At 55.0% G+C, this 99,266-nt stretch carries 85 protein-coding genes and 1 tRNA gene (1 of these 86 cut by a window edge); 37 read left to right on the top strand and 49 right to left on the bottom strand.

Features of this window, described 5'->3' with window-relative positions; all coding sequences use genetic code 11:
* Positions 1–762: 762 nt before the first annotated feature.
* The 3 genes from IE099_RS13905 (at position 763) to IE099_RS13895 (ending at position 5,280) form a co-directional block, all read left to right on the top strand.
* Complete coding sequence (locus tag IE099_RS13905) at positions 763–1,545, top strand: hypothetical protein (RefSeq protein WP_189570879.1); 783 nt, start codon at positions 763–765, stop codon at positions 1,543–1,545.
* Positions 1,546–1,827: 282 nt separating this feature from the next.
* Positions 1,828–4,602 carry a bifunctional aconitate hydratase 2/2-methylisocitrate dehydratase gene (locus IE099_RS13900; protein ID WP_189570877.1) on the top strand — a complete coding sequence of 925 codons (2,775 nt, stop codon included), beginning with the start codon at positions 1,828–1,830 and terminating at the stop codon, positions 4,600–4,602.
* A gap of 87 nt (positions 4,603–4,689) precedes the next feature.
* Complete coding sequence (locus IE099_RS13895; RefSeq protein WP_189570875.1) at positions 4,690–5,280, top strand: transposase; 591 nt, start codon at positions 4,690–4,692, stop codon at positions 5,278–5,280.
* A gap of 92 nt (positions 5,281–5,372) precedes the next feature.
* On the opposite strand, the gene IE099_RS13890 is transcribed toward IE099_RS13895, so the two are convergent.
* Entirely contained in the window at positions 5,373–6,842 is a 1,470-nt protein-coding gene (locus tag IE099_RS13890; RefSeq protein WP_189570872.1) for an arylsulfatase, read from the bottom strand.
* A gap of 110 nt (positions 6,843–6,952) precedes the next feature.
* Between IE099_RS13890 and IE099_RS13885 the strand changes: the two genes are divergently transcribed.
* The 5 genes from IE099_RS13885 (at position 6,953) to acnA (ending at position 13,213) form a co-directional block, all read left to right on the top strand.
* Positions 6,953–7,252, top strand: a complete 300-nt coding sequence (locus IE099_RS13885) for a hypothetical protein (protein ID WP_189570870.1) — start codon at positions 6,953–6,955, stop codon at positions 7,250–7,252.
* Between the two features lie 169 nt (positions 7,253–7,421).
* Entirely contained in the window at positions 7,422–8,204 is a 783-nt protein-coding gene (locus IE099_RS13880) for an SDR family oxidoreductase (protein WP_189570868.1), read from the top strand.
* Positions 8,205–8,441: 237 nt separating this feature from the next.
* Positions 8,442–8,840 carry a hypothetical protein gene (locus IE099_RS13875; protein WP_189570866.1) on the top strand — a complete coding sequence of 133 codons (399 nt, stop codon included), beginning with the start codon at positions 8,442–8,444 and terminating at the stop codon, positions 8,838–8,840.
* Between the two features lie 430 nt (positions 8,841–9,270).
* Complete coding sequence (locus IE099_RS13870) at positions 9,271–10,059, top strand: PEP-CTERM sorting domain-containing protein (protein ID WP_189570864.1); 789 nt, start codon at positions 9,271–9,273, stop codon at positions 10,057–10,059.
* 304 nt (positions 10,060–10,363) lie between these two features.
* Positions 10,364–13,213, top strand: a complete 2,850-nt coding sequence (gene acnA / locus IE099_RS13865; RefSeq protein WP_189570863.1) for an aconitate hydratase — start codon at positions 10,364–10,366, stop codon at positions 13,211–13,213.
* 4 nt (positions 13,214–13,217) lie between these two features.
* Here acnA and IE099_RS13860 read toward each other — a convergent pair whose 3' ends face one another.
* From IE099_RS13860 to rpsM, 6 genes are all read right to left on the bottom strand, one after another.
* Positions 13,218–13,952, bottom strand: coding sequence for a PEP-CTERM sorting domain-containing protein (locus IE099_RS13860; protein ID WP_189570861.1), 735 nt, complete (start codon positions 13,950–13,952; stop codon positions 13,218–13,220).
* Positions 13,949–14,116: a hypothetical protein gene (locus IE099_RS13855; protein ID WP_189570859.1), complete on the bottom strand. Its 168-nt coding sequence runs from the start codon at positions 14,114–14,116 to the stop codon at positions 13,949–13,951. Before IE099_RS13855 ends, IE099_RS13860 begins: the two co-directional genes overlap by 4 nt.
* Positions 14,117–14,346: 230 nt before the next feature.
* A complete protein-coding gene (locus IE099_RS13850; protein WP_189570857.1) occupies positions 14,347–14,970 on the bottom strand; it encodes a hypothetical protein in 624 nt (207 codons plus the stop codon).
* Positions 14,971–15,207: 237 nt separating this feature from the next.
* Entirely contained in the window at positions 15,208–15,819 is a 612-nt protein-coding gene (gene rpsD / locus IE099_RS13845) for a 30S ribosomal protein S4 (protein ID WP_189570855.1), read from the bottom strand.
* A 21-nt stretch (positions 15,820–15,840) separates the two neighbouring features.
* Positions 15,841–16,455 (bottom strand): 30S ribosomal protein S11, encoded by a 615-nt coding sequence (gene rpsK, locus IE099_RS13840; protein ID WP_189570853.1) that lies wholly within the window; start codon positions 16,453–16,455, stop codon positions 15,841–15,843.
* A 20-nt stretch (positions 16,456–16,475) separates the two neighbouring features.
* Complete coding sequence (gene rpsM / locus IE099_RS13835; protein ID WP_189570851.1) at positions 16,476–16,844, bottom strand: 30S ribosomal protein S13; 369 nt, start codon at positions 16,842–16,844, stop codon at positions 16,476–16,478.
* Positions 16,845–17,076: 232 nt separating this feature from the next.
* On the opposite strand from rpsM, the gene proC reads away from it, so the two are divergent.
* Positions 17,077–17,892, top strand: a complete 816-nt coding sequence (gene proC, locus IE099_RS13830) for a pyrroline-5-carboxylate reductase (RefSeq protein ID WP_189570849.1) — start codon at positions 17,077–17,079, stop codon at positions 17,890–17,892.
* A 548-nt stretch (positions 17,893–18,440) separates the two neighbouring features.
* On the opposite strand, the gene IE099_RS13825 is transcribed toward proC, so the two are convergent.
* Positions 18,441–19,292: a histone deacetylase family protein gene (locus IE099_RS13825; RefSeq protein ID WP_189570847.1), complete on the bottom strand. Its 852-nt coding sequence runs from the start codon at positions 19,290–19,292 to the stop codon at positions 18,441–18,443.
* A gap of 143 nt (positions 19,293–19,435) precedes the next feature.
* Positions 19,436–21,979, bottom strand: coding sequence for an ATP-dependent helicase HrpB (gene hrpB, locus IE099_RS13820; protein ID WP_189570845.1), 2,544 nt, complete (start codon positions 21,977–21,979; stop codon positions 19,436–19,438).
* A 135-nt stretch (positions 21,980–22,114) separates the two neighbouring features.
* Here hrpB and IE099_RS13815 point away from each other — a divergent pair, with 135 nt between their 5' ends.
* Together IE099_RS13815 and IE099_RS13810 are read left to right on the top strand one after the other, a co-directional pair.
* Positions 22,115–23,299 (top strand): glycosyltransferase family 4 protein, encoded by a 1,185-nt coding sequence (locus IE099_RS13815; RefSeq protein ID WP_189570843.1) that lies wholly within the window; start codon positions 22,115–22,117, stop codon positions 23,297–23,299.
* On the top strand, positions 23,296–24,360 hold the full coding sequence (locus IE099_RS13810) for an acyltransferase family protein (protein WP_189570841.1): 1,065 nt from the start codon (positions 23,296–23,298) through the stop codon (positions 24,358–24,360). The genes IE099_RS13815 and IE099_RS13810 overlap by 4 nt, the downstream gene beginning before the upstream one ends.
* Before the next feature lie 247 nt (positions 24,361–24,607).
* On the opposite strand, the gene IE099_RS13805 is transcribed toward IE099_RS13810, so the two are convergent.
* The 3 genes from IE099_RS13805 to IE099_RS13795 form a co-directional block, all read right to left on the bottom strand.
* Positions 24,608–25,444 carry an HAD family hydrolase gene (locus tag IE099_RS13805; RefSeq protein WP_189570840.1) on the bottom strand — a complete coding sequence of 279 codons (837 nt, stop codon included), beginning with the start codon at positions 25,442–25,444 and terminating at the stop codon, positions 24,608–24,610.
* Positions 25,445–25,508: 64 nt separating this feature from the next.
* Positions 25,509–26,987 carry an ABC transporter substrate-binding protein gene (locus tag IE099_RS13800; RefSeq protein ID WP_189570838.1) on the bottom strand — a complete coding sequence of 493 codons (1,479 nt, stop codon included), beginning with the start codon at positions 26,985–26,987 and terminating at the stop codon, positions 25,509–25,511.
* A gap of 12 nt (positions 26,988–26,999) precedes the next feature.
* Positions 27,000–28,001: an ABC transporter ATP-binding protein gene (locus tag IE099_RS13795; RefSeq protein WP_189570836.1), complete on the bottom strand. Its 1,002-nt coding sequence runs from the start codon at positions 27,999–28,001 to the stop codon at positions 27,000–27,002.
* A 188-nt stretch (positions 28,002–28,189) separates the two neighbouring features.
* On the opposite strand from IE099_RS13795, the gene IE099_RS13790 reads away from it, so the two are divergent.
* Positions 28,190–29,977, top strand: a complete 1,788-nt coding sequence (locus tag IE099_RS13790) for a chloride channel protein (RefSeq protein ID WP_189570834.1) — start codon at positions 28,190–28,192, stop codon at positions 29,975–29,977.
* 91 nt (positions 29,978–30,068) lie between these two features.
* Here the strand turns inward: IE099_RS13790 and IE099_RS13785 are convergent, their stop codons facing one another.
* The gene (locus tag IE099_RS13785; RefSeq protein ID WP_189570832.1) at positions 30,069–30,359 is read right to left on the bottom strand and encodes a 4a-hydroxytetrahydrobiopterin dehydratase; all 291 of its coding nucleotides are present in this window, start codon (positions 30,357–30,359) and stop codon (positions 30,069–30,071) included.
* Between the two features lie 122 nt (positions 30,360–30,481).
* Between IE099_RS13785 and IE099_RS13780 the strand changes: the two genes are divergently transcribed.
* Together IE099_RS13780 and IE099_RS13775 are read left to right on the top strand one after the other, a co-directional pair.
* The gene (locus IE099_RS13780) at positions 30,482–30,922 is read left to right on the top strand and encodes a hypothetical protein (RefSeq protein WP_189570830.1); all 441 of its coding nucleotides are present in this window, start codon (positions 30,482–30,484) and stop codon (positions 30,920–30,922) included.
* 132 nt (positions 30,923–31,054) lie between these two features.
* Positions 31,055–32,053, top strand: coding sequence for an AAA family ATPase (locus IE099_RS13775; protein ID WP_189570828.1), 999 nt, complete (start codon positions 31,055–31,057; stop codon positions 32,051–32,053).
* A gap of 1,450 nt (positions 32,054–33,503) precedes the next feature.
* On the opposite strand, the gene IE099_RS13770 is transcribed toward IE099_RS13775, so the two are convergent.
* The 4 genes from IE099_RS13770 to IE099_RS13755 all read right to left on the bottom strand — a co-directional run bounded on the left by IE099_RS13770 (position 33,504) and on the right by IE099_RS13755 (position 39,406).
* Positions 33,504–35,120 carry an ABC-F family ATP-binding cassette domain-containing protein gene (locus IE099_RS13770; RefSeq protein WP_189570826.1) on the bottom strand — a complete coding sequence of 539 codons (1,617 nt, stop codon included), beginning with the start codon at positions 35,118–35,120 and terminating at the stop codon, positions 33,504–33,506.
* A gap of 129 nt (positions 35,121–35,249) precedes the next feature.
* Positions 35,250–36,953, bottom strand: a complete 1,704-nt coding sequence (locus IE099_RS13765; protein WP_189570824.1) for a hypothetical protein — start codon at positions 36,951–36,953, stop codon at positions 35,250–35,252.
* A 7-nt stretch (positions 36,954–36,960) separates the two neighbouring features.
* A complete protein-coding gene (locus tag IE099_RS13760) occupies positions 36,961–38,682 on the bottom strand; it encodes a hypothetical protein (RefSeq protein WP_189570822.1) in 1,722 nt (573 codons plus the stop codon).
* Positions 38,683–38,689: 7 nt separating this feature from the next.
* Entirely contained in the window at positions 38,690–39,406 is a 717-nt protein-coding gene (locus IE099_RS13755) for an ATP-binding cassette domain-containing protein (RefSeq protein ID WP_189570820.1), read from the bottom strand.
* A 234-nt stretch (positions 39,407–39,640) separates the two neighbouring features.
* On the opposite strand from IE099_RS13755, the gene IE099_RS13750 reads away from it, so the two are divergent.
* From IE099_RS13750 to IE099_RS13740, 3 genes are all read left to right on the top strand, one after another.
* Positions 39,641–40,843: a urate hydroxylase PuuD gene (locus tag IE099_RS13750; RefSeq protein WP_189570818.1), complete on the top strand. Its 1,203-nt coding sequence runs from the start codon at positions 39,641–39,643 to the stop codon at positions 40,841–40,843.
* 107 nt (positions 40,844–40,950) lie between these two features.
* Positions 40,951–41,106: a small basic protein gene (locus IE099_RS13745; protein ID WP_189570816.1), complete on the top strand. Its 156-nt coding sequence runs from the start codon at positions 40,951–40,953 to the stop codon at positions 41,104–41,106.
* 68 nt (positions 41,107–41,174) lie between these two features.
* A complete protein-coding gene (locus IE099_RS13740) occupies positions 41,175–41,897 on the top strand; it encodes a pseudouridine synthase (protein ID WP_189570814.1) in 723 nt (240 codons plus the stop codon).
* A gap of 121 nt (positions 41,898–42,018) precedes the next feature.
* On the opposite strand, the gene IE099_RS13735 is transcribed toward IE099_RS13740, so the two are convergent.
* The 5 genes from IE099_RS13735 to IE099_RS13715 all read right to left on the bottom strand — a co-directional run bounded on the left by IE099_RS13735 (position 42,019) and on the right by IE099_RS13715 (position 47,000).
* Positions 42,019–43,443, bottom strand: a complete 1,425-nt coding sequence (locus IE099_RS13735) for a tetratricopeptide repeat protein (RefSeq protein ID WP_189570812.1) — start codon at positions 43,441–43,443, stop codon at positions 42,019–42,021.
* 199 nt (positions 43,444–43,642) lie between these two features.
* On the bottom strand, positions 43,643–44,521 hold the full coding sequence (locus IE099_RS13730) for an alpha/beta hydrolase (protein ID WP_189570810.1): 879 nt from the start codon (positions 44,519–44,521) through the stop codon (positions 43,643–43,645).
* Positions 44,522–44,596: 75 nt separating this feature from the next.
* Entirely contained in the window at positions 44,597–45,010 is a 414-nt protein-coding gene (locus tag IE099_RS13725) for a hypothetical protein (RefSeq protein ID WP_189570807.1), read from the bottom strand.
* A 45-nt stretch (positions 45,011–45,055) separates the two neighbouring features.
* Positions 45,056–46,030 carry a calcium/sodium antiporter gene (locus IE099_RS13720; protein WP_189570805.1) on the bottom strand — a complete coding sequence of 325 codons (975 nt, stop codon included), beginning with the start codon at positions 46,028–46,030 and terminating at the stop codon, positions 45,056–45,058.
* A 58-nt stretch (positions 46,031–46,088) separates the two neighbouring features.
* Entirely contained in the window at positions 46,089–47,000 is a 912-nt protein-coding gene (locus tag IE099_RS13715; RefSeq protein ID WP_189570803.1) for a 2-dehydropantoate 2-reductase, read from the bottom strand.
* 129 nt (positions 47,001–47,129) lie between these two features.
* Between IE099_RS13715 and IE099_RS13710 the strand changes: the two genes are divergently transcribed.
* Entirely contained in the window at positions 47,130–48,353 is a 1,224-nt protein-coding gene (locus IE099_RS13710) for a bifunctional folylpolyglutamate synthase/dihydrofolate synthase (RefSeq protein WP_189570801.1), read from the top strand.
* Positions 48,354–48,368: 15 nt separating this feature from the next.
* Here IE099_RS13710 and IE099_RS13705 read toward each other — a convergent pair whose 3' ends face one another.
* The gene (locus tag IE099_RS13705; protein ID WP_189570799.1) at positions 48,369–51,755 is read right to left on the bottom strand and encodes a mechanosensitive ion channel domain-containing protein; all 3,387 of its coding nucleotides are present in this window, start codon (positions 51,753–51,755) and stop codon (positions 48,369–48,371) included.
* Between the two features lie 105 nt (positions 51,756–51,860).
* Between IE099_RS13705 and IE099_RS13700 the strand changes: the two genes are divergently transcribed.
* The 3 genes from IE099_RS13700 (at position 51,861) to polX (ending at position 55,753) form a co-directional block, all read left to right on the top strand.
* Positions 51,861–53,381: a sulfatase family protein gene (locus tag IE099_RS13700; RefSeq protein WP_189570797.1), complete on the top strand. Its 1,521-nt coding sequence runs from the start codon at positions 51,861–51,863 to the stop codon at positions 53,379–53,381.
* A 51-nt stretch (positions 53,382–53,432) separates the two neighbouring features.
* Complete coding sequence (locus IE099_RS13695) at positions 53,433–53,948, top strand: hypothetical protein (RefSeq protein ID WP_189570795.1); 516 nt, start codon at positions 53,433–53,435, stop codon at positions 53,946–53,948.
* A gap of 74 nt (positions 53,949–54,022) precedes the next feature.
* Complete coding sequence (gene polX / locus IE099_RS13690) at positions 54,023–55,753, top strand: DNA polymerase/3'-5' exonuclease PolX (protein ID WP_189570793.1); 1,731 nt, start codon at positions 54,023–54,025, stop codon at positions 55,751–55,753.
* Between the two features lie 1,285 nt (positions 55,754–57,038).
* On the opposite strand, the gene IE099_RS13680 is transcribed toward polX, so the two are convergent.
* Positions 57,039–58,319, bottom strand: a complete 1,281-nt coding sequence (locus IE099_RS13680; RefSeq protein ID WP_189570789.1) for a dihydroorotase — start codon at positions 58,317–58,319, stop codon at positions 57,039–57,041.
* 207 nt (positions 58,320–58,526) lie between these two features.
* On the opposite strand from IE099_RS13680, the gene IE099_RS13675 reads away from it, so the two are divergent.
* The gene (locus IE099_RS13675; RefSeq protein WP_189570787.1) at positions 58,527–58,958 is read left to right on the top strand and encodes an arsenate reductase/protein-tyrosine-phosphatase family protein; all 432 of its coding nucleotides are present in this window, start codon (positions 58,527–58,529) and stop codon (positions 58,956–58,958) included.
* Between the two features lie 106 nt (positions 58,959–59,064).
* Here IE099_RS13675 and IE099_RS13670 read toward each other — a convergent pair whose 3' ends face one another.
* A complete protein-coding gene (locus IE099_RS13670) occupies positions 59,065–60,303 on the bottom strand; it encodes a glycosyltransferase family 4 protein (RefSeq protein WP_189570785.1) in 1,239 nt (412 codons plus the stop codon).
* A 161-nt stretch (positions 60,304–60,464) separates the two neighbouring features.
* Between IE099_RS13670 and IE099_RS13665 the strand changes: the two genes are divergently transcribed.
* The 5 genes from IE099_RS13665 to IE099_RS13645 all read left to right on the top strand — a co-directional run bounded on the left by IE099_RS13665 (position 60,465) and on the right by IE099_RS13645 (position 64,286).
* Positions 60,465–61,613, top strand: coding sequence for a M20/M25/M40 family metallo-hydrolase (locus IE099_RS13665; RefSeq protein WP_189570783.1), 1,149 nt, complete (start codon positions 60,465–60,467; stop codon positions 61,611–61,613).
* Between the two features lie 14 nt (positions 61,614–61,627).
* Positions 61,628–61,897 carry a hypothetical protein gene (locus IE099_RS13660; RefSeq protein ID WP_189570781.1) on the top strand — a complete coding sequence of 90 codons (270 nt, stop codon included), beginning with the start codon at positions 61,628–61,630 and terminating at the stop codon, positions 61,895–61,897.
* Between the two features lie 29 nt (positions 61,898–61,926).
* Positions 61,927–62,889 carry a glucosyl-3-phosphoglycerate synthase gene (locus IE099_RS13655; protein ID WP_189570778.1) on the top strand — a complete coding sequence of 321 codons (963 nt, stop codon included), beginning with the start codon at positions 61,927–61,929 and terminating at the stop codon, positions 62,887–62,889.
* Between the two features lie 59 nt (positions 62,890–62,948).
* Complete coding sequence (locus IE099_RS13650) at positions 62,949–63,710, top strand: hydroxypyruvate isomerase family protein (protein ID WP_189570776.1); 762 nt, start codon at positions 62,949–62,951, stop codon at positions 63,708–63,710.
* Positions 63,711–63,779: 69 nt separating this feature from the next.
* Positions 63,780–64,286: a hypothetical protein gene (locus IE099_RS13645; RefSeq protein ID WP_189570774.1), complete on the top strand. Its 507-nt coding sequence runs from the start codon at positions 63,780–63,782 to the stop codon at positions 64,284–64,286.
* An 83-nt stretch (positions 64,287–64,369) separates the two neighbouring features.
* Here the strand turns inward: IE099_RS13645 and IE099_RS13640 are convergent, their stop codons facing one another.
* On the bottom strand, positions 64,370–64,633 hold the full coding sequence (locus IE099_RS13640; protein WP_189570773.1) for a hypothetical protein: 264 nt from the start codon (positions 64,631–64,633) through the stop codon (positions 64,370–64,372).
* 120 nt (positions 64,634–64,753) lie between these two features.
* Between IE099_RS13640 and fbaA the strand changes: the two genes are divergently transcribed.
* The 7 genes from fbaA to IE099_RS13605 all read left to right on the top strand — a co-directional run bounded on the left by fbaA (position 64,754) and on the right by IE099_RS13605 (position 72,733).
* Positions 64,754–65,782 carry a class II fructose-bisphosphate aldolase gene (fbaA, locus tag IE099_RS13635; RefSeq protein ID WP_189570771.1) on the top strand — a complete coding sequence of 343 codons (1,029 nt, stop codon included), beginning with the start codon at positions 64,754–64,756 and terminating at the stop codon, positions 65,780–65,782.
* A gap of 135 nt (positions 65,783–65,917) precedes the next feature.
* Complete coding sequence (locus IE099_RS13630) at positions 65,918–67,831, top strand: peptide ABC transporter substrate-binding protein (RefSeq protein WP_189570769.1); 1,914 nt, start codon at positions 65,918–65,920, stop codon at positions 67,829–67,831.
* A gap of 145 nt (positions 67,832–67,976) precedes the next feature.
* A complete protein-coding gene (locus tag IE099_RS13625) occupies positions 67,977–69,299 on the top strand; it encodes a homoserine dehydrogenase (protein ID WP_189570767.1) in 1,323 nt (440 codons plus the stop codon).
* Between the two features lie 67 nt (positions 69,300–69,366).
* Entirely contained in the window at positions 69,367–70,008 is a 642-nt protein-coding gene (locus IE099_RS13620) for a DUF2959 family protein (protein WP_189570765.1), read from the top strand.
* A 13-nt stretch (positions 70,009–70,021) separates the two neighbouring features.
* A complete protein-coding gene (locus IE099_RS13615) occupies positions 70,022–70,312 on the top strand; it encodes a DUF2164 domain-containing protein (protein WP_189570763.1) in 291 nt (96 codons plus the stop codon).
* 159 nt (positions 70,313–70,471) lie between these two features.
* Positions 70,472–71,224 carry an ABC transporter permease gene (locus IE099_RS13610; RefSeq protein ID WP_189570760.1) on the top strand — a complete coding sequence of 251 codons (753 nt, stop codon included), beginning with the start codon at positions 70,472–70,474 and terminating at the stop codon, positions 71,222–71,224.
* Between the two features lie 15 nt (positions 71,225–71,239).
* Complete coding sequence (locus tag IE099_RS13605; RefSeq protein ID WP_189570758.1) at positions 71,240–72,733, top strand: DUF7088 domain-containing protein; 1,494 nt, start codon at positions 71,240–71,242, stop codon at positions 72,731–72,733.
* Here IE099_RS13605 and IE099_RS13600 read toward each other — a convergent pair.
* From IE099_RS13600 to IE099_RS13585, 4 genes are all read right to left on the bottom strand, one after another.
* Positions 72,663–73,400 carry an arginine-tRNA-protein transferase gene (locus IE099_RS13600; protein ID WP_189570757.1) on the bottom strand — a complete coding sequence of 246 codons (738 nt, stop codon included), beginning with the start codon at positions 73,398–73,400 and terminating at the stop codon, positions 72,663–72,665. The genes IE099_RS13605 and IE099_RS13600 overlap by 71 nt on opposite strands.
* A 524-nt stretch (positions 73,401–73,924) precedes the next feature.
* Positions 73,925–74,716, bottom strand: a complete 792-nt coding sequence (locus tag IE099_RS13595) for a metallophosphoesterase family protein (RefSeq protein ID WP_189570755.1) — start codon at positions 74,714–74,716, stop codon at positions 73,925–73,927.
* A complete protein-coding gene (gene rlmB, locus IE099_RS13590; protein WP_189570753.1) occupies positions 74,716–75,291 on the bottom strand; it encodes a 23S rRNA (guanosine(2251)-2'-O)-methyltransferase RlmB in 576 nt (191 codons plus the stop codon). The genes IE099_RS13595 and rlmB overlap by 1 nt, the downstream gene beginning before the upstream one ends.
* A 64-nt stretch (positions 75,292–75,355) precedes the next feature.
* Entirely contained in the window at positions 75,356–76,075 is a 720-nt protein-coding gene (locus IE099_RS13585) for a hypothetical protein (RefSeq protein ID WP_189570751.1), read from the bottom strand.
* Positions 76,076–76,173: 98 nt separating this feature from the next.
* On the opposite strand from IE099_RS13585, the gene IE099_RS13580 reads away from it, so the two are divergent.
* Complete coding sequence (locus tag IE099_RS13580) at positions 76,174–76,707, top strand: RDD family protein (RefSeq protein WP_189570749.1); 534 nt, start codon at positions 76,174–76,176, stop codon at positions 76,705–76,707.
* Here IE099_RS13580 and IE099_RS13575 read toward each other — a convergent pair.
* A complete protein-coding gene (locus tag IE099_RS13575) occupies positions 76,704–77,915 on the bottom strand; it encodes a DNA methyltransferase (protein WP_189570747.1) in 1,212 nt (403 codons plus the stop codon). The two genes, IE099_RS13580 and IE099_RS13575, sit on opposite strands and share 4 nt — an antisense overlap.
* On the bottom strand, positions 77,912–79,549 hold the full coding sequence (locus IE099_RS13570; RefSeq protein WP_189570745.1) for a hypothetical protein: 1,638 nt from the start codon (positions 79,547–79,549) through the stop codon (positions 77,912–77,914). The genes IE099_RS13575 and IE099_RS13570 overlap by 4 nt, the downstream gene beginning before the upstream one ends.
* A 134-nt stretch (positions 79,550–79,683) precedes the next feature.
* Here IE099_RS13570 and IE099_RS13565 point away from each other — a divergent pair.
* Positions 79,684–79,759 (top strand) — tRNA-Phe (locus IE099_RS13565).
* A gap of 25 nt (positions 79,760–79,784) precedes the next feature.
* Positions 79,785–80,486, top strand: coding sequence for a RadC family protein (gene radC / locus IE099_RS13560; RefSeq protein WP_189570743.1), 702 nt, complete (start codon positions 79,785–79,787; stop codon positions 80,484–80,486).
* 75 nt (positions 80,487–80,561) lie between these two features.
* On the opposite strand, the gene IE099_RS13555 is transcribed toward radC, so the two are convergent.
* The 17 genes from IE099_RS13555 to IE099_RS13470 all read right to left on the bottom strand — a co-directional run.
* Complete coding sequence (locus tag IE099_RS13555) at positions 80,562–81,350, bottom strand: cytochrome c oxidase subunit II (RefSeq protein WP_189570741.1); 789 nt, start codon at positions 81,348–81,350, stop codon at positions 80,562–80,564.
* A 3-nt stretch (positions 81,351–81,353) separates the two neighbouring features.
* On the bottom strand, positions 81,354–81,563 hold the full coding sequence (locus IE099_RS13550) for a hypothetical protein (protein WP_189570740.1): 210 nt from the start codon (positions 81,561–81,563) through the stop codon (positions 81,354–81,356).
* 4 nt (positions 81,564–81,567) lie between these two features.
* A complete protein-coding gene (locus tag IE099_RS13545; protein ID WP_189570738.1) occupies positions 81,568–81,771 on the bottom strand; it encodes a hypothetical protein in 204 nt (67 codons plus the stop codon).
* A 12-nt stretch (positions 81,772–81,783) separates the two neighbouring features.
* Positions 81,784–82,167, bottom strand: coding sequence for a cytochrome C oxidase subunit IV family protein (locus tag IE099_RS13540; protein ID WP_189570736.1), 384 nt, complete (start codon positions 82,165–82,167; stop codon positions 81,784–81,786).
* A 6-nt stretch (positions 82,168–82,173) separates the two neighbouring features.
* The gene (locus IE099_RS20830; protein ID WP_229809520.1) at positions 82,174–83,943 is read right to left on the bottom strand and encodes a cytochrome c oxidase subunit 3; all 1,770 of its coding nucleotides are present in this window, start codon (positions 83,941–83,943) and stop codon (positions 82,174–82,176) included.
* Positions 83,944–83,964: 21 nt separating this feature from the next.
* Positions 83,965–85,869 carry a cytochrome c oxidase subunit I gene (locus tag IE099_RS13525; RefSeq protein WP_189570734.1) on the bottom strand — a complete coding sequence of 635 codons (1,905 nt, stop codon included), beginning with the start codon at positions 85,867–85,869 and terminating at the stop codon, positions 83,965–83,967.
* Between the two features lie 25 nt (positions 85,870–85,894).
* Complete coding sequence (locus tag IE099_RS13520) at positions 85,895–86,677, bottom strand: c-type cytochrome (RefSeq protein WP_189570732.1); 783 nt, start codon at positions 86,675–86,677, stop codon at positions 85,895–85,897.
* A 17-nt stretch (positions 86,678–86,694) separates the two neighbouring features.
* Positions 86,695–87,327 carry a cbb3-type cytochrome c oxidase subunit II gene (locus IE099_RS13515; RefSeq protein WP_189570730.1) on the bottom strand — a complete coding sequence of 211 codons (633 nt, stop codon included), beginning with the start codon at positions 87,325–87,327 and terminating at the stop codon, positions 86,695–86,697.
* On the bottom strand, positions 87,328–88,821 hold the full coding sequence (locus tag IE099_RS13510; protein ID WP_189570727.1) for a cbb3-type cytochrome c oxidase subunit I: 1,494 nt from the start codon (positions 88,819–88,821) through the stop codon (positions 87,328–87,330).
* Positions 88,822–88,824: 3 nt separating this feature from the next.
* Entirely contained in the window at positions 88,825–89,271 is a 447-nt protein-coding gene (locus IE099_RS13505; protein ID WP_189570725.1) for a hypothetical protein, read from the bottom strand.
* Positions 89,272–90,612 (bottom strand): hypothetical protein, encoded by a 1,341-nt coding sequence (locus IE099_RS13500; protein ID WP_189570723.1) that lies wholly within the window; start codon positions 90,610–90,612, stop codon positions 89,272–89,274.
* Positions 90,612–91,277: a c-type cytochrome gene (locus IE099_RS13495; RefSeq protein WP_189570721.1), complete on the bottom strand. Its 666-nt coding sequence runs from the start codon at positions 91,275–91,277 to the stop codon at positions 90,612–90,614. The genes IE099_RS13500 and IE099_RS13495 overlap by 1 nt, the downstream gene beginning before the upstream one ends.
* Before the next feature lie 9 nt (positions 91,278–91,286).
* Positions 91,287–91,841 (bottom strand): DUF3341 domain-containing protein, encoded by a 555-nt coding sequence (locus IE099_RS13490; RefSeq protein ID WP_189570719.1) that lies wholly within the window; start codon positions 91,839–91,841, stop codon positions 91,287–91,289.
* Positions 91,841–93,331 carry an NrfD/PsrC family molybdoenzyme membrane anchor subunit gene (gene nrfD / locus IE099_RS13485; RefSeq protein ID WP_189570717.1) on the bottom strand — a complete coding sequence of 497 codons (1,491 nt, stop codon included), beginning with the start codon at positions 93,329–93,331 and terminating at the stop codon, positions 91,841–91,843. The genes IE099_RS13490 and nrfD overlap by 1 nt, the downstream gene beginning before the upstream one ends.
* A 6-nt stretch (positions 93,332–93,337) precedes the next feature.
* The gene (locus IE099_RS13480) at positions 93,338–96,676 is read right to left on the bottom strand and encodes a TAT-variant-translocated molybdopterin oxidoreductase (protein ID WP_189570715.1); all 3,339 of its coding nucleotides are present in this window, start codon (positions 96,674–96,676) and stop codon (positions 93,338–93,340) included.
* 18 nt (positions 96,677–96,694) lie between these two features.
* A complete protein-coding gene (locus tag IE099_RS13475) occupies positions 96,695–97,345 on the bottom strand; it encodes a cytochrome c3 family protein (protein WP_229809519.1) in 651 nt (216 codons plus the stop codon).
* Positions 97,346–97,725: 380 nt separating this feature from the next.
* On the bottom strand, positions 97,726–99,266 hold the 3' portion of the coding sequence (locus IE099_RS13470) for an efflux RND transporter permease subunit (RefSeq protein ID WP_189570711.1). 1,633 nt of this gene lie beyond the right edge of the window; 1,541 of the gene's 3,174 nt are visible here — the last part of the coding sequence; its start codon lies off the right edge, out of view; its stop codon occupies positions 97,726–97,728.

Below are 99,266 nucleotides of genomic sequence, written 5' to 3'. Positions count from 1 at the left end.
AAGTTCAAGTGCTTGAGCTTTGAATTCTGGAGAGAAGCGTCTGCGGGATTTCACATTCATATTCTATTCGTGGGTTAGCGAGTGGTCCAGAATTCTCGCGCACTTCATCGGACCTCGGCCTCGCCGACCCTTGGGAAACCGTCTATGCTTCGGAGAATCCGGACAATGGCGGAACCACTAATTTTGGCGTCGAGATTCTTGCCGGCGAGGGCACCATCCTTACCGACACAACCACCAGTTCCCCAAAGAACTTCTATCGTATCCAAGCCGACTTTATTCCTCTACCTGACTAGCCATCCCAAGCAGAAGACTCCCGCTCAAATAAAGACTCATCGCGACAAAATTTCAAAAAATTCATCCCGCCGCGCACTTTTAAAGTCCTTCCACGCCTCTTGTCGTAAAGAAGCACATAACCTCGATTTCGTAGCATTCCCGAGTTTCACGATTGCGCTCCCCCACGGAACTTCTCTTTCGCGGCCCGATTCCCTCCCTGCATTTACTCTCCCCGCCTCAATTCGTGGTTCTCGGTAACTCCGTCATCCTTCACTGGGCGCCTTAATTACACATGAACCGCCTCCCTGATTATCGCGCCGGAGGGAGCGAAATTCATCGATAGGACACGGGGCGATCCGAGATATCGACGTTGCTTGGATTAACGATACGAAGCAAGCTCGGTTGGTAAATCAAGCTCAGGCCTAAGAATAATTTTAGTTTTATTGACCTTCACATATCTTTTATAGTAAGGAAAACCATCCCCTATTTATGAAAGTTGAAACACCCCCCTTAGCCCTCGCTATTTCACTCATTCCCCTCGGCACTCTCCAACTCGATGCCGCTGCGTCCTTTATTAACTGGGACGGAGTTACCATTGCTGGCAACTCGAGAACGACCCCATCGGTATCGACAATCCAATGGAACTTGGGAGATGAATTTCCCAGTCACCCCTACTACCAGAATTTGGACGTGGTCGTAACCTATTCCGAGACAGACCGTGACAACGACATGATTGTTCATTCTGGTGAGATTGGAGGCGGTCTCCTGGTGGAGATTCGCGACCGAGGCATCTCCACGATCAACCTCCAGTTCTTTGAGACGGGAACGACCAATCCTTTCACATTCCTCCAAGGAGACCTCGTTCTCTACTTTGAAGATGTGGAAGCGCAAGGCAGTAGTAATCCTGAGAACGGAGAGGAATTGCGGCTATCGACCGGACTGAACTCCATCGACTACATTGGCACCAACATCATTCCCGGGGGAACCCCAGGAGGAGACCCCTCCCAGGCCACAGACTCGGTTCTTTCCTCAGACGGTCTCACTGTGTCAGGCAACGCCGGCCGCAGTAATACTTCGGAATCTGCATATAGCGGAAAGTTTTCAGGCGACCTCAGTGACCTTACCCTTGATATTACGACCACCTCTGGAACGAGTGCCTTCCGCTCCAGCTACACCTTGGGTGTAGTCGAATCCGAGGTTGTTATTCCCGAGCCCTCCACCGCAATTCTTGCGATGCTAGCTGCTCCTGTTCTCCTTCGTCGTCGTCGATAGAAAACTCTTCTGAACAGCCCCCTTCCCACCCCAATTGGGTTTCAAGTCCCCAGGCGTGCCTGCAATCCAGGAGTGCCTGGAGTCTGTTCTTGAAACTGAATTGGGGTTTCTTTTTTCCAACGTGAGCTCTGTGTCGAACCGACCAAAACGAATAGAATTGGCTGCCCCCTCTCATCTCATTGGGAGGCTCGTGTCGGACTGATTCGATTTGTGGACAGAATCCCTCCAAATTCAGCATTTTCAAACGGGTTTTCATCCCTCACATTCCCGCGCAAAAGACAAATGAGCCTCTACACCGACTACCTCGCCGAAATCGAAGAACGCAAAGCCGAAGACCTTCACCCCAAGCCCATCGATAGCGGTGAGCTCACGGCCGAGATCATTTCCCAAATCAAGGACCCCGCCAACGAGCACCGCGAGGAGTCTCTCAAGTTCCTCATCTACAACACCGTTCCCGGCACCACCCCAGCTGCCGGCGAAAAGGCGCGCTTCCTCGAGGAAATCATCCTCGGCAACGAATCCGTCCCCGAAATCACCCCCGAGTTCGCCTTCGAATTGCTCGGCCACATGAAGGGCGGAGCTTCCATCAACTCGCTGCTGAACCTCGTCATCAACGGCACGGATGTTGAAATCGCCAAGCAGGCGGCAGAGGTCCTCAAGACCCAGACCTTCCTCTACGACGCCGACATGGCTCGCCTCAAGGAAGCCTTCGAGGCCGGCTGCCCCATCTGCAAAGACATTCTCGAAAGCTACGCCGCCGCCGAGTTCTTCACCAAACTCCCCGAGCTCCCCGAGGAAATCAAAGTGGTCTCTTTCATCGCTGGCGAGGGCGACATCTCCACCGACCTCCTCTCCCCCGGCAACCAGGCCCACTCCCGCTCCGATCGCGAGCTCCATGGCAAGTGCCTCATCTCTCCCGAAGCTCAGAGCAAAATCCAAGCGCTGCAGAAACTTCATCCCGACAAGAGCGTGATGCTGGTGGCCGAAAAAGGCACCATGGGCGTGGGCTCCTCCCGCATGTCTGGCGTCAACAACGTCGCCCTCTGGACCGGCAAACAGGCCTCCAAATATGTCCCCTTCGTCAACTACGCTCCCATCGTAGCCGGCACCAACGGCATTTCCCCCATCTTCCTCACCACCGTGGATGTCACCGGCGGCATCGGCCTCGACCTCCAGAACTGGGTCCGCAAGAAAGACGCTGAGGGCAACACCGTCACCGACGAAGACGGCGAACCCATCCTCGAACAAGCTTACTCCGTCGAGACCGGCACCATCCTCACCATCAATACCAAGAGCAAAAAGCTCCTCATCGACGGCAAGGAAGTGCACGACATCACCAAGGCCTTCACTCCACAAAAGGTCGAGTTCATGAAAGCGGGTGGCTCCTACGCCATCGTCTTCGGGAAAAAGCTCCAGACCTTTGCTGCCAAAACCCTCGGTGTCGAAGCTCCCGTGGTTTTCTCTCCTGCCAAAGAAATCTCCCATGAAGGCCAAGGCCTCACTGCAGTGGAAAAAATCTTCAACCGCAACGCAGTGGGCACCACTCCCGGCAAGACTCTTCATGCCGGTTCCGACGTTCGCGTCGAAGTGAACGTGGTTGGCTCCCAGGACACGACAGGCTTGATGACCATGCAGGAACTCGAAGCCATGGCCGCCACCGTGATCTCCCCCATCGTCGATGCGGGCTATCAGTCCGGCTGCCACACTGCTTCCGTTTGGGATAAAAAAGCACAAGCTAACATCCCTAAACTGATGAAGTTCATGAACGACTTCGGCCTCATCACCGCGCGTGATCCCGAGGGCGACTACCACGCCATGACCGACGTCATCCACAAAGTCCTCAACGACCTCACCGTCGACGACTGGGACATCATCATCGGTGGGGACTCCCACACCCGCATGTCCAAGGGCGTCGCCTTCGGAGCCGACTCCGGCACCGTGGCCCTCGCCCTCGCTACCGGCGAAGCAGCCATGCCCATCCCCGAGTCCGTCAAAGTCACCTTCAAGGGCAAAATGGCCGACCACATGGACTTCCGCGATGTGGTCCACGCCACCCAGTCCCAGATGCTCGACAAGTTCGGCGGCGACAATGTTTTCCAAGGCCGCATCATCGAAGTCCACATCGGCACCCTGCAGGCGGACAAGGCCTTCACCTTCACCGACTGGACTGCGGAGATGAAAGCGAAAGCCTCTATCTGCATCTCCCAGCCCGAGACGCTCATCGAGTCCCTCGAGATCGCCAAGTCCCGCATCCAAGTGATGATCGACAAGGGCATGGATAACGAAAAGAATGTCCTGCAAGGCCTCATCGACAAAGCGAACAAGCGCATTGACCAAATTCGTTCAGGCGAAAAGCCCCCTCTCGCACCCGATGCCAACGCCAAGTATTTCGCAGAACTGGAAGTCAACCTCGACGAAATCGTGGAGCCCATGATTGCCGACCCCGAGGTCAATCACGAGGACGTCTCCAAGCGCTACACCCACGACTCCATCAACCCGCTCTCCTACTACGGAGGCAGTAAGAAAGTGGACCTCGGCTTCGTCGGCTCCTGCATGGTGCACAAGGGCGACCTCAAGATTCTTTCCAAGATGCTCAGGAACGTCGAAGAGACGCAAGGCGAAGTGAAATTCAACGCCCCTCTCGTCGTCGCAGCGCCGACCTACAACATCATCGACGAGCTGAAAGCTGAAGGTGACTGGGACATTTTGCAGAAATACTCTGGCTTCGAGTTCGACGACAACGCCCCCAAAGGCGCGGCCCGCACCGAATACGAAAACATGATGTATCTCGAGCGCCCCGGCTGCAACCTCTGCATGGGCAACCAAGAGAAGGCTGCCAAAGGCGACACCGTGATGGCCACCTCCACCCGCCTCTTCCAAGGCCGCGTGGTGGAAGACTCCGAGCGCAAGAAAGGCGAGTCCCTGCTCAGCTCCACCCCCGTGGTCGTCCTCAGCAGCATCCTCGGCCGCACCCCGAACCTGGAAGAATACAAAACCGCCGTCCAAGGCATCGACCTCACCAAGTTCGCCCCACCTGTCAAAGAAATGGTCGCTTAAGGAGCGTTGGTGAAATGCCCTTGGGTGCTTCCAGCCTAACGTTGTATCCAATCCGTAAGCCTAGAAGGCAACGCTCCCTAATAAGCCATGTTTCTCGATCCTCAAAAACCGATCGAGAAACATCGCTTTCGCCTCCCCCATTGGCACCAGGATGGAGTCTTCGTCTTCATCACTTGGCGTCTTGCCGACTCTCTTCCCAAAGAAGTCGTCGATAAAATCAGAAACGAGCGAGAAACGTGGCTCACCCGCCATCCCAAACCCTGGGATCTAAAAACCGCCGCCGAATACAACCGTTGCTTCACCCTTCCTCTCGAAGACAAACTCGATCAACACCACGGCTCCTGTTGCCTCCGGGAACATCATCGAATTGTCACTGGCGCCCTTCATCATTTTGATGCCCAACGCTATCAACTCGACTGCTTTGTCGTGATGCCTAATCACGTCCACGTCCTTCTTATCCTAAAAGAAGGTTGGCCGCTTGAGGACATACTTCACTCCCTCAAAAGCTTCGCCGCCAACGAAATCAACAAGGCTCTTAACACCAAAGGTAAGCTCTGGCAGAAAACCTATTGGGACCGTCTCATCCGTTCCGAAAGACACCTAAACTGGACCCGAAACTACATCGCCGAAAATCCCAAAAACCTTCCCCCCACCCACTACCACCACTGGCAAAAATAGGAAGCGTAAGGAGCGTTGGTAAAATGCCCTTGGGTGCTTCCAGCCTAACGTATATCCACCCCGTAAGCCTGGAAGGCAACGCTCCCCAAAAACTACTTTAAGGGCACAGCGTTGGCTGGGACATATTGCGAAGCGTTGCGCTTCTTTTTGACGGCCCAAGCTTCGTTGGAAACCTTGGTCCGTTCTTCCGCACGATGGGTGAGCGGCCAGTTGGGGTCTTCCTGGTGTGCGTTTTCGAAGATGGCTTTCGCTTTTGCGACCAAATCGGGGTGGTCCTTTGCGAGGTCGTTCTTTTCACCCGCGTCCTTGGCTAGGTCATAGATCTCAATCGGCTTCTTGAAACCATTTCTAACAGCCTTCCAATCTTGCCAGCGTGCCGCTTGAAAGGCACCCACCTCTCCCCTTTCTTCATGAAGCTCCCAATAGAAATAGTCGCGCTCTGGAGCGGGCCCTCCCTTGAGGTAAGAGGCCAGTGAAAGTCCGTCGGTCTGATAGCCTGCCGGTTCCTCGATCCCTGCTAGTTCCACGAAGGTTGGCATCAGGTCCCAGAAAGCCCAAGGCTCGTCACTCACCCGGCCCGCGGGCACAACACCCGGCCACCAGGCGAAGGCTGCTTGCCGCAGCGCGCCTTCATACATTCCGCGCTTGTAGCCGCGGAGACCATTGGCGTCTTGCTGAAAGAGTTTGCCAATCTCGGAATTGGGGTTGAACGAAGAGCCATTGTCACCCGCAAAGACGATGAGGGTATTCTTGTCCTGGCCCAACTCCTTGAGCACGTCCACCAGCTCACCGATGTCGCGGTCGATGCGAGTCACTTGCGCGGCATAAGATTTTTGGCGATCGCTCCAAGGCTTGTCCTGATAGATTCCGAAGTCATCAATCTCGTGGGGACCGTGAGGCAACGTGATGGCGTAGAAGAGAAAGAAAGGATTCTCCTTCTGCTCGCGAACCCACTCCAACATCTCCTTTTGAATGAGGGCTTGAGAATAGGTCTCCCCAACCCCTTGGCCGGTGTTTCCGGGAAGCTTGACCGGAACGTCATTGTCCCAAAGATAGGTGGGAAAGTAGGAGTGCGCATGGCGCTGGCAGTTGTAGCCATAGAAGCGATCCATCCCCTGCTTGAAAGGGCTGCCTTCGGTATCGAAGAATCCCATCCCCCATTTTCCAAAAGTCGCGGTAGCATAGCCGCCAGCCTTTGCCACTTCCGCAATGGTCAAGGTCTCCGCTGGCACCGGAAGTTGACCCTCGGGGGGCAGTTCGTAGTTCCCGCGAATGGCGCAATGACCGGAATGCTTTCCAGTGAAAAACGACGCCCGACTGGGAGCACAAACCGTGGTACCACAATACGCCTGCGTGTAGCGGGTTCCCTCTTTGCACAACGCATCGAGCCGTGGGGTTTGAATCAACTCCTGACCGTAAATTCCCAAGTCTCCTTGCGCGACATCGTCACTCAGGATGAACACAAAGTTCGGTTTCTCGGCTCCAACAAGCGACGAAGAAAGCGACAGAACGAGGACACTGGGTGCAGCCAGCAGACTGGCAAAGGCGGAAAAGAGACGCATCCCTGAAACTAGAACCACTCGAATCCAATCACAACCCCGAAGTCAAACTCGCGTGCGCCTGCCGAATCCCCTTGCACATTCAGACCACAAGCCACACCAACTCATCTTCTATGTCAGACCAAAAAACGAACTCCCCTGCCTCCTCTTTCGGATTTCCCAAATCGACCCCAAAGCGACTGCAAGAAGAAATCGAGAAACTGATTCCCAAGGAAAAACACGAAGAGGCCATCGTCATCCTGCGCGACAATGAGAAACAGAGTCTTCGCGACGTGCTCTCCGCGCCGCCCTATCAACTCGGTCCCAACATGATCGCGATGTTGATGAAGAACTACTATTCACACGGATGCGACCCGGCGACGATTTTGGACAAAGCCAGCCAACTCGCCAAACTCATTCAACGGGAGCAATAGTCTCGTCGTGGGCAAGGCTCCCGAAGAACAAGAGCTCGCAGTTGGAAGCGCGCGCAAATCGAATGAAGGAGGCCGAGCCATGGGTCTCCCGAACGATACGTATCAGCAGGAGACTGGCCCCACATTTTCCTCCTTGAAAAATCCGCTACCAGTTCGACGGTTCTTGCTTATGAAAATTTCCAAGCATCGGATCATTGAAAAGACAATCTCTTGGCTGCGCTTTGGCTTCTTGAGTCTCACCATTGCAGGCTTCTCCAGTGGAGGAATGGCGGCAGAGGAAGCCGGAGAAGACGAGCAGCTCACTGCTCTGATTACCGGAGCGAATCGCGGCTTGGGCCTGGCCTTTGCAGAGAAGTTTATGGAGGCAGGCTACCACGTGATTGGAACCGCTCGGAAGCCGGAAGAAGCCACTGAGCTGAAAGAAGCCGGAGCTGAGATCATGGCTCTCGATGTTACCGACGACAAACAAATCGAGGCCTTGGCCAAGAAACTCGCGGGGCGAAAGATTGACCTCCTGATCAACAACGCCGGCATTTTCCCGAAGTCGAATGACCGCGAGACGATGATGAAGACCTATTCCGTGAATACCCTGGGACCCTACTTTCTCTCCGAGGCCTTGATTGAAAACCTCAAGCTCTCCCCCGCTCCCAAAATCGTCAATGTCTCCTCACAATTGGGTCAACTGACCAACGGACAGGGATGGGCCGGAGGCTACGCCTTTAGCAAGGCCGCTCTCAATATGGTCACGCGGAACCTGCATTCCAGCCATCGCAATGAGGGAATGATGGTCATTTCCATCCACCCGGGACACAACAAGACCGATATGGGTGGAGACGGCGCTCCCCTGGATCCCGCGCACACCGCTGCGAAGCTTGCCGAGTTGGTCGAAAATCTCACGCCCGACCACTCGGGGAAATTCTTTCTGTATAGCGGCCAAGAACTGGACTGGTGAGTCCCCCATCAACTGAATTGCCAGCCCCTTCCCGAGCGGGCTGGCCGGTTATCGCCACCTTGCCCTTGGCAACCCCAATACCTCCATCCGGAGCAGCTCCACCGGTAGACCGAATCAAGCACTTGGAGTCTCATCCGAGTTCCAATCGGCTTCGAAAGTCGCAAGCTCGACCCCATCTGCGTAAGAAAGATCAGAATCTCTTGGCAAGACCCCCGTGCCTGTTCTAGACCGACCGCGATGCAGTTTTTGGAATCAATTGAATGGCCGGACGAGATTGAACTTCTTATCGATCGTCTCGAGAACGAATCCGCCCAGCGAGCGCTCACCCGCGAAGAACGGGCTCTTGTCGATGTCTATGAGACCGTCCCGATTCTTGAAAGTGAAGATTGCCTGCATGAGTTCTGGCAAAGTGACGTCGATCACCAGCGGGTCATCAAGTCCTTCGACCTCGTAGGAGCTACTGCCATCGTCGACCCACTGAATGCAAGCCGCTGGTGCGGAACCCGTAGTCAGGAACGCGGAGACTACAGCGAGACCGAAGCCGACTATCTCGCGACCATTGAGGAAGAGCTTCCCCCCGGCCTGGAAGAGCTCGTCGATGTGGTCATGGAATTCGTTGAAGACGAGCTGCAGTAGCTCTCGAGCGAAGCCTTCAACCTTGGCCCCCGCGGGCTTGCGAGATGCGAACTCTTCTTTGTCAAAATCTGAAAAGTTCACAGAACCTGGCATCTGCCCAACAAGCAGCAAGAGTATAGAACGGGAGTTTTTTCGTCTTTGAGCACAAGCTAAATTGTGCTGAAGCTTGCCTACTAACAATTTCTCGGAAAGCAGGCCAAACCGTCTTGCTCATAGAGGCAGGGAAACTCAGAAGTTTTTGCGTCCTTTCGTGTCGATCTCAGGACGTTTCCACGCCATCTCGCGCGAAGCCTTTGCTCAGTCACTGTGGCCTAGCGATCACGCTCAACCTATTGAAATCGAGCGAGAAGAAACAAATGCGCAACCCTGTAAAGAAACTCTCTGAGAGCGGGTTGTTGCTATTGGTCCACGTGACTCTTCTAAATTAACTATGAAAAAAAACTCAAACCCATTGCTAGCCTCGGCCACCGGCTTGGCGCTAGCGCTCAGTAGCCAATTGCCTGCCGCGACGATATCGTGGCAGCCTTCAGTCGATATGTATCAAGGCAGCACTACGGAAACTTTCGTCAACACGGAGGGAACAAGCATTGTTGCCTACAATAACACCACCGATATCACGAGCGGCGACACCGCTGTCACGGTGAACGGAGTTTCCTTCACCCCTCAAAATACCGGGATCCCTCTTGTTGGAGTTGGCGGAGCCACTATTACGATTAATGGAGGCACGGATAACGAGAATGCCTTTGGCGACGGGGATTTCAGCAACAACGGAAGCATCTATCACCTCATTCGAGGAGGAACTTTTGAGATTTCCTCAGTCACCTTGAGCGGCTTGACTATCGGCCAAACCTACTTGGTTCAGGCCTTCAACCACGATGGCCGCAACTCCCGTCACAACGACTTTATCACTGGATACGACGGAACTTCCTCAGCTCCTGCCGGGACCTCTCAACTCTCCAACTATGAGACCGACGGGGAGCCTGATATCGGAGGAGCTAGAGTGGGAGACTCAATTATCGGGACCTTCCTCGCCGATTCAGCAACGCAAGTGATTACCATCTACGGTTCCGGCAACAACGGAGCCTCCTGGGCCTCGGGCAATTCGCAATCGCAAATCAACGCCATCCAGCTCCGCGCAATTGAACCCATCCCTGAACCATCATCAGCTCTCTTGGTTGGCCTCGCGGGAACTGTCCTTCTTCTTCGCCGGAGAAAGTAATTTTCGCAGAAAGCTGGTATTCCAGCTCAACATTTTCGCCATAGCTCAAAGGTCCCAGAATACTTTATTTTGGGGCCTTTTTGTGTCCGGACAGACGCTCTTTCCGATGAGAAAGTTTACGGGCTTAGTCTCGCCTCAACGTGTTCTCACAAGGAGTTGGCATAGCTGTTTTTGAGAGGGCATTTTAGTCTACTCGAATCAGAACGAGGTGCGACAAACTTGCGAAAGGTCGCTGGCTAGAGGGTTCGCACGCCTTCCATGATTTCCGGAAGACATCCCCCCGATCATGGTTTAGTCTCACGCCATGGACACGCTTAAGACCTTCACCACCGGAAATGGCACTGAAGCCAAGTTCTATTCTCTGCCAGCTCTTGCCGAGCAAGGCTTCCCAAATCTCTCCAAACTTCCCGTCTCGATACGCATCGTTCTCGAATCCGTTTTGCGCAATGTCGACGGACGCAAAGTCACCGAAGAAGACGTTCGAAACTTGGCGAACTACGATCCGAAGACCCCGGGCGACTACGAAATCCCATTTACGGTTGCCCGCATTGTCTTGCAGGATTTCACAGGAGTTCCCCTTCTGGTCGATGTTGCTGCCATGCGGGATGCGGCAGTTGCCAAGGGAGCAGATCCTTCATCGGTCGAACCTCTTGTCCCTGTTGACCTCGTAGTAGACCACTCTGTTCAAGTTGACTTTGCCGGCTCCCAGCTCGCCCTTGATCGGAACATGCAGATCGAGTTCATCCGGAACCGGGAGCGCTATGAATTTCTCAAATGGGGGCAACAGGCCTTTGACACATTCTCAGTAGTGCCTCCTGGGGTTGGAATCGTTCATCAGGTCAACTTGGAGTACTTGGCCAAAGGGGTCTTGAGCAAAGAAGGAGTCTATTACCCTGACACCCTCGTCGGAACCGACTCCCACACCACCATGATTAACGGACTTGGCGTAGTGGGCTGGGGGGTCGGCGGGATCGAGGCGGAGGCCGGAATGCTCGGCCAACCTGTGACCTTTCTCGTCCCCGAGGTCGTTGGAGTCTACCTGCATGGTAAATTGACAGAAGGCGTGACTGCCACCGACTTGACTCTTCGTATTACCGAGATCCTCCGCAACCATGGGGTCGTCGGAAAGTTTGTGGAATTCCATGGCCCCGGAGCCGAAGCCCTTTCCCTGCCCGACCGCGCGACAATCGCCAACATGGCTCCCGAGTATGGAGCAACCATGGGTTTCTTCCCCATCGACGGAGAAACGATCAACTACCTTCGAGGAACCGGTCGTTCGCAAGAGCTCTGTCAAACGGTGGAAAATTACTACAAGGCCCAAGACCTCTTCGGAATTCCTCAGAAAGGAGAATGTGAATACACCGACTTGTTAGAGTTGGATCTATCCACAGTGGTCCCTGCTGTCTCAGGACCCAAACGCCCACAGGATCGTATCGATGTCCCCCAGCTTCGGGACCGTTTCAACGAGCTCTTTACCTCCAGTACAAACGAGGGCGGATTCGGGCTCGAGCTTTCAGAGCGGGACAAGGCCGTTGAGGTCAATATGCCCGAGCCCGCTGGCTACGCCGTTGGCTCTCTCCTTACGAAGCCCGAACCGGGTGGAGAGCGGGAGAAGAACGAGATGTCGACCAATGTCCCCGGACCTTCAGTGGTGATGACTGAAGATGCCTTCGACCCTATCCAGACCACCTTGCGCCACGGCTCCGTCGTTATCGCGGCCATTACCTCATGCACCAACACCTCCAATCCCAGCGTGATGCTTGCGGCTGGGTTGGTGGCCAAGAAGGCAAACGAGCTCGGCCTCACCGTGGCTCCCTTTGTCAAAACCTCTCTCGGACCAGGCTCAAGGGTCGTCACCGACTACTTGGATGCAACCAACCTCACAAAAGAGCTCGACCAACTTGGCTTCCAAACGGTCGGGTATGGCTGCACCACTTGTATCGGAAACTCCGGTCCTCTTCATCCTGCTATCGAAGGAGCCATCAAGGACGGCAATCTGGTTGTTGCCTCAGTACTTTCCGGCAACCGCAACTTCGAGGCGCGCATCCACGGAAGTATCAAATCGAACTTCCTCATGAGCCCTCCCCTCGTGGTCGCCTATGCCCTCGCCGGCAGAGTCGATCTGGACCTCACGACCGAGCCGCTGGGAAATGACAAGAACGGCAATCCGGTCTTCCTCAAAGACATTTGGCCCAGCCAAGAGGAGATCAGCCAACAACTCGCCTCGGCGCTCAAACCTGAAGTCTATCAGAACCTCTATGGGGACGTCGACAACGCCAATCCGAAATGGGGAGAAATCCAAGGCTCCACGGGAGCGACCTATGCTTGGGACAATAGTTCCACCTACGTCCAGCTCCCCCCCTTCTTCGAGGGTGGTTCCGACGCAGGCAAGGATATCATAGGCGCTCGCCCCCTGGGTATCTTCGGCGACTCGGTCACCACCGATCATATTTCTCCCGCAGGAGCAATCAAAGAGACGTCTCCAGCTGGCCAGTATCTCCTTTCCCAAGGTGTCGAGAAAGCATCTTTCAACTCCTTCGGAGCCCGACGCGGAAATGATCGCGTGATGACCCGCGGAACCTTCGGCAATGTTCGCATTAAAAATCTGATGTGCCCCGGCATCGAAGGTGGCTACACCCAATATTTTGGAGCAAAGGAAGTCGCAAAGCCAGACACCGAAATCACCGCACTCGGCAACGCCGTTCCGACCTTTATCTACGATGCTTGCATGGCCTATCAGGAAGAAGGAATTCCTCTGGTAGTCATTGGAGGAGAAGATTACGGCATGGGCTCTTCGCGCGACTGGGCCGCCAAAGGAACCCGTCTCCTCGGGGTCAAGGCGGTGGTCACTAAAAGCTTCGAACGAATCCATCGTTCCAACTTGATCGGCATGGGTGTCCTCCCTCTCAATTTTGTCGAGACCTCGGACTACGACAAGATCGCCAGTCTTCATGAGGCCACCTTTGACATCGTTGGAATCTCGGGCGAACTCAGTCCCATGCAAAGCGCGACCCTCATCGCGCATGGGGCCGACGGCACGAAGGTGGAGGTCCCTCTGAAGGTCCGCCTCGATACCCCCGCGGAGGTCGACTATTACACCAGCGGCGGAATCCTGCCTTACGTTTTGGACCAGATTCTCAGCGCGAGCAATTAGGTCATCAGCTACAACTCTCTCTTCCGGCCCGCTTCCTTCGGGCAAGTCCAAGCAATGCCGGAAGGGTGAGAAGGGCGAGACTGTCAGGCTCCGGCACCTGCTCTTGAAAGCGAATCGTGTCGGTGTTCGAGGCGACGAAAGCGTAATCAGTCCGAGGCTTGTTTCCCTGCCCTGGAACGCGAATGCGGAGATTGGAGATGGCTGCCAAGATGGCTGTATCCGTCGCAGCAAGTTGTTCCCCAGTGCTCACGACAACGAAGTCGGAGAGCTCGATGGCTAGACCATAAATAAACCGCCCGTCGAAAGTCGCGTTCGAGACCACCCCCGAGTCATTATCCACTCGGGCAAGGTCCTGCTCCCCAACCTTGTTCCAATCACTACTATTCACTCCCAGCGTGGCTAAAACCGTGCCAGCGCTATCGATCAAATCAAAAACATCGCCACTCTGATTCTGCGCAATGTCTACCGACAGAAAATCCGGAATTCCATCACCGACTCCTGCAGGATCGAGAAAAATCCTGGTAAAGGTCCAAGCCTCAGCCGGATCGGCGGTCGTCAGATTGGCGCCTGTACTCATCGAAAGACCATTGTTGCCAGCCGTGAGATAACTCTCCCGATCGGGATAGAGCGGTGAAGCCACCCCTTGATATTGGAGAGACTTCTCATTGGTCATGCCCGAAGGTTCAAGAGAATAGAACGATTTCGTGGAATAGGTCGTGCCATCCGCGGTAAATTTCACCAGGAATTGAGGGTGGTGGGAGCCCCGTAGGCAGCCGAAGCGTCATCAAAGGTCAACTCGGTCCCCTCTAAACTCGTGATCGTGAAAGTAACTGCTCCCTCAAGATGAACACCAAGGGCGAGAAAAACAGGAAAGGTGAGTGCTTGGAAGTGTCGTAAATTCACGTGAGACAGGCGGTCGGAATACAAACGGAAGTCGGACGCTCTTTTTCTGAATCGATGAAAGAGACATGAAAAAGAGCACTCAAATGAATACCAGAATCCAGATACATCAACTCAACATTAATGTCAACTTTTCCTAATTATCGATTCTCCTATCGCACTGATTATGAAAACCTGACACACAGCCACCCTCTCGGATGGGGCTACGCACTCTCAATTTCTCCTCGAAACGACTACTCTGCCGGTCGCCCCTTGCTCTCCGGAAACAGAAGTTGAAGCATCCCCGGAACACATCGTCTGGCCGCGAGAGCTCTCATTGCCTGAGAGATGGCGATGCGATCATCTTCTCTCGCAATAATGGCCCTCTTCTTTAGAAACTTACCAGTGAGACCTGCCGCCTGCCATTCCACCCATGCAGCCAAGAAACTCACCAAAGTCCCTCCACCGATCGCCAACGATACCGCAGGCAGCGCCCAGCGCACAAAGCTTCCGACTACGGCTGCAAAGATCACCACCAGAATCGAGAAAGCGGGAAAGGCCCATGAGAACTTGAGAGCCCATTCGCGCCACTTGAGCAACTCGGGCTGACTGCGTCCCAAGAGAGCCAAACCGAACAGCAGGCCGGCTTCCGCGAGAGGCTGAATCCCCTTTTCTCCTGCCAACTCGCGAGCCAAGACCATTTCGCTATCAGTCAGGCGCGTGCGTTTGGAAGTCTTCACCTCCATCGCCAGCTTCGCACTTTCTTTGAGGCTTTCCAAAAACTCTTCGGCACTGAGCTGGGTCGGATGTGCCGGCAGCTTTTTAAACACCCGCTCGCCGAACCACTTTCGCATCGCAATGCCGATGATTATCGGCACGAGTCCTAGCAGAAAGAGAGTTTTGACCACGGCTCAGAATGATACGGGCAACCTCGCTGGACCAATCAAAAGAATGAAAAGAAAGTCACCCCTAACTCGCCCCTCATTGACGGAATCGAAAGGGTTTCCTCCAAGGCACAGTTTTCGAAGACCTTAGAGCACAAGTCACTTCCCAGATCAAAAAAGACCGGCGGGATTGCTCCAGCCGGTCTCTTGAAAAATTGAGATTTCTCGCGATTAACGAGAGTAAAGTTCCACCACTCGCTGCACGTCGACGATTGAATCGATGTCTGCAGTCTCGGGAAGACGGGCAACAGTGCCTTCAAGCTTGTCACGCTCGATAGTCAACCAGTCCTTCAAAGGAATGGACTGGGTAAGGTCGAGGCTACGCATGCCGAGCTGCTGGGAAGATGGCTTTTCAGCAACCTTCACCACGTCGCCGGGGCGGACCTGGTAACTAGGAACGTCGACACGATGACCATTCACGAAGATGTGACCATGGTTCACCATTTGACGGGCGGCTTGACGGCTGTTGCCGAATCCAAGACGGAAGACAACGTTATCAAGGCGGGACTCAAGCTGCTGGAGAATCAAATCACCGGTAACCCCACGCTGAGCTGCCGCTTTTTCGTAGTAAGCACGGAACTGCTTCTCGAGAAGTCCATACATGAACTTCAACTTCTGCTTCTCACCAAGTGCGACCGAGTAGTCGGACTTTTTACGACGTCCGGCACGGGCACCGTGCTGACCAGGAGGGTAGTTGCGACGCTCAAGCGCCTTGGAAGGGCCAAACAGAGCCACACCAAAGCGGCGGCTGATTCTTTCTTTAGGTCCAGTATAACGAGCCATTTTCTATAAATTCTATTGGGATTAAACGCGACGGGCCTTCTTGGGACGACATCCGTTGTGTGGGATTGGCGTCACGTCTTCAATGACCGAGACGTCGATACCGAGAGTTTGGATAGCACGAACAGCGGACTCGCGACCGGCGCCAGGACCTTTCACACGCACCTCAGCGGACTTCAGACCGTGAGACATCGCCTGACGGCAAGCATCTTGGGAAACAACCTGAGCGGCATAGGCGGTGCTCTTACGAGAACCCTTGAAGCCCATCTTGCCAGCACTGGACCAACCGATTGTGTTCCCAACCGGGTCAGTCACTGTGACAACTGTGTTGTTGAAAGTGGCTTTGATATGAACAATCCCCTTGGCGACATTCTTGTTTTTCTTGGCCTTGTGGACCTTGAGAGCGTCGGCAGGGTCTTCACCCATGATTTCAGCAAAGATGTCCTTCTTAGGAGCAGGCTTGGCGCCCTCACCCTCTGCCTCAGCAGCAGGGGCATCTTCGCCGGCAGCCTCCGGGGCAGCAGCATCTTCCTTGGGAGCTTCCTTTTCAGCAGCAGCGGCCTCAGGAGCCTTCTCTTCGGTAGCCACTGGAGCGTCTACCTTTTCTTCTTCGGCGGGCTTATTTTCTTCGTCAGACATCTAGCTAATTTCTAAAGATTTTACTTCTTGGCGCCTACAGTCCTCTTCTTACCCTTGCGAGTGCGAGCGTTCGTCTTGGTGCGCTGTCCGCGAACGGGCAGACCACGACGGTGACGGAGACCACGATTGCAGTTAATCGAAGAGAGGCGCTTCAAGGCAGCCTGCTTTTCTCGACGAAGGTCACCCTCAATGATGATTTGATCGGTCTGAATCACTTGCGCAATGCGCACAAGCTGATCTTCCGACAACTCACCAGTGCGCAAGTCGGGGCTAACCCCAGCTTGCTCGAGAATCTTCGAAGCTGTGTTCGGCCCAATGCCGTAAATATACGGAAGAGAAGCTTCGATCCGCTTCTCATTAGGAATTTCAATGCCAAAAATGCGTGCCATATCGTGTGGACTAAAAAGCTCTCACGCGGCGGATGCCGAGTGAGGGGCGCAGGTGAATACCAAAGCTCCCGACTGTGGCAAGCGGGAAATGACTCTTTTTTGCGTAATCGGGCAGAAAAAGGCTACTTTTCGCTTCATCTCGTCCAGAAACTCCTTTTTCGGGAAAAAACAAAGCCGAATTCCAGCAAAACCCTCGACAGATTCTCCCCTCCAATTCCATGCTGGGGAGACTATGAAACTTGGTTTAGTTGGATGCGGACGAATGGGACGGGCTCTGGTCATTGGAGCGATAGAAGCAGGGAATCTCAGCGCGAATGATGTCGTGGCCTATGATATCGAGACTTCGGCGGTTGAGAAGCTCGCAAACGAGCACGGGGTCTCCGGTGCGGCTTCCCTGCGGGAACTCGTTACTACCTGCGACACTATTCTCCTTTGCACAAAACCGGGAGATGTTGGAGAAGTTCTGCGTGAGATCGCCACCTTCGGAACCGATCCCAATCGGATTCTTCTCATCTCGGTGGCAGCCGGAGTCACCATTTCTTCCATTGAGAACTTCATCTTCAATCATGCGCGGGTCATTCGAGCCATGCCAAATACCCCCGCCCTCGTCGGAAAGGGTGCGGCGGCCTTCACCCCGGGTAGCAACGCCACCCAAGAGGACGTGCAATTCGTCAGCAGCCTTTTCGCCTCGGTTGGAAAAGTCGTGGAAGTACCGGAAAAGCTCATGGACGCGGTAACCGGGCTTTCTGGGTCGGGACCCGGCTTCGTCTATATTATGATCGAAGCCTTGGCAGACGGTGGAGTTGCCAGTGGCCTCACCAGGGAAAAGGCCCTGGAACTGGCCACCCAAACCGTTCTGGGCGCAGCCACCATGGTCGCGGAGACCGGACTCCATCCCGCACTGCTCAAGGACATGGTCTGCTCCCCCGGCGGAACCACGATCGCCGGAATTGCCGCTTTGGAAGAACATGGCTTCCGCCACGCCGCGATTCAGGCGGTTGAAGCGGCCACCAAGCGTTCCATTGCACTGGGACAGTCGAAGGACTGAATCACCGAAAATTTGAGCGGCGGCGATTTAGGACATTTTTTTTCAACGAAATCATTGCGCTCAGTGAAAGCTAAGATAGATTATCCGAGTAATCGGCCTGTCACTATTCACTATGTTTCGGTAAAGGCTGACCTCCAAAGACTTTAAACACTTTCGGTTATTGGGTTTTCCGAAATCAGAGGGGCTCTCGATTCATTTCGAGGGCCCCTTTGCATTATAGGCAAACTCCTGAAAGGAAGGGAATTAGAGACAATCCTTTCGAGAAAAAGAAATTCTTTCACCGCCCCTTTTCAATCTCGGCCAAGAACCTCCTCCGCCCGTCCTCCACCGAGCCAAAAGCTATTCTAACAGCCCCCCAACTACCATTGAAAACCTAGTTAAAGCAGCCTCACAAAAGACAACGCAACCACTCATCCCTATATATCAACCGCTCACCCCTCCCGAACGACCACTCGCCCCAACCGAGCCCTTCTCGCCTCCTGAATCGCGGCGACGGAAATAACCGACGCGGGAGCCTCCATTCCACGGCTTCCTAATCTTCCTCCCTCTTACTTGAGAAATCGGTCTGCCAACCTCTTGGCTGTGGTGACGGTGTTGCGGTGGATTTTCGCGGTTCCTTCGCTAGTGCGATTGTATCCCCCTCCGTAGAGAACCGTAACCGGAATACGATTGCGGAGAAAGGCGCTGAGAATCACTTCATCTCGCCGCTGCAGATCTTTCACCGAGAGCATCATTTGTCCGAATCGGTCGTTGCGGTGATTGTCCGCCCCTGCAATCCAAATCACGAGGTCGGGTGAAAAAACATCAAGAGCTGCGGCCAGAGAGGTGAAGAGTTGCTTCAAATACATCTCCCCCTCCACGTATCGCACGGTCTCGACATCCATGGTGGAGACCTCCTTCCGCGATGGATAGTTCTTACCAACATGAATTGAATAGGTAAAAACCTTGGGATCGTCCGCCAAGATCGATGCGGTGCCATTCCCCTGGTGAGCATCCGTATCGACCACCATCACCCGGATCCCCGGTCGTTTGAGCTGCAAGTCCTTGATAGCGATGGCGACATCATTGAACACACAATAACCTTCCCCATGCTCTCGGAATGCATGGTGGGTTCCGCCCGCCAGACAGATTGCGATCCCCTCCTCAAGGGCGGCATGGCAGGCCTGCCGGGTCGCTTCGACTTCCGTGGAACTGCGTTCAAACAGCCTTCCGCTGACCGGCAATCCAAGCTTGAGTTGTTCCTTTCGGTCGAGTCGACCCAAGTAAATCTTTTGCAGGTAGCTATCATCATGGACGCGTCGCAGGACATGCTGATCAGCGGCCCGAACCTCGACGATATCCTCCCCCCGCACCACTCCACTATCGATGAGCATGTCCTTGGAAACCCGAAACTTATCCATTGGAAACGGATGACCCTGGGGAAGCTCGAGCTCGAAACCTGGCGAGTAAAAACACCTCATAAACAGTCAATGACGCTAACGCCGCAGCTCCTGTGGCGCAAACCTCCATCGGGGCAGTTTTTGAGGAACAGCAATCCCACTACTCAACCATCCCAATTGTGTTTGGGATATCGGCCAGCCAAATCCTTTTTCATCTGCGCAAAACCTGAAGCCCAAAAGCCCTCCAAATCATTGGTGACCTGCCAGGGCCGTTGGTTGGGCGCGCAAATCTTAATTACAAGTTTCTGCCCGCCCGGCAACTTGGGGGTGCTGCTCACGCCATAGAGTCGCTGGACCTTTTCCTCCACCCAAGGGTCCTCCCCGTCCCGGTAGTTCACCCGGGTATTGATGCCATTGGACAAGGTTACTTTTTCAGGAGCATAGCTCTCCAGACTGGCCCGTTGCATTGCGGAGAGAAAGTCCCGCAGCACTGGCTTGACCTCCCGGTTCTTAATCTCACGCAAGCTCCCTGCCCCTTCGCAGACTCCCGCGATGACAAAGCGACGTTCTTCGTCGCCGAACTCGGGCATCTCCAGCTCAGGCATACTTGCGGCGAGGAAATTGAGCCGCGCGATCCAACGCTCGACGCCAGCATCCCAATTTTTCAGCGGAGCGTTTCCTGCCAATATTTGCTCGGCAAGGATCTCTCCTGCAAGCTCCTTGGGGACCTCCCCTCCCTCAGTTTCCTCAACCACCAGGTCATCGAACATTAGTCGTTTGCGAGCTACTACCTTTCTAGTAGTTTCATCCCATTCCGCCCCATCGGTCTTCTGCAATAGGTCGGGAAAAAGCTCAGCCAACCAGGCTACCTCTATTCGGGCGCAACTCTTGAGATAAGTCACCATTTCCCGACCCTCGACTTCGGTAGCCTCGCAGGCGACAAACACCTGCGAAAGACGACCCACACTAGTCTCATCCAGCTTCCCTTTCCTCTTTCCTACCAAGCGACAAGAGAGCGTGGCCCCTCCCAGACGGATACCCACACGATCTGCAAAGGCGGCCAGCACCGCTCTGGCCAAGGCTTCTCCATTCCACTCGAAACGCACCCGGTCCACCTTCATGCCTCGCCCTTTTGCAATTCCGCAGAGCTGCTTCCATGTCGCAAGAGTCTCGCGAGCATTCCTCCCTTGCACCCCCATGGCCCGGCAATTTTCAACCCGGAAGTGAGCCTTTCCAGCGGCTTCAGCCGCTCGCCAATCTGCCTCGAAGTCGGACCAGTCACCGTCCTCGACGAATCGCTCCCGATCCTTGCCCGCCTTCTTCGCCCAGAGTCCCTCGCCCTGCAAAACGGCAGCTGCGAAACAAGCCTCTGCCACACAGTCCCCCTCCTGCGCAGCCAACAAGAGTCGGGCCATTCGAGGGTGCAAGGGAAAGCTCGCCATCAGGCGTCCCTCCTCCGAAAGCCCATCCGACGAAAGTGCTCCCAGTCTTTGCAAGAGCCCTTCCGCCCTCTGCAAGGCCTCCTCATCCGGGCCGTCGAGCCATCGAAACTCCCGCACGTTGCTCCAGCCGGCACCCTTGAGATAGAGAACAGACTCGGCGAGATCAACTCGCTTCACCTCGGGCAACTCGAAGGCTGGTCGACGACCATGATCCGCCTCCGACCACAGCCGAACGCATTTCCCCGGCCCTGTTCGCCCAGCCCGTCCCGCCCGCTGTTCCGCGGCAGCCCGGGAGATGGGCTGCACCAATAACGAGTCAATCCCACGCCGAACATCAAACTTGGCGGTTCGCGCCAGCCCTGAATCTATCACAAGGGAGACCCCATCGATGGTGATCGAAGTTTCCGCAACGTTGGTCGCTACAATAATGCGCGGACCGCCACCCGAAGATACCGCCGCCCGTTGGCTCTGCGGCGGCAATCCGGAGTATAGGGGCAAAACCTCGAAACCTTTTCCCGCTGCCGAGTTCTCTAACAGCTCGACGGTCTTTCGAATCTCGTGAACCCCGGGCATGAAAACGAGCACCCGATGCGGCTGATGTTCCATACCGGACAACTCGGCGCGCAAGACCTTGCCCACCCTTTGCCAAAGAGGCTCTTCCTCCATCGTTCCGAAGCGATTTCGCTTTCGCTGGCTGGCTCCGGCATACTGGACCTCCACCGGATATCGCCGCCCCTCGGATTCCAACAACTCGCACGGAGCTAAAAACTCTTCCAATCCCGCAACCTCCAGCGTAGCCGACATCACTCCCACGCGCAGCTCGCTTTGCCGATCCTGCAGTTCCAACACCCGGCCCAACGAAAGGTCGCTTGCAAGGCGGCGTTCGTGGAATTCATCGAAGAGGACACAACTCACCCTTGGCAGCTCCGGACTCTCGGCCAACCACCGCTGCAAGACTCCATCCGTGACATAGACCAGCCGCGTGCGAGGTCCGTAAACCTTTTCAAACCGCACCGCATACCCCACTTCCTCACCAACGCGAGAGCCCACCAGCGAAGCGACATACTCAGCCAACATCCGCGCCGCAATCCGGCGAGGCTGCACCACGATGATACGTCCCTCGAAACCCGCCTCCTCCAGCAGAAGCTTCGGCACGACAGTCGACTTGCCCGATCCCGTCGGCGCCTTCAGCAAGATCCTTTTCGCCCCATCCTTCCCCAATGCCGCTAACAGCTCTTTCCTAACTTCCAAGACCGGTAGGCTCATCGCGGGGAAAGATAGGCAGATTCACGCCCGCGACCAAGTCCAGCGAACAGGGACTTCACTTTCTTTTAAAATCCTGAGCGCATTTAGCTCGTTTCTTGGCAGTGATTAAGGTATTCGGCCCGAGAACTTACAACCATGGCTAACCACCAAACGCTTCGTGCCGCATATGTCACAGCCTTCGAGCCGAAGGATATCCATGCTTGGTCGGGACTCATCTATCACATCAAACAAGCCCTCGAGCGCTCGGGAATAGAGGTAGAAAGTCTGTCCAACCTTAAAAAGGGCGCTCTGTTGACCTGCGCTGCCAAATTGCTGTTCTACAAGCTTCGAAGAAAAGCCTATCACCGCGATCGCGAACCAGCCCTTCTCGAAAACTACGCCAGACAGATCGAAGAGCGGCTCGACCCCAACACGGACTTCATCTTCAGCCCCGGGACCCTGGCAATCGGCAAATTGAAGACCGACAAACCCATGGTCATTTGGACGGACTCAACCTTCGCCGGACTCGTCGAGACCTATCCCGAGTTTCAAAATCTCTGTGCTGAAACTCTCAAGAATGGCCATGAGATCGAACGCGAGATCCTCAACAATCTCGCGCTCGCCATCTATAGTTCCGAGTGGGCCGCACAATCGGCAATCAACTACTATGGCGTCGACCCCAAGCGGGTAAAGGTCATCCCTTTCGGAGCCAATCTCGAATGTGACCGGACCGAAGAGACCATTCGTCAGCTATCCGCGAACAAGTCCACCGAGACCTGCCGCCTGCTCTTCGTAGGAGTTGATTGGTATCGCAAGGGAGGAGAAACGGCTCTCGCGGTGGCTCAGAGCCTCAATGATCGCGGAATCCAAACCGAGTTGCACATTGTCGGCGTCACTCCTCCAATCCCGGTCCCGAGTTGGGTCATCCAACATGGCTACCTTTCCAAGAAAGACCCCGACCAACTCGCGCGCCTGAACAAATTGATGGAGGAAAGTCATTTCTTTATCCTCCCCTCCCGCTCGGAATGCTTCGGAATCGTCTTTGCCGAAGCGGCCTCCTTCGGTCTTCCCTCAATCGCCACCAAGGTTGGGGGAATCCCTTCCGCCATCTCCGAAGGAGAAAGTGGTTTCCTCTTCGAACTCGACAGCCCCTTGGACAAAATCTGCGATCTGATTCAAGAGCACTTTCGCGATTCACAGCGCTACGAGAATCTGTCGATCTCCTCCTTTCGACGCTATCGATCCAAGCTCAATTGGGACGTCGCGGGCCGAGCCGCCAAGGAAGCGATTTGCGACGCTCTTGCCTCGCGGCCTTCCGTCGAATCTTTCTCAAAGCCGTGAAGACCTATTATCACAGTCTCGACGGATTGCGGGCCCTGGCAGTAGGCGTCGTCCTAATCGCACACGCCGGTTCCCCGTTTCCCCGCAGCGGAAGTGTGGGAGTTGAAATCTTTTTTGTTCTCAGCGGATTCCTCATCACCGGAATTCTCAGCCGGGAATTCCAAGAGAGCGGTGCGGTTTCGCGAAAGAACTTTTATATCCGTCGCCTGCTTCGCCTCACGCCCGCGCTTCTGCTGGCAGTCGCTCTATTCGCCGTTCTCTTTTCCCTCACCCACCACTACTTCCCCACTCGGGAAGTCGCCATCGCCCTGACCTACACCGCGAACTGGGCGGAGGCGCTCTGGAATCTCGACTTGGGAGCGATGGCTCATTGCTGGACGCTGGCCACCGAAGAACAATTCTACTTCCTCTGGCCCTTTGTCATCGTGGCCTTGGAAAAAACAATCAAAACCACGAAAGGCAAAGCTCTCGCTCTAACAACTATCGCTTTGGCTTTAGCCGGATATCGCGCGGCAGTAGTAGGAAGCTACAGCCCGGCCCGAATCTATTTCGGACTGGATACCCACATGGATGGACTCGTCATGGGTTCGGCCCTCGCCTATTTCGCCGCGATTCTACGCACCAGCGAGAAGAGTCGTTCGACGAGCTACCACATCCTCAGTTGGATCGTTGTTCCCGTTTCCCTTTTCGTTCTTCTCGCCCTGATGTATCTTTTCAAGTGGGATAGCACGGGTCTTCACCAGTATGGATTCTTCCTCGCCGCGCTCTCTTCCGTCGCAATTATTCTGGACCTAACGCTCTCTCCATTCTCCCTCATCCAGAAACCTCTTTCTCTTCCCCCTCTGGTCTACTTGGGCAAAATTTCCTACGGTCTTTATCTCTTCCACTACCCCCTCTACCACTTCATCACCGAGGTCATGCCCGATGCCAGCTTTCTGGTCAAAGCCCCCCTCAAGATCGGTCTCAGCATCTTGGTCGCAGCGCTTTCCTTCCATCTGGTAGAAGTGAAATTTCTCACTCTCAAGAAGCACTTCGCCAAGGGAAAGAACGCCACGGAATAGGAAGCGGATCCAAGTCCCACCAAGCCCGTAGTTTGGGATAACCCTTGTGCCCGGACACAAGACCGCCGCCAGACTCACTCGAGTCTAACGGCGTTTTGTGTCGTGGCTTTCGCGACCGCACTCACGGACGAAAACCAACTCAACAGTTTGTAACCATTTTATGAAGTTGAACACCGTGTTCCATGCGATGTTCAGAGGTTAAGACTCTCCACCTCGGAAGAAGTTCAAACTTTGCTGAATAATTTTTTTACTCAACGAGCTCCTCTTTGCTCCGGTCTGGAGACCACCTTCTCGCCACGAAAATTTCCTCAAAAGCTTCCACCAATCCGGCGCTCGCCAGGGACTCACCCACAACCCCGTCACACATTCTCACCCTCTTTTTCACCTCGGGAACGGCATTACCCGGACATACGGGCCAAGCCGTAATTTCTGGTGACAGCATGGTGAGGTCGTTAAAGTTGTCTCCCGCAGCAATCACCTTTTCTGGTGGAACCCCCACACGCTGAGCAATTTCCTTGAGAGCCGGCCCCTTTCCGTAGGCGCTGTGACTGAAGCGGAGGTAAACTCCATTTCGCTCGTGCCCAAGTTCCTCACACTTGCCACACACGCGCTCGACTTCACGCAGAAGGCCTTCCATCTCCTTCTCATGCGGCAAAACGACCCCGGCAAGATCTCCCTCAACCTGCACCCATTCTCCTTTGGCAGTCTCCTCCACATACTTTCGAATCTGGGAGAGTTCCTTACGAACTTTTTTAAAAAGCTTCTTATGATCGCGGTCGCAATTCCGGTTCCAATCTTCATCGGGCACGAAGCGGCCAAATCGACCGGGAAAATGAATTTCCCGCTCTCGGGCCACCACAAAATCAGGCAAAAAAGGAAAACTATCCGCCAACCCTTCCACCAGATGCATCAACGAACGTCCGGTGCATATTCCCCAAATGAACTTGTGTCTCTCGCGAAGAAACTCAAGCCACTCCAGCATCCGCCTGTCCACTGGTGGACGATGTTCAGGCCAGTGAAGCGTTCCATCAAAATCGAAAGCAAGAATTCCGGCGGGCTCTTCGACTAGGGGCAATGTTTCCACGGGGATGACTCTTTGACATTCCCTCCCCTTCGCCAATTGCGAAGGGCGTCAACAGCAGCGCAACCTACGGCTGCTCCGCGACCTGGCGGTAATTTTCCCGAAAGAACTCGCCCAACTCGCGCTGCATGCGGACCGCGTCTACTGCTTTGTCGGATTTCAAAGTCGCGCGAATCTTGTCCCCCGCGGCCTGATAGGAAACAGAAGGCCAGCCACCCTCGGCCTCGATTTGACTGAACTGCTCGTTGGAGGGCTTTCCCGCTTCCGCCATCGCCGCCCAAGCGGACTTCAGTTCATCGTGGGAATCAATACACATCACCCGCACGATGGTTCGCAGGGGAGTGAACAGACGGCCTGTCCAATCGCCACGATACTCGAACTTCTGAGCCAGCTCATAAGGTCTCACTTCCCCATCAACCATCCGCGCCCGATGCTCGTCATCATAGAGATCCCGTCGGACAGGGAGACGGCGGAGACTGCGAAAACGGGGACCAAATTCCTCCCCCTTGCGAGCCGCCCACAGCATCTGCGCCCGCTCGGTGAAGAGAAATTCAACAAACTCCTGCGCCAGTTCGGGATGCGGCGCGCCCTTGAGAATCGCGACCGGGTCGACGCTGATCGAGGTTCCACCCTCCGGCACCACGAACTTCACCCGCGAACTGCCGTCGCCCTTGCGCTTTTCCTCTTCGAAAGTCCGGCCATAGAAGTCGATGCTCATCCCTGCAACCGCATTCCCTTGCGCGACATCATGCGGAATCTTGGCCGAGCTATCGGTAAAGTAACGCGAGTTGGCAGCAATCATGCGGATGCGATTGACGCCCTTTTTCCACCCTTCCTCCAGAGCCTCCTCCTCGGACTTTCCTGCCGCAATCTCCTCGGCGATGACTTCTTGAATCATCATCTCGAACATCTTGGCCACCGAACCGCTCTTGGTCGGATCCGCCAAGGCCAAGGACCCGATGTAGCGCTGGTCGGTGAGATCCTCCCACTTCTTGGGCTCGGGAAGACCGAGGCGCTTCAAGCCATCCACATTATAAACGATGCCAAAGCTGGACAGACAGACCCCCACCCAATCGTGCTCGCTGCCATAGTAGGTCTCCCCGCTCATGGTCGCAGGAATGGGAGCGTTCTCTCCCGCAAAAAGTTCGGGATGGGTCTCGAAGATCTCAAGCTTCGCAAAACGTCCCAGCTTGGATTGGGCCGAGAAATCGTATTCCCCGCCACCGAAGAACAAATCGATTCCGATTCCCTCCCGGCCTCCCTCCGCCGCGGCATCGAAACCGGAGTCGAGTACCCGCTTGATCTCGCTGGTCCCTCCAGGAACAAGCCAGTTAACATAAACTTCACGCCCATGTTTTTCCTGATACCATTCGACAAATGCTTCCCCGAATTCGCGCTGAATCGTCTCGTTATGAGGAGTGATGACTTCCAGCCTCAAGACCCCGGCTCCGGGAGCCACCTCCACGTCTCGCCGCAGCACCAAGGGGAGAGCGACCACGATTCCGAGAGGAACCAGAACCGCTGCTAATTTTTGCCAAAGCTTCATCGTGGGAGGATTTTATTTTTCTAACAACACCACATCGGATTCGTCTGCACGCAGCACCACTTCTCCCTGTCTGACTACCCGTGGATTCATCTCCGCAACTTTCAGCCGCAGACCGCCCGCGACCTCCACCTCGTATTGCACGAGAGCTCCCAAATAAGCAGTCTGCACCACCCGCCCGGCGATGCTATTGGATTCCCCGGCGGCCGAATCGACAAAGCGCCAGGCCTCGGGCCGGACCGAAATCAACTGTCCCTGACCGTCACCACGAAACTCGCCCAACTGACCCTGCTCGAAAATATTCGTCTCCCCGATGAACTCCGCCACAATGCGCGAGGTAGGGCGTCGGTAAACTTCTTCCGGCGTGCCCACCTGCATCACCTCGCCAAAGTCCATCACCGCCATCCGGTCGGCGACTGACAGAGCCTCCTCCTGATCGTGGGTCACGTAGACTGCAGTCAGGTCATTCTCCTTCACGATGCGTCGAATCTCGGTCCGCATCTCCACCCTCAAGCGGGCGTCCAGATTGGAAAGAGGCTCGTCCAACAAAAGAACCTTGGGGCGAACCACCAGCGCGCGCGCCAGCGAAACCCGTTGCTGCTGCCCGCCGGACATTTGGTCGATGCCACGCACTCCGTACCCTTCCAGGCGAACCATCTCCAGGGCTTCTCCCACCCGACGCTTCACCTCGTCCTTCGAGACTCCGCGCTCCTCCAGACCAAAGGCCACATTCTGCCCCACCGTCATGTGAGGCCACAGGGCGTAGCTTTGAAAAACCATCGCAGCCTCCCTCTTGTGGGTCGGCAAACTCGTCACATCCTCGCCATCGAAGCGAATCTCGCCCGACGTGGGAGACTCCAATCCGGCAATGCAGCGGAGCAAGGTCGTCTTTCCGCAGCCACTTCCTCCCAGCAGGAAAAAGAGCTCCCCCTTCTCAATCCCGACGGTGATTCCTTTCAGAGCCCGAACCTCGCCGAACTCTTTCACCACCTGATTTGCCAAAATCGCCTCACTCACAAGACCGATACTGCCGCCATTTCCCAGCTTCTCAAGCGTAAGGTCAAGAGAAGTGCGTCCCCCATTCTTCTCCCTCAATCGAAAAATGCGCGGCTTCCCCCAAGCAACAGGAGGCCAGTCCACCGCTACAAAAAAAGCCCCGTTCTCCGCTAGAACTCGCTGCGGGGCTGTGATAAAGCCGCGGCCCGATGGCAGACGCGACACGAAAGACAGTTCCCGATTGGATGCGGGCCCGTCTGAATGTGAATCAACGCTTCCTGATTCTTTGCCTCGTCGCAGGTCTTCTCTGCGGCTTGGCGGCGGTTGTTTTTCACTTTGCCATCGAGCACCTCTTCTCTGCTCTCTGGAACTTTGCCCAAGGCCGGGACCCCAAGACTTTCATCGCCGTGATGATCGCGGCCCCCACTCTGGGCGGCTTGCTGGTGGGCATCGTCAGTCAGAAATTCGTCCCCGAAGCCATCGGCAGCGGCATTCCGCAGACGAAATACGCCTATTATAATAAGGGGGGAAAAATCCGCAGCTACGTGGGCCTCCTGCGCTTAATCTTGGGCAGTCTTTATATTGGTTTGGGCAACAGCCTGGGGAGGGAAGGCCCGACCGTCCATATCAGCGCCGCGATTGCTTCGCGGCTGGGTCGTTGGGGTTTTCAAGATGCCAGCCGGGTGCAGTCGATGTTGCCGGTGGGGATGGCGGCAGGGATCGCCGCCGCGTTCAACGCTCCGCTCTCGGCCCTCACCTTCGTGTTCGAGGAATTGCTCGACAACTTTTCCATGAAGGCCCTCGGCGGGATGGTCATTGCAGTGGTGGTGGCTGCTGCCGTCTCGCGCAGTATTTTGGGCGAAGACCCCATCCTCGCCGCCCATCTTCGGACCGATTACCAAACCTCGGCCTGGATGCTGATTGCCTTGCCCTTGGGAATTGCAGCTGGGCTTCTCGGACATATTTTCACCTCTTCCACTCTCGCGCTGCGTGGATTTTTCAAACGGCGAAAGTCCTTTCCCAAGTGGTTGCTTCCAGCCAGTGGCGGACTCAGTTGCGGGATTCTCGGGGTCGGCGCCTACTTTCTCACCAGTCGATTCGGCAACGCCCAACACTCGGTTTTCAGCATTGGCTACGAAAGCCTCGAAGCGGCCTTCGAGAACGAGCTCACCGTTCCGATTCTAGCCACCCTGCTTCTCTTCAAGTTCCTTGCAGTCGTTCTCAACTATGCCAGCGGCGGCTCGGGCGGACTCTTTTCCCCCACCCTCTTTCTCGGCGGGCTGTTAGGCGCGCTGGTCGGCATCGGCTTCACCCACCTTCATCACGTGGGCAATTGGGTTCCTCACTTTCCCGCCGACGACAAGGTTATTGGGGCCTGCGTCTTGTTAGGAATGGGAGCGATGTTTGCCTCCGTAATCGGTTGCCCTTTCACCTCGCTCATCATCATCTTCGAGATGACCGGAAACTACGACCTCATCCTGCCCTTGATGGCCGGCAACATGCTGGCTTGGCAAATCTCGAAAAAACTGCGCCCCATCGAGATCTACAACTCTCTCCTCCTGCAGGACGGAATCACCCTGCGCGCCCTTCCGGCCTACCGTGGGGTGCGCGATTATCGCGAGTTACCCGTGCAGGCCATCATGACCCACGACGTTTTTCAGCTGAAAGCGTCTCATACCGTGGGCGAATGCCTGAGCCGGATTCGTGAGGCGGACAAACGATTCCATGGCTATCCCGTGGTGGGCAAAGGGAAAAAACTTCTCGGCGTGATCACCCATCACGAGCTTCGCGAGAATGAACCCGAAGTCGAATTGAGCACCCTCTTGACCGGGCAAAAGCTTCTCTCGGTGACCCCGGTGACCACGATTCGGGACGCCGCCCACCGGATGATCGAGAACGACTATCAGCAAGTGCCCGTGGTCAGCCCCGCTGATCCGGAAAAGCTGTTAGGCTGGCTCACCGCAAACGACATCGCCCGTCAGCAAAACGCGTTTTAGTGTTCGCCTGGCGTTGCACCCCTTGACGAAAAGGGTATGGCAGAGTCGCTACTCCCTGCCTTTAAAAAAAGTTCGTATGCGCAGCCGAATCTTAATCGACCAGGTTGTCAATTCGGCCAGCCATCTCGATGTCAGCCGGAGTGACTCCACCTTCATCATGAGTTGTTAGACGAAGGATGACCTTGGAATAACGAATGTCGAAATCGGGGTGATGCTGAGCTTCCTCCGCGATTTCCGCGATATCGTTCACACAGTCGATGGCTTCGGTGAACTCTTCGAATTCGATGGTGCGGCTGATCTCCTTGCCATCCTCACTCACTTCCCATTCGGGACATTTTTTGAGAGCTTGGTCGAGTTCCTTATCTTTGAGTACGTCTGACATTGTTCTTTTGGGGTTGGAGCGTAAATAGCGCCTCTCTTACGCACTTTGGCAAGAATCTTTCCCAAGTCTTGCCTCACTTTTTTCTGACTTTTCAGAACCCGGATCCAGTCTAGTTTATTGTTATGAAATTCATCCTTCCCCTAGCCTCTCTTCTAACCGTGCTTTTCCTTACCAGTTGCGGGTCCACCAACACTGCGGGCAGAATCGAAAAGAACCCTCAAATCTACAATAGCCTGACCACCCGGGAGCAAGAACTGGTCTCACAGGGTCAGATTGAAGAAGGAATGCCACCCGGAGCCGTCTTCCTGGCCCTTGGCGAACCCGACCGACGTCTGGAAGGCCAGAGCGAGGGCAAGAGCACCATGCGCTGGGACTACACCGGCCTTTATCCCGTCTACAGCAATTCTTTCTACGGTCACTTTGGCTCCGGCTATGGGCGTTACGGCCGATATGGTCGCTACGGTAGTTTCGGGATTGGGCCCACTATCGACTACGTCCCCGTTCGCTCCAGCACGGTTTGGTTCGAAAATGACAAGGTCCGTTCGTGGGAGCGGGTGCGATAGCCCTGCGACTAGCTGCCAAGCAAATTTCTCCTAAAAGGCCGTTCCCGACCGGGCGGCCTTTTTTGTTGTCAAAATTTCCAGACATTCCCGATTCACGTAGCCGCTGATTCCCTGTAGTCATACCGCAACGAAATGTCTGAAACGAATACCGACACCCAGAAACTCTCTACCGAAATTGCCGAGTCCTCCCGCTGGATCGCGGATGTCAGGCAGGAAATGTCCCGCGTGTTGATCGGACAACATCAACTAGTGGACCGCCTCCTTCTCGGCCTCCTCTGCAATGGCCACATCCTTCTGGAAGGCTTGCCCGGCTTGGCAAAAACTTTGGCCGTCAACACTCTCGCCTCCTGTTTTCAGCTTCAATTCTCGAGGATTCAGTTCACGCCCGACCTCCTGCCAGCCGACTTGTTGGGAACCCTCATCTACAACCAACAGGCCCAGCAATTCGATCCCAAGCTCGGACCCATTTTTGCCAACCTGGTGCTGGCCGATGAGGTCAACCGCTCCCCAGCCAAGGTGCAGGCCGCACTCTTGGAAGCGATGCAGGAGCGCCAGGTCACCCTCGGCGACACCACTTATCCTTTGCCCCAACCGTTCCTCGTCCTTGCCACCCAAAACCCCATCGACCAAGAAGGGACTTACACTCTTCCCGAGGCACAGTTGGACCGTTTTCTCCTGAAAGTTCTCGTCGATTATCCAAGCAAGGAAGAGGAGATGAAAGTCCTCGACCTGATGGCCAACACTGCCAAGCCCCCTGCCGTCAGCGCAGTGGCCCACCCGGATCAACTGGCCGCCAGCAGGGCCTTGTTAGACAAGATTTACATCGATCCTGCCGTTCGGGAATACATCGTGGACCTCGTTCACGCCACCCGTTCGCCCGGAAAGTATGACCAAGGTCTCACGCCCTTGATTCGGGCAGGTGCCTCCCCCCGAGCCACCATCAACCTCGCGCTCACCGCCCGGGCCAACGCCTTCATGAACTCCCGGGCCTACGTCACTCCGCAGGACGTCAAGACCCTCGCGCCCGAGGTTCTGCGCCACCGGATTTTGCTCTCCTACGAGGCCGAAGCCGAAAACATCTCGACCGACACCCTCGTCACCCGCCTCCTCTCCAAAGTCCCCGTGCCATAAGGGATTCAGCCCTCGAGGCACGCCGGTAGGGTCCTTTTGATAAAAGGACCGCGAGAGTTCTGCCGTGCTCGAACAGCTCTCCCGCCGACGAAGGGCGTTAGCTCAAGGACCTTCCCCCAACATTCGCGGCTGTTTTGGCAAAACAGCCCTACCGCTAATCGTCTCTCGATTGGCTCAACGACATCTGATTACTTGGACGAGACGATTCGGTGGGGCGAGTGAGGGCACTCGCGGTCCGGCCAAGGATCCTTCTGGAGTGCGCGCCGCTTGCTGCCGCTTTGGAATGGATGACTTCGTTCTTTCACCCACCCGGGAAGAGCAAAGCTTGCTTGCTCAACCTCGCGGCCACCTCGATGCAAAGAGTGAAGACCCCCAACCAACTCAAGCCCCACCCAACCACCCTCGACCCACACCGGTAGGGTCCTTTTGATAAAAGGACCGCGAGAGTTCTGGCGTGCTCGGACAGCTCTCCCGCGGACGAAGGGCGTTAGCTCAAGGACCTTCCCCGAACATTCGCGGCTGTTTCGGCGAAACAGCCCTACCGCGGGACGTCTCTCGATTGGCTCTACGAAATCTGATTGCTTGGACGAGACGATTCGGTGGGGCGAGTGAGGGCACTCGCGGTCCGGCCAAGGATCCTTCTGGAGTGCGCGCCGCTTGCTGCCGCTCTGGGGTGGATGACTTTGTTCTTTCACCCCCACGGGAAGAGCAAAGCTTGCTTGCTCAACTTCGCAGCCACCTCGAAGCAAAGAGTGAAGATGCCCAATCACCTCAAGCCCCACTCAACAACCCTCGACCCACGCCGGTAGGGACCCTTTGACAAAAGGACCGCGAGAGTTCTGGCGTGCTCGAACAGCTCTCCCGCGGACGAAAGGCGTTAGCTCAAAGACCTTCCCACAACATTCGCGGCTGTTTTAGCAAAACAGCCCTACCGCGTGACGTCTCTCGATTGGCTCAACGACATTTCATTGCTTGGACGAGACGATTCGGTGGGGCGAGTGGGGGCACTCGCGGTCCGGCCAAGGGTCCTTCTGGAGTGCGCGCCGCTTGCTGCCGCTCTGGGGTGGATGGCTTCGTTCTTTCACCCCCACGGGAAGAGCAAAGCTTGCTTGCTCAACCTCGCAGCCACCTCGAATCGAAGAGTGAAGACCCCCAACCAAAATCAAGCCCCACTCAACAACCCTCGACCCACGCCGGTAGGGACCTTTTGACAAAAGGACCGCGAGAGTTCTGGCGTGCTCGAACAGCTCTCCCGCGGACGAAAGGCGTTAGCTCAAAGACCTTCCCACAACATTCGCGGCTGTTTTAGCAAAACAGCCCTACCTGCTGGAGCTGGGACATTTCTGTCCCTAGGACGGTCCGTCCACATCGAATCGTAAGAACCGAAGAGTCTCAAAGTAAGTTCTAACTCCCCGGAGCTCTGCTCATGGACAGGAATGTCCATGCTCCTCTACTCCGCAGTCACTGCGGCGCGGTCGTCATCGAGACCGCTCTTTTCAATGAAGTAGTCGTAACCACCCGTGTAACGAGTGACTGTTCCATTGTTAATGTGCAGCGTCGTTTCCGCCAGCGAGCGAATGAAGTGAACATCGTGCGAGATGAAAACGAGAGTCCCCGTGTATTTCTTCAAGCCCTGCACCAAAGCATCAATCGAGTTGATATCGAGGTGGGTCGTCGGCTCATCCATCAGCAGCAAGTTGGGCGGGTCGACGAGAAACTTCACCAGGTTCAAGCGGGACTTCTCTCCCCCAGACAAAACGCGAATCCGCTTGTCGACATCGGAGCGACGGAAAAGGAAGGAACCGAGCACAGCCCGCACCTCATCTTCTGCCAAAGTCTTGTTCGCCGCCATGACCTCATCGAGCACGGTATTGTCCTCATTGAGGGAATCAATCCGGTGCTGGGAAAAGTAACCCATCTTGGTCGCATACCCGACCTTACGCTCACCGCCCTGAAACTCGAGGTGACCGGAAATGATTTTCAGCAAAGTCGATTTACCCGCCCCGTTCGGCCCCACCAGAACAATCTTCTCACCCCGCTCCAGGGTCAGGTCGAGACCGTCATAAATCACCTTCTCGCCATAGGCTTGTTTGATTTTCTCTAACTCAACGACCTTCTGGTTCGAACGTGGCGGCTCGGGGAAATTGAATTTGAAGACCTTACGTGGCGCACGTGGCTTCTGCATCTTCTCCTTCATCTTCTCCAGCTGACGAATCCGGTCCTGCACCTGCGAGGCCTTTGACCCCACGTTGCGGAAACGGTCGATGAACTCCTGCACGCGATCCATCTCCTTCTTGTGATTGCGCCAGGCTTGCACCTTTTGGTCGTAGCGCAATTGACGCTGCTCCTGGTAATTGGAGTAGTTGCCGGTGTAGCTAATCAACTCCATGGCATCGGGGTCGATTTCGACCACTTGCTCCACCAGGCCATCCATGAAATCCCGGTCGTGGGAAATCATCAGAATCGCGCCCGGGTAATTGGACAAATACTTCTGGAACCAGAGCAAAGACATGAGGTCGAGGTGGTTGGTCGGCTCATCCATCATCAGGAGGTCGGGCTCCATGACAAGGAGACGGGCAATGTGAGCACGCATCACCCAACCGCCGGAGAACTCACGCGCGGACTTTTCGAACTCATCCTGCTTGAAGCCCAAACCGGCAAGAATCTTCTTCGCTTTGGGCTCGAGCGCGTAGCCATTCAACTCGGTAAAACGGTCCTGAGCTTTTGCAAACTCGGGGGTATCCATCTTCCCGGTGCTCTCCCCCTCCCGGATGGTGCGCAAGATGGAAACCATCTCGTCGTCAATGCCCATCGCGATCTCCAGGACCGTCTCGTCGGTAGGCTCGCCCGCCTCCTGCGCGAGGAATCCAGTGATGGCGTAATCATCACGCTCAACGGTGCCTTCGTCCATGGTCTCTTCATCGAGAATGATTTTAAAGAGGGTCGACTTGCCCGCGCCGTTGGGTCCAACCAGAGCCACGCGCTCGCCCCAGTTTACGGTCAAATTGGCTTCGCGAAAGAGCGTGCGCCCGCCCATGGCCTTGGTGAGGTTTTTGATCGTCAGCATTGAGTCCCGTGACATTGCGAATCTTCACGAAGCTTTCAACCCTTGATTCCGGATTCTTTCCCCTTTTACCAAAATTCGGGACAGAACTCGGGGCCGAATTAGTTCAAAAAGGGTGCTTGAGCAAGCCAGCTACCGCTTCGAAAAGCTAAAGGACTTCTTCTCCTGAGGCAGGGTGATGAGACTGCCCCGGCTTTGATTATAAAGACGTCGCACCCACCAGCAGGAACCCGCCGCCCAGACCAGAAGAGAGAGCGCAGGCAGAATCACCCACGCCAGATGAGTTCGCCCGTCTAGAAACTTCTCGCTCATCGCCACCGTCGCAAAAGCGAAGAGCGCGAGCGGCCCCCAGTAGAAAAGGTGACTCCAGAATTTCTTAGCCTCTCCAACCGGGTCCTTCGGAAACAGCTCCAGACTTTGCCAAAGCGACATCGTCCACTTCACCCACGGCCCGACGAAGAGGTAGATCAAATAGCCCATTCCCAACAAACTCGCGAAGACCCCATCCCAAGACAGCTCCAAAGCAATCTTCAGCACAAACAACAGGGCAATGAGAGCGGGAAATTTGAGAGAGCGAAGCAATAGCCATTCTTTCCACAACATCGTGTAGAGCCGACGTTCCGACACGGGAAAGACGCCCAGCAAAGCCACTTGGCGAGGGCCGCCCGCCGAAAACTTGTGGAAAGCAACCAGCGCCACCCGGCTCCAATCCGCAGCGGGAAAAACAAAAAGAAGGATATAAACCACCCACCAGAGAGAACCACTCTCGATCCCCTCAATCATTTTTGAAGGTTCGAACCAAGGCACGATATCTTGCAAGACCCATCCTGAGCTGAGCAACCCCACGGCCAGCGCAGTGAGAGCCAGAAACCAAAGAAGAGGACTGAGAAAAAAGCTCGCTGGCCACCGCAGGTCCAAGGTCTCTGCCAAGTCGCGCTCTTTCTCATTAAAGATTCGCGCAAAAAAGGCATGTGTGCGCGGAGCTGATTTCTCGAGAGGGAGTGGCGGCGAGTTTGTGGTTTCCACAACATCCTCATCCGGGGGTCTTGCGGTCAACAGCACTCTCGCTACTTGGGTTTGGCGAAAACGGAAATGTGTTCGAGTGCGCCACCAGGCCCAAACCGTGAAACCATAAGCTGCCGCAAGAAACAGGTAATAGAAGACCCCCAGCTGAGGCCAGGCACTGGGCAGAAAAGGAATCAGGGCGTCGAAACCAAGAACCTCTTCCAACTCAATCTCCGGCAACGAAAAATCCGCGAGCGGAAAAACAAATGAGAGAACCAAAAGAACGATCCCCCACAACAGCACCGACTTCCCTGCCCGCCCGCGATTCTGCAACTGCCAGCACACCCCAGCCAAAGGAATCAGCAGCCACCCCGCCGACATCTGAGCCGATTGAAACCATCCCAGATCACCCGAGACAAAAATCCAAGTCCCCAACAGCCACAGTCCCAGAACGACGTAACGAAATGCCCGAAAGGAATGACGCCAGACCAAGTCCTCCGAGACCGGAGTGAAAAGCAGGGTCGCCCCATCACGTGGGAGCAAGAGCCGGGAACCGACCCAAAGAATGAGAATCCCCGCAATGAGCACCCCAAAGGAAAGGATGCGAAGCTCGCCCAAGACCGGATTCACCATCCAAAAATTCTGGGGACCCAGAGCCAAAAGCAGCCCCCCAAACAACAGGACAAACGGCGTCCAGATGAGGAATCGAACCACCGAGCGAAAGCGCATCCAACGTTCCCCTTCTGCAGGAATTCCCTGAGCGACCTGCAACATCGCCCGCCGCAAGCGCCCCTCGCGCGCTGAATCTTTTATTCGGGATGGCTGGCTCATACGATTTCTACTTCAGAGTGATGGTGAACGACTTTCGCTTGGGAGGAACCACCATGAGGCTGCCTTTGCCCTGCGCATACACGCGGCGCATCAACCAGCAGGCCCCGAAGCACCATGCGGTGAGAAAACTCGCCGACAACACAAAGCCCGTGGCACTGTGATCCCCGTAAAGCCACTCGCCCCCGGTCCAGAAAGAAAGAATGACCAGCGCAATCAAGGGGATGGAGTAGGCAAACTTCGTCGCAAACGATTTGATGATTCCTAACAGCGTGTCGGGAAACAGTTCGATTCCTTGCCAGAGCAATCCGGCCCAAGTGGTCAGGCTATTGAGAAACAGAGCCGGCCCTAACATCACGAAGATCACAAACCCCTCCCGCGCCTGGAGCTGAGCATTTAGCACCTTGGCTGCAAGCAACAGCACCAGAACCTGCACCGGAATCACCAGCACCCGGGAAAGGAGAAACTCCTTCCAATACATCCAGAACATCTGAGGCTCCGCAATGGGAAGAGCACCCATCGCCATCACTCGCCGAGGTCCTCCCCCGGAGAATTTCTGAAAAGCGCAGGCGATCACGCGACTCTGCCATCCCCGCAACAAGAGCAACCAGATGACGCCGAGAACGGTGAGAGTGAGCGGAAGAACGAATTCAGGGTATTTCTCTGACAAAGTAGAGAACTCGGCAAGCCAACCGAGAACCGGAAGTAGCAAGAGCGCGAGAAACGGCTTCGCAATACTTTTCACCGGCACCCGAAAACCCAAGGCTCTTGCCACTGCTTTCTCTTCTTGAGTCCACAAGAGAGAAAAGAAACGATCGGGAAAATTGCCCAAGACTCGCGGTCTTTTCTGCTCGCTCGTAGCCTGGAGACGAGCAGCTTGAGGTGCGGATGCGCTGGGCTCAGCATGCGAAATTGCAGGGGCTGCCATCACCGCCGCCCAGGTATCTCGCAGCCGAAAGCACGCTCGGGCGTTCCGCCACTGCATCGCAACCCAGGCACTGCCAAGTGAGAACAAAATCCATCCCGCAGGGCCCTCTGACAGCCACGAAACCGGAAGCAGCTTCCGAATTGCCTCAAAATTCCAGCTCTCAAGAGATGACCCTGGTTTGATGAAAAGGCTCAGCAATGGCGCGAGCAAAAGAGCCACCCCAAACAGGATGCCAGTGAACAACATAGCCGATCCCGCACCTCCCCGGCGAAAGAACTGCCAAGCCACGCCGAAAAGCGGAAGCAGGATCCAAGCAGTGGATTTAAAAAGGGAATCTACCAAGAGCCCGCCAAACGTATTGGTAGTTCGCAAATCCGAATCACGGAAGAGATAAACAATCAGTATCCCAGCCCAAAGACCCAATAGGATTCGAGGAAGAGACCAAAAATTATGCCGCCAAACGAGAATGTCCCGCGCTGGAGTCGAAGCCAGGATTTCTCCCTCCCTCGGCTGAAGCATGCGGTGCCCGACCCAATTGACAAGGAAGCCCGCCACAAACACGCCAAGCGCGGTCAGGCGAAAATCTGAAAGGGCCGCTCCCCCTCCCCAAATCCAGGCGGGAACCAATCCTATGCAAATCAGTCCAAGAAAGATTGAAAACGGAATCCCCAGCAAAAGTCGGATCCAAGGTATCACCCGAATCCAAGGCTCGCCTTCCGCAGGTACCCCTTGCCCCCGAATCACCATGGCCCGCCGAAACCGCTTTTCGCGCTCGTTGTCTCGCAATGTGAGATAGCCAAACATCCCGTTTTCAATCCATCAGCATCGCGAGATAGGGATCCCCTGCGCGCGCCTTCTCCTCCAGCTCGGGCACGGTGCCATTGTGGAGAATCACTCCTCCGCTCACCACCGTCACGCGACCGGCAAAGCCCCGCACCATCTCAATGAGTTGGGTCGAAAAGACCACCAACACCCCTTCCTCCAGACCTTCCCGAATCAGCTGGCGCAAAGTCCGCAAACCCTGGGCGTCCATGCCGGAAGCGAAGGGCTCGTCCATCAACCAAATCGGTGGACGTAAAGTCGCGAGGATGACGAGGGCGACCTTATATCGCTGACCACGCGAGAGCTCGCTCACCGGCTTTTCCCGCAGAGAGAGAACACCGAAGCGATCCATCCACTCGGCGGCGACCTCTTCCAGATTAGGTCTATCGATTTGCCAGAGCTTCGCCATCGTGGCGAGGTTCATGATGGCGCTGCCCTGGGGAATGAGCGCGGGCTCATCGCCGAGAAGAAAGAATTGTCTCCGCAGCTCGACATCATCGCGGGTGAAGTGCTTTCCATTGATAAAGACCTCACCGGATTCGGCCCCCACCATTCCTGACATCACCCGCAGCATGGTGGTTTTTCCCGCCCCGTTCACTCCCATGAGAGCAACCAATTCCCCTCCCGAAGCCTGCCAATTGACGCCGCTCAAAACATCCTGCTTTCCAAAGCGCTTCCAGACGTTCCTCAGTTCCAAGCTCACCATGACCTACTTCTGACCATCGCCCCCTCTCTTGGAAAGAGGAAAAAACCTAGAGCCATGCTCCTAACAGGGACCACGAGCACCTTCCTTCGCCGCCACCTTTCTCACTTCCAACCCTTCTTTGATTTTCCCGTCTAACTGGACCTCTTCTCATTCGGAGCGCTCCCTATTCACTTCCGAAATCACCGACGCCTTGCAGGCTTTCTTTTCCGCAAGAAAACGGGCAGAATCATTCCCGTGATTGAGTTCTTTAACATCACCTTTCGCATGATTCATGTCGTGGCGGCCATCATGTGGATCGGCAACTCGCTTCTTTTCACCTGGTTTGAACTCAATCTGAGGCGCAACGAGGAAGACGGTGATGAGTCCTTGGGTTCCATGAACATGCTGCACGGGGGCGGAATCTTCTTCCTGCAAAAGCGCATCATCGACCCCAAGGAGATCCCGCAGCGCCTCCACATCTTCAAGTGGCAGTCCTACACCACTTGGCTCAGCGGGTTTATCCTCCTCGTCTCCCTCTTCTACACGCGTGGCGGCAGTTTGCTTCTCGACCCAGTCAAGACCGACCTGCCGGGTTACATGGGCGGGGTCATCAGCTTCGCATCTTTGGTGGGCGGCTGGCTCTGTTACGATCTCCTCTGGCGCAGCCCGGTCCGAAACAAGGAACTGCTCGGCATCATCATCTCCTTCGCCGGGCTCATCGCCTACGGATTCTGGCTCGACACCATTTTCAACGGGCGCGCGGTCTTCCTCCAAATGGGAGCCATGATGGGAACGATGATGAGCGCCAACGTCTTCTTCCACATCATGATCAATCAGGACAAGATGATGACTGCCCTGAAGGAAGGAAAACCGCACGACCTCAAACTCGGCAAGCAGGCCAAGATTCGCTCCACCCACAATCACTACATCACCTTCCCCGTCATCTTCCTGATGCTAAGCGCCCACTTCCCCTCCACCTACGGAAGCCCCAACAAGATTGCCATCGCGGCAGTGGCCATCATCACGCTGGCGCTCATCAAGCACCTGATGAACTGCTACCACTCCCTTCCCCGCTGGAAAGAACTGCTCGGTGTCACCTTCGTCGTGGGCGCGGGTCTCGTCGCGCTTCTCATCAATCAGGGGAAAGCCAGCGAGGCCCAGTCAATGACTCCCGAAGCGGCCGCCGGCCAAAAGGTCTTCACCTCCACCGGGTGCAACGCCTGCCACCTTCCGCAAGACGGCACCATTGCCCCCAGCCTGCATGGAATCATGGGGAAAGAGCGCGTCTTCGAGGATGGTTCCTCGTTGGTGGCAGATGAGAACTATCTTCGCGAAAGCATCCTGCACTCCACCGCCAAAGTGGTGAAGGGTTACGCCCCGGCGATGCCTCCCTACGCCACCGTTCTGAGTGACGAACAGGTGGATCAGCTCCTCGCCTACCTCAAATCCCTCAACTAGGGGCTTTTGGCCCTTCTCGAGGCCTGTCAAATATCGACAAGATTCCTTCTTGCCAAGCGCGCACAAAGCTCTTAGTTTCCCGCCCCCCAGAACAGCCCGAATCTCTCATGTCCAAGCACAACAGTCTTAAAGCAGCCAGTACCGCAGGTGGAAAACGCTCCGTAATGAAGCGTTTCGAACGTATTAAAGTTTTGCGCGAGCGCGGCCAATGGAAAGAAGGTCAAAGCCCAATCGGTCTTCCAAAGACCAAGGGCGAAGCTTAATTCTCTAATCTTGATTTTAAATTATCTGAGCGGAACCCGAGTGGTTCCGCTTTTTTGTCGCTACGTAGATGGAAGAAATTCGCCTCAATAAGTTTGTTGCCTCATGCACCGATCTGTCCCGCCGCGAGGCCGACCGGATCATTCAGGAGGGTCAGGTTAGTGTGAACGGTTCCATCACGGAGAGCCCCGCTACCCGGGTAACCGACGAGGACACCGTTCGACTGGGACGCAAGGTTCTTTCCCGCCGGTCTATTCTGGTTGTGGCCTTCCACAAACCCCGGGGAGTCGTTTGCTCCCGCAGCGACGAGCGCGACCGACGCACAATCTATCACCTGCTGCCCTACAAGTATCACCATCTCAAGCACGTGGGACGACTGGACCTTGATTCCGAGGGCCTGCTCATCCTGACCAACGATGGTGACCTGGCGCAAAAGCTCACCCACCCTTCCAAAAAACTGGAAAAAGAATATCTCGTCACCGTCGACCAGAACTTCGAACCCCAGGTTCTCTTGCAACTCGTCAAGGGAGTTCACACCCCCGAAGGGCAAGCCAAGGCCAAGTTTGCCCGTCGTCACTCGGCGCGCCGCATGGTCATCATTCTCGAGAGCGGCATGAAGCGCCAGATCCGCCTCATGCTGGAAACCCTCGGATTGCGAGTCACCAAACTGGTGCGCACCCGGGTCGGCTCTCTAACCATGGGAGAACTGCCTATGGGAGAAACCGAAGAGCTCCGCAAGGAGGACATCGAGCACCTGCTCACCAATCCTCCTTCCAAGAAGCCCTCGGCCTAACTTGCGGACGGCCCAGCTTCCCGGGAAGCCAGCCTTTCGACTCCACCCCAAACGAAACGAGGCTCCGCGAACGGAGCCTCTTGTGGTTTCAAGGTTTGATTTTCTTCACTCTGCCAATGGTCTAACTGCCATAGGCCGACTCGACTCGTTCCGCGACATCGCGATAACCGTAGTCTACTTCGTAAATCTGCTTGAAGGACTCGATCGCTTTGTCCTTTTGATCCTGCTTGTCGTAAATCAGGCCCAATTCGTAGAGAACTTCCTTCTTGGTCGCATCCATCTGCTTGAGCTCGGCATTGGCCTCGGCAAAGCGGTTGATAGCCATGTCCGCCATTCCCATTTGGTCGAAAGTCCGTCCCAACATCACTAGAACCTTGGTCCGGATGTGTGGGTTGCGAGTCGCCTGCTGAAGGTGCTTGATTGCCTCCTTGTATTGCCCGGCGTGGTAAAGAGCTTCACCCAAGGCAAAGCGGAGAGCTGGATCCGTCGGGTTCTCTTCAACCCGAGCCATCCGCTCTTCAACCTGAGCCGCGCTGAGCGCGCTCTGGAATTCCTCCAACTCCTGGACCGCAGCAGCATCGTCGGGATTGGCCGCCACTCTCTTCCGAAGGTCATCCAACCGCGCTTCGGCAGCCTTGTCCTTCATCTTGCCAGCCTTCGCCTTTAACGCGACGTCGTTGTTGCTGATCTGGTAACCCCAGTCGTAGAACACATGGGCGTTCTCCCAATCTTCCAGGTTTTCGTAGACTGCAGCCAAGTCACGCACCACGGCCAGATTATTTTGATCCGCGGCATATTTGGCGGCGAGGTCATCACGCTTGGCCTCGGTCTGCTCACGGGTCAGAGCCGTGCGATTGGCCTGCTCGAGCGCAAGGGTCTCACCGGAATCCTTTTGCTTCAGCTCCAGTTCACCAGCTTCGTTCCGATTGGAAAGCATGGACGCCCGCGCGGTGCAGTCTTTGGCCAACTTAACCGCATCGATGTCAGCAGGATTTGCCTTCACGATATCTTCGTAAACTGCGGCGGCTTCCAAGGCACGCTCTTGGGAAAGATAAAACTCCGCCAACTTGTGCATCATTTTTCCCTCTTCAGGAAAGACCTTGCGGACGGTTTCCAAGGCGAATACCGCAGTCTCGCTCATGCCCAACTTGGCCGCGACATCGTGGAGAGCCTCGTTGAACGAAACGCTGTAGGGATCCTTCTCCAATTCCTTCTCAATCGCCTGCAGGGCCGCGTTGCCATCCTTGTCCGCTTGCGCAAGATACTTCTTGGACACGGAAGGACTTCCCGCGCCGACATTGGAACCGAAAAGTCCCCGCTTCTTCTTGGGGCCTCCCGTCAGCTCACCTTCGGCGAGACGAAGAGCCTTTCGCCCATCCAGGAAGCCGGGGGCCTCCTTCATAATCGCCTGTAAAAGGGTTACCGCATATTTGTGGTTTCCAATCTGCAAAGACTCTTGCGCCTTTTTCCAGTAGCCTTGGACGGCGGGGGCCAGTTCTGCGGCGCTGACTTCGCCAAATGCGTTCTCTTGGGTAGCTTCTTGCATGAATGTATTTTTGTGTGCTCCCGCTATGATGACAACTCCAGTGATCATGGCAAGAAAACGCTCCTGAAAATCTGTTTTCAGCACTACCACCCCCTACTCCACTCCGGATGCAATCGCATCCGTCTCTGAGCTCCTCCTTTCCAATCGTCTGATTCTAAGCTCGCTACCCCTCCCGAAACATAGGAGAAAAATCCAATTTTCAACGGACATCTCGCCAAAGCCAGCGGAGGGTGTCGGGAAAGATCGCCCCACCGTGTTGCCCGCTGTGGCCGCCGTCACCCCACACTGTTTTGTAATCCCAGCCCGCGAATTTCAAGGCCGCTTCCATCTGAAGATTGGAGAGCCACCAATTCCCGTGCGCATTATCCAAATCACCACTCCCATCCTGCAGGAAAACGCGAATGGGCTTCTTCTCAGTTTTCCGGATGAGGGAGGGATAGTGGTAGCCTCCGCGAATGTTGGTGAAGCTACCAATGTGACTAACCACCTTTCCGAATAGATCCGGACGCTCCCATGCTGCGGTAAAGGCGCAAATTCCTCCGGAGCTGTTGCCGCAAATGGCCCTGCGAGCCGGGTCGGACGAAATCTTCACGTGTTTCGCCACTTCAGGAAAAATCTCAGTCTCCAGAAATCTGGCGTAAGTCCCATCGGGGGTGTCGTACTCGACGCTGCGATTGGATCGGGCATTTTTAGGAGTCTTCCAAGTCTGAGCTTCGGTCAGCTCCTCGGCAAACACCCCCGGATTGATCAGAATCGCCACCGTGACGGGCATTTCGCCTTTGTGAATCAGGTTGTCAAAGACCAGGGGGAGCCGGAAATCACCATCGGGCTTCAGGAAAGTGTGCCCATCCTGACAAACCATCACTGCCGCCTCTTTGCTGCCGTCATACTGGGCGGGAACGTAGAGGAAATACTCCCGAATTGTGCCCGGATAGACTTTCGACTGGCAAACCAAACGGCTCACCTTTCCCTCAGGAGCCCCGTCCAGTCGTCCCAAAGTATCCGCCGTCGGCACAGGATCGGCGGCGGATAAGGCCAGAGAGCCCAGTAAAAATAAATACAGAATGCGTGAAACCATTCCTAAGGAACGGTTGGAAGGAGCGGGTTCCTTCATTCTTCTTTGTGAAGAAACCCGCTCAAAAAGAATCAAGGTCTAACCTTCTTCTTCGATGTAGACTTCGTGGCCGTCTTTGCGGGAAGCTTTCACAGCATCCATGGCATCGTCGATTTTATCCACATCTTCGGAGAGATACGCAATTTCGAGGTCGCAGAGAGTCTGATAGGAAGCAGCCAAAGTCTTCTTGTAATTGGCGATCGCGGTTTCCTTCTCCTTGCCCTCCGGCATTTTCTCCACAAGCACGGGAACATAGGCAAAGCATTCCAAGAGCTTGCTCTGCGCTTCCCGAACCAGCTTGAGGCACTGCGCATAGTCGTCCTTGGCCCGGCGAAGCATTTTGAGGCTACCGCTCACCTCATCCATCTTCTCGGCCAAAGGAGTATCGTCAGCGGAACTCGAGCCGGTAGCGAGAAAAGAACCTAGAAGGATTGCGCAAAATAATTTTTTCATAATCGAGGGGGCTATACGAAGCGACCTCCTTCCGTTCTGTCAATCTTAACGGAAGAAAAGCAAGACGACATAAACGAGGTAACCTCCCAGAAGGATTCCCCCTTCCAATCGAGAGAGGGCCCGCCGCGTGAGCATGAAGGGAAAGAGCAGCACCGTCACCCCGGTCATCACCGCCAAATCCGTCATCTCCAATGAGCCAGCCGCCAAAGGAGCTATCGAGGCCGTGATGCCAACCACCGCCAAAAGGTTGAAGATGCACGAACCGACCGCATTTCCCACCACGAGGTCTCCCTCGCCCTTCAAGGCTGCAACCACCACGGTTGCAACCTCCGGCAAGGATGTTCCAAAGGCAACGAGGGTCAGGGCGATGACCGCTGCGGGAACCCCCAACTCCAGAGCAATATTACTTCCGCCAGCCACCAGACGGTTGGCTCCAAAAACCAAGGCCGCCAAGCCGACAGCAATCAAGGCGAGATCCTTTAAAAGGAGAATCTTTCCTCCAGACTTCAACGCCGCGATTTCTTCTTCCGAAAGGTCGATGTCGATGTCGACGTCCTCCCCTTTTTTGCCCCGCCAGATACTACTCACAGTGTAGAGCACGACCCCCAGGGCGAGAAGAGCCCCTTCCCAACGGGCGACATGGCCATCCAGCAACATCACGACAAAGACCCCGGTGGCAATGAGCAGAATGGGCATCTCCCGCTGCAAGACCTGCTTGTGAATGGAGAAGGGACGCATTAAAGCCGCAATCCCCAGCACCAGCGCAAGGTTGCAAATATTCGAGCCTACGACATTGCCGAGCGCAATGTCGCCCTGCGGCGGGTCCTTCATGTTGGCGCTCACGCTCACCAGTAGTTCGGGCGCACTGGTCCCAAAGGCCACTACCGTTAACCCGACAATGAGGGGCGAGATGCCCATCCGCAGGGCCAACTCACCACTTCCTTTTACCAGCCACTCCGCTCCATAATAGAGCAACACCAGACCCAGGATTACCCAGCCACTATTTATCAGAATTTCCACGGCGGTAGTCTTCCACTCTTTGCCTTACCCGCAATGGTAAAAGGTGGCAGAGATTCTTCTACCTCTGGCGGTCCAGCTCTAGAATCCGGTGGTAAAGTGCGGAGATGCGCGGCACGGCCACCCCCGCCTTCTCCGCCCGTCTCATGGGCTCGCCCCAAATGGCTTCGACCTCCAGAGGATGACCGTTGACGTAATCCAACATACTGGAGGGCTTGTAGGGGCCCATCGGCTTGGTGCGCTCAATCTGATTGCTCAAAAAGTCATCCGGTATCTCATGCCCCAGGGCCCGCGCCGCCAGCTGAACCTCTTTCATAGTCGCCAATACCTCACCTTCCTTGCCGGGTCTGGACAGCAACTCCTCGGTATCAATTCCCCCCTCCGTGACACAAAGACCGTTGAACGGAATGTTCCAGACCAACTTGCGCCACTGGGCCAAGGCGAGATCATCAACCACTGTCATTTCTACCAAGTCGCCAAACAGGCTCGCCACCTCCTGCAAGACCCCTGTTTCCGCTGGCTCTCCAATGGTCACCAGCCCGCCACCCGTATGGGAAATGTGTCCCGCCGCCAAACGATTGATGCATACAAAGCAGATCCCACCCAACACCCGCCCCCTACCGAACAAGCCCTCTAACAGCTCCACATTCCCCAGCCCATTTTGCAAAGTCAGAATACGGGTTTCCTCGTGCAGGAGGGGCGCAATCACCTCTTCGGCATGGGCATTGGCTGTCGCCTTCCACGCCACGATCACGAGGTCTACCGGACCGAGCTCCGTTGAATCGCGAAAGACCGCAGGCTCGGCAATTTGAAAATCGCCCGCCGAACTCTCGAGCACAAACCCCTTCTCCCGCACCACCTCGTAATCCGATCGCAAGAGAAACCGAACCTCATGACCCGCCTGCGCAATCCGGCAACCGTAATAGCTTCCGACTGCTCCTGCCCCCACGATGGCAATTGAACCAATTTTCATGCCGGTAGGAAAGACGACCGCAATGCAATAATCAAACCTCTAACCGGGCTTTTGCCGAAGCTGAAAAAACACCTCTTCCAGAGTGGACGGAACCCCCTCGCTGTTCAAGATTGCGGAGCACCGACTGTCATGAACTACTCCGAAGCCATTTCCTGGCTCTATTCCACCCAGACCTTTGGAATCAAACTTGGCTTGGAAAATCCGACCCGCCTGCTCCGCGAATATCTCGCCTTCCCCCGCCACACCACGAAGGTCATTCAAGTCGCGGGTACCAATGGCAAGGGCTCCACCTGTGCCTTCATCGATTCGCTCGCCCGTGCCACCGGATCACGCACGGGGCTCTTCACCTCTCCCCATCTCGTCAGCTATCGCGAACGCATTCAGGTCAGCGGTCAGCAGATGCCCGAGGAAACGATCGCAAAGGGGCTTAGCGAACTGCGCGAGTTGGTGAAAGACTGGGAGCATCACCCCACCTTCTTCGAGCTGACCCTGGCCCTGGCCATGCGCTACTTCTACGAACAAGAATGCGAGCTCATCGTGCTGGAAGTCGGGATGGGAGGGCGCTTCGATGCCACCACCGTGGTCCCCTCCGACGTGGCAGTGCTCACCCCAGTCGACCTCGACCACCAGCAATGGCTCGGAGACACCTTGACTGCAATTGCCGGGGAAAAGTCAGCCATCTTTCGGGAAGGCAAGCCCGCCATCAGCGCTCCCCAGGCCCCGGAAGCCGCCCGCGTCATCGAACAAACCGCCAACCAAACCCGCTCCCCCCTGACTTGGATCAGCGAGCCTCTACGAGGCTACCCCCTCGGCTTGCTGGGCGAGCACCAGGCCAGCAATGCCGCCGTGGCCCTCGAGGCACTTTACGCGGCGGGTTTTGAGATGAACTACGACGTCGTCCTCTCCGGCCTGTCCAAGGCCACTCATCCCGGCCGCTTCGAGATCATCTCCCCCAACGAGGACCAAAGCATCATCCTCGATATCGCCCACAACCCGCATGCTACTAGAAGTTTAGTAGCCAGCTTGCGAAAGCATTTCCCCAAGCAGAAACCCGCCCTCATCTTTGGAGCGGCTGGCTCGAAAGAAATCGACCCCATGCTGGAGATGCTGGAGGAGGTAGCTGGCGAGATTCACTTCACGCCAATCAACAGCCCTCGCAGCACCCAGACCGACACCCTCTTCGAACACACTCCCGAACAAGGGAAAGAAAGATGCCGTCAGCACTCGAATGTGAAGGCTGCACTTTTGGCCTGTGAGAAAGCACCTCTCGTTCTCGTGACGGGCTCAGCCTTTCTCGTCGGCGAAACCAAAGCACTGTTAGAAGAGAGCGAACACCTCGCTAGTAGCCAATAGCAAGCCGGGCCTGACCTATCCTTCCGCAGGAGGTGTCGGCTGCAAACTCACTCCCTCCGGTAGAGACCGAATGTGAAGATCCTGTTGTGGGAAAGAAATCTCAATCCCAGCTTCACGGAACGCGTCGTCGATCTGGAAGTGGAGCTCGCTTTGAGTATCCACCAAATTCTCCACCCGACCGACGTGGGCTCGAATCAAGAAGTCCAACGTGCTCGCGCCAAAGGCATTGAAAATGACTCCCGGAGCTGGGTCATCCAGAACGTTGGGATGCTCGTTGACGAGTCGGGAAAGAATCTCCTTCGCCTTCCGTGTGTCGGATCCATATGCGATTCCCACCGCGATCTCGAAACGCAATACCGTATCACGCAGCGTCCAGTTGATTAATTGGCTTGTGATGAAGTCCTTGTTGGGCACAACCAGTTCACGATTGTTGAACTGCTGGATGGTGGTCGCCCGGATCTTAATCTCCGTCACTTTCCCCGAGACGTCACCCACCGTTACGACATCACCCAAGCGAATCGGCCGCTCGAAAAGAAGAATCAGACCGGCCACAAAGTTCGCAAAAATCTCCTGCAAACCAAAACCAATACCCAAGGTGATGGCCGCAGCCAACCATTGCACCTTGTCCCAAGTGATGCCCACCTTCCCCAAGCCGACAACCAATCCCGTCACTACGATCACATAGCGCACCACCGTGGTAAACGCGAAGTTTCCGCCAGGCCCCAGGTTCAAGCGGTTGAAAACGGCCAGACTGAGCAATCCGGGAATATTCCGCGCGGCCACCACGGTCAAAGCCGCGATGAAAACAGCCAGAATCAGGTCCTGCCAACTGATAAAGTTTTTCGAAGGCCCCACGATTTCAGTCAAGGCACTGAACTCCTCGTCCACTTCTGGCTCGGAGCTCTTCGCCTCTGCTTCGCCGGTGGAAGTTCCCCCCGTGAGCAGACTGTCGATTACAGGAGCCGGTTTAGAGACTTCCTCTTGTTTGGCCTTGAGGAAAGGATTCACCGGAATGGTATCAAGCTTGGAAAAGGCAACCAGCGAGCTGGACCAAATCGACCAAATCGCAAAGAGAACAGAGAAATACACACAGAACCGAACCAAGCGGCTGGTCTGCTCCTCCACCTCAACGACATCGATGGCTTGGGCCTTCACCTCTTCCAGGCTGGGGAGGTCCATCTCCTTGTCGGTTTCCCCTTTTTCCTCCCGATTGCGATGAGCAAGGGTCGCTTCGCGCCGTTGAAGCGCTTGCGAAATCGCCAAGCGACGACGCGAGACCAGAATCCATCGGGTAAAGAAACGAATAATTAGAAAGGCCGCCAACAAGACCCCTGCCGAAGCCAGCACCTGCGCCCGCAGGGTCAATACGGAAGCGAAAAATCCCAAGGCCGCTCCCACCGCAAAGCTGACGGGCAAGCCAATCGCCAGTGGGTAGCTCAGTCTCGCGACCCAGCCAGCCTTCTCCTCACCCCGCACAATGGAGTGCTTGGGATGAAAGAGGAAATGGGCCAGCCCCGTCACGAGCAGCATCCCCAGAATGAATACCAATCGTCCGGAATCACCTTCCCCACGCTCTGCCGTGAGAGCTCCTATGCCGAAGACGAAGAAGAACATGGCGGGAACGAAAATACGGAGCACCCACCGAACTCGCTCCACCTTCTCCGACGAGAACCGAAAGTGAGCCTCAAAGAGAGTTTCCTTTTTGGCAAATCTCATCAGCAGCAGGCCGACGAGAAGAAAAACACCCGAATTGAGAAGGCCGACCCGCAGCGGCTCAGGCTCGCTAATCAACAGCGCCAGCAGGAACAGCAAAGAAGGCCAAGTAAAGGCCATCAGAAAAGAACAAGCGATAGTCACCAAAGTGGGACGAATGCTGAGACAATTCCGGCGCGCCGCCTGTTCGCTCGACGACTTCAGAAACTCACGCAATTTCCTGCGCCGAATGAGGGTAAAGAGAAAAGTCGTCACCAGAAGCAAAGTTGGAATCAGCCGCGAAGGCCAATTGTCCCCCATGCTCCTCAACGCCATTTTCAGGTAGTCCGGATGGAACAAGCCCACGACCCGTTTCCATTCATCCAAAGGCTCGGAAGCCTGGAGAGGCGTGGTGCTGCGAATCCAGAGCAACCGCTTGTCGAGAAAGGTGGAATAACTTTCGATGGCTTCGATGGTCCGTGCAGCCTTGGAATTCGTGCGTGTCAAAGTGTCATTGAGACTGCGGTAATCGACAGTCAGCGCTTCCAAAAGTGACTTTCGCTGAGCGAGCAGCTCGTTCACTTCGTTCTTTGTGAGTTCGGGATTCTCCTTCACCAAGCGATTGATGACGCTGGTCTTCAAGGGAGCCTGCTTGAGCTCATCGAGAAGATCTAACAAAGAGATCTGATTCTGGGCAACCTGCTCGACCTTTTCGCGCATGGTGCGCTGCAAGGAATCGGTGCTCTGCAATTCCGCCCGTTGTTCGCGCAGCAGGAGTCCAGTCTTGGTATCGATACCGATCTCGACCGACTCCAATAACTTGATCTTCTGATCCGCCAGCTCCTTCTGATTCTTGATGCGGTCCCACAGCGCGTTGACTGATTTCTCGTAAGAAGCAGCCGACTTGATTTGACTCTGCAAGCCGTTCTCACCCGTTCGCCTTTCATTGAACTGCCTGATGTCGTTGATGACGGTGGCCAGTTCGGGAATGTGAGCGAGCTTCTGGAAGGAAGCATCGAGAGATTCACTGGTGCTCTGCGCTTCCTCCTTTCGCAATCCCGCAATGGACGCCTGGAGACGATCCTTAACCTGCAAGAGCTGGGCGAGATGCTCTTTTCTCACTCTCAACCGCTCAGGTAGGCTCACCATCTCCATCTGCTGAAAATCCTGTTCCGCCTGAAAGTTTTCGATCCGAGCTTGGAGCAGAGCCTTGGCCAGGACCGCCTTTTGATACTCCGCTTTCTGGAGTGAAGTCGTTCCTTCCGCCGGGATTTGCACATCGCTCAGCAGGTCACGGTTTTTCGCAATCTGTTCCGATAGCTCCGTGATGCGAGCAGTCGAACCATCCAGCTCGGAGGTGGACTGGTCGATGCGGGATCGGGAAGCTTCGATGGCGGAGTTGATCTCGGCCAGACGAGCGGTTTGCTCCGTCAACCCCGCGCTCTCGGGCAAAGGATCGGGAAGGGTCAAATCCGGCTGGGAAGGGCCTGCCTCGATCTTTTGCCGCAGTTCCTTGGTCTGCCGATTGAGTTCCTCCAACTGCTGCGCCAGAGAAAGTGCCGACTTCCAAGCGGCAAGGGCAGCCTGCGAAGTCGCATCTTCTCCCGCGGCCTCCTCACTTTTCACCAGCTTATCGATCTCCTCAGAGGAAAGACCTTGGGACCAGACGGGGCTCGCAAAGAGGAGCAGAACAAGAATCAAAAATTTCACAGACCCGCTGAGAGTAAGGCAGACCAGCAGGAAGGCAAATACCGGAATCGTCTTGTTCGCAAAGGAGTTTGAAAAGGCTCCCTCTGCCGCCGAGTATGCCCCTTGATGAAATTGAGCCTGTTCCCTGCCCTCGGCCTGCTGGCCGCCAGCCTGATCCCAACCCTCTCGGGGGCGGACAAGATGAATGTCCTCATTCTTTATGCGGACGACCTTGGCTATGGCGACCTGACCAGCTATCAGGACAACAGCAAAATCCCCACTCCCCACCTCGACCAAATCGCCAAAGAGGGAACCCGCTTCACCGATGGACACTCCTCCTCGGGGATCTGCACCCCCTCCCGCTACGCGCTCCTCACCGGACGTCATCATTGGCGCGATTTTCACGGCATCGTCAACGCGATGGGCGCTTCGGTTTTTCCATCGGAAAGACTGACCCTCCCCGAGATGATGCAGCAATCCGGCTACGACACCGCCTGCATCGGCAAGTGGCATTTGGGCTGGGATTGGATGGCCATCCACACTGGCGATGCCACTCACGCCAAGCAGAAGAAAGTCTGGGAGCACACCGACTTCGATTGGTCTCAGGAGATCCCCGACGGTCCTCTGGCCCACGGCTTCGATCACTACTTTGGAGACAGCGTCATCAACTTTCCTCCCTACTGCTGGATTCGCGACAACAAGGTGGTCACCGTCCCCGACAGCACCCTGCTCCCCAAGAACATCAAGCAAAAGACCAAGGAAGGAAATTGGGAAGTTCGCCCTGGTCCAGCAATGGCGGACTGGGACTTTTATCAAGTCCTGCCCACCCTGGCCGATGAGGGCGAAAAGTATCTGCGCGGCCGCAAGGGGCAGGACAAGCCGTTCTTCCTCTTCTTTCCCTTCCCCAGCCCACACGCCCCCATCATTCCCACCGATGAGTTCGATGGCAAATCCGGGGCCGGTGCCTACGGGGACTTCGTGGTGCAAACCGACGACATCGTGGGACGCCTCATCAAAGCGTTGAAGGAAAGTGGCGAATACGAGAACACCATCATCATCTTCTCCGCCGACAACGGCCCCGAGCACTATGCCTACGCCCGCGACGAAAGGTTCGGGCACTGGTCGGCCGAGCCCTTTCGCGGTCTCAAGCGTGACATCTACGAAGGAGGGCATCACGTCCCTTTCCTGATCAAATGGCCCGGCAAGACGGAGGCCGGCACGGTGGAAGACGCCCTTGTGTCGCAAATCGATATCATGGCCACCCTTGCGAGCTACCTCGACTTCCCACTGCCTGCGGATGCCGCCGAAGACTCCCACGATTTGGTGCCATTGTTAGATGGATCCGTGGAGAAAGTTCGCGACTTCCACATCCACAATACCGCCAAAGGCAAATACGCCATTCGGGTCGGGGATTGGCTCTACATCGACCAGCCCTCCGGAAACCACAACGGCAGAAAAGCGCTCGCTTTCGAGAAACGACGCAACTACCCGGAAGACGACCAGAAGGTCGCGCTCTACAATCTAAAGGAAGACATCGCCCAGCGCCACAATCTGGCGGCCAAGAATCCAGAGAAAGTGGCCGAGATGAAGGCTGAGATGAAAAAAATCCGGGAACAGGGATACTCCGCTCCACGCCTGAAAAAATAGATTCCGGCTCGACCTAACAGGTCGGGAGCCAGCAGTATTCCCCCCACGCGCATGAATCCCTACTCTGCACCTGAAACCAGCGAGCCACTTGCAATCGATGCGAACTCCCCTTTCGCCCACTTGGACTTCGAGCAAGTGAAAAAACTCTATTACCGCTCATGCAATCTTTCATGTATTGCGGTGCTGCAGTTGCTTGGAATCGTCCTGATTTGCGTGAGCCTTCTACCGGCTCTCCGCCCAAACTCGTCCGCGCTGGAAGGTCCCGAATCCGTAGGTTACGTCATCGGAACGCTATCAGTTCCCCTCCTCCTTCTCGTTTCAAGCGTGGGAATCTTCAAAAGAACAAAATGGGGGCGCATTCTCTGCATAATCTTCTGCATTCTTTCTGTCCTCACAATCCTTGGCCTCAATATTTTAGGCCTACTCATTGGATTGGCCGGACTCTTTGCCTGCTTCGGCTCGCCCCAACTCTTTGGACCAAATCGTTACCGTCACGGTGACTTGAAAGAAGAGTTCAAGCTTCGCAAAGCAGCAATGAAGAATGCCAAGAAAGCTCGCTCCCGCTAGGCCACAAAAACGGAACAATCAGATTTTTAGCCTTCGGGATTGGATGAAGGGACAGAACCCGCCAAGCTCCCCCCGTGCCTCTGACAACCGAAGACCTTGCCTCGACCCTGGAAGAAATCGCCCTGCTCCTCGAGCTCAAGGGCGAGAACCCCTTCAAGACCCGCGCCTACCGCAACGGGGCGGACATCATCCGCGATTTCGAAGGGGACTTTCTCCAACTGGCCAAAGACGATGAGCTGAAGGGCATCAAAGGGATTGGAGATGCCCTCCAACAGAAACTGCACGAACTCGCCTCTACTGGCCGCCTGCAATATCACCTCGACCTCAAGCACGAATTCCCCGAGACCCTCTTCGAGCTCTTCGACTTACAAGGCCTAGGACCCAAAAAAATCAAGGCGCTTTATGATGAGCTTGAAATCTCGACTCTGGGAGGTCTCAAGCGCGCCTGCGAAGATGGTTCTGTCGCTGGACTCAAAGGTTTTGGCAAAAAGACGGCCGAGAAAATTCTCGCCGCTATCGAGACCAAAGAAAAATTCTCCGGACGCTACCTTCTCTCCGTCGCGGCTCACGAAGCAGAGCCTTTGCGTGACTACCTCCTGCTCCATCCCGCCACCCACCAACTCGAAGTCGCGGGCTCGTATCGTCGCGGCAAAGAGACGGTGCATGATGTCGACTTCCTCGTCGCCACTGACAAACCGGCGGAGCTAACCAAATACTTCACCGCCTACGTCGGCAGCATCGAGACCATTGCCCAAGGAGACACCAAGGCGGCCATCCGTTTGGAAAATGGCCTTCAATGCGATCTCCGTGCGGTCTCGACCGCTCAATTTCCCTTTGCCCTGCAATACTTCACCGGCTCGAAGGAGCACAACGTGGCCATCCGTTCCCGCGCTTTGAAAAAGGGCTGGTCTCTCAACGAATACGACCTCTCCCCCACCCGCGATGATGCGGAAGAGCTTCCCGAAATCACCACCGAGGCCGAACTCTACGCCGCGCTCAATCTCGCTTACATTCCCCCGGCTCTGCGGGAAAATCGCGGCGAAATCGAAGCCGCGGCCGAGAACGAGCTGCCCGATCTCGTCAAACAGGAGCACCTGCGCGGCACCTTCCACTGCCACACCACCGAGTCCGATGGCCGCAACACTTTGCGCGAAATGGCGATGGCGGCGATCGACCTCGGTCTCGACTATCTCGGCATCAGCGACCACTCCAAGTCCTCGCCGCAGGCGCGTGGACTCGATGAGGAGCGATTGCTCCAGCAGATCGACGACATCCACGCGATGAACCAGGAGCTGGATGGAGCGATTCATCTCTTTGCCGGATCGGAGGTCGATATCCTCCGCAATGGCAGCCTCGATTTTGACGACGAGATGCTGGCGAAACTCGATTTCACGGTCGCTTCGGTCCACAACTCGTTTTCACTTCCGGAAGAGGAAATGACTGCGCGTGTGATTCGCGCCATTGAGAACCCCCACGTCACGATGCTAGGACACTCCACCGGCCGCCTCCTTCTCCGCCGCGATCCCTACCCCATCAATCTCGACAAAGTCATCGATGCCGCAGCGGCCAACAACACCATCATCGAACTGAACTGCTCCGCCAAACGCATGGATATGGATTGGAAATACTGGAAGCGCGCCCGCGACAAAGGCGTGCTCTGCTCCCTCAATCCCGACGCCCACAGCACCGACGGCCTGCAAGCTCTTCACTTTGGCATCAAGGTCGCACAGAAGGGGTGGTTGCGGCGGAAGGACTTTTTGAATACGCGGACCTTGGATGAAGTAAAGGCGTATTTGAAGAAATAGAGAGGACGGTTCGCCAAGACGAGTGAGGGCACTCGCTGTCCGGCCATGGGTCTTTTTGGAGTGCGCGCCGCTTGCTACCGCTTTGTGGGGTGGATGGCTTCGTTCTTTATCCCCCACGGGAAGAGCAAAGCTTGCTTGCTCGACCAGATGGTCACTACGAATCGAGGAGCGAAGACATCCAAACTCCCAAAGACCACACCGCACCATCGATGCGCATCGGTAGGGCCCTTTTGATAAAAGGACCCCGAGTGGTCGGAGATAACCGAAACATCAATGAGCGCACGAAAGGCGAGAGCCCAAGGACCTTCCCCCATCATTCGCGGCTGCTTTATCAAAGCAGCCTTACCGTCGGAGCAGGGACATTTCTGTCCCTGGGACGGTCCGTCCACGTCATTCCGTCAATCCCGCCTCGAAGTTCTGACGAGGACTCTGACTCACCGGGGTTCTGCTCATGGACAAGAATGTCCATGCTCCGGTAGGGTCCTTTTGACAAAAGGACCGCGAGTGGTCTGGGGCTGCCAAAAAATCGACAAGCAAACAAAGAGCGAGAGCCCAGGGGCCTGCCCCCATCATTCGCGGCTGTTTTTTCAAAACAACCCTACCGTCGGAGCAGGGACATTTCTGTCCCTGGGACGGTCCGTCCACGTCATTCCGTCAATCCCGCGTAGTCGTTTGGACGCAAGCGCTGACTCACCGGGGCTCTGCACATGGACAGGAATGTCCATGCTCCAGTAAGGTCCTTTTGACAAAAGGTCCGCGAGTGGTCTGAGAAAATCGAAGGATCTATAAACGAACGAAGGGCGAGAGCCTAGGGACCAGCCCCCATCATTCGCGGCTGCTTTATCAAAACAGCCCTACCGTCGGAGCAGGGACATTTCTGTCCCTGGGACGGTCCGTCCACGTCATTCCGTCAGTCCCGCGTAGTCGTTTGGACGCAAGCGCTGACTCACTGGGGCTCTGCACATGGACAGGAATGTCCATGCTCCAGTAAGGTCCTTTTGACAAAAGGTCCGCGAGTGGTCGGAGATAGTCGAAGGCTCTATAAACGAACAAAGGGCGAGAGCCCTGGGACCTTCCCCCATCATTCGCGGCTGTTTCATCAAAACAGCCCTACCGTCGGAGCAGGGACATTTCTGTCCCTGGGACGGTCCGTCCACGTCATTCCGTCAGTCCCGCGTAGTCGTTTAGACGCAAGCGCTGACTCACCGGGGTTCTGCTCATGGACAGGAATGTCCATGCTCCGGTAGGGGCCCCCATCATTCGCTGCGGTTTTGTCAAAACAGCCCTACCGCTCTAACAGCAATTCTTCGCCAGCTAGCAGAAGGTCGATGCGGCCTTTCAAAGTCTTGTTAAAGAACGGGGTATTCACGCTCTTGGACTTCATAAACTCACGGCTGAACGTCGTCTCTCCATTCGGATCAAAAACCAGAAGCTCGGCGCGCTTGCCTTCTTCAATTGGAACCGGCTCCAAATTCATCATGCGACGGGGCTCCGCGGAGTATCGCTTCACGATGACATCCCAAGTCAATTCCCCGGCAGCGACGAAGCGGTCGAACAAAGAAACCAACGCGGTATCCAACCCGCTCAATCCATTGGGGGCGCTCACAAAATCCTGCGACTTCTCGAACTCGGTATGCGGAGCGTGGTCCGTCGCGATGAGGTCGAAAACCCCATCCTTCAACCCCTGCAAAAGAGCCGCATTGTCCGAAGCCAGACGCAGAGGTGGATTCATCTTATAATTAGTGTCGTAGTCTGCGATGTCCTCCTCATTAAACATCAGGTGATGCGGCGCGACCTCGCAAGTGACCTTCGCCCCCATCTCCTTCCACCACCGAATGGTCTCCATCCCCAAGCGTGAGGAAACGTGCTGAATATGAACATGGGCTCCCGCCGCATGGGCGATGCGAATATCGCGATCAATGAAAAGCTCTTCCGCAATCGCAGGCGTGCCATCGATGCCGAGCTCGTAGCTCTTCTTGCCCTCATTCATCGCCCTCGGCCCAGCGAGCGCGGGGTCCTCGCAATGGCTCGCGAAGAACATTCCGAACTCTTTCGCATAGCGCATCGCCTGCAGCAACAGATTCGAGTCCGGCACCGCATCGCCATCATCGGTCAACATCAGCACCCCCGCTTCGCGCATGCCATCGATAGCAGCCAACTCCTTGCCTTCGCGACCTTTAGTAATGCAGCCCGAGGTGTAGACCGGAATGCGCGAAACCGCCTTGGCCTTGTCCAAAACCATTTTCACCACTGCCGCCGAGTCGATAGCGGGATTAGTGTTCGGCATCATCACCACCCCGGTGATCCCGCCGTTGATGGCAGCTTCGGTCCCATTGGCAATGTCCTCCTTGTGAGTCTGACCCGGCTCGCGAAAGTGGACATGGGCATCGAACATCGCGGGCATGAGCACCTTCCCCGTGCAATCTATCACACGCGCACCCTCTGGAACGGTCAACATCTGCCCCACCGCCTTAACGACTCCATCAACCACCCAGACATCTGCCGCCATCAATGGACCATCCTCCGCGGCGACCTCGCCCCCCTGAAAAAACAATGCTTCGCTCATCTGCTGGACATTGAACGCGAATCAGGGAAGAGAGTCCAGAATCCAGCGCCACGATCGCCTCTGACTGTGGCATCACTTTTTCTCTCGTGGCTTTTCCCCCGCCCCCCCTCAACCCACTCTTACAACTGTCACCTGAATTCGTTTGACCGCAACCAACATTTCAACAATACAAGAATTGTCGAAAGATTAATCCATACTTCATTTGTTTTGAAAAAAGTTCTCATTCTCTGCACCGGAAATTCTTGTCGTTCTCACCTTGCCGAAGGACTACTTCGCCACATGGCTTCTAACCTTTTCGAAGTCCACAGCGCGGGCTCCAACCCTGCTGGATACGTGCATCCCATCGCGATCGAAGTGATGGCCGAACTGGGTATCGATATCTCGCAGCATCAGTCAAAGCATCTCAACGAGTTTCTCGATCAAGGAATCGACACCGTAGTGACAGTGTGCGGAAACGCCGACCAAGCTTGCCCCTCCTTTCCCGGGCAAGTGAATCGATACCACTGGGGTTTTCCCGACCCTGCTCACGCAACAGGAACACCGGAGGAAGTTCGCCGGGTTTTCCGCGAAGTACGTGATGCCATAGAACTGACGCTGACTGCCTATTTGAACGGTTATCGCGAAAGCGCTCCTCAATAAATCCCCGCGTTCAGGTGCTTGGAGAGACCAAGCCGTTGCGGCCGAGCTGGCGGCGCCTTCCTTCCGAGCGTCTCTGATAACAAGTCGCTACTATTAAACTTTCTCTTTAAAAAGCGAACAATGCGGCGAGCTCTTTTTTAAGGTGCTCATAGCCGTAATGCTTTTTGCCGAGCTCGTAATTGGTCTGGACCATCTCGTCTCGGCGATCCTCGTCGGCCAAGAGCATGCGTGTGCGCTCGACCACGTCGTGGGTCACGTAGCCGTTCATCGTGATGGTATCAAAGCCCTTGGGCTCAATATCCTGCACGAAGATGGAATAGCGGTTCACCACCACGGGCTTCCGGAAGTAAAAGGTCTCGATGAGCGCGTTGCCAAAGCCTTCGTAGGTGCTGGGATAAGTTACCAGGTCCGCATGAGGATAAAGATCCCATAAGGTATAAACCTTCCGCCCCTGTTTATCCCGCTGACGATTCTCACCTACGCGGTCGCCGACTAACAGCAGGGTCACCTGCTCCTCGGCAGCCAGACGCTTGAGCATCTCAACATACTCGAAGCCCTCATCTCCCGCCTGGTGGGAAATCACCAGCTTGCAGCGGGGATCCTTCAACCGGGCCACCAGCTTGATCGCCATCTCGATGCCTTTTCGCGGAACCACTCTAGTCGGTTGCAGGATAAAGATATCGTCGTCGGCGAGACCAAGCTCACTGCGGACATCCCTCGAATAATCGTCAATTCCAGGTGGCTCTTTTTCAAATTGAAAGACATTCGGCACCAGTATCGAGCTCACCCCTTTTCGCCTCGCCAATTGCTCTCCTGCCTGCCGGTTGATCACGCCATGTCGCAGGTTCGGGAGTCGGGGAGGAAAGGACATATCGAGAAAATCCGGGACCGCATTGACTGCGAAGCGGTCGCGTTCCCAATAGAAGTCGTGGTGATGGGCGACCGCCTTCATATTGGTCTCCGCTAGAAACTCGGTAATCGCGACCCCCAAGGGGAGATGAACCGGAATGGTCAGCGCGTTCTCGGGAACGAGGACATCGATCTGAAAGCGGTCAACGAACCGCCGCAGCATCTCCTTGAGATAGCCCGCCACATCCTGGATTCGCTCGGTCACCGTCGGGTCGCGTTGGGTATGCCCCCAAATTCGCTTGGCCAGCCACTGATTTTCCGGATGGCCAAAGAAGGCCTCCGGCACGCACATCGAGACCTCTTCCGGCCTGTCACTCAGCCCGCTGAACCAGAAAATCTCGTGCCCCATCTCTTCCAGAACCTCAGCCCATTTCAGAGCTTCCAGTGACACGCCATCGGTGCCTGCAAATCGTGTCGAAACAAATCCTAATCTCATCTTCCTACAAAAACGGCACGCATCATGCGTTCCAATTTTGAGAAAACCAATTCATACTAGGTTCATCCGTTCAGAACCCCGCCACCATCAACCATTTTCACACGAAAAAACTTTTCCCACCCCCTCTCAACATCGACTCTGATTCAAGCTCACGACACACTATGCCCTCCCCAACTGACTTCCTCGAACTCCTTCAAGCCCATCAAGAACTCGTCCTCGCCAACGCCCTCCTCCTGGGCGAATTCCCTTCCCCTTCCGGGGGCGAAGAAGACCGCATCAAGTTCCTCGCCGAGCGCTTTTCCACCCTTCAGGATGTTTCCATTGATGAGCAAGGCAACCTGCAAGCCATCATCCCGGGCAAGAACCCCAATTTCAACGTCCTCATCGCCGCCCATGCCGACACCTTGTTGACGAACAAGGCCGACCAAAGGCTCACCATCAATGTCGGGCCCGAGAGCATTACCGGACCAGGGATGGCGGACAACACCATCGGCCTGGCGACTCTCGCAACCATTCCCGACCTCTTCGAGAAGCTCGGCATCCAGCCCGAGGCCAACATCATTCTGCTTGCCCATACCAAGTCGCAAAACTCGCACGACTTGGCCGGCCTGCGCTTCTTCCTCGAGAACTTCAAGCGCCCAATCCATGCCGGACTCGTGCTCGAGGGCATCACCTTGGGGCGTCTCAACCACTCTTGTCTCGGCATGGTGCAAGCGGATGTCATCTGCCGGGTCCACCAAGAGCCCGGCACCCGCTGGGAGGCAGCGGAAAATGCGATGATCATCATGCACCGCATCATTCGCCGCATCCTGGAGATTCCTATTCCCCAAGAACCCCGCACCTCGGTGATCCTCGGCTCCCTCCGCGCCGGCAAGACTTTCAATCGACCTCCTGAACTTGCGCGTTTGAAGCTCGAAATCCGGTCCGAGGAACCTGGCAAAGCTCGCGAAATCCGTTATCAAATCTCCGACATTCTGGACGAGATTTCCTCCGAAACCGCTTCGGACTGCTCCATCACTTTCCCCGCCCTTCGCAAGCCAGGAGGAATCCCCTTCAACCATCCCCTCGTTGCCGCCGCCCGTGAGGTGCAAGAGGAGTTGGGGCTCAAGACTACGACAGGGCCCAGCTATTCCGATCTTTCCATTCTCATCGAACACGAAATCCCCGCCCTCACCATCGGCCTAACAACAGCAACGAACCTAAACGAGTCCGACGAAACGGTAGCGCTCCCACCTCTCCTGACCGGCCTCGCCCAAGTGTTTGGAATCCTCCAATCGGTCGACACTCTCGAGTCCATTCTTGCCATCTAACCTGCCTCCCAATCATGGCTACCCTCGTCGAGATTAAGAAAACCAAACAGGTCGCCATCTTTCTTGGCACCGGCTATGGCATGTATCAATCCAAGAGCGAGAGTGGCTTTTCCGTGCGAACGAACTCAGGTCAATCCCATCAAATTGCCCTTTCCGATTTCAACGGCGAGGTGATGTGGATCGATGCGAAAGAAATCCGCGTTCTTTCCATCGATGGAGAGTCGCCTGCCAGCATCCTGCATCAGGCCAAGAATCCGCCCGCGCTGCCACCCACCCATTCCTAACTTCCCAATTTCCAATCAAACAGAACCCCATGTCCTGGCTTAAAACCAACACCTACCATCACTCCGATTTCGCTGACCTCGAGGCCCTTTGCAAAGAGAAGGCCGAGAGCGGGCTTAAGATTTCCCTCTGCATCCCCACCCTCAACGAAGAGGCCACCATCGGCAAGGTGGTCGTCATTCTAAAGAGTGAACTCATGGACCGCTTTCCGCTGATCGATGAAATCGCGGTCATCGACTCCGGCTCAACTGACAAGACAGGCGAAGTAGCCAAATCCTTTGGCGCGGAGTTCTACTACTCCGGCGACATCATGTCCTCCACCGGATTCAAGCGGGGCAAGGGCGAAAACCTCTGGAAAGCTATTCATCAGCTGAAGGGCGATATCATCGCCTACGTGGACGCCGACATTGCAAACATTCACCCCCGCTTCGTCTACGGGCTGATCGGACCGCTGCTGGAAAAACCCGAAGTCAGTTATGTGAAGGCCTTCTATGAGCGTCCCCTCGCCTTTTCGCAAGGGATTCGCCCCACTGGTGGAGGTCGGGTGACCGAGATTTTGGTGCGCCCGCTTTTCAGTCTCTTTTACCCTGAACTCACCCAACTTTTCCAACCGCTCTCCGGCGAATACGCGGTTCGTCGCGAGACTTTGGAGAAAATCCCGTTCCCGATCGGCTATGGAGTTGAGACCTCTCACATCCTCGATGTCTATAAGGAAGACGGGATGAAAGCCTTTGCGCAAGTCGACCTCGATCAAAGGGTTCACCGCAATCAGGATACCAACGCTTTGGGCAAGATGTCCTTCGGGATTTTGCAGAGCTTCTTGGGACGACTTCAAGATCACGGCAAGGTCAGCGACCTGGCCGAACTCTCTTCCGTCTACCGCTCCCTGCAAGCCACTGGCACCGAGTATGAGCAAATCGAGAAAGAGATTCTCGAGGAAGAACGTCCGCCGATTAATACCATCCCCGAGTATCTGGAAAAGTTTCCAAGGTAGCGGCCCTGGTCCTGCATTGACAGAGCCAGTTAGAAAGACAGGAATGGGCGTGCACCGTCATGAAACACTCTGTCTCCTACTGGCCCTTTGCCGACATTCCTCTGGTCGATTTTGCTGAGAAGATTGCCCCTCTCGGCTATGAGGGAATCGACTTATTGCATCCCGAACAGGCCAAGGAAATAAGAGGCACAGGAGTCTGCTGTTCCGTCACTGCCGCACCCGAGCACGCTTCGGGATTGGGCTGCATCGAGCGCGCTTTCAACCGCATCGAACACCACGCGACTCTTCATGAGATCTACCGTGCGCTCATCCCTGCGGCAGCCGAAGCCGGCGTCCAGCAGGTCATCTGCTTTTCTGGCAATCGCGAGGGACTCGATGACGCCACGGGCCTGGACAATTGTGCTCGCGGGCTCGAACCACTGCTCCCTCTCGCGGAGGAGCATGGCATTGTCCTCCTCATGGAGCTGCTCAACTCCAAAGTCGACCATCCCGACTACCAATGCGACCACACCGCATGGGGGGCCGCCCTTTGCGAAAAGCTGGGCCATCCGCACTTCAAGCTCCTCTACGACATCTATCACATGCAGATCATGGAGGGGGACGTCATCCGCAACATCCGCGACTATCATCAACACATCGCGCACTATCACACTGCCGGAAACCCGGGGCGCAACGAAATCGATGAGAGCCAAGAGCTCTTCTACCCCGCGATCGTGAAGGCGGTTCGTGAAACGGGATTCGAGGGCTTCTTCGGACAAGAATTCATCCCAACGCGAGAACCCGTCGAATCGCTGGCAGATGCGATTGCAAGATGTAGCTGACAAGAATCAACCTTCATCTCGGCCCTCTCAATATCTATCTAACAAACCAGACAACAAACTCATCTTATAATGAAACGATCCTGCTCTCTTTCCCTCCTCGCGCTAGCTTCCGCCACGCTGCTCTCCAACTGCGTTTCCTACTACCGCCTGCCTGATGGTTACACCGGCCCACGCGCGACCGTGAAAGACACCGCCACTCAGGTCACCCCTCTCAAGGCCGAAATCTTCCGGGTTCAGAAGATCAATGGCGAAACCGACGGCAACACCCCCATGGCCACTCCTTACGGTGGAGGGATGGGGGTCGTATTGCGCTCCTCCCAGCGTGAAATCCCTGCCGGGGAACCTATCACCCTCACCATTGGAGGCGGCGATTCTTACGCTGCCGACGGGGCTGCGCTGATCGACTCCATGGCAGGCAAGCGCCGCAAGTCCGTTTCCGGAGATATCATCTTCATCCCCAAGGCTGACAAAACTTACGTCGTGAAGGGAACGACCGGCAAGGACTCCTCCTCAGTCTGGTTGGAGGAAGAAGGAACCCAACGCCTGGTTAGTAAAAAGCTGGTTGGCGACGATTAATCCCAGCCAAACGCCAAGTTTTCATCGTAAACATTTATGCCTGGTTGATTGGCCGGGCATGAATTCCCTGCTGCGCAAAGGCCCTACCAATGGGACTCTTTTCCCAAAAATTCGAGTAGACGCCGCAAGAGCCATCCCTTGCCAGAAAGCCCAATCAAGGTGAAGAGCAACCCCAATCCGATGGGAGCGGAAAGGATGAGCCACCAGACAAGAAGAGTCATCTCCAACTCAAAGCTGGAGGATACGAGAATCCACAGGAGAAAGGCCGGAAAACCTCCCAACAAAGCCCCAAGTCCAAAATAGCAAAGCGCCCTCACCCACACCCCACCTTGATAGCTCTTTCTCATGGGCTGCGCAAGCATCGGCCTGTTGGGGAAGGCTCAGTCACCTGATGTCTGGCTCGCTCTCATTCTTTCCAAAATTCATCACTCTTGCACGAGGGGCACTTTTCCGTTAATGCCGCCTTCATGCCAGTTGCAACACCTGCTCAATACCGGGACATGCTCGATGCCGCTCAGAAGAACGGTTATGCCTATCCGGCCATCAACATCACCTCCATCGTCACTGCCAATGCCGCGCTCAAGGCCTTCGCAGATGCCAAGTCTGATGGAATCATCCAAGTTTCCACCGGTGGCGGCCAGTTTGCCTCCGGATTGAATGTCAACGATGCCGCTTTCGGTGCCATCGTTCTGGCGGAAGCGGTTCATCGTCTTGCCGAAAAATACGATATTCTCGTCGCTCTTCACACCGACCACTGTCACCCGGAGAAAGTCGATTCTTTCCTCCGTCCCCTCCTCGACGAGTCCCGTGCTCGCAAGGAAAAGGGCTTGGGACCACTCTTCAACTCCCACATGTTCGACGGCTCGGTCGTCGACCTTGACGAGAACATGAAGATCTCGGCGGAACTCCTTAAGGAATGCGTCGAGCTCGACATCATTCTCGAAATCGAGGCCGGCTGCGTCGGTGGCGAAGAAGACGGTCACGACACCTCGGGCCTCCCTGCTGAAAAGCTCTACACCACTCCCGACGACATGCTTCAGGTCTACGAGACCCTCAACCCCATCGGTCGCTTCATGTTCGCGGCCACTTTCGGTAACGTTCACGGTGCCTACAAGCCCGGTTCCGTCAAACTGAAGCCCACCATCCTGCGCGACGGTCAGAAAGTCGTGATGGACAAGTATGGCGCCGAAGCGGAAATGGACCTCGTCTTCCACGGGGGCTCCGGTACCTCCGCCGAAGACCTTCAGGAGACTCTCGACTACGGTGTCATCAAGATGAACATCGACACCGACACCCAATACGCCTTCACCCGCCCCATCGTCACTCACATGTGCGAGAACATCGAGGGCGTGCTGAAGATCGACGGCGAAGTCGGCAACAAGAAAGTCTACGACCCACGCGGCTACCTCAAAAAAGCCGAAGCCTCCGTCGCCGCGCGTCTGGTGCAAGCTTGTGATGAGCTCAAGTCCAGCGGCAACACCATCTACTCGGCTTAGATCATCGAAAATCTTTAATGAAAAGCCTCTCGGGTTCACTCCCGAGAGGCTTTTTTGTGCAAAGAAGCCAGAAGCTTGCCGTGAACACGCAAAAAGTACTGCCCAAGCTCTTTTCCTACTGTAAAGCTCTTCGCGATGGTTCGATTCATTGCTCTTTTGCCCTTTCTGCTTTTTCTCGCCGCTTGCGATTCCCGAAGTGACGTCGAGCGCGCCAACGAAGAGAAGATCCTCATCATAGGAAATTCGAATGAACCCAAGGGCTTGGATCCCCATTTAGTCTCCGGCGTTCTGGAATCAAACATCATTCGCGCCCTCTTCGAAGGACTCTGTGTGGAAGACCATCAGAACGACGGCATCCCCCTCCCGGGAGCAGCTGCGAGCTGGGAAGCCAGCGAGGACTTCACCGCTTGGACCTTTCATCTGCAACCCGAGGGAAAATGGTCAGATGGCATCCCCGTCACAGCCCATGACTTCGCCTTCTCCTATCGCCGCCTCCTCTCGCCAGATCCGAACTGGCCGGCCAAGTATGCGGAGATGCTCTACTTCATCGAGAACGCCGAGAACTACTCCAAGAACCGTCGGGGCGAAATCCTTATGGCTCGTGATTCCTCCTTCCCAACCAGTTGGGAAACACTTTCCCAAGCGAACTTCCGAGGAAATGAAAAGGTCGACGTTTCGGCCTTTGCCAACAAAACATTCGACGAACTCACTCCAGACCAACGAAAAAAGCGTCTCGCCAGCAAAGGGCTCGATAAGCTGAATGAGAAAGAACTAACCTACCTCCGAGACAACCTCTCCGTTTTCGACTGGCCCGATTCGATTTCCGAAGAGGTCCAGCTCGCCACCGTCACCCGACTGCTCGAGAATGTCGGCATCGACCTCTGGAACAAGGCCCGAGTGGGCGTGAACGCCATCGATGACTTCACACTAGAGATTCAGCTGCGCGGCCCGGTTCCTTTCCTCCCCGAAATCACCAAGCACTACACTTGGTATCCCGTGCCCCGTCACATCATCTTGAAGCATGGCAAAATCAACACCGCCTTCGCCTCCAAGTGGACCAAGCCCGGCAACATCGTGTCAAACGGCCCCTTCAAGCTCAAGACCTGGCGCACCAACCATGTTCTGGAGGTCGAGCGCAACCCTGAGTATTGGGATATTGAGAAAGTGCATCTCAACGGAATCCGTTATCTGCCAATCTCCAACTACTACACCGAGTCCCGGATGTTCGGGGACGACCAATTGCATGTCACCTACACCCTTCCCTCGGAACTCATCCCTTACGCCAAAAAGAATTTCAAGAAGGAGCTCAGGCAGGAGCCTTATGTTGGAACCCGCTTCCTGCGCTCGAATATTCGTCGCCCTCCTTTCGACAACCCCAAGGTCCGGCGAGCCTTTGCCTTGTCCATCGACCAGCGCGCCATCTGCGAAGACATTCTGGGGGGTGGTCAGCAACCGGCCTCGGGAATTGTGCCGCCTTTCGAAGGTTATGAAGGGCCGGAGGTCATCAAGTTCGACCCCGAGGAAGCGAAGCGATTGCTCGCGGAATCCGGCTATGCCTCCACCACCGGCTTCCCAACCATCACCTTGCTGACAACCAGCTCCGACTCCGCGATTGTCGAAGCCGTCGCCCTGCAGGGAATGTGGGAGAAGCACTTGGGAATCAAGGTCCGCATTGTTCAGCGTGAGTGGACCACCTATTTGCAAAAGCAGTATGATGCGGACTTCGACCTCTGCGTCGCGGGCTGGATCGGAGACTATCTCTACCCCAGCACCTTCCTCGACATGTGGATCAAGGGGGGAGGCAACAACAATACCGGATGGAGTTCGGAAGAGTTCGAGAAATTGCTCTACGACGCGGAACAAGCAGTGGAGCAAGAGAAGAAGCTCGCCATCCTGGCCGAGGCCGATCGCCTGATTTCCACCGAAGCTCCTGCCTTCCCGATCTATTGGTATGCGACCAATTACCTGATCCGGCCAGAGGTGGAAAACTGGAACCCCCTCCTCCTGAATAATCATCCCTACAAGTTTGTCCGCCTTGCCACGGACTAGTTTGGGCTCAAACGGCCTTTTTCATACACCACAGGAAGCGGCTCACGGTTCTTTCGCCTAATTCGGAGCTCGTTCCGCAAAGGTGACGGTTCACATCCGCACTTTTTCCACCGCGACACTTGGCCTTTTGCCGACTTAGGGCTAAATGGCCTCCGTGAGTTGCAAAACCCTTGGAATTGGCTTGGCAGGATTCGGAACTGTTGGTTCCGGCGTATGGAATATTCTCGCCCGCAATGGCGAGCTGATCACCGACAGAACGCACGGCTCGGTCAATCTGGAGATCCGCAAGGTCATCGTTCGCGACCTCAATAAATTTCGAGAAGCGGACGCTCCCGATGAGATCTTCGACACCGACTTGGCCCTGCTAATCGAGGACCCCTCCATCGACATCGTAGTCGAGTTGATCGGCGGCACCCAGGCTGCCTTTCATCTGGTGGCCGCAGCGCTCAAGGCCGGCAAACCAGTGGTCACTGGTAACAAGGCACTTCTCGCCGAGCGCGGGAAAGAACTGTTCGCCCTTTCCGCCGAACACAAAACCCCGATTCACTTTGAAGCCGCAGTCGCCGGCGCCATCCCAGTTATCAAAGCCGTTCAAGAGTCCTTTATCGGCAATCGCATCGAGTCTCTGACCGGCATCATCAATGGCACCTCCAACTACATTCTCCAACGCATGACGGAAGCCGGACTCGGCTACCCCGAAGCCTTGGGTGAGGCCAAGGAACTCGGTTACGCCGAAGCCGACGAGACCCTCGACGTCAACGGTTGGGACGCGGCCCACAAGGCGATTCTACTCGCCTCCCTCTCCTACGGCACCCTCATCAACTACGAGGATGTTTATGTCCGTGGCATTGAGATGGTCACCCCCCTCGACATCCGCTTCGCGAAGGAACTGGGCTACGTCGTCAAACTCCTTTCCCTCGTCCGCCAGCACGAAGACGGCAGCATCGAGATCCGCACCCAGCCTTCCTTCATCTCCGCGAAACACATTCTCGCCTCGGTCAACGGGGTCTTCAATGCCATCGCGGTGAAGGGTGATGCCGCTGGCGAATCCCTCTTCTATGGCCGGGGTGCGGGACAAGAACCCACTGGTAGCTCTGTGGTCGCAGACCTCGTGGAAGCAGCCCGCCTGATGGAACACGGAGGCACTCACCGCGGCTTCCTCCCAGCGGAAGAATCCCCCAAACTGATGCCCATCGAGGACACCGCGACGCCCTATTACGTTCGCTTCAAGGTCACCGACCGTCCTGGTGTGATTGCCGAAATCGCAACCGTTCTGGCGGAGGCTGGAGTCGGGATTTCCGGAACCCACTCGCCCTCCAACCCCGAGGACCCCGACGCCGATTTCGTCGATATGGTCTTTCTTCTCCACAAGACTCCTTTCGGCCACCTCAAAGAAACCCTGGCCCAAGTAGAAGCCTTGGATTCGGTGACCGAACGCCCGGTAGTTTTCCGGCTCGAGAAGCTTTAGTTGGAAAAAATCCAGTCACGAAAAAAACTATCCATCATCAGGAATTGATTCAAAAATCCTCCCCCTCATGAAGCGACTCTTCCCCCTCACCCTTCTTGTTCTCGCCCTTGGCCTCGGCTCCTGTTCCACCGCCTACTATGGCGCGATGGACAAGTTGGGCTTCGAAAAGCGGCATATCCTCGTGAATCGCGTGAAGAAAGCGAAATCCTCCCAAATCGAAGCCAAGGAACAATTCTCCTCCGCTCTCGACGAATTCATCGCCGTCTCCAATTACAAGGGCGGCGAGCTGGAGAAAATGTATCGTCGTATCGAGAGCGCCTACGGCAAGTCGGAAGCTCGCGCCAAGGACGTGCGCGGTCGCAATAACGCCGTTGAAAGCACTGGCAAAGCTCTCTTCCGCGAGTGGAACAAAGAGATCAAAACCTTCAGCGATCCGGAACTCGCTTCCGCCTCCCGCACCCAATACAACGCGGCCCAAGATCGCTTCGATGAGCTTCAGACCGCGATGCGCAGCGCAGAAGCCAAGCTGGATCCGGTGTTAAAGAAATTCCGCGACCAGACTCTCTTTCTCAAACACAATCTCAATGCGAAAGCGATTAGCGCCCTGGAAAGCCAAGTCGTGCAGGTCAAGGTCGACGTCGCTCGCCTGATCCGTGACATGGAACGCTCGATTGAAGAGGCCGACCGCTTCATTTCCGAAATGCGGTAGAGGATTCAGCGGAATGAAGATCGATCTGCCCTCACACCAGAAAGCGGAGGCTCTCGAATCGATACAAAGGTATTTATCGGAAGAAATCGAAGTCGACATCAGCGAGATGCAGGCCGAGTTTCTTTTCGATTTTTTCCAGAAGGAGCTGGCTCCCTTGGCCTACAATCAAGGGATCAAAGACGCCCAGAAGTTCCTGATTCTGAAGAGTGAGGACTTGGGCGGGACTTGTTTTGAAGAGGGGCTGACTTACTGGAAAAATTCGAAAAACAAGTTCGGAAGAATTCGCAGGAAGCCGGGAGATTAGGTGAACGTGAATTTGGAAATGCAGTTTCAGCACGGCAGCCCCCGGAGCAGATCGGAACTCCAAACAAAGCGAAAATCCAAAAGGACTACTTTCTCAAAAAATCCCCCATTGCCTTCCCCCGCTCTCCCTGCCTAGTTTCTTGTCCCACGGACACATCGCATGCGACTTCTTCTCAACCTCTATCGCAAAGAGCTTAAAACCTACTTTTACACCCTCTTCGGATGGGTCGTGCTGGCCTTTGTGGCTTTGATGCAGGGGCTCTCCCTATCGACCGCAATGAAGGGTTTTGCCGACGCCCCCGTTGCCCAATCCCTGGTCTACGTGACCTATCACACCCCGAACTTCTGGTTCTACTTTCTCTTCATCTTTCCGCTCATAACCATGCGCCTCTTTGCCGAGGAAGAGCGCTCCGGCACCTTGGAAACCCTGATGACCGCGCCGGTAAAGACCTGGCAAGTCGTCGTCGCCAAGTACGGGGCCGCGCTGACCTTTTACCTCGTCCTCCTCATCCCATCTCTACTGCACTTCATTCTCTTCCCCATTCTCACTGACATCCCCGCTCCATTCTCCAAAGGTTCCTTTTTTGGCGGGATGCTGGTGCTCGTCCTAATGGGCTGCTATTTCACCGCCCTGGGGCTCTTGGGTTCGGCCCTCACGTCCTCCCAAATCGTCGCTGGCATTATCACCGTCGGCCTCCTCGTTCTCCACTACTTCCTCGGCTATGTGCCGGTCATTTGGGGGGATAGCTTTCAGGCTGCCGGTCTCTTCCGATACCTCTCTTCGCAGCAGCACCTCTCCGATTTCACTACCGGTCTCATCGATACCAGAGCGATTGCCTTCTATCTGCTCTCGGCCTCCTTTGTCGTCTTTCTCACCCACCACCTCGTGGACTTCCGCCGCTGGCGCAACTGATCTTCTTCTTTCGCCATGAAACCTATTTCCCGTCTCGGTATTGGTAGCCTTTCCGTGATCCAGTTGATTCTGGCCACGGTGATTTTTCTCGCCGCCGCCTACCTCTCCGCCAACTACTTCAAGGTCTGGGATCTGAGCAAAGATCAAGATTACACCCTCTCCGACCTCACTCAGAAGATCCTTTCCAAGGAGGCTCTCGCCCAGCGCGAGGATCCAGTCCTCGTCACCGTAGCCTTCCGAAAGACCTCTCCCTACTACCAGCGCGTGCGCCGCTCCGTTGAGGAATTCGAACGTGAGTCCAGGGGCAAAATCAAAGCCAAGTTCCTCGACCCGGTGCGCGAACCAGACGCGGCCTCCCGGTTTGCCAGCGCCTACAATCTCACTCTCAACACCGACCTCATTCTCATCGATGCCCGACCAAAAGGTAGTGCCGCTCCCGATCCCAATCTCACACGCTATCTTGCGGTGGAGGATCTTGTGATTTTCCAGACGGATCAAAATAACCAACGGCGCCCCATCGGATTCCAAATCGAGGATCGCATCGCCACCGCTCTCCTCAGCATCGTGGAAGGAGCGCCCCGCAAGCTCTATTTTCTCGCCGACAAATCACCAGTGGAATCCGGCAGCACCGAGTCGCCATGGACCATGCTGGCCGAGACACTTCTTCGCCAGAATCTCATTCTCGAGCCCATTAACTTGTCGGACACCCAGTCCATCCCCGCCGACGCGGAAGCCGTCGTTCTTGTGGCACCCAGCTATGATTTGGAAGACCGCGAGCTGGCGATTCTGGATGATTACTGGGAGCGACCCAAGGCTTCGATCCTCGCTATTCTCGATCCCAAGCACCGCCCTGCCAAGCTCCGCGCCTTTCTCCGGCGACACGGCATCACTCCGAACAACGACAGACTCGTCACCGTGCAAAATGGTCGCAGCATCAATCAGGTGTCCGCCATCTTTACCGATTTCGAGGGAGTCAACGAGGGGCTCGGTGGCCAGTCGACGACCTTTGACGGCCCCACTTGCTCCCTCTCTGTGCGGGAAAGCGCCGAGGACCTCAACTCGCAGAACATCTTTCCCATCAACCTCCTGCAAGCCAGCCCCAGCTTCTGGGGCGAAACCCGTTATCAGGAAGTCGGAGTTCTCCCCGAGTTCAACTCAGCTGAAGACCTTCGCAATGAGCAGGGCCTCCCCGTGGCTGCGGCCGTCATCGTCGGCGACGCCACTTCGGACGAAGCGGCGGAAGCAGCCAGCCGCATGGTCGTCATTTCCAACAGTCACTTTCTCCATCCCGAACGGGCTCGTGAGGAACAGATCGATTTCGTCAAAAACTCGGTCAACTGGCTGATTGGCCGCGAGGAATTGGTCGGCGTCGGCCCTCGTGGTCTCCGCACCTACAAACTCAATTTGGTGGGGCCCGAGGTGACCTTCCTCAACAACCTCATCCTCTTTTTATTGCCATCAGGCCTTCTGGTATTGGGAGGGCTTGTTTGGAGCAATCGTCGGGCGTGAAGGGGCGCCACTGCCGCCAGTCCCAGACCCAAGCGGGCTTGACCTCCTTCTTGTAGTCATAGGGCGAAGACTCGATGCAGGCATAGCCAAGGTAGTAGAAATCCAGCCCCGCTTCCCGGGCGTATTGCATCTCCATAAGCATGGTGAAAATACCGAGCCGTCGCTGGCTTTCCGCTGGGTCGAAAATGCCGTAGATGCTCGAACACGCCTTCAGTCCAATATCGAGAAAACTAGCTGCTACCAGCCTATCACCAGACCTCACGCTCAGCTGCATACAGGGTAATGGAACCCCGTTCGGCTCTTCCCCTAGAAAATCAGACAAGGCATCGGGAACGTTCTCCCGAAAGCGACTCTTGTGGGCTTGGAACAAGGCTTCCTCTTCCTCCCCGGGCTCAGCGGGCCCGAACTCAACTTGCAAGTCCTCGTTCCGCCGCAAGGTGCGCCGCTGGCTCTTCGACGGCTTCCATTCCGCCAATGGAACCCGAAGATTGAGAACTCTTTTCCACTGTTCCTCTTGCCACATCAGACTATAGCGAAAAAAACGGGGACCGAAATGCCTCCACCCCTCGCCCCACAGTTCATCCATCCGCTCACGCGCAATCACCTGCGCTTCGCCAAGCTCATTGATCAAGGGCCAGAAGTCCGCGCTATCTGTTTTCACTGACATCTCGACCGACAATCCTCTTTACCGAGTGGGCAGAAAAGGAAAAAGCCGCTGGATTTCTCCAGCGGCCCAAACAAATTTTCCGAATAATGAAAGCTAAACCAAGAACGTGAGGTTACCGCCTCACGGGTCGCTTTGATGAGTAGAGAAAACCATCCCCACCGCATTTCGACAAACCTTGCCGAGTTCCTTATTCCTCACAAATAATCAGGAGCATTTAACTTTTCAGGGAGCTTCGCTAATTCAGCACAGCTAGTTATCACCCATCACCCATAAACAAGAAAAGCCGAAGAACCGCTTATCCTGACAACCACGGGAAAAATTTTGCAGTCGCGCCATCTAACAAGTCAATCGCCCCCCTGACCTCCCCCTTCGTCACGCCCAATAATCAAGAAATCATGACTATTGGAGTCTCTAGTTCATTCAGGGAATTCTGATTATTGGAGACCTCTTAAGAAAGTGCAAAAACAGCCCGAAGGCGAAGCCGGACGGGCGACCGCAGAGCTACTTCCCCGTCCGGATTGGCTTCATTTCAAAATCACCCGCTGCGCAGCCAAAGACTCCCCGTCGAAGTCAATGGCCAGACCCTTGCACATCTTCATGAGAGATCCCGTGTTCCAAATCGTGCGATGACCAACGTGAAATCGTCCCGGGCGATGAAAATGCCCACACACCAAGTGTTCGCAGTCCGGAGCAAAAGCCTCGAGAAAACGGTTCCCCTCTGCGGCGAAGCCTGTCCAAACTTTTCCAATCTCCACCAGCCGTTCCGGAGGCCAAAAGGCGAGCTTCAAATAGCCGACGAGTCCTTCGGGAGTCTTTCCCCGGGGCCTCAGTAACCGACCGACCTCCCGGGCACAATCCCACCTCTCGTCCAAGCTTTCAGTCTTCCGGCTTTCCAGCAGGGCCATCACTTCCCTTCGTTTATCGAAAAGCTCCCGGCTCCAAGGCGAGGAGGTCTCATAAATCATATCCCCGTGAGTCACCAGAATCCGTCCCTGTCCCAATTTCAACCAACCGTCGCTGGACGCATCCGGATCGTGATTCCCGGTGAGGGCAATCAATCCGACACCCTGTCTCTCGCAGGCCGTCCTGAGCTCATCCCACAAACGATCGGCTTCCGCCCGCCACCCTTTCACCAACTCTTCGCGACCGTCCCCAACCATCACCAGAGTCCCCGCGCCAGCCAAAACAGATTCCACTTGGGCAACGTTCCGCACTGCGGCCCCCGGATGACCCAGATGCCAATCGGAAACCATCCGCACCGGAAGCGCCAGCTCTCGCGGCCCTTCGGAAAACTCAGCGATAGTCGAGGTCACCATCAGCCCATCCGTTGTCTCACCGCTTCGTAGAGACAGATTCCGGTCGCAACGCTTGCATTCAGACACGGAACCTTTCCAAGCATCGGAAGCTTCACGAGGAAATCACAACTCTCTTCGGTCAACCGGCGAAGCCCGTCTCCCTCCGCTCCAATCACCAACCCCAGACTTCCCTTCAGATCCGTTTCGAAAAGAGTCTTTTCCGCCTTATCACTTGTTCCCACCAACCACATCCCCGCCTCCTGCAAAGACTTCATTGCGCGGGAAAGATTGGTGACGCGGACAAAAGGAACCGAGTCTGCAGCCCCTACCGAAATGCGTCGGACGGTATCGGTGATGCCGGCGGATTTGTCCTTGGGCACAATCACAGCCTGCACTCCGGCACCATCGGCGGTTCTCAGAATTGCCCCCAGGTTGTGGGGATCCTGCACACAATCAAGTATGAGCAGAAAATTGATCGAGCCTTCCCTGACCTTGGCCACGAGGTCCTCCTCCGCCAGAGAATTTCCCCGAACGGATCCTCCGGGTCGTCCCCGCACATGACGGTTCTCCCGTGCTTCACCACTTTTCTTGCGCATTGGCCGAAAGGACAACAGCAGGCACGAATTTGCAATCCGGAAGTCGAACCTACGGAGCTAATCTTTACCAAATCCAGACCACGGGCCGCACCACCACCTTCACATCCCCGCCAGTTTCCTGTTCACTTTCTTCAATTGCAGAGGCGACACCGTCCTCGAACTCGACCACTACCTTTCCTTTCTCCTCCTGGGTAGTATGCGTGTAGCGCCGATAAACAGCTCCAGTGTAAGGGTCCACGACGGGCTCATAATGCTTCACCTCTTCATACTCGGCGAATTCCATCGAACCACCGATGCCCTCCTTGGTGCGGCGAAGGGTTTGCTTCGTAGGCTTTCCCAATACCCGGCAGACTTCATCCCGGGTCATCCCCAAAGCCACTTCTCCAGCTTCGATCAGCTTCCGAACATCCATCTCGCGCTGGTAAACGGTCTTGAGCAACTCTTGGATATTTCCGTTCTCCGCCGAAAGGACCGAGGGCTTCACCCAACCAGTTTTACCTTGGCCCTGAACCTTACAAGCCCGCTCATCGAAACCTATGAGGGTCACCTTGCCCTCCTTGATCGGTCCCAGCTTCCGCCCGCCAGTCTTGGTTGCGTAGACCTGTGTCGCCTCCGTGACCCTCAACTCGACCTTCTCATCCTCCGGCAAGAGGTCCGCGACATAGACCACCGATGGATCGGAATCGATGAGAGAACGACGAGCACCTCCCGTCGTTCGGTCCTCTTCCGAGCAGACAAAAACGGCCGACCCGAGCAGGATAGAAACTAGCAGATGGTTCATCATTGGAAATTCTACTCCACTAAGACGCTGGGGAAAGGGAGAATATTCGCAGAATTTTTTCTTTTCCCAGCCAGACTGGTCCCCCTTCATAGCGATTGCCCATGAATTCGTCGGGAAGCCATCCAACCAGCATTCCCAACCCCGTCTATCCGCGAGCCAGCGGAGAGAAGCGCTTACTCAACTTCTTCATCGATTTCACAGTCTGCTCCGCATTGACTCTTGGACTGGAAGTGGGAGCCCACCTCTTCGCCAGCTCTTTCAATGCCATTTGGAGTGGCGCTTTCCTTGCCACTTGGAGCCCTCTCGCCTTAGTGCTGATAGCCTTTACCTACTACTTCGTCATGGAACTACTAGCCCGGCGCACTTTGGGAAAGATTCTCACCAACACACTCGTGGAAAGCATTGAGGGAACCAAACCAAGCCTGGCTCAAATCAACATCCGGACTCTCGCCCGGTTCATCCCTTTCGAACTCTTCACTTTTCTCGGACCGACCGGAGAAGGCCTTCATGACGCCCTATCCAACACCCGCGTCGTCGACACGTCCAAGCCTGCCGTCTTTTTCAAATCCAAAGAATACTCTTCGCCGAAAATCAATCCCGCCGAAGGCAAGCCCATCCCGATTCGCGAAGGCTAAGGTTTGGAAAAAACCACGATCCGATTGGTGTTGGTTCCTTTGCCAAGATTTTCGACCCCCCAACAATTGGCCGTTTTGGTGAACTCTTGCTCATTGACGAGGACGAGCTCGGGGTGCAGTCCCGCGTTCAACCCGGCCGGCACCACTAATTCCTCCAACAAGATCGCCCCTTTGCGCACCTCTCCAACCTCAAAGGCAATGAAGCCCCCCGGCTTTAAAACCCTCGCCAACTCCGTCAGAACTTCGCTCATTGCTTCCTGCCACGCACTTGGCTTACTCAATTTCAAAATCGGAACCTGTGCCGCGTCAAAACCATTGAACCAGCACCGCAGCCAGTTGTCCCCGTTGTAGTCCACCACATCCAGAAAAGGCGGCGAGGTCACCACAAGGTCCACGCTGGAATCAGGCAAGGTGGGAGTCGCAGCAGCCGAAGCGGTGATCAGCTGGGCGTTCCGACCTCTCCTCCACAGCGCGTCATCCCCACGGTCAAGCTTCTTGAGTAAAGCCTTACTCTTCTTGAGAATAATCGCGGGGACATCCCGGACCGGAGGTGACTGTTGGCGCTTCTCATTAATCCGCCTCTGAGCCGCCAGCGAAGTCGCTTGGTTTGGAGGGAGCGTATAAACCGAAAAGAATCCCGATGAATGACCAGTCAAACGGTTTGTGGCGACCATCCGGATCCAGCGATCAACTGCATCTAATAACAACCCTTTGCCACCCAAATAATCCTGCAAATCCCTCAGCTGGGCCAAGGTCTTGGGATGAAAAAAGACGTTGAGCTCTTCCTTTGTTCGCAGGGCATTCCCTTGGAAAGGGATTTGCTGGAGGCGGGCTTCTACCTCTTCCAATAGAGGCGGTTCCAAACGAGGGCCACACAGGATCGGGGCCAAAGGATTGATGTCACATCCCGCAACCTCACGGTCTAGCAATGCGGCTTCTAACAAGGTCGTGCCTCGCCCCATGAAGGGATCGTAAACAAGGTCTCCAATTTGGGTGAGACGTTCGATGAAAAAGCGGGGCAACTGGGGCTTGAAACAGGCCCGATACGAAACCTCGTGCAAGGAATGGGCGGCCCGCTGCTTTGACGTCCAGAACTCGTTCACAAAGTATGGCACCCTTACCCCCGAGAACTCGCGGGTCAGCTGGCGAGTCTTAGCTCCAAATTCTTTGAAGTCCTCCAACTCTTGCGCCAAAGAACCTGCGTTCATTCTGTCACTGCGGAATGCGCCTTTCGCAAAGAATCCACCGCAGCCTTTCTGGCCTCTAGAGAGATTGCGACTTCGTTCTGATGATACGAGGAAAAGTCGCCTTCCGAAAGAGCCTGATTCTCGGCTCCCCGCATCACGGTCTCGTAGAAAGAACGGAATCGTCGATTCAGATCACGCTCACTGATCTTCATTTTCGAGCCAGCCATATCCTTTTCCACCTTCATCACCTGCATCACGACATTGAGGTCCTTGTTGTCCTCGAAGATGGTTCGAACGGTAGCTCCTCCCCCGACTCGCACATCGAGATTCAATCCCTCGGGGCTGGGCTCCAAGGCACCCATCGCCGCAATCAATTTTGTTACCTGATCAAATCGCTGGAGAGATTCCGTTGCCGTCAGAAATTGTCCAAGCGGAATCTTTTTCCAAGTCAAAGGGACATCCAAACGAGCAACATATTGGATCACCCGCGAGTGACGAGCATCCTCTCTCCAAATATCTTTCCGCGGCGCCGCATCTTGCGTCACCAGCCCAATCACTTCCTCCTCGGCCGTTACCAAAGGTCCTCCCACCGACTCCTTGAGAGCACCCGAGACATCGTAGCGACCATCCCGTGGTCCTCTGAGTCGCGCGTCATCCTTGGAAGCTCCATTGGCTCCGGCTTGCAGCCCAAAAGCCGCAACTAAAGTCTTGGAACCCAGCCCGTCACCGGAAGGACGAAGCTCAAGAAGATTTTCCACCGGATCCGTCACCGCCAATCGCACTATGTTAGTCCCCTCGGCAACCTCCAGCTCACCAAAGCTCTTCCACTCTTTGCCGCTCAAGTCCGTGATTTTGAGGTCACCGTTGGAATCTAACAAATGCCCACTCGTATAGAGATAAGTAGTGATTCCGTCCTGTGCAAAAAAGCCGCTGCCCTGCGCTGAACTCCCGTTTATGGAAACAATCGCCTTCTCGACTTTACCACCCAGCGACTTGAGAGCCTCTTCCTGCTGCTCGCGCTCCTGCCGTCGCTGTTGGTAGCTAGAGACCTTCTTCTCCGGCTCACCCTCTACAGCCTCGACTTCCTCGGGAGGATTTAAGAAGGCCGCCAATTCCCGGGCTCGTTCTTCAACCTCTTGTTCACTACGCAAAAAAAAACGCTCTTTCCATTCGTTCGGAGCCGTAGCGCTATCCAACGTGGCAAACCCATCGGCGTGTCGAACTTTCACCGCAGTCTCACTCACCGAGCTGATGACCACCGAACTCAACGTTCGTCCTCCAACCTCCAAGGTCGCAAACTCTTCCCCTTCTCCAGCCTTGCGAACTTTCGCCTCATACTTCTTCTGATAGGCCTCGAACTCTTCTCGCAATTTGCGCATCTCCTCTTCGGTCTCCTCCTTCACTTTCTGGAGCTCCTTCAATTCCTTGGCCTTCTCATCCGCGCTCTTGGCCTTTTCTTCAACCGCCTTGAATTCCTCCATCTTGGCGTCGAAGTCATCGAGCTCGAGATATACTTTCTCCAGCTCCTCCTTCAGAGAATCATGCTCATCCTGAAGGTAATCATAATCTTCCTGACTCGGACCACTGTCTTCCTCCAAACAGCTCGAAAGACTCAAGCTGGCGGCAATCGTTAAGGGAAAAATTGCATTCTTCATACCGTTAGTTCTAGCCCCACATTGAAGTGGTCCAAGGTCAAAGTCCGCGTCTGACTAAAAAAGTGTGCATTTCGAATCACTTTCCTCTTGTCAAGATACACACTTCCAGCCTAAATCCCCGCCCCCCACTTGAAGGCCCGTTAGCTCAGTTGGTAGAGCAGAGGATTGAAAATCCTTGTGTCCCTGGTTCGATTCCGGGACGGGCCACCACTTCTTTCCTCTCTCCCCTTTCCCCATGAAAAACGGCAAGTTGATTAACGACCTGCCCGATGGAGAAAAGCCTCGCGAGAAAATGATTCGTCTCGGTACCGGGTCGCTCGGGGACGACGAACTCATCGCAATTTTTCTGCGCACCGGAGTACCCGGTGAAAATGCAATTGCGATTGGAAGACGCCTTTTGGACAATCATGGCGGCCTCCCCGGGCTAGCTCGCACCGAGATTCAAATTTTGGCCAAAGAACATGGACTCGGACCAGCCAAGGCCTGCCAGCTCGCAGCCGCATTTGAACTCGGGAATCGCCTGGCTCGTCGCAAACTGGATTTGGTGGAGCTCACGAGCCCGGAAAAAATCTATCACTTCATGGCACCCCAGATGCAGTCCTTACGCACCGAATCACTTCGGGTCATCGTACTGGACTCACGTCTTCGCTGCCTGACCGTCCAGGAAGTTTCCCACGGAAGTAGCAATCAAACGGTCGCTCTGATTCGTGATGTCCTTCGGCCCGTTCTTCTCAACCAGTCTAACAACTTTGCGGTCGTGCACAACCACCCTTCCGGTGATTCCAGCCCAAGCCGGGCTGACGACCGCTTTACAAAATCATTGGCTGAAGGCGCCGAACTTCTCGATCTCACTCTAACAGATCATGTCATTGTGGGGCGACCATCCTCCAACTCCCAGCCCTACTACTCCTACGCGGAAAGCGGAAAACTCCTTTAGCTAACCCCCGCTCCAAAAGAAAAAGAGCTCCTGAGAGGAGCCCTTTCGAAATCTGCTAAACTTTTGTCGGTCGCTCTAGTTGACTGCAACCTCAGTCGTACCCTCGGTCTTGGAGTTCCGCTTGAGGGAAGCAGCAGACTGCTCCGCAGCCCAAGTGTCGAAAGACCCCTGCTTCACAACCTCCATCAGCCCGCGCATGTTTCCATGCTGGTCGCCACAAAGCTGGGCGCAAACAACATAGGTTTCGAGAGTTTCCGTAGGAGTAAACCACATCGGAATATCCTGCCCGGGAATAGCGTCTTGCTGAACACGCATTGGAACGATCGCGTAGTTGTGAATCACATCTGTAGCAGTCACCATCACGATTGTTGGCTTATTGACAGGAACCTTCAGTGTGGAAGCGGTGAAGTCGTCCCAACCATTCGGATCGTCCGGGTCAATGCAAGGGTCCCCCACATTGGAGGCCAAATGACGGTCAATACGACCAAACTTACCATCCTCACCAGGATAATGATAATTCCAAGCAAACTGATATCCAATCGCACGAACTCGAACTGGATCTTGCTTTTGAATGTCTTCGAACTTGTCAGTCCGCTCGCGCCAGAGAGGAAATGCAAAGCCAAGCAGCAGCACCGCTTCAATAATCACCACTCCTACCTCGAGGTGCGTGGAAACGTGATTCTTCACGCCGGTGTAATCAGCCTTCGGATTACGGCGGGCGTTGAAACGCCAACAGCAGTAAAGGAAGAAGATTGTCCAGCCAATGAATAGGATCAGCATGAACCAATGGACGACCGCGATCATGTGATCGACACCGCCACCGTGTTCGGAAAAGTTTTCGGTTACTCCGAGAAGTTCGTTCATAATTTAGTGAGAGCTTTGAGGGTTGAAATCGTCCTTGTAGCGCGGATCAAGGTTGTCCTGCTCGCGACGGGCCATCCGAACCATGATAAAACCGACCATAGCCAGAACCGCGACGATCACCACGAGAAGAAAAAGAATCGCGAGGCCAGCCGCGTTGCCGCCGGCTGCATGAAACGCTTTTGCGCAAGTAGTGCAGGCAAGGGTGAGATTCATAAAATTAGAGAATGAGATTTTTAGCCTTCTTATAAAAACGGAAGCCGTAATATGGAAGAAGAACGCTGGCAACCGCCATGACCACTCCCATTGCCGTCACTCCCCACCCACTACCACGCGGAGCAAATCCAAAACACCATACCGAAAGCCCCAAACAAAGAAGGGTAGCGAAAGTGATGAAGACGAGATGAAAACCGCGGAGTGACATGGCAGATGAAGGTTAGTCTTGAGGTGCTTTCTCCGGATCGTAGAACCCGGATTTGTTGGCTTCGGTGGTTCCTTTTCCGTAGCGAATCGGATCAGAGAACGCCCATGCGGTAAGGACCATAAGAAAAACGCCTAGAACAATCCCCATAATGAAGAGTTGGTAGACCAGCTTTTTTTCATGATTCAAGTGCATGAAGATTAGCATCACCAGCGACGCCTTGATGGAGGCAATGATGAGACCAATGACCGCATCGACGTGGTCAAATCCCCGTCCACCAAAGTCGAGTATCTCGACAGTAGCTACTGCAACAGTAACAACGGTGAAAAAGAAGAGAGTAAGCCCAATAAATAGATAGAGCTTTTTAGCTTTTTGGATTTCAGCAACAGAGTCAGCCATGGTGAATTACATCAAGTAAAGAATTGGGAAAAGGAAGATCCAGACGAGGTCAACGAAGTGCCAGAACAGCCCCCCCACCTCAACGCGATTCGCGAGGCGCTCGGGATTGTTGAGATACATCTTCTTGCCACAGAAGAGGAAGTGACCCAGGACGAGAGCCCCACCAATCACGTGGAGACCGTGTAGGCCGGTAATTAGGAAATAGATCGCATAGTAGTTGTTCCAGCGAGGAGTAAATTTGGACTCCAAGTTAGTCTCCTCCCGAGGAACGACAATCTCCGGGAAGTGCTTCGCGTAATCTTTCTTGTGATTGGGACCAGCAAAACCGCTAAACACGCCCATCACTTCCTTGCCTTCACCCATATTAACCAGTTCCTGCCAGCCCATGCGATAGCGCTCTGTATCTGTCGGGAACTGCTTGGGTTTGCCATTCTTGTCGAAGCCATGCTTCTCGAGCTCTTTGGCCAACTTGTCGATATGAGATTTGTGCTCTGCCCAAAGCTCTTTGACCTCAGGGTTGTTTTTAATGAGCCAAGTGTTCTGAATCGCAACTTCGGGGTCGATTCCCTTCTCAACTGCCCGCTGAGCAACGAAGCGGAAATCAATGGCGTCGGCAGCCATCTCAATCTGGCTGTGCTTGGCATCAAGTTCCCCCTCTAGCAAGGTTCCATCTCTTAGCGAAGAAGACTCTGCACCTTCACGAACTTCGCGAGGTTTAAGGACGAAGGTTGCAGAAGCGGCAGTCTTCTCAGTCCCTTCTTCAGCAGCATCCATAATCTCGAACCGGACCGAGGACGGGGCACTCACCAAGAACTTGTTGAACTCCTCATCGAGGACCAAATCCCCTTTGATTTTGTAACTTGGCGCACCCTTTTGATCTTTAGGAAGACTTCCCCGAAGTTGAGCCCATGCCTTACGATTCTGCTTGGTCTTGATGGCAGCGTTGTGTGCCTTGGCATCCAAATGAACCGCTCGGAGCTTCTTCAGCATTCCCAACGAGAGCAGGTCCCCTTTGCTCGCAAGCAACTTTTCATCCACTTCGTGAGTGCTCCGGCCGTATAAGTCCCCTGTGAGAACAATACTCTTGCCCTGATCCTGGGCTTGCTTCATCAAGTCGCGAATCACAGGGTCGTAGAATTTTTCCAAATCTACGGTGACGCTATCGGCTTTGAAGACAACGCGATTGAATTCAAACGGTTCGCTTTGGGTTAGCCCCTCGTCAGAATGGTGACCCTCTTCGCCATGGGAATCTCCCTCTGCAGCAACAAGAATCATTCCGTTCGCTTCATCTCCGATTGCGGCATGTCCCTTTTCCCCATGTTCCCCTTCGGGATGGTAATGGTGGATGTGACCGGTGTTATCAATCGTCGCCTTGTGAGTGTGTCCTTCGATAACGACGAAGTCCTTCATGCGGACTGCTTGGTGACTCCACTTCGCTTTATACTCAATCCCTTTCAAAACCATGAAGAGACCCGCACAAAGCAAAGTAATGATCATGAACACCTGAAACTGGCGCCATTTACGCATCTTAAGCGCAGCCCAAGCAAAAACGATGGTCACTGAGGAACCAATCAAAATGAAGGTGTTGATCAATCCCGGTACGACGGGAAGAGCACGCTCCGGCCAAGGGAAGTCCGCGTAGACACGCAGGAAAACGTAACCAGAAAACAATCCACCGAAGAGCATGACCTCGGAAGCGAGAAAGAGCCAGATTCCGACCTTGGCATTGTAAAGGCCGGTATCCTTGCGAGCAGTAACGGTATAGGGAATATCCATGATATCAGGAAAATCAGCTGTTTAGGCCACAGTGGCGTCAGACTCCTTTTCGACGGGAGCCGGAGATGGCTCGGATTGAGAGGGCTCATGCCATTGTGGCATATAGTCTTCCTCACTGTCCGGACGAGAATACTCATAAGGACCACGATAGACTGAAGGCTCAAAGGTGAAGTTGCCGTGTCCAGGAGGGGTTGGAGTCGCCCATTCAAGGGTGGTAGCGTTCCAAGGATTGTCGTTCTCAACCTTCTTGCCGCGACGCCATGCAAAGAAAACGTTGATGATGAACGGAAGCTGGGCAAGGGCCAACCAGAAAGCAGCATTGGACATCAAGATATTCAGCGGGAGATACTGCTCAACGGTATTACCAAAGACGTTAGCACTTTCGCTGGCCTGTGCGAGGTAGGCATCTCCCCCATTATACCAACGACGGTGGAAACCAGCCATGCCCTGAATCAGCATCGGGAAGAACAAGAGGTTGATGAAGATCAATGACGGCCAAAAATGAAGGTGCCCCAAAAGGTTGTTCATATACCGCCCTGTAACCTTCGGATACCAGTGATACACGCCGGCAAAGAGACCGAAGAGAATTCCGGGAGCCACCACGTAGTGGAAGTGCCCGATCACATAGTAGGTGTCATGGAGGTGAAGGCCAACCAAGTTGAAAGCCAGAGGCAATCCAGTCAGACCTCCAATTCCAAACATCGGAATGAAAGCTGTCGCCCAAAGCATCGGGACCGTGAAACGGATCGAGCCACCCCACATCGAGATGATCAGGGAGGTCAGGAGAATCACCGAGGGAATCGAAATCAGAACGGTGGTGGTCTGGAAGAATGTCGAGATGACAGGTCCCATTCCGGTGAGATACATGTGGTGAGCCCAAACGATGAAGCTGAGGAAACCGAGAATCAAAACCGACCAAACCATGGGTCGATATCCCCAAAGAGGCTTGCGGGTATTGCAGGGAATAATCTCAGCGACACATGCGATGGCAGGCAAGAGAAGAACGTATACTTCGGGGTGGCCAAGGAACCAGAACAGGTGCTGGTAAAGGAGAGGACTACCACTACCCGCAACTTCGAGCGCTCCATTCCCAGTCACCAAACCGGAAGGCATGAAAAAAGAGGAACCGAACACCCGGTCGCTCAACTGCATCAATGCAGCGGCTTCGAGGGGTGGGAAGGCCAAGAGAAGAAGAAAACCGGTGACCAACATGGCCCAGACAAAGAACGGCAAACGCATCCATGTGAGACCCTTCGCGCGAAGGTTGATAATTGTGGTGATGAAGTTCACCGAGCCGAGAAGCGAAGACGAAATCAGGAATACCATCGCCAGGAGCCACCAAGTCTGCCCGGTCATCCACTGATTCGGCGCTCCGGACTGTTGGATGCCCGCGAGAGGAGAGTAGTTTGTCCAACCCGATTGAGCTGCCCCGGTATTAAGGAAGAAACTCGCCAGCATGAGCAAGCCCCCTACGAAGTAGAGCCAGAAGCTCATCATGTTCAGCTTTGGAAAAGCCATGTCGATGGCTCCAATCTGGAGTGGGGTTACGTAGTTGCCGAAGGCGGCAAATCCCAGAGGCACCACTCCAAGGAATACCATGATAGTTCCATGCATGGCTCCAAACATATTGTAGGTCTCCCCCTTCACCATGCCGTCTTGTAACCAACGCGCTTTCCAATCCTCACTGAAGAAAAACGACATCCACTCGGGAAGCGGTTCGTGTGGATAGGCAATCGACCACCGCATTACCATCATCAGGCAAAAACCAATGAGTAGGAAAATCAGTGAGACCAATCCATACTGAATGCCGATGGTTTTGTGGTCCGTCGAGAAGAAATACTTCTGCAGGAAATTGGGGTGGTGGTCATCGTGGTGATGATCATCATGACCGTGGTCGTGGTCGGCGGTTGGTGCTGCTGCGCTCATCGTGGGGAATCTAAGTAAAATTCAGTTAATTTCCACCAGCATTTCCAACTGGTTGGTAGGTTTCGAAATCAATAATAGTGGTGGGGTCCATTGCTTCTCCGGAAAGGAGATTCATGTGTCCGCCCTGAAGTTCGGCGGCCGTTACGGTCTTGCCTGGTCCACGGGCTTCGTAGGCATCAACAGCCTTTTGAGCCATCTCGACAGTGACAACATCTCCAACATCGTTGAGCCCATTTCGCAAGTAGGTCATCAAAGGTGCCAAGTCCTTTGCGGAGATCGGCCCTTGGGCGGGCATCACGCTATTCCAAGTCTTTCCAGCCACCTCAATTGGGCCACTCAATCCATTCAGAATAATCATTCCCAAGGCCTCAGTATTCTCACCTGTCACCCATTCAGAACCAGCCAAAGGCGGGTAATTGGCTCCGTCTCCCTTTCCGTCAGCTCCGTGACAACCGGCACATTTGCCATACGTCTTGGCTCCCTGCTTGACGAAGAACGGGAGAACCTCGCCTTCGGTGATTTCTTCCGGACCCCCGGAAGTGTCCTCAGTCCACTCATTGGCCCACATGGAATCCTGACCGTAGTTGAAAAGCGCTCCCCCTTTGCCCAAGACGGCTCCCCCAACGAGAAGGGAGATACCCGCACAAAGAAATAACCAGAGTGGAACGGGTTCCATCCCGTTTTCATGAAGACGGCGCTCGCGGATAGTAGCCGCAGTGGCTCCTTCGAAAACAGCGTGGGTCTCAGCCACGTTCATTTCCTCGTCGAGGTCGGGCCGCAGCCGCGCATTGGGGTCTTGTTCAGACATGATTCAATAAAAAACGCTTAGGGTTTACGGGGATTGAGAGAGGAAGGGATGACGTTGTCCTTCCGCATGGACATCAGATAGGCGGCGAGAGCCTTCGCGTCTGATTTGGGCTTCGCAGCACTACCGTCAAAGAGAAAAGAGACCGAAGGACAAACCGAGTTGTAGTCGTAGTCGCGGGGATTGTAGAGGTGTTCCAAGAACCACTGCTCCGCACCAATCCCCTTCTCTGCTCCGCGCCGAGCGGCACGAATAGCAACGTTGCTCAAGTCCGGTCCCACCCGTGTCTGACCAACATAGGCAAACTTCTCACCCTCGAAGTCGTAAGGATTGGTCTCCCGGCGGGAATCGGCGATTCCCTCTGCCGCATTGGCAGGAACACCAGCCCAATCCTTGCGATACATATCAGTGCCGGCATAACTGGGGCGAATCACCTGGGTGTGGCAAAGAGCACAACCATTCGAGGCGTAAATCGAGGCACCGTCCGTTCTCCCGCTGCGAGTAAACTCATAGACTCCATCGAAGCCGTCGGCAGCTTCCACGAAGCGTGCCGGCTCGAGATGAGCCATTTGAGTATACGGAATCGCGACTGCGAGAACCCAGGGAAGACCGAAGGCCGCTGTGAGGCCGAGTAAAAAAGTTTTGAAGTTCATTTATGCCTTGGCTGCTTGAAGTTCGTCGATATCTCCCTCTGGACCGTGGGGAGAACTAGCGTGATGTCCACTATCGAGCAAAGTCGGATGAGTGCTGCGACGTCCGAGACGTGCCCACATAAGAAGGAGGTGTGAAAGGAAGATTGTGTTTGCGAAAGCAATGAAGAGCCATGCGAGAGTCGTGCCGACCGCGTAGGCTCGCCCAAAGCTGGCCGCATCAGCCCACGGGGCGTTCGAATCATTTTGAGCCTGCCCTTGGAAAAGACCTCCCATGATGGAGAAAAGAACAACCGCTGCCACCCCGTAGAGAGAAAGGAAAAAGTGGCTGGTGATGAAGCGCTTGGACAACCACTCACGCCGGGTCACCCGAGGAACAACAAAGTAGATGAGGCCAAAGGCACACATGCTGAAGAATCCGTAGATTGCCAGGATATCCATTCCATATCCAGTCAAGCTAAACTGGGTCATCGCCAAGGTGCCGCTGGTATTGAGGAAAAGACCGAGAACTCCAAGAATCAGCATGCCAGCCATTCCGCCCATCGTGAACCGGAGAGAAGGGCTATTGCGAGAAGCGCTGGTCTCATCCTGTAGAATAGTGCGAAGAATATTGACCGCTACTGCCAAAGCAGGAATGAGGAAAAGAATAGTGGCGGCGGCCCCGATGTAAGGAAGGAAGCGCGGGATAGGAGCTCCTGCGAGTTTCTGGAAGCCGGCCCAAGGTGCGATTGCCATCAGCGACCAGAAACCAAACATTGCCAAGTGATAGCTGTGAACGGGACGCCCGGTCACCTTGGGAGCCAGGTAGTAAGCTGCCGAAATCGCTACCGGAGCAAGGAAAAGGAAAACCAATCCTGCACGATACCACTCAGAAACGGCGGCTTTCATGAGGGGGTGACCATCCAGAACAAATACGAAAACGTGCGAGCTAAAGAATACCCAGGGAAACGCAATGATTGCAGCGAGAAGATACCATTGGGAAACAAAGATATGTCCTCCTTCGCGAACCTGAAACTGAATCGCAGACCAAATGGCGATCAAGATGTAGCTAATCAATAGGACCGGCCAAACAGCGGTCGGGAAAGCCATCCAAGTGACTCCGGTGCTCCCACCAAGAAGAATACCGAACAGGCCGAAAGTGATGGCGAGATTCCAAACGTGCCCTGCAACCAAAATCAGGATACTATTTTTACTCTCTTTTCGGCAAAGCCGGGCCATTAACCAAATAATGGCGCCGAAAGCTGCCTGACAAGCCCATCCATAAATCAGGATGTTCTGGTGAGCGAGAGAGAGACGACCGGTGGTCGCCCAAGCAGCATCACCAAGAAAATCAGGTGAATGACTTTTAAAGGATGAAGCAAAACCGAGCAGCACCGCGACCAGCAGCCAGAGCGCTCCACTCGTGAAGAAAAACATCACGGGATGGCGCAGCGAGCGGTCGATATCGGCACGCAACTTGGCGTCCTTGGGATCGGAATTCTGGACAGTGGCAGACATGACTTATTGGTCGGAAGAATCAGCAGGTTCAGGCGCAGCTTCGGATTCGGCTGGCGCGGCGGTTTCAGTTGCAGCAGGAGCGTCTGAGGCATCCTCCTGTTCGGCGGGGGCTTCCTCGGCGACGAGAGCAGGGTCACGGAAGCGATCCTCTTTCACGGCCTGGGGCTTGATCGAAGCCAACTGGGCCCCGACCTTTCCAAAGATTTCAGCCGGAGGGGCTTGAATCTTGTCTCCATTCTCAACCATCGCCAGGTTCTTGGCTTGCTCCTCCTCAACCAGCTCGCGAATTGCAAGTCGGCGGGTCGCACCGGCCTCATCGGCGGCAGTGACTTCAGGAGTATTGGTCAAAGGAGCCAGAATCAGGGCGATGATGCCAAAGAGCAGGAAGGCTCCCAGCACGACCCAAAAGGCTGTAAAACGCTTTAATGGAGTATCGTTCGTAGCGGACATTTAGTTGTGAACGTTGGCAGATTCAAGAATGCGGGGATCGCGGTGCGGATAGAGCGAAACCGAAGTGAGATTACGAAGAAGGAAGAAGACGAAGCCACATCCAACGATGATGAAGGCAATAATGTCTCCAATCCAAGCACCGGGCATCCAGAGCTTCGGATCGTGGTTCACGATGTTGCCCACGGAAGGTCCACGCTCAGGAATAATCATGTGGTAGACATCCAGGAAGTGCATCCCCAAGAGATAGACCGCCATGATGAGCATGAAGATGTTCTTCTTCTTCACGTCGGAACGAAGGAGGAGAAGGAAAGGAGCACCGAAGTGGCCAAAGACCAACACGTAACTCAGGATGTTCCAGTTCTCAGTGTTCCGTAGAATGAAGTAACGAGTCTCCTCAGTAACGTTGGCATACCAGTAAAGGAAGAACTGGGAGAAAGAAATATAAGCCCAGAAGATCGTGAAGGCGAACATGAGCTTACCCATCAAATGGTCATGCTCGGGGCCAACCACTTTCTTCAGATAGCCAGCTTTGCGCAGAAGGATACTAACAATGACGATGACTGCCATCGAGTTCAAGGCGCTTCCAGCGAAGACGTAAACTCCCCACATGGTGGAAAACCAAGTGTAATCGAGGCCCATCACCCAGTCGACAGCGATGAAAGTTAAGGTCACCGCAAAGACCGCGATCCCCCATGAAGACATGGCACGAGCCTTGAAGAGACGGGTTGTGCCCGGTGAGGTGCACGTGTCTTGGTCGACGGAGAGCTTGCGCAGCTTCCAAATGACGAAGCTCAGACCGAGGAAAAAGACGAGAAACCGACCATGCCAGAACTCAAGGTTCATATACCATGCCTTGTTCGCCAGCAGACCGTCGTGTTGGTGACCACGCTCGTTGAGAATATCCTTAATCGGTGCAGACTTGTCACTCGCCTCGGAAATAGCGTCACGATGCTCAGTCATCCATTCGAAGAGGTAGGCCTGAACGCTTGGGAAGAGCAAAGGAATCGCAAACACAAAGATGAATGGGAAAACGAATCCAACATTCTCCATCAAACGACGAATAGAGGTCCCCCATCCGGAGTTCGAAACATTGTGAAGAAGAGTCCAAAAGCAACCACCAAGAGCGATGGTGAAAAAGTAGAAGACGGCAAAGAGCCAAGAGAATGAATAGTTGCCCTTCAGCTCGCTCGCCTTCTCGGGGTTGCCCCAGAGAAAAATCGCACTGGTAATCAGTCCCAATAGAGCGATAGCCCCAGTGAAGAACATCACTATTTGAACCTTGCTCTTCGGCAGTTGCTCGCCGTTAACCGGAATATCCGCGGATGTTACTCTATGTCCCATTACTGTCCCTCCCCTTTCTGAGCCAAATCTTCTTTAGAAACTTCGCGAGCCTCTTGCATCGCACGCACATAGGCAATAATCGCCCAGCGGTCTTCCACGGGAATATTCATCCCATAGGCACCCATCTGGCCTTTGCCGTGGGTAATGACTTCAAACATTTTTCCATCCGGATAATTGGCAGGGTCGAAACCTGCTTCGCCGGTCTCGTGCAAGTTACGCACTCCGGCTAGCCCCAGTTTGGACACTGTGCCTTGCCCGTCTCCAGAAGCCCCGTGGCAAATCGCGCAGAAGATTCCGTAACGATCCTCACCACGAGCAAGAAATGCTTCAGCTGCTTCGGGAGTGAGTTCCAACTCGGTTGGCATCCCAGTGCCGTAATAACCTTCGGTGATGCCAGTGTAGAAGTAGCCGGTGCGTCCCGCACCGAAATCCACTGAAAACTCGCCATTGTCCCCGGAATTAGGAACGGTGCCAGGTGCAGGAAGGCGGGAGCCTTTGCCATCGGCGAAGAAATCGCTGGGCTGCTGACCCTTAACCTTATCCTGCTCATCCATATCAGGAAAAAGACGGAATGGAGGACGCTCGAACTTGGAGCCGGGGATTCCGAAGATTCCCAGGATGGCCAAGGCGACGAACGCATAGACTATGAAGAAATATTTGAGCATGACTTGTGCTTAGTTTTCGTCTTCGACCAGTTCGATATTGGCTCCGCCAATCTCAGCGAGGAGAGACTTGGTTCCCTCAGCTGAAAACTTGGGGTCGCGGGCTTCGATGGAAATGAAGAATCCATCGTCGGTCACACGGGCAAACTGCTTACTGGCGAACAAAGGGTGATTGAGACGTGGCAACTGCATCAGTCCCAGAAGTCCAAAAAGCGTGGTGAATCCTGAAAAGAGAACGGTCAACTCGAACATAATCGGGAAGAAAGCCGGAACTGTGAAAAAGTTGGCAGGCTTGCCCTGCACCACGGTGGGATAGATTTCCACTTGGGTGACATAGGCGAGGGTCAAAGCAGTGAGGAAACCAGTTAGTCCTCCAAAAAAGACAAAATAGGGCAAAATTGACCGCTTGATCCCCATCGCGGCATCGAGGCCATGAATCGGATAAGAAGAGTGACAATCCCACTTCTCGAAGCCCGCATCGCGAACCTTTTCTGCTGCCTTGTAGAGTTTCGAGGCGCTCTCGAACTCAGCCAGGTAACCGTAAACTCGTTTTACCGTAGTGCTCATCAGACTGTTGCTTCCCCTTTCTCGATTTCGTGTTGATAGGCAGGAATGACTTCGGTGCCCTCGTCAATGTGCTCTTCCTTATCCTCGAAGTGCGGGTCGCTTTCTTCCTTGGTCCACTTCACCTCGGCAATATTGATGCAAGGCAGGAAGCGCAGGAAGAGAAGGAAGAGAGTCAGGAACATTCCAATCGTTCCCACGAACAACATGATATCCTGGCCACTTGGATTGTAGGTTTTCCAATCACCGGGAAGCCACATGCGGGAGAGAGTTGTAACGATAATCACGTAACGCTCGAACCACATTCCGACGTTCACACACATACAAACGGCCATTACCACCCAGAGGTTCTCACGGCACTTCTTCCACCAGAAGACCTGGGGAGAAATGACGTTACAAGCCATCATAGTGAAGTAAGCGATGTTATGAGGCCCCGCGATACGGAGCTTGAAGGCTTCCATCTCATACTTGGCCGCCCCGTAGAAGGCCATGAAGAGTTCCATCAGGTAAGCGTATCCGACGATGGAACCGGTCAGGAGAATGATCTTCGCCATGTTATCCACGTGCTTCATCGTGATGAGGTCGTTCAGACCATAGATGTAGCGCGCTGGAATCATGATAGTTAGAACCATCGCGAACCCGCCGAAAATCGCACCCGCTACAAAGTAAGGAGGGAAAATCGTGGTGTGCCAACCGGGGACTACAGAAGTCGCGAAGTCAAAGGATACAACCGAGTGAACGGAGAGAACGAGTGGTGTTGAAAGAGCTGCCAGAAGGAGGTAAGCCATTTCATAGTGTGACCAGTGACGATTCGAGCCACGCCAACCCAAACTGAAGATTCCATAGAGAAGCTTACGAACCTTGCCCGTTGCGCGGTCCCGAATGGTTGCCAAGTCGGGAACCATGCCGAGATACCAGAAAATCAAGGAAATCGTGAAGTAAGTGGAGACAGCAAAAACGTCCCACAGGAGAGGAGATTTGAAGTTCTGCCAAATCGCGTTGGGGTTCGGAACTGGCGCCAGATACCACGCCATCCAGACCCGACCCACGTGGAAGGCCGGGAAGATACCAGCGCAACACACTGCGAAAATGGTCATCGCTTCTGCCGCCCGGTTGATGGACGTTCGCCAGTTCTGGCGGGTGAGGAAAAGAATTGCCGAAATCAAGGTTCCGGCGTGACCGATACCAATCCAGAAAACGAAGTTTACAATGGGCCATCCCCACATGGAACGGTTGGTATTCCCCCAAACCCCGACCCCGGTCGAAACCAGGTGAAAGAGTCCCCCACCCACACCGATAGCGGCGATGAGTGCGCAGGGAATGAAGAGCATCCACCACAGCAATGGCTGGGGGTTCTCCACCACTCCGCAGATTCGCTCCGTGATCCAATTATAGGACCGCTTGTTGAGGATCAACTTCTCACGTTCGAGAACAGGCAACTTAGGCCCCTCTCTTTTCGCTGAAGTCTCTTTACTGACTGTTGCTTCCGCCATGCCCTATTAGTGAATGTTAATGGTGGCCCGTCCCACGCTCTTCGCGTCGGGCATCGTAGGATTAGGATTCTTCACCCGCGCCAGGTAACTGGTCCGTGGCAGGGTGCCGATATAGTTCAAAAGGTCGTAGTTGCGTGCTGATTCCTTGGCGCGAACCATGGCGGACTTGTTGCCGTCCAGCTTGTTCCCAAAGGTAATCGCTCCGGCGGGACAAGCGTCCTGACAGGCGGTCTTCACGGAATCGACTTTGATGCGCAAATCTTCTGCTGAAACTTTCACCTCAGTCGAAGCCATCCCGAGAGATTTCTTGCGGGTGATTTGCTTCTTCTTGATTTTCGCATTTTCAAGACGCTGCACGCAGTAGGTGCACTTCTCCATCACCCCCCGCATCCGGACGGACACGTTCGGGTTCCGCTGCAGGTGACGGGAATCGCCAACCTGCTTCTCACCCCATGGACCTTTATAAAGATTCTTCTCAACCAACGGATTACGCTTGTTGTAATCGAAGAAATTGAAGCGGCGCGCCTTGTAAGGACAATTGTTCGCGCAGTAACGAGTGCCGATACAGCGGTTGTAAGCCATCACATTGAGCCCCTCTTCGTTGTGAACAGTTGCATTCACCGGGCACACTGTTTCGCAAGGAGCCAGTTCGCACTGCACACAAGCAACCGGCTGAGGAATCATTTCCGGATTGTCCTCGTTACCGTCAGGCGCGGCGGCATAGTAGCGGTCCATCCGAATCCAGTGCATCTCGCGGCCTTTGGCCACCTGCTCTTTACCAACAACCGGAATATTGTTCTCGGACTGACAAGCAACCAGACAGGCGTTGCAACCCATGCAAGTATTCAGGTCGATGGCCATTGCCCACTGGTGGCGGTCATCGGAAATGAGAGGCTTACCCTCGGTGTCGTTTGGTTTGTAAATCGACTTATTGGGCGGCATGTGGGAATCCATTCCCTGCTTGCTCACCTTCTTGACCTGGTCCTTGAAGGGAACCTCGTGTCCATGGCTTTCGACTGGAGCAGTCGAAATCTCACGGGCAAGCGCACGTCCATACATGGCGTGGTGCTCTTGAGTGAGCGAAACATTGTAGCGACCGGTATTCGTCCCAACCTTCGCTCCTCCTTGAACGAACGAGCCATCGCTTGTGCGAAGAGGATAGACATTGAAACCCGTGTTCAACCCCACGAATCCAACTGTGGGCTTGGAGCTATCGAACTTGATGGCGGCAGAGCGTCCATCATCAGCAGCTTGGCCATATCCAACCGGAAGAACGATGGTGTTTTCGGCAAGACCGAAGGAAACAAGAACTGGAATCTTGAGAGTTTTCTCACCCAGAGTGACATCGATCATGTAGGCCCGGGCCTTTTCCCCTTCTCCAATTTCTGGTCGAGGAGCATTTTTAACGTCGATACCAGCAACGTTATTGATTGGCTCAAGCTCAATCAGTTCCTTCGAAATGCCCAAAGAATCGGCAGTTTTGGGAGAAATATACGCCACATTGTCCCAAGTCAGCTTGGAAATGGGGTCTGGAGCCTCTTGCAACCAGGAGTTGTCAATGTATCGGCCATCCCAGACTGAAGCATCGGCCGCGAAAATCACGTCCAACGAGTCTTTGGTAGGCGCAGGAGCTTCCAGAGAAGCGCCGGGCTTGGGCGCAACCTGAGGAAGAGCCACTTCAGGATAAGAGGCTTCAATGAAACCAAACTGCAAGGCCTTCGACCAAGCGGAAACGTCCTTACCCGCTGCCATCTCGAAAGTCTTGCGAACCTCGTCGTAGCCAGCAGAAGGTGTCTGCTCGTCACCCAGCTTCAACTCTCCCCCATTGAGGAAGGCGCTCAAAAGGTCCAACTCTCCGATTCCATCATAGAGAGGAAGAATGAGCGGCTGCAAAAGCGCGTGGGTTCCTTTGGCAGTCTTGGCATCTCCCCAGCTCTCCAGATAATGAGCAGCCGGCACGTGCCAAGTTGCGGCATAAGCAGTTGCATCGGTGCGAAGTCCCCAATGAATGGAGGTCTTGGCCTTCCCGAGGAGTTCCTTGAAATTGAAGTCAGCCGGAGCGTCGTAGACGGGATTGGATGGAGTTAGAAGAACGAGGTTCTCAATCGCGCCCGATTCCAAATCCGCGGCCAACTCAGTGAGACCAGCAAGTCCCTTGTTGCCGGTTTGAACCAGAGAGGCTGGCTTATCCCCTCCCACATTGCCCAACTTGGCATTCATTGCGGCAACCAACTCGTGCAACTCTTTGGAGTGGCGATTGCCCGCGAGGATAACTGACTTGCCAGCGTGAGCTTTGAGGTCATTTGCGCACTCCTCAACCCACTTGGCGTCATCTCCTTCGAGCTTGGTATTCGCACCAGACACCTCGAGCGCGGTTGCAATCGCAGCGGCCACCTTGATGATCTGACTCGGTGCAGTCCGCAAACGGTGGTCAGCGACTCCTCCAGTGAGAGAGTAAGCTGCCTCGACCTGATAAAGACGGTTCATCTTCTTTGGGTCGAGGTCATGACCATAAAGCTTGCCTCCGTCGTGGGAGCCGCCTTGGCGACGGTCAAAGAAGGGCTTCACTGGTCCGACTTGGTCCAAGGAAGTGAAATCGCAGTCAAAGGAAAGAATGCGGTCCGCCTTAGCGAAATCGACCACCATCTTAACCCCGTCACCCAGAACCTCTTCAGAGGCATGGCTTTCCAGAGTCTCGTAACGGTAAGCCTTGGCTCCAGGGAACTTTTTCTTGAGCTCTCCAATCAGACGCGTTCTGGTCGGACTGTCGTCTTCTCCGAAAACGAACCCAACTTTGCCCGCTTGAGCACTGAAATCTTTGAGGGCCGCATCAAGCTCGGCTCGAGTCGCCTTCTTACCCTGACGAAGAACTTCTTTTGAACGAAATGGATCGTAGAGATTGAGAATTGAAGCCTGTGTGAAAGCATCGGTCCCGCTCGATTCAGGATGATCCGTGTTCGGCTCCACCTTCGTGGGACGTCCTTCGTAGGACGTCACCAATAGTGGCACCGCACCGGTTGGACGAGGCATCGCGGTGGCATAGAAAAGGGCCTTACCGGGAATAATCCACTCTGGCGCATTGGAATAAGGAACGATGTAGGTTTCTGGACGCCGACAAGATGCCAGTCCCAACCCCGCAAGGGCCGAAGAAGCCCCCATCAACTTGACAAAATTACGACGGGAAAGCTCCTGCTCCTCCTTCGTCAACTCCCCTCCCTCGGGAAACTCACGCTCCAGCCAATCCTGAAACAAAGGGTTGCCTTCCAACTCGCCCGGGCTACGCCAAACCTGCGTTGCAGATTCGCCAGCAGGCACTTCGGGATGATTCCAAACACGTTTACTCATCTCAGACGAAATTTCTATTTATCGGTGACAGGTGGCACAGCTCTCCTTGGGCTTGACGTTCCAGTGAGCTTTCAGGAATGCCCCGAATTCAGTCTGGGTTTCAATTGCATTACCTTCCGCATCCTTGATGGGATTGGCCTTCAAATATTCCTCAACATCGTAATCGAGGTTGGTGACCTCCTCAATCGGACGAAGATGCTCCTCGGGATTCCGGTGACAATCGAGACACCATCCCATCGTGAGCGATTCCTCGTGATGAACCACCTTCATGTTATTCACGTCACCGTGACAACTCTGACAGGACACCCCACGATTCACGTGCGCCGAGTGATTAAAGTAAACATAGTCAGGAGCCTTGTGAACCCGAACCCACTCAAGAGGCACAGGCGTCATCTCAGCACCAGTCGCCTGATCGATTCCCATTGCCGCATAAAGTGGAGACAACTTGGGATTATCCGACTGCACCTTGTTTGGACCATGACAGTTCCAACAGACATTTGCCGACGGCACGTTGGCCTGAGAACCGTGCTCCACGAAGCTGTGACAGTAGCGACAATCCATCCCCAATTGATTCACGTGAATCTCGTGACTGTAAGGGATTGGTTGGGTGGGTTGGTATCCGACCCGCTGTGACTGAGGCCCTGAGTAGACCGCAAACACGAACGTCACTCCAAATCCGATAGCCCCAAGGCAAATCGCAAGTTTGAGTGGTGTAAAATTAGACCAACGAGGAAAGAAATTCGCCATGGACGAGGTGAGGTTAGGAGCTTGTGAAAAATTTCACAAGCTCAGTTTGTGAAATTTTTCACAAAGTCTGTGACAGCTCGAAAACCGGAGGATTTGCGCGCTGCGGAGTGGGTCTAAAACTCAATCGATACTTCGTGCAACTGCTTTTTAAGAAAAAGTGCGACACTGAGACCGAGTCTCAACATGAAACGTTTCATGAACTCGGAGAATCTTGGGTTTTTACTCTTTCCTCCTCTCCCTCCACGAAAAAAGAGCGCAAGCCCGAAAGGACTGCGCTCTTTTTAATCATCAGGAGTGGACTTCTAGCCTTCCAAAACCGAATCCGGCTCCCCTTTCAGCGCTTTTTCCCGCTTGCGGGCTCCGAAGCCACGAATCAGCACGTAAAAGACTGGAGTAAAAATGAGACCAAAGAAGGTCACCGCCAACATGCCCGAAAACACGGTGGTTCCCAGCGCCTGACGCATCTCAAAGCCCGGTCCATGTGCGATGACAAGTGGCACCACCCCGAGAATGAAGGCCAGCGAGGTCATCAGAATAGGTCGCAGCCGTAATTTGCAGGCCTCCACCGCCGCTTCGAAGCGGTCTTTTCCCTCGTCTTCCTGTTGTCGGGCGAACTCGACAATCAGGATAGCATTTTTGGCAGCCAATCCGATCAGGACGACAAAACCGATTTGGGTGAGGATGTTATTGTCCATCCCCCGCAGCATCACCCCTGCGATTCCACCGACCAGACACATGGGAACGATGAGGATGACCGACATCGGCAAACCCCAGCTCTCATATTGAGCCGCCAGCAGCAGGAAAACGAAGACCACCGCGAGCGCGAAGACCAGTCCGGCGGTATTTCCCGCGCTCCGCTCTTGATAAGAGAGGTCCACCCACTCGAAGCCATAGCCCGCGGGCAGGTCGGCAGCGAGACGCTCCATGGCATCGAGCGTTTGTCCCGAGCTATAGCCCGGCAAAGCGATTCCTGCCACCTCGGCGGAGGGGTAGAGATTGTGGCGCACCACCCGGTCCGGTCCCGTGGCCCGTTCCATCTTCAAGAGAGAGCCCAGGGGCACGATTTCCCCCGTCGTGCTGCGGGTGCTGAGAAGCCGGACGTCGCTAGCCTCATCCCGGTAGTCCCCTTCCGCCTGGGCAATCACCCGATAGGTGCGCCCGAATTGGTTGAAGTCGTTGACATAGGAGGAGCCCAAGAAGGTCTGCAGCGTCTGGAAGATATTGGACATCGGCACCTTCAAGGTCTGCGCCTTCTCCCGATCAATGTCGGCATAGTATTGCGGCGTGCTGGCACTGAAGGTGGTGTAGGCAAAGGCGATGGAAGGTTCCTGATTGGCTTTTCCCACCAACTCGCGGGTCACCTTTTGCAAATCATCATAGGTTCCGCCGCTGCGATCCTGCAGCATGAGCTTGAATCCCCCGCCCGTTCCAATCCCCGACACTGGCGGCGGGCTGATGACCACGTTGGTGGAGTCCGTCAGGGAAGCCAGAGTCATTTGCAACTCGGCGGCAATGGCATCGGAGGTCCGGCCGCTTTCCGATCGTTCCTCAAAGGAGTTCAAAATCACGAAGACCGCGCCGGAATTGGAAGCAATCGTCCGGGTCGCCCCCGAGAAACCGACAATTTCCACCGTATGCTCAATGCCATCGATTCCCCGCGCCAATTCGGCGGCTTCGATCATGACTTCGCGGGTACGGGACAGGGAGGCGGACTCCGGCAACTGCACCGACAAAATCAAGTAGCCCTGATCCTGCTGCGGGATGAAGCCGCCGGGCACTTTCTTAAAGATTCCTCCACCCAAAACCAGCAGCCCGACATAGAGAAGGACAAAGACAAAAGCCA

Source organism: Roseibacillus persicicus (assembly GCF_014651675.1).
GTDB lineage: Bacteria > Verrucomicrobiota > Verrucomicrobiia > Verrucomicrobiales > Akkermansiaceae > Roseibacillus > Roseibacillus persicicus.
This window is presented reverse-complemented; position numbering and strand designations above follow the sequence as displayed.

Bases quoted from the DNA above. Each gene is read 5' to 3' on its own strand.
- IE099_RS13905 (WP_189570879.1), top strand. From the start codon at position 763: ATGAAAGTTGAAACACCCCCCTTAGCCCTCGCTATTTCACTCATTCCC.
- IE099_RS13900 (WP_189570877.1), top strand. From the start codon at position 1,828: ATGAGCCTCTACACCGACTACCTCGCCGAAATCGAAGAACGCAAAGCC.
- IE099_RS13895 (WP_189570875.1), top strand. From the start codon at position 4,690: ATGTTTCTCGATCCTCAAAAACCGATCGAGAAACATCGCTTTCGCCTC.
- IE099_RS13890 (WP_189570872.1), bottom strand. From the start codon at position 6,842: ATGCGTCTCTTTTCCGCCTTTGCCAGTCTGCTGGCTGCACCCAGTGTC.
- IE099_RS13885 (WP_189570870.1), top strand. From the start codon at position 6,953: ATGTCAGACCAAAAAACGAACTCCCCTGCCTCCTCTTTCGGATTTCCC.
- IE099_RS13880 (WP_189570868.1), top strand. From the start codon at position 7,422: ATGAAAATTTCCAAGCATCGGATCATTGAAAAGACAATCTCTTGGCTG.
- IE099_RS13875 (WP_189570866.1), top strand. From the start codon at position 8,442: ATGCAGTTTTTGGAATCAATTGAATGGCCGGACGAGATTGAACTTCTT.
- IE099_RS13870 (WP_189570864.1), top strand. From the start codon at position 9,271: ATGAAAAAAAACTCAAACCCATTGCTAGCCTCGGCCACCGGCTTGGCG.
- acnA (WP_189570863.1), top strand. From the start codon at position 10,364: ATGGACACGCTTAAGACCTTCACCACCGGAAATGGCACTGAAGCCAAG.
- rpsD (WP_189570855.1), bottom strand. From the start codon at position 15,819: ATGGCTCGTTATACTGGACCTAAAGAAAGAATCAGCCGCCGCTTTGGT.
- rpsK (WP_189570853.1), bottom strand. From the start codon at position 16,455: ATGTCTGACGAAGAAAATAAGCCCGCCGAAGAAGAAAAGGTAGACGCT.
- rpsM (WP_189570851.1), bottom strand. From the start codon at position 16,844: ATGGCACGCATTTTTGGCATTGAAATTCCTAATGAGAAGCGGATCGAA.
- proC (WP_189570849.1), top strand. From the start codon at position 17,077: ATGAAACTTGGTTTAGTTGGATGCGGACGAATGGGACGGGCTCTGGTC.
- IE099_RS13825 (WP_189570847.1), bottom strand. From the start codon at position 19,292: ATGGATAAGTTTCGGGTTTCCAAGGACATGCTCATCGATAGTGGAGTG.
- hrpB (WP_189570845.1), bottom strand. From the start codon at position 21,979: ATGAGCCTACCGGTCTTGGAAGTTAGGAAAGAGCTGTTAGCGGCATTG.
- IE099_RS13815 (WP_189570843.1), top strand. From the start codon at position 22,115: ATGGCTAACCACCAAACGCTTCGTGCCGCATATGTCACAGCCTTCGAG.
- IE099_RS13800 (WP_189570838.1), bottom strand. From the start codon at position 26,987: ATGAAGCTTTGGCAAAAATTAGCAGCGGTTCTGGTTCCTCTCGGAATC.
- IE099_RS13790 (WP_189570834.1), top strand. From the start codon at position 28,190: ATGGCAGACGCGACACGAAAGACAGTTCCCGATTGGATGCGGGCCCGT.
- IE099_RS13785 (WP_189570832.1), bottom strand. From the start codon at position 30,359: ATGTCAGACGTACTCAAAGATAAGGAACTCGACCAAGCTCTCAAAAAA.
- IE099_RS13780 (WP_189570830.1), top strand. From the start codon at position 30,482: ATGAAATTCATCCTTCCCCTAGCCTCTCTTCTAACCGTGCTTTTCCTT.
- IE099_RS13775 (WP_189570828.1), top strand. From the start codon at position 31,055: ATGTCTGAAACGAATACCGACACCCAGAAACTCTCTACCGAAATTGCC.
- IE099_RS13770 (WP_189570826.1), bottom strand. From the start codon at position 35,120: ATGCTGACGATCAAAAACCTCACCAAGGCCATGGGCGGGCGCACGCTC.
- IE099_RS13765 (WP_189570824.1), bottom strand. From the start codon at position 36,953: ATGAGCCAGCCATCCCGAATAAAAGATTCAGCGCGCGAGGGGCGCTTG.
- IE099_RS13760 (WP_189570822.1), bottom strand. From the start codon at position 38,682: ATGTTTGGCTATCTCACATTGCGAGACAACGAGCGCGAAAAGCGGTTT.
- IE099_RS13755 (WP_189570820.1), bottom strand. From the start codon at position 39,406: ATGGTGAGCTTGGAACTGAGGAACGTCTGGAAGCGCTTTGGAAAGCAG.
- IE099_RS13745 (WP_189570816.1), top strand. From the start codon at position 40,951: ATGTCCAAGCACAACAGTCTTAAAGCAGCCAGTACCGCAGGTGGAAAA.
- IE099_RS13740 (WP_189570814.1), top strand. From the start codon at position 41,175: ATGGAAGAAATTCGCCTCAATAAGTTTGTTGCCTCATGCACCGATCTG.
- IE099_RS13735 (WP_189570812.1), bottom strand. From the start codon at position 43,443: ATGCAAGAAGCTACCCAAGAGAACGCATTTGGCGAAGTCAGCGCCGCA.
- IE099_RS13730 (WP_189570810.1), bottom strand. From the start codon at position 44,521: ATGGTTTCACGCATTCTGTATTTATTTTTACTGGGCTCTCTGGCCTTA.
- IE099_RS13725 (WP_189570807.1), bottom strand. From the start codon at position 45,010: ATGAAAAAATTATTTTGCGCAATCCTTCTAGGTTCTTTTCTCGCTACC.
- IE099_RS13715 (WP_189570803.1), bottom strand. From the start codon at position 47,000: ATGAAAATTGGTTCAATTGCCATCGTGGGGGCAGGAGCAGTCGGAAGC.
- IE099_RS13710 (WP_189570801.1), top strand. From the start codon at position 47,130: ATGAACTACTCCGAAGCCATTTCCTGGCTCTATTCCACCCAGACCTTT.
- IE099_RS13700 (WP_189570797.1), top strand. From the start codon at position 51,861: ATGAAATTGAGCCTGTTCCCTGCCCTCGGCCTGCTGGCCGCCAGCCTG.
- IE099_RS13695 (WP_189570795.1), top strand. From the start codon at position 53,433: ATGAATCCCTACTCTGCACCTGAAACCAGCGAGCCACTTGCAATCGAT.
- IE099_RS13680 (WP_189570789.1), bottom strand. From the start codon at position 58,319: ATGAGCGAAGCATTGTTTTTTCAGGGGGGCGAGGTCGCCGCGGAGGAT.
- IE099_RS13670 (WP_189570785.1), bottom strand. From the start codon at position 60,303: ATGAGATTAGGATTTGTTTCGACACGATTTGCAGGCACCGATGGCGTG.
- IE099_RS13665 (WP_189570783.1), top strand. From the start codon at position 60,465: ATGCCCTCCCCAACTGACTTCCTCGAACTCCTTCAAGCCCATCAAGAA.
- IE099_RS13660 (WP_189570781.1), top strand. From the start codon at position 61,628: ATGGCTACCCTCGTCGAGATTAAGAAAACCAAACAGGTCGCCATCTTT.
- IE099_RS13655 (WP_189570778.1), top strand. From the start codon at position 61,927: ATGTCCTGGCTTAAAACCAACACCTACCATCACTCCGATTTCGCTGAC.
- IE099_RS13650 (WP_189570776.1), top strand. From the start codon at position 62,949: ATGAAACACTCTGTCTCCTACTGGCCCTTTGCCGACATTCCTCTGGTC.
- IE099_RS13645 (WP_189570774.1), top strand. From the start codon at position 63,780: ATGAAACGATCCTGCTCTCTTTCCCTCCTCGCGCTAGCTTCCGCCACG.
- IE099_RS13640 (WP_189570773.1), bottom strand. From the start codon at position 64,633: ATGAGAAAGAGCTATCAAGGTGGGGTGTGGGTGAGGGCGCTTTGCTAT.
- fbaA (WP_189570771.1), top strand. From the start codon at position 64,754: ATGCCAGTTGCAACACCTGCTCAATACCGGGACATGCTCGATGCCGCT.
- IE099_RS13630 (WP_189570769.1), top strand. From the start codon at position 65,918: ATGGTTCGATTCATTGCTCTTTTGCCCTTTCTGCTTTTTCTCGCCGCT.
- IE099_RS13625 (WP_189570767.1), top strand. From the start codon at position 67,977: ATGGCCTCCGTGAGTTGCAAAACCCTTGGAATTGGCTTGGCAGGATTC.
- IE099_RS13620 (WP_189570765.1), top strand. From the start codon at position 69,367: ATGAAGCGACTCTTCCCCCTCACCCTTCTTGTTCTCGCCCTTGGCCTC.
- IE099_RS13615 (WP_189570763.1), top strand. From the start codon at position 70,022: ATGAAGATCGATCTGCCCTCACACCAGAAAGCGGAGGCTCTCGAATCG.
- IE099_RS13610 (WP_189570760.1), top strand. From the start codon at position 70,472: ATGCGACTTCTTCTCAACCTCTATCGCAAAGAGCTTAAAACCTACTTT.
- IE099_RS13605 (WP_189570758.1), top strand. From the start codon at position 71,240: ATGAAACCTATTTCCCGTCTCGGTATTGGTAGCCTTTCCGTGATCCAG.
- IE099_RS13600 (WP_189570757.1), bottom strand. From the start codon at position 73,400: ATGTCAGTGAAAACAGATAGCGCGGACTTCTGGCCCTTGATCAATGAG.
- IE099_RS13595 (WP_189570755.1), bottom strand. From the start codon at position 74,716: ATGGTGACCTCGACTATCGCTGAGTTTTCCGAAGGGCCGCGAGAGCTG.
- rlmB (WP_189570753.1), bottom strand. From the start codon at position 75,291: ATGCGCAAGAAAAGTGGTGAAGCACGGGAGAACCGTCATGTGCGGGGA.
- IE099_RS13585 (WP_189570751.1), bottom strand. From the start codon at position 76,075: ATGATGAACCATCTGCTAGTTTCTATCCTGCTCGGGTCGGCCGTTTTT.
- IE099_RS13580 (WP_189570749.1), top strand. From the start codon at position 76,174: ATGAATTCGTCGGGAAGCCATCCAACCAGCATTCCCAACCCCGTCTAT.
- IE099_RS13575 (WP_189570747.1), bottom strand. From the start codon at position 77,915: ATGAACGCAGGTTCTTTGGCGCAAGAGTTGGAGGACTTCAAAGAATTT.
- IE099_RS13570 (WP_189570745.1), bottom strand. From the start codon at position 79,549: ATGAAGAATGCAATTTTTCCCTTAACGATTGCCGCCAGCTTGAGTCTT.
- radC (WP_189570743.1), top strand. From the start codon at position 79,785: ATGAAAAACGGCAAGTTGATTAACGACCTGCCCGATGGAGAAAAGCCT.
- IE099_RS13555 (WP_189570741.1), bottom strand. From the start codon at position 81,350: ATGAACGAACTTCTCGGAGTAACCGAAAACTTTTCCGAACACGGTGGC.
- IE099_RS13550 (WP_189570740.1), bottom strand. From the start codon at position 81,563: ATGAATCTCACCCTTGCCTGCACTACTTGCGCAAAAGCGTTTCATGCA.
- IE099_RS13545 (WP_189570738.1), bottom strand. From the start codon at position 81,771: ATGTCACTCCGCGGTTTTCATCTCGTCTTCATCACTTTCGCTACCCTT.
- IE099_RS13540 (WP_189570736.1), bottom strand. From the start codon at position 82,167: ATGGCTGACTCTGTTGCTGAAATCCAAAAAGCTAAAAAGCTCTATCTA.
- IE099_RS20830 (WP_229809520.1), bottom strand. From the start codon at position 83,943: ATGGATATTCCCTATACCGTTACTGCTCGCAAGGATACCGGCCTTTAC.
- IE099_RS13525 (WP_189570734.1), bottom strand. From the start codon at position 85,869: ATGAGCGCAGCAGCACCAACCGCCGACCACGACCACGGTCATGATGAT.
- IE099_RS13520 (WP_189570732.1), bottom strand. From the start codon at position 86,677: ATGTCTGAACAAGACCCCAATGCGCGGCTGCGGCCCGACCTCGACGAG.
- IE099_RS13515 (WP_189570730.1), bottom strand. From the start codon at position 87,327: ATGAACTTCAAAACTTTTTTACTCGGCCTCACAGCGGCCTTCGGTCTT.
- IE099_RS13510 (WP_189570727.1), bottom strand. From the start codon at position 88,821: ATGTCTGCCACTGTCCAGAATTCCGATCCCAAGGACGCCAAGTTGCGT.
- IE099_RS13505 (WP_189570725.1), bottom strand. From the start codon at position 89,271: ATGTCCGCTACGAACGATACTCCATTAAAGCGTTTTACAGCCTTTTGG.
- IE099_RS13500 (WP_189570723.1), bottom strand. From the start codon at position 90,612: ATGGGACATAGAGTAACATCCGCGGATATTCCGGTTAACGGCGAGCAA.
- IE099_RS13495 (WP_189570721.1), bottom strand. From the start codon at position 91,277: ATGCTCAAATATTTCTTCATAGTCTATGCGTTCGTCGCCTTGGCCATC.
- IE099_RS13490 (WP_189570719.1), bottom strand. From the start codon at position 91,841: ATGAGCACTACGGTAAAACGAGTTTACGGTTACCTGGCTGAGTTCGAG.
- nrfD (WP_189570717.1), bottom strand. From the start codon at position 93,331: ATGGCGGAAGCAACAGTCAGTAAAGAGACTTCAGCGAAAAGAGAGGGG.
- IE099_RS13480 (WP_189570715.1), bottom strand. From the start codon at position 96,676: ATGAGTAAACGTGTTTGGAATCATCCCGAAGTGCCTGCTGGCGAATCT.